Genomic DNA, 115,343 nt, shown 5'->3' with positions numbered 1-115,343 from the left:
CTTTGATCACGCACGTGTACTTCTCCAGCGTAAATCGCGTATCGGCTGTCGCAAGAGGGGAGTTCCGCACATTTCCGTATCCGACCTGACCCCGAGGACACAGTCCTAATGCCATACGGAGAGTGGACCTGACGGCACAATCGGTGGCCCGGCGAACGGTTGTCAACCGATACCCCGCCCTGACCTGCGGTTCCGGTGTCACCGGCAGCCTCGCGCGATCCCATCCGTCCCGCAACCCGCGTACTGTCACACGGAGTGACAGGAACGGGCTGCCGAGCCGCCCCGCCGCACCCGCCGCCGCGCCGCTCAGCCGCCCGGGCGCAGGCCCGCGCGAGCGAGGATGTACGCGGTCAGCGGCGCGTAGTGGTGCGGCGCCACGCCGTCGTCGAGCGGGACGGCGACGTCGATCTTGCCTTCGGCGGCCCCCGCGAACAGCGCCGGGTCGTTACAGTCAGCGAACCCCACGGTGTCGATGCCCGCCTGACCGGCCGCTCCGGCCCAGCCGTGATCGGCGATGGCCAGATCCGGCCAAATATCAGGTTTAGCTTCCGGAGATCCCGTCGAGGCGCTATCGGTCAGCGCGCGGAGCATGGCCTCCATCGGCTGCGAGTCGTGCGTGTGGTGCGTCCGGCCGTGCGTGTCCTCCAGCATGGCGACGCCCGGCTCGGCGTAGACGATGCGGCGCAGGTCGGCGCCGCCGTAGCCGGTCTCGATCTCGTAGGTCCAGCCGGCGGCCGGGGTCAGCAGGCGGCACCCGGCGGCGGCGAGGGCCCGCGCGACGTCCTGGTACAGCGGCCCCATCGTCGACGGGTGGCCGGTCGCGAGGACCACGCTCTCCCGGCGGCGGGCGGCGAGGCCGATGCGGTCGCCCATCGCCTCCAGCGTGTCGATCGTGATGTCGGGGTCGATGGTGTCGTCGCCGTAGAGGTGCGCGGGGTCGGGGTCGACGCCGCAGCGCTCGACCATCATCTCCAGGACGGTCCGCTCCGTCCACGACGGCTTCAGTTCGAGCCCGAACTGGTAGTACGGGTGGCCGTCGGCCATCCGCCGGTAGTGCAGCAGGTTGTTCTGGCGCGGCGTCGCCACGTCGCCGGCGATCATGGTGCGGACGAGGTGGGCGCGCAGCTCGTCCCGGGTGGGGGCATCGGTCACAGGGGGCTCATTCGTCCGTCAGGGGGTCGAGGCCGTGCTCGGGGAACACGGCGCGGCGGGTCGCGAGGATCGCCTGGTCGACGGGGCTCGCCGGGTCGTAGCCGTCGCCCCATCCGGTGAAGGCGACCGCCTCGCTGCCGTCCGTCATGCGGCGCGGGGCGACCTCCCCGGTGCGCCGCTGGACGAACTCGCGCCAGCCGTCCGGGGTCTGCGTCGCGGGCGGAACGGGCCCGCCCGCCGCCTCGGCGAGCAGGTGCGTCCACGCCCTGGGGACGACCTGGACCAGCTCGTATCCGCCGCCGCCCGTGACGACCCAGCGGCCGTTCGCGGTCTCGTGCGCGAGCGCGTGCAGGAGGCCGTAGGCGGTGCGCTGGCCGTCGACGCTGAGGGTGAGGTGGGCGAGCGGGTCGAGGGCGTGCCCGTCCGCGCCGTGCTGGCTGAGCAGGACGTCCGGCCGGAAGCGGCGCAGCAGCGGCGGGACGATCGCGTCGAACGCCCGCAGCCACGGCCGGTCGCCGGTGCCGGGCGGGAGCGAGATGTTGACCGACGTGCCTTCCGCGCCCGTCTCGTTCGGGAAGCCGGTGCCGGGGAACAGGGTCCGGGGCGACTCGTGGAGGCTGATCGTCAGGACGCGCGGGTCGTCGTAGAACGCGGCCTGCACGCCGTCACCGTGGTGGACGTCGATGTCCACATAGGCGACCCGTTCGGCGCCGTTCTCCAGCAGCCAGGCGATCGCGATGGCCGGGTCGTTGTAGACGCAGAACCCGCTGGCGCCGCCGCTGAGCGCGTGGTGCAGGCCGCCGGAGACGTTGGCGGCGTGCTCGGCGCGGCCCGTCCAGACCGCCTCGGCGGCGGCCGCCGACGCGCCCGCGACCAGGGCGGACGCCTCGTGCATGCCGGGGAACACGGGATTGTCGGGGGTGCCGAGCCCGTGCCTCGGGTCGGGCTGCCCGGTCGCGCCCGCGTGCTTGACGGCCGCGATGTAGGGCTCCTCGTGGACGAGCCGCAGCAGCTTGTCGTCCGCCGCCTCGAACCCCGAGACCCGCACGTTCGGACGGTCGAGCACGCCCAGCTCCCGGGCCAGCGCCATCGTCAGCTCGACGCGCACCGGGTTCATCGGATGCCCGGCGCCGAAGTCGTAGGCGATGAGCCGGTCGTCCCAGAAGACCTCCAGCCCGCAGCTCTCCGGACGGGACTCCGGGTCGGACGCGTGACTCATGCCCTCACGGTATCGCGGACGTCCTGTGACCCGGCCCACCTGGATCTTGGCGACGGCGCGCGAGCGCTGCGGTCCCGTGATGTGGAACACGTTCTGAATTTGGGCATAACTCTGGGACGACGTTAACGACATATGAGGTTGCCGATGGAGCCGTCCGCATCGAGCGAGCCGTCCGCGTTGAGCGAGCCCGGCCTGGTGATCGAACCGAGTCGGGTGGTCGAGCCGAGCGTTCGCAGCCGCGCGATTGGAGGTGTGCTCCGGCTGGGCATCCGGCCGTTCGTCCACCGGCTGCCGGGCGGCGCGGGCGGCGTGCGCGCCGCGCGTTCGACGGTTGCCGCCGCGTCGCTGCTGGTCAGGCATTCAGCGCGGGTGCGCGTGCTGCCGTTGAACGACCCGCAGCTGGAAAGCGGCGGGCGTCCGGTGACCGGGGAATGGGTCGTCGCCCGCGACGCCGCCCCGGCCCAGGGGGCGGTCCTGTACCTGCACGGCGGCGGTTACGTGGCCTTCTCGCCGCGCACGCACCGCCCGATCACGGCGCGGCTCGCGCTGGACACGGGGCTGCCGGTGCTCGTCCCGCGCTACCGGCTGGCGCCCGAGCACCCGTTCCCCGCGCCGCTGGACGACGCCGTCGCCGCCTACCGGTGGCTGCTCGCGCGGGGCGTCCCGGCGTCCGGGATCGTGCTCGCGGGCGACTCGGCGGGCGGGCACCTCGCCGCCGCGCTGACCGGCGAGATCGTCCGGCTCGGGCTCGCCGCCCCGGCCGGGCTCGTGCTGTTCTCGCCGTGGGTCGACCTGACCTGCGAGCTGTCCCTGCGGGCGCAGCGGCTCGCCCGCGACCCCTACATCAGCGCCGCCACGGCGCACCGCGTCGCCCGACTGGTGGTCGGCCCGGCCGGGTTCGAGGACCCGCGCATCGCCCTGCTGACCTGCGCCTGGACGGACGTGCCGCCCGTCCTCATCCAGGTCGGCGGCGACGAGGTCCTGCGCCCGGAGGCGGAGGCGTTCGCGGGCGCCCTCCGCCGCGCCGGAACCGACTGCGACCTCCAGGTCTGGAACGGGCAGATGCACGTCTTCCAGATCCTGAACCGCGTCCTGCCGGAGGCGTCCGCGGCGATGCGGGCGGCGGCGGGGTTCGTCCGGACGGTCACCGCGGCCTCCGTCCGGACGGAGGCCGCCTGACGGTCAGAACCGGCCCGCGGGCTCGCGTTCGGCGACGTCCGCGCGCTCCCGCCTCGACCGTCCGGCCAGGGCGAACCCGCCGAGCGCGGCCAGCGCCGCGACGCCCTCGCCGACGAGGCTGATCGTCTTCTCGGTGTACCAGACGGGCTCGTGCATGTCGGGCAGCGGACCGAGCGCGCCGACGTCCACGAAGTAGTAGAGCAGCAGCGCGCCGACCGCGCTGCCCGCCACGAGGAAGGCCAGCGCGTACGACCAGCGCGTCGCGTAGGTGAGGATCACGACCGCGACGACGCCCGCGACCGCGGCCTGGATCCGGAACAGCAGGGCGCCGTCGATGGACCCGCCCTGGACGAAGGCCATCTCGTGGGCGAACCTCCAGTGCACGATCGCGTCCGCCGCCAGACCGGCGGCGACGAGCAGGCGGAGAATGAGTCCCATACCCCCTACACGCACGGAACGCCGGCCCGGCTCAAAAGTTGAAAGATGAACTTCGCCGGACGCGCGGACGGACGGGCAGGCGGGCAGGCGGGCGGGTCAGCCGCCCGCGAGTTCCCGGCCCCGGTTGCGGGCCGCCTCGATCGCCTCCAGCACGGCGGCGCGCACCCCGTGCCGCTCCAGCTCGCGGATCGCGGAGATCGTCGTCCCGCCGGGGGACGTGACGGCCTCGCGCAGCAGCACCGGGTGCTCGCCGGAGTCGCGGAGCATGACGGCCGCGCCGACCGCCGACTGGACCACCATCTCCAGCGCGGCGGCGCGCGGCATGCCGAGCAGGATGCCCGCGTCCACCATGGCCTCGACCAGGTAGTAGAAGTAGGCGGGGCCGCTGCCGGACAGGGCGGTCGCGCCGTCCTGCAGCGACTCGGGGATGCGCAGCACCTTCCCCACCGGGGACAGCAGCTCCTCGGCCAGCTTCAGGTGCTCCTCCCCCGCGTGCGAGCCGGGCGAGATCACGCTCATCGCCTCGTCCACGTGGACGGGCGTGTTCGACATGACGCGGACGACGGGCACGCCGTCCGGCAGCCGCGCCTCGATGAACCCGGTCGTGATGCCCGCCGCCATCGAGATCACCAGCCGGCCGGGCGGGACGTGCGGGCCGACCTCGTCCAGCAGGGCGCCCATGTCCTGCGGCTTCACCGCGAGGACCAGCGTGTCGGCGGTCGCCGCGGCCTCCGCGTTCGGCAGGATCTCGACGCCGTAGCGCTCGCGCAGCAGGGCGCCCCGCTCCTCGCGGCGCGCCGTCGCCACCAGCTCGGACGGACGCAGCCCGGCCCGGAGCACCCCGGACAGCAGCGCCTCGCCCATCTTCCCGGCACCCAGAATCGCGATCATCGACATACCTTGACGTGGGAGTTCCTCGGTCGGTCCAGCCTATAGCGGGGCCCGCGCGCCCGGCGGGGCAGGACCCGTCAGGACCGTCCGACCAGCGAGCGCATGAAGAACCGCAGGTTCGCGGGGCGCTCGGCCATCCGCCGCATGAAGAACTCGTACCACTCGCGCCCGTACGCCACGTACACCCTGACCTGCGCGCCCTGCGCGGCGAGCCTGCGCTGCTCCTGCGGGCGGATCCCGTAGAGCATCTGGTACTCGAACGAGTCGGCGTCGCGGTCGTTGAGGGTGGCGAGCGCGCCCGCGATGTCGATGAGCCGCGGATCGTGCGTGGCGATCATCGGATAGCCCTTGCCCGCCATCAGGACCTTCATGCACCGCACGTACGACCGGTCGATCTCCTCCTTGTCATTGAAGGCGACGGCCGTGGGCGCGCGATAGGCGCCCTTGCACAACCTCACGCGCGAACCCTCGTAGGCGAGTTCCGCGCAATGCTCCTCGGCCCGACGCAGGTACGACTGGATGACGGCCCCCACGTCGGGGAAATCCCGCCGCAGTTCATGGACGATCCGCAGGGTCGAGTCGACCGTGGTGTGCTCCTCCATGTCGAGCGTGACCGTGGTCCCGGCGGAACGGGCCGCCTCGCAGATCAGCCGCGCGTTCTCCAGGGCGTAGTCGTCGTCGAGCGTGCGCCCGATGGCGGAGAGCTTGACCGACACCTCGGCGCGCGTCCCGAGCGCCGCCGCACCGAGCCGTTCGAGCAGCTCCACGTAATGCCGGACGTTCGCCTCCGCGCGCCCCTTGTCGTGGGTGTCCTCGCCGAGGACGTCCAGGGTCACGAGCAGGCCCTCGGCGGTCAGCTCGCCGGTGACGCGGGCGGCGTCGTCGAGCGTCTCCCCGGCGACGAACCGGCGGACGACGTCGCCGGTGAAGGGCGCGGTCCGCACGACCCTGCGCGCGCCGCCGCTGCGCGACGCGACGAGCAACGCCTGACGAAGCACTCTGCCAACCCCCTGTTGGTGTGGGACGAGTCGGTGCGGGATGTGTCGGTGCGGGGGGGCTTTCCAGGTTATGCCCGGACGACCCTCGCCATCACGACCCTGCCCTCACGACCCCCGCCCTCACGACACTGTGCCCAGGGTGTTGCCCGGGCCGTTCTGCCGCACCCACTCCGCCATGCGGGCGGTCTTCACGGCCTCGAACAGGCCCTTCGCCTTCGTCCCGTCCAGGAACACGACGCTCTGCTTGCCGCGCATCCCGGTGCCCTTGTGCGGGGCCGTCATGAACATCACGTCCGACGGCCGCACGCCGCGCATGCTCAGCGCCAGCGAACGCAGGTTCCCGCCGGACACGCCGTCGTCCACGCTGATCGACTTCGTCAGCGCGGACAGGAAGCGGTCGAGCTTCAGCGGGTTCGTGAGCGTCCCGCGGTCGGCGGCCTGCTTCGCGAGCGCGCCGAGGAACGCCTGCTGCCGCTTGATCCGGTCGAAGTCGCCGTTCGGCAGGTTGTACCGCTGCCGGACGAAGAGGAGCGCGTCCTCACCGTTGAGCTTCTGCTTGCCCGCCGTCCACTGCTTCTTGCGCGCCGGGTCGTACACGGACTGCTTGACGTTGACGGTGACGCCGCCAAGCGCGTCCGTCATCGACTTGAACCCCTCGAAGTCGATCGCGCCGTAGTGGTCGACGCGGATGCCGGTGAGGTTCTCCATCGTCTCGATCAGCAGCTTCGGCCCGCCGAACGAGAACGCCGCGTTGATCTTCTGGTTGCCGTAGCCGGGGATCTCCACCCACGAGTCGCGCGGGAACGAGATCACGTACGCCTTCTTCCGGTCGGCGGGCAGGTGCAGCAGCATGATCGTGTCGGTGCGCTGCTGGCCCGGCTTCCAGACCTGGTTGCCCTCGCCGGTCGTCTGCTCGTCGGCGCGCGAGTCCGACCCGACGAGCAGCCAGTTCTCGGTGCCCTCCACGTTCGGGCCGGGACGCCGCGCGTCGTCGTCGGGCATGACGCCCTTGATGCGGTCGATGTTCCCGTTGTAGGACGACTGCCGCTGCCACACGAGCCCGCCCAGCCCGGCCACGACCAGCGCCACGAACACCCCGACCGCGATCAGTACCCGCGGCCAGCGCCGCTTGCGCCGCCGCTCGCCGTCGTCGGCGCCGCCCCAGAACGCGGCGTCGCCCGCGTCCTCGGTCTTCCCTGCCTCCGCCGACGCGGGCGGAGGCGGAGGCGGCGCAGGCGGGCCGGGCGCCTCGCCTGCCTGCTGCGATGCCGACGTCCCGGGAAGATCTGGCCCACTCATGGCGCCGAAGCTACCAGCCTGATCAAACCTCTACGGCCGCAATAACCCCGCTTGTCCATTTCAGGGCGATCACGTAGCCGCAGGTAAACCCAACCCCACCCCGGAGGGTCGGTCAGGGGGTCTTTCTGCGGAGGGTGGCGGCGCCCAGGAGGAGGGCGGCCACGGTGAACGCTGCCATTACGGTGACGTCCAGCGTGAGGGTGCCGGTGAACTCGGTGCTGTCGCTGATCTCCCGCATGGCCTCGACGGCGTAGGTGAGCGGCAGGACGTCCGAGATCGCCTGGAGCCAGGACGCCATCGAGTCGCGCGGGACGATCAGCCCGCAGAGCAGGAGCTGCGGCAGGACGAACGCGGGCAGGAACTGCACGGCCTGGAACTCGCTGCGCGCGAACGCGCTGGAGAACAGCCCGAGGGCCATCCCGAGCACCGCGTCCAGCAGGGACACGAGGACGAGCGACCCGAGCGAGCCGTTCAGGTCGAGCCCCAGCCACGTCAGCGAGATGGCGAGGACGACGCCCACCTGGACGAGCGCGAACGCCCCGAACGCGAGCGCGTAGCCGACGAGGAGGTCGAGCTTGGCGAGCGGCATCGTCATCAGCCGTTCGAGGGTTCCCGTGGTGCGTTCGCGCAGGGTGGCGACGCTGGCCACGACGAACATGACGATGAACGGGAACAGGCCGAGCAGCATGGGCCCGATCCGGTCGAACAGCGGCCCCTGGTCGAAGACGTAGCGCAGCAGGATCATCAGGAGCGTCGGCACCGCGATGAGCAGCGCGAGCGTCCGGTGGTCGTGCCTGAGCTGCGCCAGGATGCGGCGCGTCGTGGCGAACGTGACGGCGAAGCTCATGTGAGGCTCCCGGCCTTCTCGGTGATGAGCTGGAGGAACGCGGCTTCGAGGTCGGAGGTCCCGGTGCGCTCGCGCAGGCCCTGGGGGGTGCCGTCGGCGAGGATCCCGCCCTCGCGCATGAGGAGCAGGCGGTCGGTGCGCCCGGCCTCGTCCATGACGTGGCTGGACACGACGAGCGTGGCGCCGCGGTCGGCCAGCTCCCGGAACAGCTCCCACAACTCCTGGCGGAGGACGGGGTCGAGCCCGACGGTCGGCTCGTCCAGGACGAGCAGCTCCGGCGCGCCGAGCAGGGCGACGGCGAGGTTGACGCGGCTGAGCTGGCCGCCGGAGAGCGTCCCGGCGGTCTGGTCGCGGTGCCTGCCGAGGCCGACCTCGTCGATGACGCGCGCGGGGTCGGAGCGCGGCGCCCGCAGCACGGACGCGAAGTAGCGCAGGTTCTCGGCGACCGTCAGGTCGGCGTACACGGCGGGCGTCTGCGTCGCGTACCCGACGCGCCGCCGCAGGCCGGGCGACCCGGCGGGCTCGCCGAGGACGTCGACCGCGCCGCCCGCGACGTGCTGGACGCCGACGATCGCCCGCAGCAGCGTCGTCTTCCCGCAGCCGCTCGGGCCGAGCAGCCCGAGGATCGACCCGCGCGGCACGTCGAATGTGACGCCGTGCAGCACCTCGCGGCCGCCGCGCACGACGTGGAGGTCCTGGACGCGGACCGCCGGACTAGAACTCATCATGTGTTGAATTTATGTCGCGCACGAGGGCACGGTCAAGGTGTTCCGGGTGGCTGTGACGAAGGAGACTCGGCCCTCCGAGCGTCCTGGAAGGAGGCTCAGGAGGACGCGAAGTACCGCTGGAGGGTCGGCGCGACCAGTTCGACCAGCTCGTCCTCGGACGCGGAGGCGATCGGCTCGACCCGCACCACGTAGCGCAGGATCATCAGCCCGATCATCTGCCCGGCGGCGGCCTGGAGCGAGAGCTGCGGCGCGCCCGTCGCCTTCCCCGCGCGGCTGAACAGCGCGGACGTGACGAACTCGCGCAGCAGCGCCGCCGCCTGCTCGTTCGTCATCGCCGACCGCAGCATGCCGAGCAGCGGGCGGCGGCGCTCGTCGTCGCCCCACACTTCGAGGAACGTGCGGACCATCAGCTCGCCGAACCGGTCCTTCGGGAAGGACGCGGCGCGGGCCAGCAGCGCGGCCGGGTCGACGGGGAAGCGGATCGCCTCGATGAAGACGCCGTCCTTCGTCCCGTAGAAGTGGTGGACGAGGGCCGGGTCGACGCCCGCCGTCCGCGCGATGGCGCGCAGGGACGTCCCGTCGTAGCCCTTCTCGGCGAACAGGTCGCGGGCCGCGGCGAGGATCTTCTCCCGGGTCTCGGTCGGGCCGGGCCGCCGCCCGGGGCCGCGGGACGCTCCGGCCCCGTTCGAGTCGGGGCGCGCGTCGGTCACCGTCCGCCCCGGCGGCTGACCTCGCCGCCGGCGGTGACCTCCCAGGTGCGGTCGGCGGCGGCGAGGTGCAGGCGGGCGAAGGCCAGCGCCTCGGCGAGGTCCTCCATCCGCTCGACGCGGCTGGACGCCCGCCGCGTGTTGACCTCCAGGACGACGTGCCCCCGGAAGCCGCCCTCGGCGAGGTTCTCCAGCATCGCCCCGCACGGCTGGTTGCCCCGGCCGGGGACGAGGTGCTCGTCCTTGTTCGTGATGCCGACGCCGTCCGCGAGGTGGATGTGGCGGAGCCGGTCGCCCAGGGTGCCCGCCATGTCGAGGGCGTCCGACCCGGACACGGCGGTGTGGGACAGGTCGAGGGTCACGTGCGGGTAGTCCTGGTCGACGGGGTTCCAGTCGGGCAGGTACATGCCCGCCTCGGCGCCGCGCGCCTTGAGCGGGAACATGTTCTCCACGGCGAAGAGGACGTCGGTCTCGTCCTGCATGCGGGCGATGCCGTCGACGAACTCCTTGGCGTAGTCGCGCTGCCACCGGAACGGCGGATGGACGACGATGACCTCGGCGCCCAGTTCCTCGGCGACCTCCTTGGAGCGCACCAGCTTGCCCCAGGGCTCGCGTCCCCACACCCGCTGGGTGAGCAGCAGGCAGGGCGCGTGGATCGACTTGATCGGCACCTGGTGGTAGTCGGACAGGCGGCGCAGGACGTTGAGGTCCTGCGAGGAGGCGTCCGTGGACACCATGACCTCGATGCCGTCGTAGCCCAGCAGCGCTGCGATCTCGAAGGCGCTCGGTACCTTCTCCGGGTAGACCGACGCCGTGGAAAGCGTGATCGGCGCGTCCGGGACACGCAGAGCCGGTGCAGAACTGACGCCGTTGTGCTGCGGGGTCAAGGCTTCCTCGCCAGGAATGGTCGCTCGACGGTTTCGTAGGGGCTGCGGTGTTCGCGGCGGTACGCAAAGCAAAGCCTATGCGGCCACGGCGGTGATGAAACCCTCGCCCCGCGTGATCCCGATTATCCCCCGGCCGCGCATGACTACCCTCTGTCCCCGTGGCCGAGATAGCGCCGGGCGCCGTGCCGAGCCCCAACATCTGGAACTCCCCGCAGGTCTACGAGCTGGAGAACCGCGCCGTCGACCCGGACGGCGTGCTGCCGGACGCGATGCGCGCGATCCGCCCGTGGGACGGCGCGGACGTCCTCGACCTCGGCTGCGGCACCGGCTTCCACCTGCCGTTCTTCGCCGCGGACGCGCGCCGCGTGATCGGCGTCGAGCCGCACGCGGGCCTCGCGTCCGCCGCCGCGCGCCGCACCCGCGACCTGGCGAACGTCACCGTCCGGGTCGGCGCGGCGCAGGCGCTCCCGCTTCCGGACGCGTCGGTCGACGTCGTCCACGTCCGGTGGGCGTACTTCTTCGGGCCGGGCTGCGAACCGGGGCTCGCCGAACTGGACCGGGTCGTCCGGCGCGGCGGCGCGGTGTTCATCATCGACAACGACGCGACCCGGTCGACGTTCGGCGGCTGGTTCCGCCGCAGCCTGCCGAAATACGACCCGGAGGCCGTCGAGCGGTTCTGGACGCGCCGCGGCTTCAACCGCGAGCCGCTGCTGATCCGCTGGGCGTTCCAGAGCCGGGACGATCTCGCCGCCGTCCTGCGCATCGAGTTCCCGCCCGGCCTCGCCGACGCGTGCCTGCGCGAGCACGCGGGACTGGAGGTGGACTATGCCGTGAATTTGTGGTGGCGTTGCCCTTGAGTTACTGACGAGTCGGTCACCCGACGGCGTGTCGCGACCTTGACGAACGGAGGAACCGGCCATGGGCCGTGCCGCCACGACGAGCGCCACCGCGAGCTCCGGGTTCCGCTGGGGGCTGATGCTCGGCGGCGCCGTCGCCGCGACCGCGCTCGGCGCGGCCGGGGCGGGCGCCGGGCTGGCCGTCCAGCGGCGCGCCCTGCGGCGGCTGCAACTGCGTCCCGACCCGTTCGCGGGCGAGCCGTTCGGGTCGCTGCGGGGACGTCCCGTCCCGGTCCGCGCGGGCGACGGCACGCGGCTCTACGCCGAGGTCGACGGCGACGACCGCACCGACCTCGCCGTCGTGTTCTGCCACGGCTGGACTCTCACCCAGGACTCCTGGCACTTCCAGCGCAAGGCCCTGCGCGGCCTCGCCCGGCTCGTCTTCTGGGACCACCGCGGCCACGGCCGCTCCGACGGCGGCGCCCGCGACGGCTACGCGCTGTCCCGGCTCGCGGACGACCTCGCCGCCGTGATCGACGCGACCGTCCCGGCGGAGACGCCGGTCGTGCTCGTCGGGCACTCGATGGGCGGCATGACGATCCTGCGGTACGTCGACGCGCATCCCGACCTGGTCGGACGCAAGATCGTCGGGACGGGCCTGCTGTGCACGTCGTCCGGCGGGCTCGGCGACATCACGCTCGGCGCGCCCGCCCTGATCGCGCGCGCCACGCACCGCGTGCTGCCCCGCGCGCTCGGCGCGCTCGGCGCCGGGTCCGGCGCGGTCGAGCGGGTCCGGCACCTCGGCCGCGGCGCCGCCGTCCTCATCGAGGACCTGATCGCCTTCGGCCCGGAGGGCGGCCCCGCCGCCGTCGCGTTCGCCGAGCGGATGATGACCGAGACGCGGATGGACGCCTTCGCCGGGTTCCTCGGCTCGATGGTCTCCACCTCGCTGATCAGCGACTGCGCGGCGCTCGCCGGGGCGGAGAACCTCGTCATCGGGGCCGAGCACGACCTGCTCACGCCGGTCGAGCACAGCCTCAAGATCGCCTCCTGCGTGCCGGACGCGCGGCTGGAGGTCGTCCCGTCCGCCGGGCACATGGCGATGATGGAACGCCCGAGCGTCGTCTCCGACCACCTCGGCGACCTGATCGAACGGGCCCGCAAGACCCTCCCCGCCTGACCCTCCCCTGGTTGTCGGACGGACGCTCTACGCTTCGGCGCATGGCGAAGGCGAAGACGGCGAAGGCGGCCTACCGGTGCTCGGAGTGCGGCTGGCAGACGTCCAAGTGGGTCGGCCGCTGCTCCGAGTGCCACACGTGGGGGACGGTCGCCGAGGCCGCGTCCGCCACGCCCGCCCGCGTCGTGTCCGCCGGGCCGGTCAGCTCCCCGGCCCGCCCGATCGGGCAGGTGGACGTACGGTCCGCGCAGACCCGCCCCACCGGCCTGGACGAGCTCGACCGCGTCCTCGGCGGCGGGATCGTGCCGGGCGCCGTCCTGCTGCTCGCGGGCGAGCCGGGCATCGGCAAGTCGACGCTGCTGCTGGAGGTCGCCGCCCTCGCGTCCAAGCAGGGCGAGGCGGGCTCGAACGGCGCCTCGCCGGGGCGGAACGTCCTGTACGTGACGGGTGAGGAGTCGGCCGAGCAGGTGCGGCTGCGCGCCGACCGCGTCGGCGCCATCACCGACGACCTGTACCTGGCGGCCGAGACGGAGCTGTCCGCGATCCTCGGGCACGTCGACACGGTCGAGCCGTCGCTGCTGGTCGTCGACTCCATCCAGACGATCGGGACGTCCGAGGTCGACGGCGCGCCCGGCGGCGTCACCCAGGTGCGCGAGGTCGCCGCCAACCTCATCCGCGTCGCGAAGGAACGCGGCGTCACCGTCGTGCTCGTCGGCCACGTCACCAAGGAGGGCGCGATCGCCGGGCCGCGCCTGCTGGAGCACCTCGTCGACGTCGTCCTGTACTTCGAGGGCGACCGGCACTCCCGGCTCCGCATGATCCGCGCCGTGAAGAACCGCTACGGGCCGACCGACGAGCTGGGCTGCTTCGACCTGTCCGACGTCGGCATCGTCGGCCTGCCCGACCCGAGCGGCCTGTTCCTCACCCGGCGGGACGAGCCCGTCCCCGGCACCTGCGTCACCGTCACCCTGGAGGGACGCCGCCCGCTCGTCGCCGAGGTCCAGTCGCTCGTCGCGAAGTCGCACCTGCCGTCGCCGCGCCGCGCGACGTCCGGGCTCGACACGTCGCGAGTCGCGATGGTGCTGGCCGTCCTCGCGCAGCGCTGCAAGATCTCCATGCACGAGCAGGACGTCTACGTGTCCACGGTCGGCGGGGTGCGGCTCGCCGAGACGTCCGTCGACCTCGCGCTCGCCCTCGCCGTCGCGGGCTCCACCGTCGAGCAGTCGCTGTCGAGCAGCCTGATCGCGCTCGGCGAGGTCGGGCTCGCCGGGGAGGTCCGCGTCGTGCCCGGCGTGCAGCGGCGGCTCGCCGAGGCGGCGCGGCTCGGGTTCAAGCACGCCGTCGTCCCGCGCGGCTCCCTCGAACTCGCCGACGGGCCGCTCCGCCGCGCCGACCCGCAGCTCAGCAGCTTCGAGGGCATGAAGGTGATGGAGGTGGACAGCCTGCAACAAGCGCTCCAAGTGGCCTTTACGGCCCCGTGACGCGGCGCTCGGCAGAGTATTACCCCGCGCCGCCCGCGCTTGCGACCAGGGGAGGAACCGGCCGGCGGCCCGTCTCGGTAAACTGACGCCGTCCAGCGACCTCCGGGGGTCAGGTGCCATCACACGACAAGGGTCATGACGAACGCCGCCGCGCCACGTTGGCAGCGGTGGCCCCGGGCACCCAGATCCGCGACGGACTCGAGCGGATCCTGCGGGGCCACACCGGCGGCTTGATCGTCCTCGGCTGGGACACACCCGTCGAGGACCTCTGCACGGGCGGCTTCGAACTCGACGTCGAGTTCTCCGCCACCCGGCTGCGCGAGCTCGCCAAGATGGACGGCGCGATCGTCCTCGACGACGCCCGCAACCGGATCGTCCGCGCCGCCGTCCACCTCGTGCCCGACTCCACCATCCCCACCGAGGAGTCCGGAACGCGCCACCGCACCGCCGAGCGCGTCGCCCGCCAGACCGGGTTCCCGGTCATCTCGGTGAGCCAGTCGATGCACATCATCGCGCTGTACCTCGACGGCATCCGCTACGTCCTCGAAGACTCGGCGGCGATCCTCTCCAAGGCCAACCAGGCCCTCGCCACGCTCGAACGCTACAAACTGCGGCTGGACGAGGTGTCCGGCACGCTGTCGGCGCTGGAGATCGAGGACCTCGTCACCGTCCGGGACGTCAGCGCCGTCGTCCAGCGCCTGGAGATGGTCCGCCGCATCGCCGACGAGATCGAGGGCTACGTCGTCGAGCTCGGCACGGACGGCCGCCTGCTGTCGTTGCAGCTCGACGAGCTGGTCTCCGGCGTGGACGTCGACCGCGAGCTGATCGTGCGCGACTACCCGTCCGACGACACCCGCGCCCGCGGCGTCGCCGCCATCCTCACGGCGCTCGACACGCTCTCCGCGACGGAGCTGCTCGACCTGTCCACGGTCGCCGAGGTGATGGGCTTCTCCGGCCCGGACGCCCTCGACCTGCCCGTCAGCCCGAAGGGCTTCCGGCTCCTCGCCAAGGTCCCGCGGCTGCCGAGCATGGTCGTCGAACGCCTCGTCGAGCACTTCGGGGGGCTGCAGAAACTCCTCGCCGCCAGCATCGACGACCTCCAAGCCGTCGGCGGCGTCGGCGAATCCCGCGCCCGCAGCGTCCGCGAGGGCCTCTCCCGCCTCGCCGAATCCTCAATCCTCGAACGCTACGTCTAACCGCCTCACCACGGACGCGCGACGCCAACACTCCGGCGCACCGCGAAGGCTCGACGAGAAAGCTCGGGGCGCGGCGCGAACACCCGGCGCGGCGCGAACACCCGGCGCGGCGCGAATGCCGGGCATGGGCGAGGGCTATGCGTGGTGGGCCCTGGAGAACTTTCGCAGGCCGGGGATCGGCCAGCGTCTGGGGCGGCGGTCGGCCGTCCACGACCAGGGGCGCCGCAGGTCGAAGAACTCCGCGTCCCCCTCGTAGTGGGACATCTCCTCGTCCCGCCACGCCTTCAACTCCGCCGGCATCTCCTTGCGCTCCCCCGCGCGCGCCTCCTCCTCGGACGTGAAGTAGACCGCGACCGTGCACCCGCCGTCAGGGTGGACGCAGAACAGCCCGCCGAGCGTGTCGGGACGGAACTCGCCCATGGCCCGCGTCTCCTCCTCGCTCCAGAACGGCCGCAGCGCCTCCCGGTCGCGGACCCTCGTCTGGATGATCTGCACGAACCCCGCCGTGTCGGAGGGACCCTGCCCGAAGACCTCCACGTCCGCGCAGTCGTGGACGACGACCCCGTCCGCGAACAGCCGGGACGCCCCGTCCCACCACTGCTCCTGCTCCGGCCGGGCCCCGTTCGCGCGAGCCGCCTCGCCCGACTCGAACCGGACGAGTCCGACGAACGTCCCGTCGTCGGTGACACCCGCCGTGCTTCCCAGCCACCCGCGCGCCCCGGGCGCCACCTTCCGCACCCAGTCCTCGCACGCGTCCCGCACGGCAGCCGGATCAGTCGTCCGTCCCTGGACGATCTGGACGAACATCACGCCTCCCCCCGAACTCCGGCCTCGTCCGCAACCACGCTACCGACGCCCGCGCAAACAAAAAGCAATGCCTGTCAGGATCAGCGCAGGTAAAAGACCTTTTTCTGGGCCTTTCCGTCTTTAAGCGCGGCCACGTAGGTGCCGGGACGGGCAATGGCGCCGCCGCCCGCACAGCCGCGTTTCCGGTTCCAGACGACGGTGTCGACGTAGGGGACGCCCCGCTTGACGGTCTTCTTGGACGTGCCGCCGCGGCGGCATTCGGCGGACGACCAGATGCGATCGTCGCCGGACGTGACGCGGACGTCCAGCGAACCCGTGTCCAGGGTGCAGGAGCCACCGCCCATGTTCACGACCGTGATCCGGAACTCGGGAGCGGCCGCCCCGGCGTACGCCGTCCGGGACGTCGCCATGCTGAACACCAGGTCACGGTCCCGGCACGCACCTCCGGCCGCCGCCGTGGCCCGCGGCGTGGTCGTCGCGGTGACGGTGACCGTGGGCATCGCGGTCGGCGCGGCGGGCGGGCTCGACGCCCCGGCGGCGCCCGCGTCCCGCGCCGGGGAGTCGTCCCCCGAGGCGCCGGTGCAGGCCCAGGCGAGCAACCCGGTGGCGCCGAGGACGGACGCCAGCGCGACCGCGCGGCGCCGCCAGTACTGATCACTCCCGGAACCGTTCTCGTTACGCCCCGTATGCGCCCCCATACGGGCAGTATGCATTCAGCGAACCGGAAAGAGGGGACGACCCGCCGCGTGCCACAATGGCGGCTCGCCATGAACTCCACCGTCCTGAACTCCGCCTACACCGCGCCGATCCTCGACTGGTACGACGCCAATGCCCGGGAGCTCCCCTGGCGGGCGCCGGACGCGACGCCCTGGGGCATCCTCGTCAGCGAGATCATGCTCCAGCAGACCCCGGTCGCCCGCGTCCTGCCCGTCTGGGACGCCTGGATGACGCGCTGGCCCGAGCCCGCCGCGCTGGCCGCCGAACCGTCCGGCGAGGCCGTCCGCGCCTGGGGACGCCTCGGCTACCCGCGCCGCGCGCTCCGCCTGCACGAGAGCGCCCGCGCGATCACGGAACGGCACGGCGGCGAGGTCCCCTCCTCGCACGAGGACCTCCTCGCCCTGCCCGGGATCGGCGCTTACACGGCCGCCGCCGTCGCGAGTTTCGCGTTCAAGCAGCGGCACGCCGTCCTGGACACCAACGTCCGCCGCGTCCTGGCCCGGCTCCTCTCCGGCGACGAATACCCGCCGAAGTCGCAGACGAAGGCCGAGGTCGCGCTGGCCGAGAGCCTGCTCCCCGTCGATCCCCCGACCGCCGCGCGCTGGGCGGTCGCCGCGATGGAACTGGGCGCCCTGGTCTGCACGGCCCGGACGCCGCGCTGCGCCGACTGCCCGGTCTTCGACCGATGCGCCTGGCAGCGCAACGGACGTCCCGCCTACGCGGGCCCGCCGCGCCGCGGCCAGACCTACGCGGGCACGGACCGCCAATGCCGAGGCCGGATCCTCGCCGTCCTCCGCGCCGCCGAGGGGCCCGTGCCCAAACCCGCAATAGACGTGGTCTGGTCGGACGCGACCCAACGCGAACGCGCCCTGGACACCCTGGTAGCCGACGGTCTGGTCGCCCCCTTGGACGACGACCACTACACCCTCCCCACCTGACCGACCCTCCGTTGGCTGGGGTGCGGGTCAGGGTTGGCGGCGGTTTCTGGCGCCGACGGCCAGGGAGACGCCGATGCCCAGGCCGAGCACGCCCAGCAGGATCTCCGCTGCGGAGTTGCTCTCGGCACAGGCCGCGAGGGGCGGAGCGGTCGGCCCGGCCGCCTCGGCGGCGTTCGCCCTGGCCGCGAAGAGACTGCAGCCTCCCTGCACTTGCTGCACTCCCTCCGCGGCCCCGAGGACGAGCATGGCCAGGCTCGGGACGAGGACCACGATCGCGAGCAGGGAAAGGACGCGGAACCGCCATTCCTTCCCCTGACCGGATTGCGGACGCTGAGCCACGGGCGGCCCTGCCGTTCCCCGAGCCCTCTGCGGATTCTTAGGAGCGGGTTTCCGCGGGCGGGCAGAAGGAGATTTCCGCGACTCCGCCCGGGCAGGAGGAGATTTCCGCGGCTCCGCATGGCCAGGATTCGGCGAGCCCGCCTCGACGACTCTCTCCGGGACCACAGGCGCAGGACTCGCGAGGGCCGGACTCCCAGCAACGGCATCGGCGGAATTCCGCGGCATCTCGGACGGCATTTTCGGCGCTTGTTGGTCGATCATGGTCTGGACCGGAGCCGGAAGCCAGGAACCGCCCAATATCGACGGAGCGAGCTCCTGCAAAAGCTGCGCGGGCGTCGGCCGCGCCGTCGGACTTTTCGCCAAGCACCGCCCGATGATTTCACCGAGACCGTGCTCCAACCCGGCGAGGCTGGGCTCTTGGTGGACGATCCGATAGCTCAATGCGGGCTGCGGCCCCTCACCGAAAGGCCGCACTCCAGCTGCGTGGGCCAGGACCAGACCGAAGGCGAAGATGTCGGCCGCCGGGGTGAGCGATTCCCCGGTGAGTATCTCGGGAGACATGAAGCCCGGGGTGCCCGCCATCGCGGTCGCCTGGGATGCGTCCGTGGCACGGGCGATACCGAAGTCGATCACCCGCGGCCCATCAGCACCGAGCAGGATATTGGACGGTTTGAGATCCCGATGAATGAGCCCGGCTTCGTGGATGGCCTCCAGTGCCTCGGCGATCCCGGCACCGAGAACGCGCAAAGTGGCGTCCGGAAACGGACCATGTTCAGCGAGAGCCCGCTCCAGTGACGGCCCCGCGATAAATGCAGTGACCATCCACGGCGGATCGGCGGCGGGGTCGGCATCGACGACACCGGCCGTATGCAACCCGTTGACCTTTCGGGCCGCCTCGATCTCCGACCGGAATCGGCGCCGGAACTCAGGATTCGTGGCGTGGACCTGGTGAATGAGTTTCACCGCGACCGGCCGTCCGCCAGGCGTCAGGCCGAAGAACACTTCGCCCATCCCACCCGCGCCGAGCCTGCCCGACAAACGGTATCTTCCCACTTGGCGTGGATCGCTCGGCCGTAGGGACTCCACCCGGCACCCGCCTTCATTCCCATCCGCTGAAGCCAGAAGATCTTATCGGAGAAAGCACCTCGCCCCACAGATCCACTTCTTGATCAATTCGCGCGGACGCGACGACCGGAAAAGGCCGGACTCCCCCGCCCGCCGGAGCTTGCGCGGCGCACGGCAGGCCGTCTCCGCCCCCGACGAAAACCTGAGGCGCCAGGCCCGAACCGGTCGGTACGGTGCCGTGGTGCGTAATCTGCTGAACCTGCCCAAGACCCATCTTCACGTCCATCTGGAGAGCACCGTCCGGCGGGCCACGCTCCGCGAAATCGGCGCGGCGAACGGGGTGCGGGTCCCCGCGGCCATCGGCGCGTTCGGCAGTTTCGCCGCCTTCTTCGCGCAGAACGACCTCGTCCGGGCGTGCCTGCAACGGCCCGACGACTTCCGGCGGATCGCCTACGAGTTCTGCGAAGACGAATCGACCCAAGGCACCCGCTACGCAGAAGTCTCCTTCACGGCCGCCGCACACGGCGAGAGGCTCGGCGACCTCGCCATGCCCCTGACCGCCGTCCTGGAAGGACTCGATGCCGGACGCGAGGCGTTCGGGATCGAATGCCGTCTCATCCTCGACCACTCCCGGCGCCGCTCCGTGGAGCGCGCCTGGCGGACACTCGACCTGGCGCGCCGGCACGACGCCGTGGTCGCCATCGGGCTGGCGGGCGACGAGTCGCACCCCGGCGACCCGTTCGACGACGTCTTCGCCGCCGCCCGCGACGAGGGCCTCCACGTCGTCCACCACGCGGGCGAGGGCGAAGGCCCGGCCAGCATCCGCCAAGCACTCGGCCCCGGCCGCACAGAGCGCCTGGGCCACGGCATCCGCATCCTGGACGACCCGGACCTCGTCGCCGAGGTCCGCGAACGCCGAATCCCCCTTGAGGTGTGCCCCTCGTCCAACGTCGCCCTGGGCTTCGCGTCAACCCTCGAAGACCACCCTCTCCCCCGGCTCCTGGACGCGGGCCTCATCGTGACCCTGAACACCGACATCCCCGCCTTGATCGACACCCCGCTCGCCACCGAATACGCCCGCGTCCGCGACACCTTCGCCTACGACGACCACACCCTCGCCGCCCTAGCCCGCGCCGGCGTAGACGCCTCTTTCGCCCCCGCCTCCACCAAGGTCCAACTTCACCAAGCCCTAGACACCTGGCTAACCACCCCAGCCCCATAGACGAAGCCCTTTACGCACCCCTCGAAGCCCTCTCCCACCCCTCGCACGGGCCCCGACCACCCCGTCCCCCGCCACGAACGACGAAGCAGCCACCAATCCGACAGCCATGCTGCCCGCAGGGTCCGCAGACCCAGCGCCTGCACGACCGGCACCCAGCAGCGGGCACGCCGTCATTCCATAGCCGAGAGGGCCGGTTAGGGCTCATGGAGGGTGGACTCGTACCAGCGGTCCGGTGCGGATTTCGCGGAGGAACGGATCGGTGTCGTCCTTCCACTGGGACGCGGTGCGGACGACCGGGTGCACGGGGAGCGCGAGACGGGCGGCGGCCTCCTGAGCGGTGTCGAACGCGACGTCCGGAGCAAGGTCACCGATGACCAGGACCTCCACGTCGGTCGGCTGGTCACCGGGGACGTGCTCATACCGTTCCGCCCAGGCGCCGAAGAGATGGACCTCGCGGACGGACGGCAGCCGTCCGAACTCCTCCGCCACCACCGCCGCGGGGCCGAACGTCAGCATCAGGAGATGGGCGAGCGGCTCGTACAGCGGGCTCTCGGCGTTCCGCTGAACCAGCCGTCCGGCCAAGGTGCGGCGCAGGACGAGAATGCCCGCCCGGGCCTGACGATCCACCTCGCGCATGACGCTGCCCAGGTCGGTGCGGAGCATCACGGCGAGATCGAGCATCGCCAGCTCGCGCGCCGGGCCGAGCAGCAAGCGCGCTAACAACTCGCCCTGCAGCCGTGACCGGAAGATCGGCAACTGGGCGGGCGCCCGCGCCCGGACATCACGCAGAAACGCCTCCGCGACGTACCCCTCCGCGACCTGAGCCACCCCACCCTGCCCTTCTTCGCCACGCCCACCCCGCGCCGCCACACCACTCCCCCTCCTCATCACCGCCGTCGAGCCCGACACTCTCGATCATTTGTTCGAACCCTATGCCCCGCGTCCGACAATCCGAGAGCGTCCCCAGCCCCCGCACCCCGCCACGAAGATCAGCGGCCGACGTCAGCACGCGTCCGCGCACAGGGCGCACACCAGCACACCGGACGCCGCCGAGCCGCCAGCCAGAGCACACGGTTTCCGCAGGTCAACAGATCAAGGTCAGCCCTGTGGATGCCGCGCCAACCCTTTACGCATCCGGACTGTAGTCAAAGAACTACTGACAGTGATAAGTGTTTAGGCGTCCAGCCATCTATGAAAGGCGACTTCATGATCAAGCGTGTCTCCGTGGTCGGTATCGGACTTGCCGCCGCCTTGCTGGCCACGGCCGCCCCAGCCGTCGCCGCCGCCGGGATCTTCGAATACTCCACTCCCGGCGGCGTCGCGGAGACCCTCCTCAACCCCACCGACCACGCCTGCTACAACATCGACGCCAGCGGGCCCGCCACCAACAGGACCAACCGCGACGCCGTCGCCTACACCGGTCAGAACTGCGAAGGAGGATCGGTCACGGTCCACCCCAACGAGCAGAATCCCAATCTCACCGCCCGCAGCGTGAGGTTCACGCGCTGACGCCTGGGCCCGACACCGCTGCACGTGATCACGCATCCTCGCGCGGAGACCGGTCACTGATCGACGGACCGCGCGAGGATGCGCTCCAGCGCGTCCGCGCCTCGGATGCCGCCCCGCCAGAAGGGCCGTCATCCTCCCGTGGACGACCGCCTACGGCTCCAGCGGGGCCTCGGGCTCCCGGAGGAACAGGCAGAACGGGTGACCAACCGGGTCCAAGTACACGCGGACGTCGTCGTCGGGCTGCCAGTCGGCGAGGACCGCGCCCATGGCCTCCGCGTGCGCGCCCGCCGTGTCCAGGTCCTCCACCTCGAAGTCCAGGTGGGCCTGGATCTGCTGCTCGCCCGCGACCGCCGGCCAGGTCGGGGTCACATGGATCGGCTCCGTCTGGAACGACAGGCCCGTGCCCCCGTTCGGCGGACGCAGCTTCACCCAGTCAGATTCGTCCTGGACGACCTTCCAGCCCAGGAGGCGCTGGTAGAAGTCAGCCAGCTTGCGGGGGTCTGGAGCGTCCAGCACAGGGGCGGACAGGGTCATACGTGGCGCTTCGTCGCTCATGCGGTGGCTCCTGCGAATTCGTCCGGCCCCTCATGGTGCCCCGAGGGGCGCCGGGCATGCGGAAGGGCCCGCATCGGACGAATCCGATGCGGGCCCCTCTGGACGAAGCTCAGTCCTTGTTGAAGTTGACCGCGCCCTCGATGGGCGGCGGGCTGTCCGGAACCGTGTCCGGCTTGGGCACGCCCTTGAACGTGAACTTGGCGTTCTCGGCCGAGTCCGGGTTCTCGGGGTCGAAGCCCTCCGTGCCGACGATCACGATCTGGCCCGGCTTGAGCTCGCTGTACAGGATCTTCTCGGACAGGTTGTCCTCGATCTCCCGCTGGATCGTGCGGCGCAGCGGCCGGGCGCCGAGCACCGGGTCGTAGCCGCGCAGCGCCAGCAGGTCCTTGGCCTCCTGCCGCAGCTCGATGCCCATGTCGCGGTCGCGGAGCCGCTCGTCCACCTTGGCGATCATCAGATCCACGATCTGGATGATCTCCTTCGGGGTGAGCTGGTGGAACACGACCGTGTCGTCGACGCGGTTCAGGAACTCGGGACGGAAGTGCTGCTTGAGCTCCTCCGACACCTTCGCCTTCATCCGCTCGTACGAGCCCTGCTCGTCGTTCTGCCGGGCGAACCCCATGGAGACGCCCTTGGAGATGTCCTTGGACCCCAGGTTCGTCGTCATGATGATGACGGTGTTCTTGAAGTCCACGACGCGGCCCTGGGCGTCGGTGAGGCGGCCGTCCTCCAGGATCTGCAACAGGCTGTTGAAGATGTCCTGGTGCGCCTTCTCGATCTCGTCGAACAGCACCACCGAGAACGGCTTGCGCCGCACCTTCTCGGTGAGCTGGCCGCCCTCCTCGTACCCGACGTAGCCGGGCGGGGAGCCGAACAGCCGCGAGACGGTGTGCTTCTCCATGAACTCGGACATGTCGAGCTGGATCAGCGCGTCCTCGTCGCCGAACAGGAACTCCGCCAGCGTCTTGGACAGCTCGGTCTTACCGACACCGGACGGGCCGGCGAAGATGAACGAGCCGCCGGGGCGCTTCGGGTCCTTCAGACCGGCGCGGGTGCGCCGGATCGACTGGGACAGCGCCTTGATGGCGTCCTCCTGGCCGATGACCCGCTTGTGGAGCTCGTCCTCCATGCGGAGCAGCCGCGTGGACTCCTCCTCGGTCAGCTTGAAGACCGGGATGCCGGTGGCGGTCGCGAGGACCTCGGCGATCAGCTCGTCGGTGACCTCGGCGACGACGTCCATGTCGCCGGCCTTCCACTCCTTCTCCCGCTGCGCCTTCTGGCCGAGGAGCTGCTTCTCGGAGTCGCGCAGCGCGGCGGCCTTCTCGAAGTCCTGCGCGTCGATCGCGGACTCCTTGTCGCGCCGGACGTCGGCGATCTTCTCGTCGTACTCGCGCAGGTCCGGCGGCGCGGTCATGCGGCGGATCCGCATCCGCGAGCCCGCCTCGTCGATCAGGTCGATCGCCTTGTCGGGCAGGAACCGGTCGGAGATGTAGCGGTCGGCGAGCTGCGCGGCCGCGACCAGTGCGCTGTCGGTGATCGACACGCGGTGGTGCGCCTCGTAGCGGTCCCGCAGGCCCTTGAGGATCTCGATCGTGTGCGACAGCGACGGCTCGGCGACCTGGATCGGCTGGAAGCGGCGCTCCAGCGCGGCGTCCTTCTCCAGGTACTTGCGGTACTCGTCGAGGGTCGTCGCGCCGATCGTCTGGAGCTCGCCCCTCGCCAGCATGGGCTTGAGGATGGACGCGGCGTCGATCGCGCCCTCGGCGGCGCCCGCGCCGACCAGCGTGTGCAGCTCGTCGATGAACAGGATGATGTCGCCGCGGGTGCGGATCTCCTTGAGGACCTTCTTCAGGCGCTCCTCGAAGTCACCGCGGTACCGGGAGCCGGCGACCAGCGCGCCGAGGTCGAGGGTGTAAAGCTGCTTGTCCTTGAGCGTCTCGGGCACCTCGCCCTTGACGATCTTCTGTGCCAGGCCCTCCACGACGGCGGTCTTGCCGACGCCGGGCTCGCCGATCAGCACAGGGTTGTTCTTGGTGCGGCGGGACAGCACCTGCATGACCCGCTCGATCTCTTTACCGCGGCCGATGACCGGGTCGAGCTTGCCCTCCCGGGCGGCCTGGGTCAGGTTGCGGCCGAACTGGTCGAGCACCAGGGAGGTGGAGGGAGCGGACTCGGAAGGACCGCCGGAGGCGGCCGGCTCCTTGCCCTGGTAACCGTGCAGCAACTGGATGACCTGCTGGCGCACCCTGTTCAAATCGGCGCCGAGCTTCACCAGCACCTGTGCCGCGACACCCTCACCCTCACGGATCAACCCAAGGAGGATGTGCTCGGTGCCGATGTAGTTGTGGCCGAGCTGCAACGCCTCACGCAGCGACAGCTCAAGAACCTTCTTGGCACGCGGAGTGAACGGGATGTGGCCCGACGGCGCCTGCTGGCCCTGGCCAATGATCTCTTCGACCTGCTGGCGCACCGCCTCAAGGCTGATCCCCAGGCTCTCAAGAGCCTTGGCAGCCACACCTTCGCCCTCGTGGATCAGACCCAGGAGGATGTGCTCGGTGCCGATGTAGTTGTGGTTGAGCATCCTGGCCTCTTCCTGAGCCAGGACGACAACCCGCCGCGCGCGGTCGGTGAACCTCTCGAACATCTCGTCGCTCCTCACAGAGCGGTTGGGCAGAGTCCGGAACGTCCGGCACTGTCCTTCCGCATGCTAGCCCGCCCCGAGGAGGCCGCCCGGTGCACTCCCACCAGGAGACGTTCCCCAGCTAAGCGCTGTTCAGTCTCATCCAACTACCGCATCGGTGCGTCATGTTCCCGCTACGCCCCAAGCGAACGGGCGCTTTCCGCAGGTGGGCGAGGGCGAGAGCCGGAAGTGCCGATTGGGGGTGGAGTTGCGCCCGCGCCGCCTCACTACCGCGCCGCGTACGCGCGTAAACCGATCTTTCTCTACGCCACAAGCGAACGCCCGTCCGCGATCCGCGGCGAACGGTCCGGACGAAGCCCGGGCGGTCCATACCGGCGGTGGGACGGAGCCCGCGAACCATGAACGCCCGGCGAACGGTCGCCGCGACGCGGCGAATGACCCGGCGGGCCGCTGAATGACGCGCGCGGACGCCAAAGGAACGCGGCCCGAACGGCACGTCTGCGTCCCGCGAACGGCGAGCCGGTCGCCATCCGACCGGCGATCGCAAACGGCCGCGCGGCCGCCATCCGTAAACGGCGAGCGGCCCGCCCCGCGAACGGGACGGGCCACCGGTGGCTCAGCCGTCAGTTGGCCGCCTCGTACTGTTCGATCACATGGGCCGGGATGCGACCGCGCTCATTGACCTTGATGCCATTGTTCTTGGCCCAGGCGCGGATCTCGGCGCTGCGCTCGCGGGAGGACGCGCCGCGCTGCCGGCGGCGGCGCGTGGCCGTCCCCGCCTTCCGCGACTTCTCCACGAACGGCTTAAGAGAATCCCGCAGCTTCGTCGCGTTGGCGCCACTCAGGTCGATCTCGTAGGAGGCGCCGTCGATCGAGAACGCTACGGTCTCGTCCGCCTCGCCACCGTCGAGGTCGTCGACGAGAAGCACCTGAACCTTCTGTGCCATGGGGACAGACCCTTTCGGCTTGAGCAAACTGCATTCGGTTGCCAAAGATATACCGCAGAGTCGGTCGATGACAATTCCATCGTCCGGTCTAGTACCAACACTCTGGACGAAGTTCCTTCCACGGTGACCGCCAGTAATCGCGTTCATCGTTTCCGGCATCTCCGGCGGGCGTGCGGAGGACACGACGCACGGCGCCTGAATTTCTCCGCTGCGGCGCGGACCGCGGCACGGATATCGGCGTGACCGGCGTCACGGCGTCACCGTGCTGACCTGGGCGGGCGCGCACGCATTGACCCGCGTTTGCGGACGGCCTGGGCTTTCTCCGGGACGGGCCGCCGGGGAGTTAACGTATGACCGTCCGACGAAAAGGTCCGCGAGTGACCTTAACAGGGCGGACGCCCCGGCGCCGCCGACCGGGATTAACTCCGGGGCGACGGCACAAACCGCAGGCCGGGGACGGAATGCGCCCGGCCGCCCGTAACAAGCGGGGGCGCGCCGGCCGATCAACGCCGCCACCGGCGGATGTGGACGGATAACCGCCGGTCGGGCGATGCCGAAATCTCTTGCCGCCGCGTCGGCGGCGGGAAGTCGGCGGGAGCTCGGTCCCACCGGGAAGCCGCCGGTAGTCGACGATCCCGAAATCGGGAGATTGCGCCACAATCCCACCGCGCATCCCACTTCTTCGACCCGGGCGGAGCGCAACGTGTGAACGGTACACGGTTCATCCGAGCCCGGCGACATGTGGCGCGAAAGGTAGCGGTCCAAGCGAGACCGCGTCCGGTCCGAACTGAGTCGCCCGCGCTATGCGGCGGGGCCGACGGACGCAACTGCAACGTCTATGAAGCGCGTCCCAAACCGGAGGGCCCGTCCGGGACGTGACAGATCCCGTGGCGATTCGGGGCCGTAACCGGAACGAGCTGGCATTCGGCCCGGCAACGCGCGGCGTCCGAAACAGAGCGGCGATCTACGGCGAAAGCGGGGGCCCGCTCGGCACGCCCTCTCGGGCCGCGCGAACCGACCCCGGCGCGCCGCCGGGATCGTTCTCCGCTGAGCGCGGCCGAGAGCGCCGGAGAGGATCTCAGAAGGCCGTTGAATCGCTCGGCGCGCTTTTTACCACGAGCGTCCCGGTGAGCCTGTCGTGGACGGCCTGACGCCGCGTCCCCTCGTACAGCGCGCCCGCGTTCGCGACCCAGAAGACCCCGGCGAGTAGGCCGAGAACGGGAATCGGGCGGGCCGCGATCGGCAGCGAATAGATCGCCGCGCGGAGAACGGCGCGGAGAACGTCCGGACGAGCTCCGTCGCCGATCGGCACGCTTTCCGGCTTCCGCCCCTCCGACTCGCTATCGGTAGCGGACTCGGCAACGGGCTCCGCGGCCGCTTCTGTGACCGTCTCACCCGACGCCGCCCCATCGCCCCCTGCGCGGGCCGCTCCGTCCGCGCCTGCGAGCGTCTCCGTGGGCACAGGACGGTCTCCCGGCACGGCCTCGCCTGCCTCGCCCCTGAGCGTCCTTGCGGATAGGGAAGGGCCCGTGGGGTCGATGACGACTTCTATACCGGCGAGGCGCTTCCCGATCGTCCGCCCCCAGAGGGCCAACTGGATCGCCTCGTAGAGGAGCGTGCATCCCGCCACCACGGGTGGGGCGACGATGTCCACGGTGTGCCCGGACACCAGTTCGCGGACGACGATGATGACGGGCAGGCCGACGACGAGCGTGTCGATGATGCGCGCCAGGAGGCGCTGCCCCGGTTCGGCGAGGGGTGCCTCCATGGGGCCCTATTCCGTGTACTCGTCGTATTCGTCGTATCCGGCCCGCTCGTCGATGACGAGGGTGCCGGCGAAGCGGTCATGGAGGGCCTGGTGCAGGGGCTGGTCCCAGATCGCCCACAGGTAGGCCATCAGCGCACCCGCCCAGACCAGCAGCATCCCGTAGGCGGCGTAGTCCCACACCATCACCGCTACGACGAGGAAGAAGAAGACACCGAGCTGGTAGCCCACATGCACGATCCCAGCGCGCCAGACGGCCTGGGTGGTGGTGAGTGGCTGTCCCCCAGGGGACTGGACGATCCCGAGCCCCATCACACGCTTCCCCAGCGTCCGCCCTGACATGGACAACTGGACGGCCTCATAGAGGAACGGCAGCACCGACAGGACACAGAAGAGGGTGAAGATGATGGGCCAGTTCCATATCCCCCCGTCGTCCTCCGTCTTGCTGCCTGGCTTGTCCAGCCCGAGCACACCGATCGTGATGGGGAGGACGAGGGCGAACCCGAAGACCGCCACGAGAGCGTTGTCGATGATCCGGGCGCCCGCGCGCCGCAGGATCGGAGCGAGCGCCAGGTCGTCCCCGTAGGAGCCGCCCCCGTACTGGTCGTGGGACGCACCGTACGACTCGTCGTACGGAGGCTGCTGTCCCCAACCCTGTTGCTGGGGCTGTTGCCATTGCTGCTGGGTCTGAGGAGGTTGTTGCCATTGCTGCTGGGGTTGCCGCTGTTGCTGAGGCTGTTGCCCTTGAGGACCTTGGTACGGAGGCGGGGGGCCATAGGACCCCTGCCCCTGCGGCGGCTGGTACGGCCCGCCACGGTCGCGGGAATCGCTCATCGGGTCAATCCTCCAGGCGAAGCAACATCCGGGTGTTGCCCAACGTATTGGGCTTGACCCGATCAAGGTCCAAGAACTCCGCAACGCCTTCGTCGTAGGAACGGAGAAGCTCCTCGTACACCTCTGGCGACACCGGGGTCCCCAGGAGTTTCTCGAAACCGTGCCGGGCGAAGAAGTCCACCTCGAAGGTAAGACAGAACAGCCTCCGCACGCCCAGTTCCCGTGCCGTCTCCAGAAGACGGGTGACGATTCGGTGGCCGATGCCGCGTCCGCCATAGGCCCCGTCGACGGCGACCGAGCGGACCTCGGCGAGGTCCTCCCACATGACGTGCAGGGCCCCGCAGCCGACCACCCGTCCCGGCGCGCCGCCCTGGACGTCCTCCGCCACCCAGAACTCCTGGACGTCCTCGTACAGCTTCACGGTGGACTTCTTCAGCATGCGTCGTCCCGAGCCGGCATACAGATCGACCAGCCTGCGTATCTCCTGGACATCGGCGGTACGGGCACGCCGGATCACGACCTCCACAATCAGGCGAGATTATCGAATGCGGGCACTTCACCGGCCTCCTGACCTGCGCTCCGCAGGCTCCCGGTGCGCGCCCACCCGGCTCGCACACGCCGGACTCCGTCGCGAAACGGCGGCGCGACCTGCGATTTCACGGGTTCTGGTTGGCATCCGAAGCGTGTTCCGTTAGTGTCCATCGCTGATGTCGGCCGTTCGCTGGACGAAGGCCGAACCGCCGAGTCCCCGGGCCGCAACCAGCGCCCCGAGGAGCCGGGGACCCACTTCCGGAGTGTTCGGGGGAGCACCCTCGGCCCGTGAGGGGTGAATCCGCAGCCGCGTGGTCCGATCCGCGCGTGCCCGCGGACGGGCTGCTCCGGCCCTAACCCGTCAGCTAACTCGGTAGGCGGACGAGGAGAGGAGATCTCAGTGGAGCCGTCGCGCCCTGCTTCCTTTCAACGATCTGCGCGTTCCCGCTCCGTGACGCCTTCCGGCGCCGCGCCGCCGTCCCGCCGCGCGGGCCGGTTCCGCGGCCGGGCGGCCGTGCTGGCCGGCGCGCTGGTGGCCCTCTCGGCGGCGCCGCACGCGATCAGCCCGCACACGATCGCCGTCGCCCACGCCGACCCCGAGCCGTCCACGAAGGAGCTCCGGGCCAAGGCGCTCAAGCTCGCCGACGACCTGGAGCGGCTCACCGAGCAGTACAACGGGCTCAAGGTGAAGCTGGCCCAGTCGCAGCGCGCCGCCAAGGTCGCCACGGAGAACGCGGAGCGGCAGGAGAAGTCGCTCCAGGGCATCCGGGAGAAGGTCGGCGCGCTGGCCGCGACCAGCTACATGCAGGGCGGTTCCGACCCCGCCGTTTCGTTCGTCGCCTCCCAGGACCCGCAGGCCGTCCTCGACCAGGCCGCCACCCTGAACTACTTCGCCAAGCAGGACAGCACGAAAGTGCTGGGTCTGATGCAGGCGATGCAGGCCGCCCAGCGCGCGCGCAAGGCCGCCGAGGCGCGCGCCCAGCAGGTGAAGCAACTGCGCACGGAACTCGACTCGCAGCGCAAGAAGGTCACCGACACCTACGAGAAGGTGCGCGGGAAGCTCGTCGACCGGGATCCGTCCCAGCTCGCCAGCCTCCCCGTCATCGGCACGGGGAAGGCCGCTCAGGCGCTGCGCTACGCGATGGGCAAGATAGGCCGCCCGTACGTGTGGGGCGCCGCGGGTCCGACGTCCTTCGACTGCTCCGGTTTGACGATGTGGGCCTACAAGCAGGTCGGCATCAACCTGCCGCACTACACGGGCAGCCAGTGGAACGCGGGCACCCATGTGTCACGCAGTGAACTGCAACCGGGCGACCTCGTCTTCTTCTACTCCGACCTCCACCACATGGGGATCTACGTCGGGGGAGGCAAGATGCTGCACGCGCCGCACACCGGCGACGTCGTGAAAATAGCCTCGATGTCCGGACGCCCCTTCGCCGGCGGCGTCCGAGTGGCCTGATTCGTCTCGGGCTCTGAGGACCACACGTCACGAGTGCGTTTCCGCATGGGCCAATGGATGTGCGTCCAAAGCATGCTTGAAGGGTTCGGCTTGCCTGTGGGGGAAGGCATGCCCGTATGAGCGCGATGGGCACGCCTGTGAACTCCGCGGGCGGGCTTTTGAACACCGTCCGCGGCGACGCCTCCTGCAGGGACCTACCTGTCAGGACGTCGACGCCGCCGCTGCGGGGTCGGACGGAATTCGTCTGGGCTCGCCGCCTTGCTTCCTGCCGACGCCCGCCGTCCCCAGGCGGGCGTCCTGGGCCGCCGCTAGATGAGCTGCCTCCGGGCCGCCCACACAACGGCCTCGATAGGGGTGTTGACCTCCAGGCGGTCGCAGATCGTCCGCAACCGGCGCCGCAAGGTCCGTGCGCTCAATTCCAGCTTGCGTGCCGCCACATCGGCGGTGACACCGCTGGCGATCTGGGCGAGCAGCCGGATCTCCTCCTCGCTCAGCCCGAAATCGTCGGTGCCACGACGTGCGAGTGTGGCCTGTTCCACTCCGTCCTCCCTCGTCCGTGGTGATGACCGCGGGGATGCAGCCGTCCGCTGCACAGGCACGGGTTGGTTCTCGATCTCTGTACGCGCGTTGGGTTGCCGGGTCCGGAGCCCTCCGGACTCAGATCATCGGGTTCCTTTGCTGTCTGGCGCGCTTGGCCGGAGGTGGCCGCATGGCCGATTGCGGGCTCGTTCGGGGGAACTCCGGGTGACGATTCACTCGTTGGTCGTCTGAGGGAGACGGGATGAGATCGCCAGCCATCCGCACCCGTCCTTTCTCGTCGGACTCGCCTGATCTCGCCGCGGACGAAGATCATGAATCGTTTCAAGCTACGCTTCGGCTCGGAACGCTAGGCGGCCGGATCCGGCCCGTCAAGCGCTGGTTCAGTGCACTGTGTGCGCGAATCGTCACTATGCGTGGTCGAGTATTCGTCCGCACGCTGTGCAAAACTCCACTACCTGGGAAAACACGCCCTGGACGGGACGAGGAGCGAGTTGCCGCAGACCAGTATTCGTGAAGTCGCGAGGCGAGCTGGGGTCTCAGTTGGGACCGTTTCGAATGTCCTAAACCGGCCAGACCTCGTGGCCGAAGCTACCCGTGACCGTGTTCGGGCCGCGATCGAGGAGCTCGGATTCGTGCGGAACGAGTCCGCCCGCCGGCTCCGGCGGCGCCCCGAAAACACCGCGGGCGAGTTCGGCGACCAGCCGCGCCGCGCGTTCGGCGTCGTCGTCGAGGACCTCACCAACCCGTACGCGAGCGACGTCGCCCGGGGGGCCGAGGCCGCGCTGAACGCGGCGGGCCACGACGCCCTGTGGCTGTCGAGCGACCACTCCGCCGCCAAGGAACGGCGCTCGGTGACGCTGCTGGAGGAGCAGAACGCGGCGGGGGTGCTGATCATCCCCGTCGGGCTCAGCGCCCGCGACATCTCCCGGCTGCGCGCGGCCGGGATGACCGTGGTGCTGATCGACCGCGACGCCGCCGAGGTCTGCTCGGCCCAGGTCGACCACGTCGCGGGCGGTGAGATCGCGGCCGCGCACCTGCTCGGCATCGGCCGCGAGCGGATCGCGTTCGTGACCGGCGTGCCGGAGCCGCAGCCCTGCGTCGAACGCCGCGACGGCGCCGCCCGGACGATCGTCGAGGCCGGCTTCGGCAAGCCCGCGACCCTGGTGCAGGACGCGCTCAGCCCCACCGAGGGCCAGGCCGCCGCGCACGAGGTCCTGGCGATGTCGCCGCGTCCGGACGGCGTGTTCTGCGCCAACGACCTGCTCGCCATCGGGCTGATCAACGAGCTGATCAGGGTCGGCGCGCGGGTGCCGGAGGACATCGCGGTCATCGGCTACGACGACATCGAGCTGGCGGCGAGCGCCGCCGTCCCGCTCACCACGATCCGCCAGCCCCGGCGCGAGCTCGGCTGGGAGGCCGCCGAACTCGCCCTGGCCGAACTGGGAGAAGGGAAGTCTCACCAACACCGGCAGGTGGTTCTCAGACCCGATCTCGTCATCCGCGAAAGCGCCTGACCCTCCGGCACGGCCCCCGCCCCGCACCCGCGCGGCTCAGCTCCCCTTTCACGCTCCCCACGGCGCTCTGGACGCCGTTTCAACCCGCCGACGCACTTTCCCACCCCGGCCGTCGCCGTAGCGGCTCCTGCGCCCGTTGTGGGCGGCGCAGGAGCCTCCGCGTCGTGGCCGGGGCAGCTCGGATCGGCCGTGTTGCGGACATGCCAGAGCCCGCGGGCCGCGGTCTCCTACCGCGCGCTTCGTGGGCCGTTTACCGCGCGCTTCGTGGGCCGTCCGGCGCTATTCGGGCTTGACCAGCGGGAACAGGATCGTGTCGCGAATCCCCTTGCCGGTGAAGGCCATGATCATCCGGTCGATTCCGGCGCCCATCCCGCCCGTAGGCGGCATCGCGTACTCCAGGGCACGCAGGAAGTCCTCGTCCAGTTGCATGGCCTCGGGGTCGCCGCCCGCGGCGAGCAGTGACTGCTCGGTGAGCCGGCGGCGCTGCTCGATCGGGTCGACGAGTTCCGAGTAGGCGGTGCCGAGTTCCGTCCCGAAGCCGATGAGGTCCCATTTCTCGGTGAGAAGGGGCTCTTCACGGTGCTGACGGGTCAGCGGCGACGTCTCGACCGGGTAATCCATGACGAAAGTGGGCTGGACGAGGGTGTGCTCCACCAGTTCCTCGAAGAGTTCCTGGACGAGCTTGCCCTGGCCCCACTTCGGGTCCCAGGAGATGTCGCGGGCGTCGGCGAGCTTACGAACGTCCTCGATCGGCGTGTGCGGGGTCACCTCTTCGCCGAGGGCCTCCGACACGGCCCCGTACAGAGTGATCCGGGGCCACTGCGCAAGGCCGAGGTCGATCTCGACACCGTCATGGACGACCACGGTCGTACCGAGAGCGGCCACGACCGCGTTCTGGTACATCCGCTGGGTGAGGTCGGCCATGTCGTTGTAGTCGAGATACGTCCCGTAGGCCTCCAGCATGGTGAACTCGGGGTTGTGCGTGGAGTCCGCGCCCTCGTTCCTGAAGTTGCGGTTGATTTCGAAGACCTTCTCGATGCCGCCGACGACGAGCCGCTTCAAATACAGCTCGATCGCGATGCGAAGGTAGAGGTCCATGTCGTACGCGTTGATGTGCGTCTGAAAAGGACGCGCCGCCGCGCCGCCGTGGATCGGCTGCAGCATCGGCGTCTCGACCTCTAGGTAACCCTCGTCGTGCCAGAAGTCCCGCACGGCGCGCACGGTCGCGCTACGCAACCGCGCCATTTTCCGGGCTTCGTCGTTCACGATGAGGTCGACGTAGCGCTGCCGGACCCTCGCCTCGGGGTCGGTCAGCCCGGCGTGCTTCTCCGGCAGCGGACGCAGGCACTTGGACGTGATCGCGAACCGGTCGGCCATGATGGACAGCTCGCCGCGGCGGGACGTGATGACCTCGCCTTCGACGCCGACGTGGTCGCCGAGGTCGACCTCCCGCTTCCAGAATTCGAGCTGCTCCTGCCCCACCTTGGCCAGGGAGAGCATGATCTGGATGTCGCCGGTGCCGTCCCGGACCGTGGCGAAGCACAGCTTGCCCGTGTTGCGGATCAGCATGACGCGGCCGGTGACGCCGACCTTCTCGCCCGTCTCGGAGCCCGGCTCCAGGTCCGGGTGTTTCGCGCGGACGTCGGCGATCGTCGCCGTCCGCGGGAAGGTCACCGGGTAGGGGTCGATCCCGCTCGCACGGAGCCGGTCGAGCTTCTCCCGGCGCACGCGCATCTGCTCCGGGAGCTCGTCGAAGGTCTCGTCACTCACGCCCCAAAGGCTATCCAGCCCGCCGAGCGCGCCGCGAACCCGTTGACTGCGGCGTAGCGGGCCTTAGAGCGAGGCGTGGGATCAGGGCGTGTTGCGCTCGTAGATCAGACGGAGGCCGATGAGGGTCAGCCAGGGCTCGAACTCGTCGATGCTGCGCGACTCTTCCAGGACGAGCGGGGCGAGGCCGCCGGTGGCGATCACCGTGACCTCGGCGGGGTCCGACGCCAGTTCCTCGGACATGCGCTCGACGATGCCGTCGACCTGCCCCGCGAACCCGAAAATTATCCCGGACTGCAACGCCTCGACCGTGTTCTTCGCGATCACACTCCGCGGCCGTACGAGCTCGATCTTGTGAAGCTGGGCGCCGCGCGACGACAGCGCGTCGATCGATATCTCGATTCCGGGCGCGATCGCACCGCCCACGTACTCGCCCCTGGCGGAAACGGCATCGAACGTGGTCGCCGTACCGAAGTCGACCACGATCGCTGGGCCGCCGTGGGTGTGGACGGCGGCGAGCGCGTTGACGATGCGGTCGGCACCGACTTCTTTGGGGTTGTCCATGCGGACGGGCACCCCGGTCTTCACCCCTGGTTCCACGATGACCGCGGAGACGTCGCCGTAGTAGCGGCGGCACATCTCGCGCATCTCATGCAGGACGGACGGGACGGTCGAGCACAGCGCGATGCCGCTGATGTCGGTGTCGGCCAGCAGCGGACTCTGCTGGACGAGCCCCTGCAGGACCACGGCGATCTCGTCGGCGGTGCGCCGCGGATCGGTGTTGATCCTCCAGTGCTCGATCACCTCGTCCCCCTCGAACAGGCCGAGGACGGTGTTGGTGTTGCCGACGTCGATGGTGAGCAGCATCAGGTCCCCGCTGATCAGGTGAAGTCAAGGCCGATGTCGAACACGCGCGCCGAGTGCGTCAGCGCGCCGACTGCAAGGTAGTCCACCCCGGTCACGGCGACGTCTCGGGCCCGCTCCAGATTAAGCCCACCGCTGGCCTCCAGTTCCGCCCGCCCTGCGACCAATCGGACTGCCTCGACCATCTCGTCGTCGGTCATGTTGTCGAGCAGGATGCTCTTCGCACCCACCGCGACGGCCTCCTCCACCTGCGCCAGGGTGTCGCACTCCACCTGGATGTGCAGGGACGGGTACACGGCGCGAATGGCCTCGTACGCCTTGGTGATGCTTCCGGCCGCCGCGACATGGTTGTCCTTGATGAGGGCGGCGTCGTAGAGGCCCATCCTGTGGTTGACCCCACCGCCGCACTGGACGGCGTACTTCTGCAGGACCCGGAGACCGGGCAGCGTCTTGCGTGTGTCGCGCACCTTGGCTTTCGTCCCGGACATCGCGTCCATCCACTGCCGCGTCGCCGTCGCGATTCCGGACAGGTGGGTGAGCAGGTTCAGAGCCGTTCTCTCCGCCCGCAGGACGGCGCGGGTGGGGCCGCTGACCGAAATGAGCACCTGCCCTGGGACGACCCTGTCTCCGTCTCGCACTTTCGTCTCGTAGGCGATGTCGAGCACGTCGAACACCACTGAAGCGACCGGGATACCGGCGACGACACCGTGCTCGCGGGCCCTGAGATCGCCCCTGGCAGTGTCGTCGGGCGCGAAGATCGGCATGCTGGTGACGTCGACCTCACCGTCCTCGGCGAGCGCGGCGCGGACGAGGTTATCCACATGTTGTGGATCGAGCCCGGCTTCGGCGAGCGTTTGCGAGAGTTCAGGTGTCATGGACGCTTTCCTTTCACAGGTTCGTAGGCGGTGGTCAGGGCGTTCCCTACCAGCCGCGTCACCAGATGCCCACGCCACGCGCCGTCCGCGCGCTCGGGGAAGTCCTCGCGCCAGTGGCTGCCCCGGGTCTCCTCCCGCCGCCGCGCCGCCGCCACGATCGCGGACGCGACGGTGAACAGGTTGGTGACCTCCCACGCCTCGACCCCGGGCTCCGCCTGGCCGCGCTTCACCTCGTCCAGTTCCCGGGCCGCGATCTCCAGCCCGTCCGCCCCGCGCAACACCCCGACATAGGAGGTCATGATCCGCTGAATCTCCCCCCGCACCCCGGCATCGACCAATCCCCCGACGGCCAGGCCCCCAGCCGTCTCCCGAGACGCACCCCCAACACGCACGTCCCGAGCAGGCACCTCATGGGTGGACACCTCTTGAGCAGACACCCCTTGGGCAGGCGCCTCCTCGGAGGACGAAGGCAGAGGCGGGGTCGGAGTGGGGGACGGGGGGAGTTCATCTTGGAGAACGGCGGTGATGCGATGAGCGAAGACCAGGCCCTCCAGGAGGGAATTGGACGCCAGACGGTTCGCGCCGTGCACACCTGTGCAGGCGACCTCGCCACAGGCGTAGAGACCGGGAACCGACGTGCGGCCGTGTAGATCCGTGCGGACGCCACCGCTTGCATAGTGCGCGGCAGGAACGATGGGGATCGGCTCGTTGATGGGGTCGATGCCGTGATGGCGGCAGGCGGCCAGGATGGTCGGGAATCGGTTCTCCCACATCGCCGCACCCAGGTGGCGGCCGTCCAGGAGCATGTGGGACGCGCCGGTCTCGCGCATCCGGTTCATGATCCCCTTGGCGACGACGTCCCGCGGGGCGAGTTCGGCGAGGTCGTGACGTCCGAGCATGAACCGCTCACCCGCGTGGTCGATCAGGTGGGCGCCCTCTCCCCGGACGGCCTCGGAGATCAGCGGCTGCTGCCCGGTCGCGCCCTCACCGAGCCAAAGCACGGTCGGATGGAACTGGACGAACTCAAGATCGGCGACCTCGGCCCCGGCCCGCAGCGCGAGCGCGACACCGTCACCCGTGGAGACCTCGGGGTTGGTGGTCGCGGAGAACACCTGTCCGAGCCCGCCGGTCGCGAGCACGACGGCACGGGCTCGGACGGCGCCGACGCCACCCGGCTGCCCTTCGCCCATGACGTGCAGGGTGATCCCGGCCGCCCGTCCGGTGGCGTCCTTCAGCAGGTCAAGGACGAGCGCGTGCTCGATGACCTCGACGTCGGAGTCCTTGAGGGCGGCGAGCAGGGCACGACTGACCTCCGCCCCAGTGGCGTCCCCGCCCGCGTGGGCGATACGCCGCCGGTGGTGTCCACCCTCGCGGGTCAACGCGATCTCACCGTCACTGGAACGGTCGAATGTCGTGCCGAGCTCGATGAGCTCACGCACGGCGTCCGGCCCTTCGGTGACGAGTACTCGGACGGCGTCCTCGTCACAGAGCCCGACCCCGGCGGTGAGGGTATCGGCCAGGTGCTCTTCTGGCGTGTCGTCGGGCGCAAGCGCCGCGGCGATCCCGCCCTGCGCCCAGCGCGTCGACCCCGCGTCAAGGAGGGCCTTGGTGACCAGCAGCACCCGCCCATGCGCCCGGCAACGCAACGCGGCCACCAGCCCGGCGATGCCGGAACCGATGACGACCACATCGGTGTCGGTGGTCCAACCGGGGTCGGGGGCTTTGAGAACGGAAGGGATCATGAACCCTCCTCGGGATCGGTTCTCGTCATTATGACCCTAACCCCGCCCAACTCCACCCCCCGCCCCCCAATTCCCGCAACACCACCCTCCCGACCAGCAACCCCCCACCCGCACGCCCACGCCTCACCCGACAACGCCCCAGCCACCGCACAACGCCGCACACCCCCAACGCCGTCGAACATGACGGCACCAGACGGCATACGGCCGCGCTGGATCACTGGTTGCAACGCGGCCCTCGCCCACCCACCGCCACAAACAGCGGCACCAGAGGGCAAACGGCCGCACCAGATCACCGGCTGCAGTGCGACACAGACCACCCACCGCTGAAACGGCAGCGCCAGACCACCGGCCGCAAGGCGACCCCAGACCACGCAGCAGCGCACGACGGCGACAGTCACGCACAACGACACAAGGCGGCGCCAGATCACCTCCAGGGCACGGCAGGGCAGCGCACAGCCCTAACAACATCGAGCAACAGATAAGGCGCGCGCTTGCGGTGGCCGTTCCAAGCGTCCGGCATGGCCCTTCCGAGCCCTCAACATGGAGGATCCCCATATCTGGCGCCACTTCGTTTAAGCGGGCCGGTACTGTCCCCCCGCTGCCCTAACACCAAACTTCAAGAACGTCTTCCAGTGACCGGACGAAGGCTTCCTATCGGCCGCAGCGCCAACAGGTTCGCGGAGCAGCGAGCATCGAAGGCCGCAGGACTCCTTACTGCTCACCAGCGAACGACCAAAGATACTTGATATAGCAACCTAATCGCCCACTGGAGATATCAGCGAGCCCGTCCAACTCCTTCTCAAACTTCCCGGGAAATAGTCGGCCGCGGAACCGCCATCCGACGATACGAGCCGCGCTCCACATCAGATAGTAAGCGCGAAGTTCAGGCGAGCCTTCCGGCCAGTTGAAAGGAGCGTCGACCAGGTTCTCGATGGAAGCGCCGGTCAGAAGGCAGTCGAAAACCCACTTGTTTCCCGAATGGGAGATGACCAGGACGCGCTGGCCGTCCCACGCAGCGGAGAGGTCACGTAGGAAGTCGCTGGTGGCTTGGATCACCTGGCGGTGCCCACCCGGATAGGGAGTGTCGATGCGACGCGCAGGTTCGGTGGCCACCACGCTGACCGGGGAGCCGTTCAGGTCCCCCTAGCCGCATTCACGCAGCCACCCGGTCGCAATCCCGTTTTCGTTGTCCTCAGTCAGTGAATGCCTCTCATCGATGATCTCAACTGCCACCCAGAGGACTCACAATCGCTAGTCGTGGACCAGATCACCTCGGGTGGTTCGCGTACCAGGAACGGGTTCGGCCGGGTCGGAACCCAAGGAGATAATCCGGTTAGACCGATCGACGTGAACGACGGCAGGAACGAATTCACGGGCCTCGGCGTCCGTCATCTGAGCATAGCTAATGATGATCACCAGGTCCCCAGGCTGGACGAGGCGGGCGGCGGCCCCGTTGATGCCGATCACACCACTGCCGCGTTCACCGGCGATCAGATAGGTCTCCAGGCGAGCGCCATTGTCGATGTCGACCACCGACACTTGCTCGCCTGGCAGCAGGTCGGCGGCGTCCATGAGGTCCTGGTCAATGGTGAGGGACCCGACGTAGTGGAGGTCCGCCTGGGTCACAGTGGCGCGGTGGATCTTCGACTTGAACATCGTCCGGAACATCAGTGCTCCTTGCCGAACTGGAGGGGAACGTTGTCGATGAGGTGGGTGGCGCCGACGCGGCCCGCGACGGCCAAGACGGCCGGGCCCTCACCCGTGGACGCGGTGAACGTCGAGGGATCGACGAGCACGAGATAGTCCAGGTCGAGCGGAGGGTCGGCGACCTTGGCCAGGTCGAGGACGGCGGTCGCCGCAGCGATCGCCGCGTCCGGGCCCTCGGCGGCGGCGTCCGCACCCGCGTGCAGGGCGCGAGAGAGGGCAAGAGCCGTGCGCCTCTCCTCAGCGGACAGATAGCGGTTGCGGCTCGACAGGGCCAGCCCGTCCGGCTCCCGGACGGTCGGTCCGGCGGCGATCGTGACGGGCACGTTCAGATCGGCGACCATCCGGCGGATCATCGCGAGCTGCTGCGCGTCCTTCTCGCCGAAGATCGCCACGTCCGGCCGGACGAGGTTCAGCAACTTCAGGACGACCGTGAGCATCCCGTCGAAGTGTCCTGGACGGGCGGCGCCCTCCACGACCTCACCCATCGGCCCCGACTTGATCGTGACCTGCGGCTCGTCCGGATACATGACGTCGCGGGACGGCGCGAAGATGAGATCGGCGCCCTCGGCGGCGCACATCTCGACGTCGGCGGGAAAGGTGCGCGGATACCGGTCGAAGTCCTCGCCGGGAGCGAACTGGAGCGGATTGACGAAAATGCTCACCGCCACGGCGTCCGCACTTTTCCGCGCCTGCCGGATCAGCGAACGATGCCCCTCGTGCAGGGCACCCATGGTCGGGACGAGCGCCAACATCCCCGTGACCTGCGAACGAACGTCCGCGAGTTCCTCCCGCGTCCGCGCGATAACCGGCGTCACGTCATCTCCTCCCACTCACGAATTGCATCCATGCCACCCACACAACAACCAATCCGCCCGCCCCCAGCCCACGCAGCCCACTCACGACTAGCGAGCCACTCACCGCAGACGAACCAATCACCACAGGAAGCCCCTTTACCGCCAGCCCCCGCCTACCGCCACCGCGCCACCTCTCGCCAGCACACCACCCATCGCCAGCACGCCACTCAGCTCAAATGAGCCAGTTACCGCCAGCGCGCCGCCAGCCATCGCCACACCACTCGCCGCTTTTCGCCAGAGCGCCACTCACCGCACGCGAGCCACCTACCACCAGCACACCCCCTGCCATCTCCGCACCACACGCCACCACCGCGCCGCTTCTCACCAACACGCCATCCACCGCACGCCAACCACCTACCACCAGCACACCGCCAACCATCCCCGCACCACACACCACCACTGCGCCACTTCTCACCAACACGCCAATCACCGCACGCCAACCACCTACCGCCAGCGCACCCCCTGCCATCCCCGCACCACACGCCACCACCGCGCCGCTTCTCGCCAGCACGCCATCCACCGCACGCGAGCCACCTGCCACCAGCGCATGGACTGCCACCAGCGCACTACTTGCCAGCGGCGCACCGCCTGCCGTCGCGACGCCTAGTGCATGTGAGCCCGTCGGCTCGAGCGGCACGGAGGCGCCTGCCAACTGTCCGCGGCAGGATGGCTTGCCATCTGTCCGCCTGCGGGTGGATGTGTCCACCGCCCAGCGGTTCCAGTCGAGCCCAACGTCACCGCGCGGTCCGACCTTGCCCGGGCCGCCGCGTCCGGTGGCAGTCGCGTTGTGATTGACGGATGGAGGGAGCGGGCCCCCGCAGCCAGGTCGTCTACCACCGCGCGGCTTTGTCCACAGCCGCCCACTGGACGACCTGACGCTCGGCCGTCCTGATGGGCGAGGCCGCGAAGGAACAATCTCGCGAGCCCACCGGGCGGGCACCGGAAAGGTAGGAGGGGACACGGTCACGCCCGGTCAGTCGGCCAGGGCTTCGAGGAGGCGTTCGGCGTCCTCGGGTTTGAGCATTCCGGCGGCGAGTGCGCGGTCGGCGGTGAGGCGGGCCAGGGCGATGTAGGCGCGGCGGCTCTCCGGGGACACGCGGGACAGTTCGGCGACGTGGTCGGAGACCGTTCCGGCGTCGCCGCGGGCGACCGGGCCGGTGAGGCCGTTGATGCCCAGGCGCAGCCCGTTGTCGAGGGCGGCGCCGAGCAGCGGGCCGAGCATCCGGCCGGGCTCGGCGACGCCTGCGGCGTGCAGCAGGTCCATCGCCTCGACGACCAGGGTGACCAGGTGGTTCGCGCCTCCGGCGAGCGCCGCGTGGTAGAGCGGGCGCCGTTCCTCGGTGATCCACACCGGTTCGCCGCCCATCTCGACGACGAGCGCCTCCGCGACCGGGCGCAGCGGCTCCGGGGACGTGACGCCGAACGAGATGCCGGTGAGGCGGTTCACGTCGTCGGGACGTCCGGTGAACGTCATGACCGGGTGGAGGGCGAGCGGTAGGGCCCCGGCGCGGGTGAGCGGGTCCAGGACGGCGGCCCCGTACCGTCCGCTGGTGTGCATGACCAGCTTGCCGGTGACCGGGACGCCCGCCGAGACGAGCCCGGACGCCAGTTCGGGCAGTTCGTCGTCCGGGACGGTCAGCAGCACCAGGTCGGCGGCCGTGACGACCTCGGGCGGCGGTGCGATCTCCGCGCCGGGGAGGCGTTCCTCGACGCGGGAGCGGGACCGCTCGGACACGGCGGTCGCGGCGACGACGCGGTGCCCCGCGCGGGACAGCGCCGCGCCGAGCGCGGTGCCGACCCGGCCCGCGCCGACGACGCCGACCGAGAGGCGCGCGGGCCTGTCCTCGGGGGTCTCCGGCCCGGGTCCCGGTGCGTCCCAGGGGGCGCCCGACCCGTTTCCGGGCGTGGCGGAGGACGGCGTGACAGGGTCCATCGGTTCGTTCCAGTCCTCAGGTAGGTACCGGACGTGCGCGAACCAGAGTACCCGCGGGCCCGGTCCACGCCGTCCGGTGGGTGGCGGCGGCCACCCCGCACCCCCCATTCAGTCATGGGCGAGGGACTCGACGATGGACGTCTTCGCGGCGCGCCGCGCGGGCATCACGGCGGCACCCGTCCCGGCGAGGCCGGCGAGGACGACGAACCCGATGACCTGCAGATAGGGCAGGGAGAAGATCGAGTCGGTGGCCATCGCGTTCGTCGCGGCCCAGCCGAACCCGATCCCGAGGACGACCCCGGTGAAGGCTCCGATCACGGCCATGACCAGGGCCTCCACGGACAGCATCCGGCGGAGTTGCCGCTTGGTGAGGCCGAGGGCGCGCAGCAGCGCCGACTCCCGCGTCCGCTCCACGACGGAGAGGGTCAGCGTGTTGGCGATGCCGAACAGCGCGATGACGATCGCCAGGCCGAGCAGCCCCCCGAAGATCATCAGGATCATGTCCACGGCCTTCGTCATCGTCTCCTTGAATTCGGCGCTGGAGGTGACCTTCGCGGCGGGGAAGGGGTGCGCCGCGTCGTCCACGGCCTTGCGGGCCTGGGACGCGGGCACGCCGTCACGGGTCTTGACGTAGATCGCGGACGGGTCGACCACCCCGAAATACCGGGCGAAGTCGGACTCGGGCACGACGATCCCGTCCAGCCCGGCACCCGGCGCGTACACGGCGGTGATCTTGACGGGGACGACACCCCGCGCGGTCCTCACCTGAACGGTGTCGCCCATTCCGCGCCCGGGCTTCTTGGCGGTCTCGGAGTCGGCCATCCCCGTGCCCGGCTTGAGCGCGGCGGCAAGCGTCCCCTTTTTCATCTCGGGTTTCACGATCGTGCCGAGCGCGGACGTGGTCATCGTGGAGACGTTCGCTTTCCTGGCCCCGACCCGGACGGCCTTCTCGCGCGCCTCGATGACCTGGGCGACTTCGGAACGCTTCCGCAGCGTCCCGGCGAGGGCCTGCGGGAGGGTCCCGTCCCCGTCCTGTGTCTCGATCTGGAACTCGACGGGGAACTGCTCCTCCAGCTTGTGCGTCGCCGTCGCCTTCCCGCTCGCCGCGATCACCGCGAACAGGCTCATCAGCCCGACCCCGACGGTCAGCGCGATCGTCGTGGTCGCGGTGCGGCGCGGGGCGCGCTGCGCGTTCGCGACGGCGAGCCGTCCGGGCACCCCGCCGAGCCGCGCCGGGACGGCCCCGGCGAGTCGGCCGAGCGGCCGGACCAGCGCCGGCATCGCCGCGATCACCGCGAGGAAGAACACGCCGCCGGCGAGCGCCACCATGTACATCGCGGCCTCGCCCTTCTCCATGCCGAGCGAGCCGAGGCCGCCGAGGGCGAGGCCGATGCCGCCGAGCAGCACGGCGATCACGGTGCGCGGCACGCCGAGGCGGAACCGTCCGCTGCCCGGTTCCAGGTCGGTGCGCAGCGCCGCGACGGGCGCGACGCGGGTCGCGGCGCGGGCGGGCAGGAACGCCGAGAGCACGGTCACGGTGACGCCGACCACGAGGCCGACGATGACCGTCCGCACGGCGAGGGACGGCGCGGCCATGGCCACGTTCGCGTTCAGCCTGTTCACGGCGAGGAGCGCGCCCTCGCCGAGGCCGACGCCGGCGGCGATGCCGAGCAGTGAGCCGACCAGGCCGACCACCGCGGACTCCACCACCACGCTGCCGAAGACCTGCCGGCGGGTGGCTCCGACGCAGCGCAGCAGCGCCATCTCGCGCATCCGCTGCGCGATCAGGATCGAGAACGTGTTGTAGATGACGAGCGCGGACACCAGCATCGCCACGAGCCCGAAGATCAGCAGGCCGGTGCGGATGATCTTCGTGTCCGCGCCCGCCGCCTTGGCCAGCTTCGCGCCGAGCTCCGCCCCGGTGTAGACGTCGTAGGACGAGCCCACGGCGCCCTTCACGACGGTCTTGCCGCCGCCCGCGATGTCGAGTTCCTGGTACGTCTTCTCACCGGTCATCAGCATGGTCGTGGCGGCGTCGAAGCCCACGGCACCGCGGAAGCTCGCATCCTGGTCGATGCCGAAGTCGACCAGGCCGACCACCTTGAAGCTGTGCGGTCGGTGCTGCTTGTCCAGGATCGTGACCGTGTCGCCGACCGTGTAGCCCTCGCGCTTGGCCACCGCCGTGTCGAGGACGGTCTCCCCGCCCCCGGAGGGAGACCGTCCCTTGTCCATCTCGTAGCGCAACAGCCGTCCGGACGGCACGGACATGCCGACCGTGGGGAAATCACCCACCGCCTTACCGTCCTTGCCGACCAGCGCGGCATCGCCCTTGACCAGCCCCTGCACGTCGGTGACGCCGGGCAGCGCACGCACTTTCTGGAACACCGCTGCGGGAATGCCATCGTCGGCGTTGTCAGCGCGGGGCTGTACCGCGACGTCGACCTTGTCGGCCGAGCGGGCGAAGGTCTTGGCGACGCCCTTGTTCATCGTGTCGGTCAGGACGAACGTCCCGGAGATGAAGCCGACGCCGAGGGTGATGGCCACGGCGGTCAGCAGCAGCCGCAGCTTGTGGGCGCGCAGGCCCGCGAGGGTCGTGCGCAGCATCACGCCTCCAGGCTCTTGAGCCGGTCGAGCACCGCACCCGGAGTCGGTCCGACGATCTCCGACACGATCTCGCCGTCGCGCAGGAACACCACCCGGTCGGCGTACGACGCGGCCACCGGGTCATGGGTGACCATCACGATCGTCTGGCCCATCTCGCGCACGGACGCGCGCAGGAACCCGAGGACCTCCGCCCCCGCCCGGGAGTCGAGGTTGCCGGTCGGCTCGTCCGCGAAGATCACCTCGGGGCGGGCGACGATCGCGCGGGCGCACGCGACCCGCTGCTGCTGGCCGCCGGACAGCTCGCTCGGCCGGTGCCGCAGCCGGTCGCGCAGCCCGAGCACGTCCACGACCTGCCCGAACCACGCGCGGTCCGGCTTGCGTCCGGCCAGATCCAGAGGAAGCAGGATGTTCTGCTCGGCGGTGAGCGTCGGCAGCAGGTTGAACGCCTGGAACACGAACCCGACCCGGTCGCGGCGCAGCATCGTGAGCTGCCGGTCGCCCATCCCGGTGATCTCGGCGTCGCCGAGGACGATCCGCCCCGACGTCACCGTGTCGAGCCCCGCCAGGCAGTGCATCAGCGTCGACTTCCCCGACCCGGACGGCCCCATGATCGCGGTGAACGCGCCCCGCGCGAACGCGACGCCGACCCCGCGCAGCGCGTGCACCGCCGCGTCCCCCGACCCGTAGACCTTCGACACGCCCTCGGCGGTGACGGCCGGTGCGGCCGCGACGGCTCCCCCGGCGCGTCCTGGCGGATCGGTGAACGTGCTGGTCACGGCTGCTCCCTCGGGTCTCGGACGAACGATGACCACGCTAGGAATCCGCGCCGTGCCCCGGCATCGGTCTGGCGGCTACATCCCGCGTCAGCCTCGCGGCTACCGGGTGTAATCCTCCGGGCTACACGGCGTCCGCCGATACGACCTGAGGATTACGCCTTCGGGCTACAGCCGCCGTCCGACCTGCGGGGACGCCTTTCGTCCGGCCAACGGGAACACCGAAGCGCCGGAGACCTGAACGATCTCCGGCGCCCGGCGCCGGGCATCCGCGCCCGCCGGTGACGCGCGTCAGCCGTTCTGGACCGACGCACCGCCCTTGCACTGGGCCGACGCGATGCCGATCACCGCGATGGCGTTGCCGCACACGTTGATCGGGATGGAGATCGGCGCGTTCACCTGGTTCCCGCCCAGGATCGAGAAGTTCCCGCTGGTGTGGTTGCCGTTGAACTGGCCGTGGTGATGGCCCTTCGGATGGCACTTGTGGTGGCAGTGGCCGTGGTCGCCGCCGTAGGCCGACGCGTAGGCGGGCGTCGCGACCAGGGCGGAGCCGGCGAGGGCAAAGCCGAGGATGCCGGTGGCGGCAAGCTTCTTGAGCACGAAGAGGTCCTCCCGTACGTGGGCTTAGCAGGCCCGTTCTGACAAGTGCCGACGTCGCCCCCAAAGGCGGCGTCGCGTACGGTAGTTACCCCGCTACTCTCTGGCAGGTCATTTGCGTGGTCCATGGCAAAGGCAAATGACCACCAGCAGACGACAAGCCGTTACACGGAGTTGTCGCCTTGGCCGCTTTTGACCAGCCCTGTCTCGTAGGCGAACACGACGGCCTGCACCCGATCGCGAAGCCCCAGCTTCATCAGGATCCGCCCCATGTGCGTCTTCACGGTGGCCTCCGAGACGTACAGCCGCGCCGCGATCTCCGCGTTCGACATCCCGCGCGCGACGAGCCGCAACACCTCGCCCTCACGGTCGGTGAGGCTCTCCAGCGCACCGTTCGCCTTGGCCTCCGCGTCCGGCAGATGGACGGCGAACCGGTCCAGCAGCCGCTTCGTCGTGCTGGGCGCGACCACGGCGTCCCCGGAGTGCACGGACTTGATCGCCTCGATCAACTGCGCCGGGCCCGCGTCCTTCAGCAGGAACCCGCCCGCACCCGCCTTGATGGCCGCGAAGGCGTACTCGTCCAGGTCGAACGTGGTCAGGATGACCACTTTCGGACCGGAGCCGGCGACGACATTGCGGGTCGCCTCGATGCCGTCCATCCGCGGCATCCGGACGTCCATGAGAACGACGTCGGCCCTAGTGCCGCGTAGCAATTCCAGGGCCTGCACCCCGTCCCCGGCCTCACCGACGACCTCGATGTCGGGTTGCGCGTCCAGCACCATGCGGAACCCGGCCCGCACGAGCTCCTGGTCGTCGACCAGCGCGACCCGGATCGGCGGAGCCGTCTCGTCCGCATCCGTCATGTGGCACCCACTTCCTCCCGTACCGGTATCCACGCGACCACCTCGAAGCCTCCTCCGGAACGGGGTGCGGCACGGACACGGCCCCCGTACACGGCGACGCGCTCGCGCATCCCGGCGAGACCGTGCCCACGTCCGTCGTCGGGCGCGGCGGCGCCCCGCCCGTCGTCGTCCACCTGGATCTCCAGGGCTTCGCCCGAATACCGGAGCCGCACGGACACCGCTACGCGGGGACCTCCGTGCTTGAGCGTATTGGTCAACGCCTCTTGGACGATCCGGTAAACGGTCAATTGGCGTCCCTCCGACATGGGCACCGGCACCCCTTCCACCTCGTAAATGACGGGTAGCCCGGATGCGCGCACTTGCTCGATCAAATCGTCCAGTTGCGCGACCCCCGGCTGAGGGGCGAAGGCACTCACATCGTCGCTCTCCCGTAGGACGCCCAGGAGACGACGCATTTCCGCCAGGGCCAGCCGTCCCGTGTTCGAGATGGTCTCCAGCGCTTGCCTGGCCCGTCTTACGTCGGTGTCGATCGCGTAGGACGCACCGTCCGCCTGCACCACGATGACACTGACGTTGTGGGCCACGACATCATGCAGCTCACGGGCGATGCGCGCGCGCTCTGCGGCCATCGCCATCTTCACCTCGTTGTCGCGCTCCTGCTCTAGGCGCGCCGCCCGTTCCTCTACCGAACGCAGGTACGCGCGACGTGTGCGCATGTGCAGACCCAGGACCCACACCCCCGCGACCACCACCGCGAGGATGGTGAACGTGGATTTCCTGGCGTTCGCACCGGTCGGGTAACGGAAAGTCGCCATGGCCGCACCCACTTCGCCGACCAATGCCGCCGCTACACCCCAGCGGAATGCGTAACTGGCAGTCACCGTGTACAACCCCATCAGGACGGCAACGTTCGCGGGCACGGGATTGACGCCCGCCAGGCATTGGACGCCCGAAATCAGCGCGACCACCATGAACACGGCGCGCGGATACGTCCGGCGCAGCACGAGCGGTGTGGTCAACGCGACCATCAACAGCGCGTACGTCCCCTTGGAGACCCCGAAGGGCTCCCTCAGCAGATCGGGCAGGGAGAGGAGCACCAGCGGGGCCGCGAAGAACGCATCGACCAGCGGCTTCTTACCCCGCAGCCAGTCCCATGCGCGCACCACCATGCCGACAGGGTACGTAGCCGCAGCTCAGCCCTGGATCAGCCACAAGTAGTACGCCCGTCGGCCACAGGATGGACCGACCGGGCGGCCCACCCACGGTAACGTCACCCTCGTGGACGCGTTGGTTACCGAGTGGCTGCCATGGCGCACCGCGATGGAGCGCGCGTTGTACGGGGACGGGGGCTTCTACCGGCGCGGCGAACGTCCCGCCGAGCATTTCCGTACGTCGGTGCACGCCTCCCCTCGGTTCGCCGCCGCCATCGCCCGCCTCCTGGTCGAGGTCGACGCTCTCCTCGGACGTCCCGACCGGCTGGACATCGTCGACATCGGCGCCGGGTCCGGGCGGTTGCTGAGCAACATCCTGGACTGCGTCCCGTCCGACCTTGCGCCGCGGCTGGCCCCGACCGCCGTCGAGATCGCGCCCCGCCCCGCCGACACCCCGCCGCGGATCACCTGGCGCGCCGACCTGCCCGAACGCATCACCGGCCTCGCCGTCGCGAACGAATGGCTCGACAACGTGCCGCTGGACGTCGTCGAACACACTCCGGACGGCATGCGGACGGTGCTCGTCCAGCCGTCGACGGGGGCCGAGCGCCCCGGCCCGGCCCCGACCGACGAGGACCGCGCCTGGCTGGACCGCTGGTGGCCCCTGCACGAGCCCGGCGACCGCGCCGAGATCGGCCACCCGCGCTGCGCCGCCTGGGCGTCGGTGATCGGACGCCTCTCCGGCGGCCTCGCCCTGGCCGTCGACTACTCCCACTCCCGCGGCTCCCGCCCCGTGTACGGGACGCTGACCGGCTACCGGGACGGGCTCACCGTCCCCGCCGTCCCGGACGGCTCCTGCGACGTCACCGCCCATGTGGCCCTGGACGCCTGTAGCACGGCCGGAGAACGCGCCGGGGCCACGTCCACCCTCCTGACCACCCAGCGGAAGGCCCTGCGCGCCCTCGGCCTCACCGGCGTCCGCCCGGCCCTGTCCCTGGCCCACCAGGACCCCCGCGCCTACGTCTCCGCCCTCTGCCACGCAGGCGAAGACGCCGAACTGACCGACCCCTCAGGCCTGGGCGGCTTCGGCTGGCTGGCCCAGACAGTGAACATCCCGATCCCCACCGCCCTAACCCGGGGTCAGCGTTCTACGTAGAGGGCTTCTAGGCCGCGTAGGACGAAGCCGGGCTTCCATTTCGGCTCGGTGGAGAGGCGTAGGTCGGGTGCTGCGCGGAGGACGGCCGCGAACGACTCCGCGAGTTCGATGCGGGCTAGCGGTGCGCCCAGGCAGTAGTGGATGCCGAGGCCGAACGTGATGTGCGGGTTCGGCTCGCGCGACAGGTCGAGACGGTCGGGCTCGGCGAACACCTCCGGGTCACGGTTGGCTGACGCGAACTGCAAGGCCACCTCAGCTCCACGGGGAATGTCGACTCCGCCGACAGTGATGTCCTCCAGCACCCAGCGCTCGAACATCGGCGCTGGGGTGTCATAGCGGAGCAGTTCCTCAACGGCCGTGGGGACGAGTGAAGCATCGGCCCGGAGCCGTGCGAGTTCCTCGGGATTGCGGAACAGCGCCCACCAGCTATTGCCGGTCGCGTTGACGGTGGCCTCGTGGCCCGCGTTCAGGAGCAGGACGCAGGTACCGATCAGCTCGTCCTCGGTGAGCCGGTCGCCGTCGTCCATCACCTGGGCCAGAGCGCTGATGAGGTCGTCGCGCGGCTCGTTCCGCCGCGTGCGGGCGAGGTCGCGCAGGTAGTCGGAGAACTCCAGGGCGGCGCGGACGGCGGTGTGCTGCACCTCCTCTGGCGGGTTGAGCTCGTACATGCCGCAGATGTCGGCGGACCACGGGCGCAGCAGACGCCGCTCCTCCACCGGCACGCCGAGCATCTCGGCGATCACGTTCACCGGCAGCGGCTCGGCGACCTCGGCGAGCAGGTCGCCGCCGCCCTTGTCCGCGAGCGCCCCGGCCAGCTCTCCGGCGAGCCGCTGGATCGTCGGCCGCAGCTCCTCCACCATGCGGACCGTGAACGCCTTGGACACCAGGCGTCGCAAGCGCGTGTGGTCGGGCGGCTCGACGTCCAGCATCCCGGCGCGGATCAGGTCCCAGAAAGGCTTGAGGAAGTCCGCCTCCGGCTCCTGGCCGAACTCCTCATGGCTCGCGATGTGGAGATACGTCCGTCCGAGGCGCCGGTCCCGCAGCAGGGCGTTCACGTCCTCGTACCGGCTGATCACCCACTGCCCGGTGGCCTCGTGGAAGAACACGGGCCGCTCGGTGCGGAGCCGCTCGAACACCGGATACGGATCTGCGACGAAGTCAGGAGACCAGGGGTCATAGACCAACTCGCTCATGTCTCGACGATATTCGCATCCGGCGAATCAGCCCACCGTCCAACACCTCCCTACCATTTCCAGTGGACAGCCCACGAATATGACGTGCACAGATGGGCTGTGGACGCAGTCGGGGTTGTCTGGGCGGTCGGCCCGCCTCCCCCCAGCGGCGGGCCGACCTGAATCCATGGTGATCGGGCGTGAGGCCGTCCGGAAGTAGAACGTGATTCTGTGGATAACCCGTCAGCGGGCCCAGCGGGTCGGGTCTCCGCCTCCGGCCCGGCGGGCGGCCTGGGCGCGGCGGGCCGTCGACTCGACGATGGCGCGCGCCTCGCCCAGCTCGCGGTCGGTGGCCGTGACCTGTACGGGCCCGGGAGGCGCGTCGACATGGACGGTGGCCAGCCCGAGAAGGCGCTGGAGAGGGTTCGCGGTGAGGCGGACGCTCTGCGCGCGCGCGTGGGCGATCACGTCGGTGCGTCGGCACGGCCAGCCGTGGCGGGTCACGAACACGACATCGTCGGTGCCGGCACCGTCCGCACGGTCGATCGCCACGGCCCTGGACGAGGCAGGCACCAGAGGGACCGCGTCGACCTGCGTTCCAGGAAACACCTGCGAGACAAGGTGCATCGCGACGTGACGAGGTGCGACCGGCAACAAGGTCGAGGACAGGGCCTGCCGCTCACCCGCGTAGCCGGCGACCGTGACCTCGACCCGGGCCCAGCCCAGGCTCCGCCAGACCGAGGGCTCGATGATGCTGACGGCCTGGACGCGCCCCGGCGGCAGCGTCTGCATCCGGGTCTCAAGAAGGCCGTACCGCAGGCGTATCCCGTCCGGTGACATGGCGACCGTGAAGTTGGCGTACATCACCAGGGGGGCGATCACAGCGCGGATGAGCCCGAGCAGGACAGGAATGGTGACGGCCAGGATGCCGCCCTCTGCGTACATCACCAGGAACAGCACGGAGGCGAAGAAGAGCAGAACCGTGCCGAGGACGGGCAGACGCAGGATGAGGGATGCGAGCAGACTTCCGAACGGGACACGCCAGATATGCCGCTCTGGCGCCTCGGGGGTGTGACCGGGAAGCCCGGCGGCACGGGCCAGGAGTTCGGCGCGCAGTTGTTGGGCGGAGTGTCGTCCCAGATAGCGGAGCGCGATCTCGCTGCGTTCACCGCCCGCCAACTCCACTCGCACCTCTGCCAGGGCGAAGACGCGCGTCACGAGCGGACGGACGAGATCGATGGCCTGTATGCGCGACAGCGGGATCCGGCGCTTGTTCTTGCGGAGCAGACCGGTCTCGACAACGAGATCGTCACCGTCGATACGGAACCGCAGAGCGAGCCACGTCCAAAGACCCGTCCCCACTGCAACGAACCCCACCGGGACGGTCACGATGACAAATCGGCCAATCACCTCTGGAGTGAGCGCCAGGGTGATGCCGTCCTCTGTCTGGGTCAGCAGCAAAGGAAAGCCGAGCAGGACGAAGTAGATGATGAGGAAGATGAACGCGCGCAGTGGGGCCGTCGCCCAGTGCAGCCTGTGCGTGCCCTCAGAGAACCGGACCGGCGGACGGTAACCCGCATACGGACGCTGAGGCGGCCCGTAGGGCGGGCCCAACTGCTGGCCAGGCTGAGGTCCATGCTGAGGTCCATAAGGAGGGCGCGGGCCATAGGGCGGCCCAGGACGACCATACGGTCCAGGCGGGCCGGGCGGTCCTGGCCGCCCGTACGGACCAGGCGGCCCATATGGGCCAGGTGGGCCGTAGGGGCCGTTAGGGCCGTTCATAGTCCCATGCTCCGCTCCTCGCCCTTCTGGGCGAGGCGGTCGCGCAACTGGGCGGCTTCCAAGGCCCGCAGTCCGGGAATGGTGGCGTCCGTCGCCGCGGCCGCCGTGTGCATCCGGACGGTGGCGACGCCCATCCAACGCTCCAGCAGTCCCGCTGTGACGTCCACGAACTGCATCCGCCCGTAGGGGACGACGATGAGCCGCTTCACCAGGACCCCATGAGTCACCATGAGGTCGTCCGCACGTTCGGCGTATCCGTAGGCACGGCGGTCAAGCTCGGCCACCACCCATGTGAGGACGGCGCCCAGCACAACGGCAGCGACCCACATGGCGGCTGGAACCACGCCGCCGTTCCGCCACACGATGAACCCGCCCACACCCCCGATCGGCACCGCCCACAGCACAGCGGTGAGCAGCCTGTGCCAGGCATGCCGGCTGGAGATGCGCGACCACTGCAGACCACCGCCTGCCGCGAACGCCTGGTCCGCCTGATAGCCAGGGGTCCCGGAAGGATTCGGGTGAGACGGGTAATGCGCCGGCACCTGACCCTGCCCGGCCGCCTGACCGGACGCGCCCTGACCGGACGGACCTGGCGGTCGACCGCCCTGGCCCGGCTGCCCGGACGGCAGGGGCGGATGCGCCGCGTCCTGGGCTGCAGGGTCGGCGGCGGGCTCGTAGGGCGGTTCGCCGTGGCTCGGATTCATCGGGCCATAGTCAACCGGAAAACGAGTACCGCTCGCCATGCGACGATGAGGCGGTGACCCGAGTGGCAAAGACGCGACCATGACGACCGAACGCATCGTCGGTATCGGTGCGGGCGCCAAGGAGCTCGCCACCGAGGACATGACCCTGAACATCGGCCCCCAGCATCCGTCCACGCACGGTGTCCTCCGGCTGAGGCTGACCCTGGACGGCGAACGCATCTCGGCGGCCGAACCCATCATCGGCTACATGCATAGGGGCGCGGAGAAGCTTTTCGAAGTCCGTGACTTCCGCCAGATCATCGTGCTGGCCAACCGGCACGACTGGCTGTCGGCGTTCTCCAGTGAGCTCGGCGTGGTCCTCGCCGTCGAACGGATGCTCGGCATGGAAGTCCCCGTGCGCGCCGTATGGACGAGGACGCTTCTGGCAGAGCTGAACCGCGTCCTCAACCACCTGATGTTCCTCGGCTCGTACCCACTGGAGGTCGGGGCCATCACACCCATCTTCTACGCCTTCCGTGAGCGGGAGGCGTTGCAGCGGGTGATGGAGGAGGTATCCGGTGGACGGATGCATTACATGTTCAACCGGGTCGGCGGGCTGAAAGAGGAGCTCCCCGCCGGTTGGACGGCGCGCGCGCGGAGCACTGTCTCCGAGGTGCGTGCCCGCATGAGCGACATCGACGACCTCATCATGGGCAACGAAATCTTCCGCGCCCGGACGAGAGGCGTCGGCGTCCTGACACGAGAGCAAATTCTTCAGTACGGCGTGTCCGGCCCCATAGCGCGCGCGTCCGGCGTTGACTTCGACCTCCGCCGGGACGAGCCGTACCTCGCCTACGGCGACCTCGACGTCCGCGTGGTCACCCGGACGGAAGGCGACTGCCTGGCCCGGTTCGAGTGCCTCCTCGACCAGGTGCACGCGTCACTGGACCTCGCCGACGCCTGCCTCGACCGGTTGGCCGAGCTCCCTCCGGGCCCCATCAACCAACGGCTTCCGAAGGTTTTGAAGGTCCCGGAGGGCCACACCTATGCCTGGACGGAGAACCCCCTCGGCATCAACGGCTACTACCTCGTGTCGCACGGTGAGAAGACGCCGTGGCGCATGAAACTGCGGTCCGCGTCGTTCAACAACATCCAGGTCCTGACGGAACTGCTGCCGGGCAACCTGGTCGCCGACATGATCGCGATCCTCGGTTCGATGTTCTTCGTCGTGGGCGACATCGACAAGTAACCGTCCGAGCGGAGATGACTCAGGCGCGCGAGACGCCGTGGTCGCGCCGTTCCTCGTCCGGGTCCTTGGGCACGCGGCAGGCGTACTCCAGGAAGAACGCGGCGGCGACCAGGACGGCGGCGGCGAGGAACGTGCCGCCGCTGACGAAGAAGTCGTGGCGGGGGGTCGGCTTGTCGAGCGATGCGACGAGGCTGGCGGCGAACCCCGCGAACACACCGGCGATGACCGCGGCGGCATGGGCGCTGGCCTTGCCGAGGGCGGCGAGCCTGGCGACCGCCATCGGGTCCAGGGGCTTGGGCGCCGGCTTGCGGGTCGGGTCCTGTCCGCGCCCCCTGTCGGGCTTGCGGCGGATACGGCGCAGGACGTTCCACCCGGTGAAACCCTCACCGAGGGCCAGCAGCAGCAGCGTCGGGACGGCCGTCCACGGGAGCGGCGGCAGCGACACGTAAGCGGAACGCATCACCGCCCAGGTGATCACCGTGATGACGACCACGAGGGCGATGAGGAAGAGCGGGCGGGACGGTTTCATGCAGGCTGCTGGAGGGCCAGGTCCTCCCGGCGGCGGCAGGCCGAAGGCCCGCCCTCGGCCTGCTTGGCCTGGGCGAGGTCGCCGACGCGGCCATGTCCGGGGAGGAGCACGTCCGGCTCGATGTCGGCCCACGGCACGAGAACGAACGCACGCTCGTGCGCGCGCGGGTGCGGGAGCGTCAGATCGGGGTCGTCGGACGAGATGTCACCGAAAACGACGATGTCGATGTCGAGCGTGCGCGGCCCCCAGCGGACCTGGCGTTCCCGCCGCATCGACGTCTCGATGTTCAGTACTCGCTCCAGCAGGTTCTCCGGTGGGAGCCGGGTGTCCGCCACGAGCACGATGTTGAGGAAGTCTCCCTGCTCGGGGATCGTCTCGCCGGGCGGCGCGTAGGGGGCGGTCTCGTAGACCGGGGAGAACGCCACGTAGTTCAGTCCGGGTGCGTCGAACAGCGCGTCCACCGCCTCCTGGATGTTGTCCAGGCGGTCTCCTAGATTGCTGCCGATCGAGAACACGACCCGGTGCTCGACCAGCATGTGGCCGCCGGTGGCGGTGCGGTCGGGCATGCGGTCGGACGCTGTCATGGGCGACTCCTCCTGATCTTCACGGCCACGTCCGTGAAGGGGTGCGGGACCGGGGCGCTCGGCTTGTGGACGGTGATCTCGACCTCCGTCACCGCCCTGTCTTCCAGACATATCTTCGCCAGCCGGTCGGCCAGCGTTTCGAGGAGATCGACGGGCTCCCCCTCCACGACGGCGACCAGCCGACTGGCGAGCGTTCCGTAGTCGACGGTACGGGACAGGTCGTCCGCGGCGGCGGCGGGGCGGGTGTCGAGTCCGAGGACGGCGTCGACGACGAACTCCTGCCCCAGCTCACGTTCGGCGGGCAGGACGCCGTGCCGTCCGCGCGCGCGCAGACCGCGCAGCTCGATGTGATCGAGAGTCATTCTTCCTCTGCATCCACGACGTTGAGGACGGGGGATCCGTGGTGGAGCAGCAGCCGCCATTCCCCGTCCGCCCGTACGAACACGTTCGTGGCCACGATGCTTCCTCCCGCGAGGAATCCGGCCTCGGTGTCCTCGTCGGCGGTGAGGATGTTCTCCTTGCAGGTGACCACGGCGTGATCGCCGTAGACGTCTGTCTCGATGTCGGTCAGCACGAACTGGATGTACGTCGTGTTGGCCATGATGAGGGCCCAGGAACGGAGCACCTCTTCGCGTCCGCGCAGCATCGTCCAGCCTGGGTGCACGCAGGAGACGCCTCGCGCGTACTCGCCGTCGGCCCACACGTCGGACATGCGGTCGAAGTCACCGGCCTCGAACGCGGCATAGAACTCGGCGTGGACCTCGTCCACGTCTGCACGGTTCACGGCACGGCTCATGGACGGCGGCTCCCGTCGTCGGCGCGGCCGCCGGCCGCGGTCTGTCCTGGGCTCTGTTCGTCGGCGGGAGGAGCGTCCGCGGAGGGACGCGCCGCACGGAACGCGGCCGCCACCCGAACGGCGTCCGCGTTGGGTCGGACGCGGTGGACCCGCACGCACCACGCCCCCGCCGCCGCGATCAGGGCCGTGACCGCCACGGTGGCGTCGTCGCATTCGAGGAAGGGACGCCGCGTACCGTCCGGCTCGGCGAGCAGCCTCGTGAGGAAGTTCTTGCGGGAGGCTCCCACCAGGACGGGATACCCGGCGCCGGTGAACGCGTCCAGATGGGCCAGCAGCGACCAGTTGTGCCCCGCCGTGGGGCTCTTGGCGAAGCCCAGCCCTGGGTCGAGCACGATCATCGAGGGGTCGACACCCTCGTTCACAACCGCGTCGACCCTGCGGAGCAGTTCGTCGCGTACCTCGCCCACCACGTCCGCGTAGATGGTGCGGGTCTGCATGTCGTGGCTGTGACCGCGCCAGTGCATCACGACGTACGGGACGCCCGCTGTGCCGACTACCCGCGGCATCTCGGGGTCGGCCAGCCCGCCGCTGACGTCGTTCACCAGCCTGGCCCCCGCGCTGAGGGCGGCTTCGGCGACGTCGGCGCGCATGGTGTCGACGCTGACCGGAACGTTCTCAGCGGTGAGCGCTTCTATCACCGGGATGACCCGGCGCAGTTCCTCGTCCTGCGACACACGCTGTGCCCCAGGCCGCGTGGACTCGCCGCCCACGTCGACGATGTCGGCGCCCTCCGCGACGAGGTCGAGCCCATGGCGGACGGCCTTCTCCGGGTCGAACCAGGCCCCGCCGTCCGAGAACGAATCGGGGGTCACGTTGACCACGCCCATGACGAGGCAACGCCCTGGCGCGGGCAGCCCCGGAACGACGGCACCGGTCATGACTCAACCCTAAGCCTTGAACCGATCCCGGCGCGGCGGCGGCCTCCGCGGCCGGCCCCACCCGCCACCCGGCTCCCGGAGGCCCCTGCCGACCCGGCTCCACAACGGCGGAACGGGCCTCAGCTCGACGCTGAGGCCCGTTCGCACGGCCGACGACCCCGAGTCGGGGTCAACGCTCAGTAACGGCCCAGAATCAAGCTCATCGCCTCGGACCGCGTCTCGGCATGATCGCGGAAGTCGCCGCGCACCGCGGACGTCACGGTCTTCGCGCCGGGCTTCCGCACGCCGCGCATGGTCATGCACAGATGCTCGGCCTCGATCACCACGATCGCGCCGCGCGGTTCCAGCACGCTCATCATCGCGTCGGCCACCTGGCTCGTCAGCCGCTCCTGGACCTGCGGGCGACGCGCGTACACGTCCACCAGCCTGGCCAGCTTGGAAAGGCCGGTGATCTGCCCCTTCTTGTTCGGGGTGTAGCCGACGTGGGCCACCCCATGGAAGGGCACCAAATGGTGCTCGCAGACGGAGTACACCTCGATGTCCTTCACCAGGACCATTTCCTCATGGTCGGCGTCGAACACCGTCGTGAGCGCGTCCTCCGGCCTCTGCCGCAGTCCCGCGAACTGTTCGGCGTACGCACGCGCGACCCTGGCGGGGGTGTCACGGAGACCGTCACGGTCGGGGTCCTCCCCGATGCCGATCAGGATCTCGCGGACCGCCTTCTCGATGCGGGCGTGGTCGAACCCCGGAGGCTCCTCCAGGATCCGCGCCTCGCCCTCGACGAACGCACGGCCCGCGTCCTGCGCGGCCTGCTCCGCCGTCCACCTGTCCTGCGCGGCGCCGGACGAGCCGCCCGAGGACGAACCCTCGTCCTCGGACCGCTCGTGCGCCGACGCCTCGTCCTGCTGTTCTGCCAACGCGGTCAGCTTTCGCCCTGGGCCGGATCGGCCGCCTCTGAGGTGACCCCGCCCTGGCCGTTGTTCTTGGTCAGGTCGGTGACGTCCTGCGGGCCGAGCAGGGCCAGCTCCTTGGGCGTCAGCACCGGCGGACGGTCGGACGGCAGGCGCTTGCCGTAACCCGTGTAGGAGTTCTGGTGCGGCCGCTTCTGGATCGGTGCAAAGATCCGGAGGACCTGCTCCTTGGAGAGGGTCTCCTTCTCCATCAGGTTGACGACCAGCTCGTCCAGGACGTCCCGGTACTCCACCAGGATCTCCCAGGCCGTGTCGTGCGCGGCCTCGATGTACCGGCGGACCTCGTCGTCGATCGCGGACGCGATGTCCTCCGAGTAGTCACGCTCGTGGCCCATGTCACGACCGAGGAAGACCTCGCCCTGACCGGTGCCGAACTTACGAGCGCCGAGACGTTCGCTCATGCCGTACTCGGTCACCATGTTGCGGGCGATCGAGCTGGCCTTCTCGATGTCGTTGGCGGCACCCGTGGTCGGCTCGTGGAACACGAGCTCCTCGGCGGTGCGCCCACCGAGCAGCATGGCCAGCTGGTCGGTCATCTCCGAACGGGTGGTGAGGAACTTGTCCTCCATGGGGAGGGTCATGGTGTAACCCAGGGCCCGTCCACGCGGCAGGATCGTCACCTTGTGCACGGGGTCGGAGTTCGGAAGAGCGTGCGCCACCAGGGCGTGCCCGCCCTCGTGGTAGGCGATGATCTTCTTTTCCTTCTCCGACATCACCCGGGTCTTGCGCTCCGGCCCCGCCATGACGCGGTCGATGGACTCCTCAAGGGTGTCCATGTCGATCAGCTTGCGGTCGAAGCGCGCGGTGAGCAGCGCGGCCTCGTTGATGACGTTCGCAAGGTCCGCACCGGTGAAGCCCGGGGTGCGGCGGGCGATGACGTCGAGGTCGACGTCCGGCGCGAAGGGCTTGCCACGTCCGTGCACGCGCAGGATGCCCTTGCGGCCCTCCAGGTCGGGACGGTCCACGGTGACCTGACGGTCGAACCGTCCCGGACGGAGCAGCGCCGGGTCGAGGATGTCGGGACGGTTGGTCGCCGCGATCAGGATCACGCCGCCCTTGACGTCGAAACCGTCCATCTCGACCAGCAGCTGGTTCAGCGTCTGCTCGCGCTCGTCGTGCCCACCGCCGAGACCCGCTCCGCGGTGCCGTCCCACGGCGTCGATCTCGTCGATGAAGATGATCGAAGGGGCGTTGGTCTTCGCCTGCTCGAAAAGGTCGCGGACACGGGACGCACCCACACCGACGAACATCTCGACGAAGTCCGAACCGGAGATCGAGTAGAACGGGACGCCCGCCTCACCCGCGACGGCACGGGCCAGCAGGGTCTTACCGGTGCCGGGCGGGCCGTACAGCAGCACGCCCTTGGGGATCTTGGCGCCGATCGACTGGAACTTCGCCGGGTTCTGCAGGAAGTCCTTGATCTCCTCGAGTTCCTCCAGGGCCTCGTCGGCCCCGGCCACGTCGGCGAAGGTGGTCTTCGGGGTGTCCTTGGTGATGAGCTTGGCCTTGGACTTGCCGAAGTTCATCACGCGCGAGCCGCCGCCCTGCATCTGGTTCATGATGAACAGGAAGATGAGCACGATGACGACGATGGGCAGCAGGCTGAACAGCAGGTTCAGGAAGAAGCTCTGCTTCGGCACGTCGACGTTGTAGCCGCCGGACAGCTTGCCCGCGTCGGCCTGCCGCTGCAGTTGCTGCTGCAACTGGAGGCCCTGTCCGTCGACCCAGGACGCCTGCTGCTGCTTGCCGTTGGTGAGCGTCAGCTCGATCCGCTGGTCCTTGTCAATGATCTTGGCGGACTTGACCTGCCCAGCGTTGATCTCCTGGACGACCTTGGAGGTGTCGACCTTCTCGAACGAACGACCGGGATTGACGCCCCACATCACCAGGGCGACCAAGAGGCCGAACAGCAGGATCCACAGCAGCGGCCCGCGAAAGTAGCGCTTCACGTCCATTTATCCGGTAACCCCTCCGGGGCCCGTCCCTCCTGACCAACGTCTGTGTACGATCCTCGTCCGTCCCGGGGGACGGACGCCGGGGCGACCAACAATGCGTCCCGCGAAAGGCCGACGCCCAGGGGCTCCGGTCCCGCCGCGGCGGCTTCCCTCGTATGGCTCCCCGACCCTAGGGCCCGGGACATCGACGGTACACCGCAGGATGCAGAAGACGCAGCCGACGCTGTTCTCCTGCATCCCTTCCATATACCCGTCAACGACCTTTGCAACGATTCGTCACGGTCTCTTGTTCCCTGAGGAGCCCCTCAGGGCCCCTGACCGGGGCCTTAGCGCCCGGTCTCGGTTCGGGTGCCCTCCGCGGCCGTCCGAGGCGTTCACGCACCGTCAGCGCGCTCTGAGCGTCCTTGAGGGCCGCTCTGGGACGGAACCACGTCTCCGGGAACCAGGCTAAGCCCCGCCGCCGCCGTAAACGTGCGGGGCCAGCGTGCCGACGAACGGCAGATTCCGGTACCGCTCCGCATAGTCGAGCCCATAGCCGATGACGAACTCGTTGGGGATGTCGAACCCGACGTACCTGACGTCCACGTCGGCCTTCACGGCCTCCGGCTTGCGCAAGAGCGCACAGATCTCCAGTGAGGCGGGGTTACGCGAGCGCAGATTGCTCACCAGCCACGACAGGGTCAGACCGGAGTCGACGATGTCCTCCACGATCAGGACGTGCCGGTCCAGGATGTCGGTGTCGAGGTCCTTCAGGATGCGGACGACCCCGGACGACTTCGTTCCCGACCCGTAGGACGAGACCGCCATCCAGTCCATCGACGCGGGCGAGTGCAGCGCGCGCGCCAGATCCGCCATGATCATGACGGCGCCCTTGAGGACCCCGACCAGCAGCAGGTCCTTGCCCGCGTAGTCGGCGTCGATCTCCCCGGCGAGCTCCCGCACCTTGGCCTGCAGATCCGCCTCCGGGATCAGCACCTTCGCCAGGTCCGTGCCCAGGTCCTTCTCGTCCACAATCCCACCCTCATCGCTAAGACCTCGCCCGTCCGGTGGGACGGACACCCGCCGCGCGACGTTTTCGCCGTTCGCGCGGCGGCGCCGTGCAGCGGTACGTGTGACGGTTCGCACACGGCGCGAGGTCAAACCGGGCCGAACAGCAGCTTCGCATACCGCCGGACGGCTCGAAGGCCCCCCGGCAGGTCCACGTGCCGCTGGCCGTGCCAGGCCGTGACCAGCCGATCCACTGCATCGACATGGACGGCCGCGAGCGTACCGGGTGGGCTGCCCGCGTCGATCGCCGCCGTCCGCAGTACGCGGGTCCGGACGGCTCTCGGCAGATCAGCGAGCCCCTCCAGGCGGAGGGCGACGGTGTAGCCGTCCTGAGCGGCCTGGAGGTCGGTGTAAGCCCGGACGGCGAGTTCGTCCAGGGCGTCGGCATCGTCCCGCAGCATCCTCGCCGTACGTGCCAGGGCTTGGGCCACTCCTGGGCCCAGAGCCTTTTCGAGTGCGGGCAGAGCTTCATGCCGTACGCGCACGCGCGCGTAGGTCGGATCGATGTTGTGGGGGTCGTCCCAAGGGTCCAACCCCATCGCCTTGCATGCCCGGCGCGTGGTCCCCCGATCGAGTTCCAACAGGGGCCTCAGATAGAGCACACCTTGCTCGCGTCGCCCATCTCGCCCTTCCCCCAAGTCGGTTCTACGGCGGAACGCGGTTGGCATGCCTGAAAGCGACCGTGCTCCAGAACCTCGCGCCAACCCCAACAGGACGGTTTCGGCTTGGTCGTCCAGGGTGTGTCCTAGAAGGACGGCCGCGGCCTCCAGCCGGTCTGCGGTCTGGTCGAGCGCGGTGTAGCGGGCATCGCGGGCGGCGTTCTCCGGCCCGCCCGTGCCGTCGACGGTGACGGCGACCGACCCGGACGGGTCGAGCCCAAGGTCCGCCATCGTCCGGACAACGGCGTCGGCACGTTCGGCAGAGCCTTCCTGGAGACCGTGGTCGATGGTGATCCCACCGGCAACGCGCCCCTGCCTGGGCGCCTCAAAGGCCAGGGCACCCGCGAGTGCCAGGGAATCGGCGCCTCCGCTGCAAGCGACGAGCACCATCGCCTCCGGCGGAAGGTCGGCCAGAGCACGCCGTACCTCGAGACGTACCGTCGCCACTGCCGGATCAGGCCCCATGGGAAACCTCTACCACCGCGCGGCGCTAGACGCCCACGGTGAATACCACGCGCCCTACGCCTGGCTCTTACGCCTGATGGTTCTCAAGCCTGGTTGGCCTCAGGCGGCGCGTCGATGGCCCGCGGACCGATGACCCTGTCGATCCACAGGATCGGTTCCTTGATCTCGTCATGCGTGGGCAGGGCCTCGGGCGACTGCCACACCTGGTTGAAGCCGCTCATGCCGACCTCGGCGACGACCCGGCGGACGAACCGCGACCCCTCCGCGTACTGCTTCATCTTCAGGTCGATGCCGAGCAGACGGCGGATCGACCGGTCGAGCCTGGAGCCGCCGTCACGACGCCCCTGGAAGCGTGACCGGATCTGCTGCACCGATGGCACGACCTCCGGCCCGACGGCGTCCATCACATAGTCGCCGTGCCCTTCGACCAGAGTCATGACCGCGGTGAGACGGTCGAGGATCTCGCGCTGCTCGGGGGTCTGGATCGCATCGATGAGGTTGGCGTCGCCACCACGCACGGCGTCCGCGACAGCTTCCGCCGCGTCCTTGATGCGGTCGAGCATCACTCCTGGGTCGAGGTCGGAAGCGAGCAGGAATTGCGTCATCTGGTCTTGCACGTACTCCCGCAACCATGGAACGCCGGTGAACTGAGCGCGATGCGTCTCCTCGTGCAGGCAAACCCACAGGCGGAAGTCATGCGGATCCACACCGAGTTCTTGCTCGACGTGGACGATGTTGGGGGCGACCAGGGTCAGCCGTCCTGTAGGCGCTCGTCCGGACGGGTCCGGTGGGAGGAAGAGCTCGTACTGCCCCAGGACGCGACTGGCCATGTAGGCGAGGATCGCGCCGACCTGCATGCCGGTGACCCGCGACCCGACGGCCTGGACGACGACGTTGCCGGCACCGCCGAGAGGGCCCGGGCTGCGCCCTTCGGTCATCTGCTCCATGAGCGGTTCGAGCACCACCCGGAAACCGTCCACGTTGGCGCGGATCCAGCCGGGCCGGTCCACGATGGTCGCCGGGTCGGGATCGAGCTCCGAGGCCATGCCGGTGAAGTCGCGCACGTGCCCGTGGGCGAGCTTCGACAGTTCCCGCAGCTCCGCCACGACCGCACGGGCCTCGGCGTGGCTGACCTGCGGCCCCGGCCGGACGAGCCGGGTACCGGCCTGGACCGCCACGTTCCAGTCGATCATTGAGGCGCTCATGTACTCCACCGTACGTTTCGGACGTGGCGCCGGAGCGCCCTGCACAGTCGTTCAACGAACAACTGTTCTGGTTATCTCCCGTACGGCTCGCCCCACACTCCACCCCAAACCCCCATTACCTGGAACCCCAGCCGAACACCGCTACCGACCCCAACGCCCCACCCACCCGGGGGCGGACCATACCCCTCCACCCTCGCCGCCCTCGCCACCCCGCGGAAGCCCAACGCGAACTTGTGGATAACCCGACGTCAGCCGCACCCGCACGCGGCCACCGCGGCCGCCAACTGGTCGAGCTTGCCGGGATCGACCGGCCCCTTCCCGTCCCCCGCCATGAACCCGAACGCGAGCAGCCGCCCATCCGCGTCATAAGCGAGTCCCGCCAACGTGCTGACCCCCGCCAGCGTCCCCGTCTTGGCGCGCACCATCCCCGCACCCGCCCGGCTGGACGGCACCGTGTAGCGAGGAGGACTCAACGTCCCGGAGAACCCCGCGATGGGCAGGCCGGTGATGACCGACCGAAGCTCCGGATGGTCCTCACCCGCAGCAAGCGAAACGATTCGAGCAAGAGCAACCGGCGAGATGCGGTTGCGCGTGGACAACCCGCTGCCGTCATTGACCAGGACCCCCGCTTCCACACCCAGCTTGGCGAGAACCTGTTCGACGGCCTGCGCCGCGTCCGCGAACGAAGCCGGACGGCCCAGCTTCAGCGCCACCTGCCTCGCCACCGCCTCGGCCACATCGTTGTCACTGTGGGTCAGCAAATGCTCCACCAGAGCGGACATCGGCGGTGATTGGACGGCGCCGAGCCTCACCGCGCCCTTCTGCGCGAACGTCTTCCGCCCCGCCTTGGCGCCCACCCCGTTCCTGGAGAGCAGCCGTGCGAACTCCGCCGCGGCAACAGCAGGTGGGTCGGAAACCCGCGTCTTCTTGGACGGATCCGCCGGAGCCGCACGTCCCTCATCGACCGTCAGGGCCGTTACAGGCGCGACCTCACCATCGGGCATGTAATTCGGCTTCCACCCAGCAGCGGTGCGAGGACCCTGGTAGGCGGACGCGTCATAGTCCACGCGCACGCGCCGAACACCGGCCGCCTTCAACGCCGAGGCCGTCTGCCGGGCCAAGTCCAGGAGCGAGGCGTACGGCGGATGGTCGGTGTCAGGGCGTGTGGGGAGGGCCGTCAGGGTAGGATCTCCGCCTCCGACGAGTACGATCCCGCCCCCGGTTCCGCGTACGACCTGCGTGGTGATCCGGTGCTCGGGACCCACCGAGGCAAGCGCCGCCACCGATGTCACCAATTTCGTTGTCGAGGCGGGGGTCGCGGGTGTGTCGGCATGGCGCTCGAACAGAGGCCGCCGGGTCGCCGCGTCGATGACCACCGCATTGATCTTCGTTTCAGGCCCCCCGATCAGCGTCGAGAGCCGTCCGCCCAGGACGGACGCGTTGGGCAGACGGCCGGACGCCAGATCAGCTGCGGCGATCGACGTCGAGGCAGGGGCCCGCACGACGTCACGCACCGCCACGCCAGGCGGCTGCGGGGACAAGTGCCGTTCAGGTGTGAGTTTCACCACTGCAAGCCCAGCGGCGACGGCGAAAACGTTAAGGAGGGACAGCGACAGCACCACAAGGGCGGGGGCCCGTCCACGCACGTGACCGTCCCTCTCCCACTCAGCACTCACCAACGTGCGACATCCTTATATAAGGGAAACACTCGCCTGTGGGGTCGGCCTCGCCCACGGGCTCCCGAAAGACTATGTACTGCACGCGCGCAGGGAGCGGAGGACATCTTGGATTTCGACGTCACCATTGAGATCCCGAAGGGCCAGCGGAACAAGTACGAGGTGGACCACGAGACCGGTCGCATCAGGCTCGACCGCATGCTGTTCACCTCGACGCAGTACCCGGCCGACTACGGGTTCATCGAGAACACCCTCGGTGAGGACGGCGACCCCCTGGACGCACTGGTCCTGCTGCAGGAGCCGACGTTCCCGGGCTGCCTCATCCGCTGCCGCGCGGTCGGCATGTTCCGGATGACCGACGAGGCCGGTGGTGACGACAAGGTCCTGTGCGTCCCCGCGACCGACCCCCGGATGGAGCACCTCCGCGACATCCACCACGTCGCCGAGTTCGACAGGCTGGAGATCCAGCACTTCTTCGAGGTCTACAAGGACCTCGAGCCCGGCAAGTCGGTCGAAGGAGCCAGCTGGGTGGGACGGGTCGAGGCCGAGGTGGAGATCGAACGTTCCCACAAGCGCGCGGCGGACCAGGGCGGCCACTGAGCATCGACCGGGCAGGCCGAACGGTTCCACGTCCTGACCCATCGCGAGGCCACGTCAAGACGAGAGCCGGGAGTCGCGGACGGCGCTGATCCGCTCCCCCGTCCAGCGAAACAGCTCGTGAAGAACCCTTCCGCGGGAAACGCCTGCGGAAGGGTTCTCGTCTTCAGCAGCAGCCACGGGCCGCCTGGAGCGCGCCAGAGCGGGGAGCCAGGCGGACACTAGCGCCGGCTTGCTCTCACCCAGAAGGACGGGTCGCCCCGATCAAGTCGCTTCGGTGGATGCTGGAAACACGCACCCGCGCGCCCGTGTAGGGCGCTTCGACCATACGGCCGTCACCGACGTAAATGCCCACATGGTGGATGGTGCTGAGATCGGACGGCTCCCTGGCGAAAAACACGAGATCTCCTGGACGCAACGCATCGATAAGGATGTGCGGTCCCGATGTCCATTGGGTACCGGTCCAGTGGTCCAGGTACACCCCGGCCTTGCCCCATGCATACATCGCCAGACCGGAACAATCGAAGCCTTGCGTTTCGGCTCCCAGTGCCACCCCGTAACTTGGACCAGCCACGGTGCCTCCACCCCATGAATACGGGGTTCCCAGCCACTTCAACGCGGCCCGCGCAGCAATGGCCCCACGCCCGGCGGACATGGCCAGCCCAGGTCGTACTGAATTGGTGAGAGCGGCACGGGCCTTGCGTGCCTCCGCCTTCTCCAGTGCCCGTTCCCGCGCACGCTTGACTCGCGCCGCATGCGCCTGAGCCTTACCAAGACGACGCTCCAGCCGCCGCTTCTCCGCTTCGATTCGGTGTACGGAAGCCTGTTGCCTGGCCACCGCTTCCTGCGCGACACGTTTGGCCTCATCCGCACGGTTCGTCGCAGCCGCCTGCTCTTGGAAAGCCGTCTGTGCCTGGTGCCGGAACAGATCAGCGACGGTCTTCGCCGCCTCGACGCGTTCGACCATGGCAGTGCGTCTCTTGGCAAGCATCTCGACCATTCCCGCGCGGTCCATGAAGCCTTGGGGGCCGCCATGGCCGACGAGCGCGGACGACATCTGGTCGTATCCGGTGTTGTCGCGGTAGATCTGCGCGGCGAAAGATGCCAGTTCGGCCTGGGTCTCCCCTAGTCTCCTGTTCGCCTCGGCCGATCGCGCCAGCGTCTCCCCGTAGACCTGTTGGGAATGCTGCAGTTTGAGTTGTTCACCGTGGTATCGCTCTATGGCGACCTCAGCGGCGACGGCGAGCCGGTCGAGTTCGCCGTCCGCCCGCGCAAGCTCGACCTTGGTCCGGCCGACTTCGGCGGCTTTTTCTCTGACCTCGCGTTCGCTTCGTTCAACGTCGCGCGCGCTTGGGCCGGGCTTGGCGGTAGTACGCGCGGTTGCGGCCGGGACCAAGAGGCTCATTCCCATCGTCAGGCCGGTGGTAAAGGCGACCAGCCGCAGCGCCGCACCGCTGGATGGGGATCGGGACGCATGGCGGGTCTCGACTGTGCCTGATGCCATGATCACGTCCTGCCCTCACCCTGGGCTGCTTAGCGCAAACGATCACCTACGAAGAGTAGTTCTCTCTGGCAAGGGCAGATACTGCCGCCACTCCGTCAGGGGCTTGGCATCGGGCCCGTCGTGGGAGAAATGGTCGCGGGCGATGACCCGGTAGACGGTGACGGGCCTGATTTGTCGCTGGACGGTTGCGGTTCAGGCGACGGTCCTCCAGAAGACGACGGTGGCCTGGACGGTGCAGGCGTTTTGCTCGGGCGCCTGGTAACCGGCGGTGTGGTCGGGTTTCCTGGCCCAGTTCCGGTTGGCTTCGGTGAGGGCGTGGGTTTCGAGCCTGGGGAATCGGGTCGCCAGGTGACGTTCACCCTGCTACCGCCTGGCCGGAACGTGATGGTGCCACTCCCACGGGACTTCGACCGTCGGTCGACGTACACGCGCACCGTCGCCCTCTGGCCCGCCCCAAGGTTTCCTGACGATGGATATACGCGAACGGGTCCGCGGCTCGTCGCACGCCACGCCAGCGGTCTGCGGTATGCCTGGAGTTCTATTGAGCCTGACGTACTCCCCGCCAAGTCCAGGAAGAACGGCGACACCACGAGCTGGCCCTCGGCGGGAGAACCGGACGGCGCGTTCACCAGGACCGGTTCTTTCGAAGGTGGCTGCAATACGGTCGGTGGTACGGCCGGTGCCTGCGCCCCTAACGGGAGTGTCGCGGACACGGAAGCGCCATCGATGCCGACCGGAAGCTCTCCAGACTCCCCCTGTCCCGAACTGGAGTGCTGGGAGGGACCAGAGGCTCCACTAAGACGTGGCTCGACGACGGTGTCCGAACTCTGTCGTTCCGGATCGAGGAACCCGTGCATGGACGCGAACCCCCCACCGAGCAGCAGCGCCACCACCGCCAACACCAGAAAGACACGTGTTGCCTGGGCTCGAAGCCCTGCCGCCTGGGGAACGTCCTCTGCGGCCTGGGCCTGTGCCTGCACTGCCGGGAGGGAATTCGCCCTACGCAAACGGGGAAACCTGACCCGTCGCTCGGGATGTGGTGTCCGCGGTGGTTCAGGCGCCTCTGTGGATTGGACGGGGAACCCGTCCGAGGTGAACTCGGTGACCCTCTTGGAGACGAGGAGCCTGTAGTCGATGAATTCAGGGTCCAGGAAGCAGCCCGTCACCCGTAGCCGCAATTCTGGCGGGAGCTCGGGATCAGGCAGCAATCCGTACACCTTGGTGGCTGAGACGGAGCGGGGACGCAACGCTCCGCAAACGGCACAATCTTGGGTGTGCTCCAGCAGCCGCCCGTTCGCTTCATGGATGAATTCGCCACGCCGCTCCCGGAGCATCCCAACCCGCTCGGCGCAATCGTAGGGGCCGTGATGCGCGAGTATCTCGGCGGTCAGGGCGCTTTCCAGTTCGCCGTGCGCGAGGTCGAGCGCTGATTGCGCGTCCGCGAGCGGCACACCGAAAACCGTGGCCAGATCTGGGACGGACAACTGGTGCCTTACGCGCAACTCCAGAATCTCCCGGGAGAGCGGACTCAGGGCCAGCACCGCCTGCCAAGCCATGATGCGTTGGTCGACGTCGTCCTGGTCGTGGCTGGCCACCGACACGTCCGGCGCCTGGTCCGTGGACGACGGTCTGCGTGCGCATTCCAGTCTTGCGATCGCGTAGAGCCAAGGCCCGAAGCGATCAGGGTCTCGCAACTCGCCGATATACGCCTCGGCGACGATGAACGCATCGCGCAACGCATCCTGGGCCGCGTCCCTGGAACGCAACTGGAACCAGCAGTATGCGTAGAGCCGATCGGCATGCGCGTCGTACACGGCGGCAGGGGCGCCGGGCTCACGCTCAAGCAGCGCCTCTACCAGGTCATGGTCGTTCATGCCACCGAACGTAAAGGTTACGAGCGTTGTCTAGTGGCCAATCCGACACATCAATCTCAGGTGTCGGGGGCCATTCTCATACTTCGCCGATACTTATCCAAGTAATCACAGAAGAGGAGTTCATGAGGATTTGACGCATATCTACTAGATGGATCGCTTGAAAATACTCCTGTGTGCAGTAGACCCGCTCGCGTCATCCGCGTCGCATGGACGACCGCGATCGGATACTCCGCGCGTCGACGGGACTTGATCTTGAGTCGAAGTTGACACTGTCATCGTGACAGTGTCATCATTGCGGCATGGACGTCGTCTGGACGATCAGCGAGCTGGCGGAGAGCGCCGCCGCGGCCCTCGCCGCGGACGGGTCCGCGCAGGTCAGTGGTCGGGTGCGCGACCTGCCCAACGAACGGCTGATCCGCTGGTACACCACGATCGGTCTGGTCGACCCGCCGCTCGGCCGCCGCGGGCGCACCGCCCTGTACGGCCCACGCCACCTCCTGCAGCTCGTCGCGGTGAAGCGCCGCCAGGCCGCCGGCCGCTCGATCGCCGAGATCCAGCTCGAACTCGCCGCCGCCACCGACGCGACCCTCGAACGCATCGCGGGGCTCACCTCCGCCGAAGGTCGACCCGACGCACTCCCACCCAGCCCGGCACTACCGGACGGACAACGAGCGCACGCGACTCACGCGGATACCCCGGCGCCCCCTCTCTCCGACAACAGCGAACCGCCACCCGACGACCCCGCGAACACTCCGCCGACCGATTCGCACACTCCAGGGACTCCCGCCCCGGCGCAGCCCCCAGCCGGGGCGGCGAGCGGAGCGACCCGGAGCGGCTTCTGGAAGAACCGTCCCGACCTGGCGTATGAGCGGGCCATCGCGGCCACCGACGACCTTGACAGGCCACGACCCCCGGTCGTCCAGGGTGTTCGGCTTGCGTCCGGCCTCACCCTTCTCCTGGACGTCCCCTCACTGAGCAACGACGACCTGGCCGCCATCGAGCACGCCGCTCGCCCGCTGCTCGACGAACTACACCGACGAGGCCTCCTCACCGACGGGGAGAGCCTCGCCCCGAGCCCCGCGTTCATGCCCGTCGATCCCTCCCGGAGGTCCACGTGACCGTGCGCATACTGCCGCTGCCCGACACCGCGTCGCCGGAGCCCGATCGCGGCCTGGGCGCGCTCACCACCGACAGGGGCAACCTGCCGCTCGACTCTGTCGACGTACACGCCTCCATCACCGGACTGGCCGCCGGAATCGAAGTCGTCCAGGGATTCCGCAACCCGTTCGACATGCCGCTGGAGGCCACCTACGTCTTCCCGCTGCCCGACCGCGCCGCCGTGACCGGGCTGCGCATGGAGGCCGCCGACCGTGTCATCGAGGGGACGCTGAAGGAGCGCGGCCAGGCCCGGCAGGACTACGACGCCGCCGTCGCCGCAGGGCAGCGCGCCGCGATCGCGGAAGAGGACCGTCCGGACGTCTTCACCATGCGGGTGGGCAACATCCTGCCGGGTGAACGCGTGACGATCAGGCTGGCGCTCGACCAGCCGCTGCCGCACGAGTCGGCCTCCAGCGCGACGTTCCGTTTCCCGTTGGTCGTCGCGCCTCGCTACATTCCCGGCGCACCACTGGACGGTGAGCGCGCGGGTTCCGGCACCGCCGACGACACGGACGCCGTCCCGGACGCCTCCCGTATCAGCCCGCCCGTCCTGCTGCCCGGCTTCCCCAACCCGGTACGGCTGGCCGTCACCGTCGACATCGACCCGGCGGGGCTGCCCCTGACGCAGCTCCGCTCCGCGTTGCACGTCGTGGCCGAGGAACGCGACGGCGAGCGGACCACCGTACGGCTGCGGCCGGGCGAACGCCTCGACCGCGACTTCATCCTCCGCCTCGACTTCGCCCCGCAGGAGAGCGCGGCGCTCTCCCTGGTCCCGGACGGGTCAGGCGAAGAAGGGACGTTCAGCCTGACAGTTCTGCCCTCCGGGGACGTGCGGCCGAATCCCCGTGACGTGGTTCTCGTGCTCGACCGGTCCGGCAGCATGCACGGCTGGAAGATGATCGCCGCCCGGCGCGCCGCCGCCCGCATCGTCGACACCCTCCGTGCCGAAGACCGGTTCGCCGTCCTGTCCTTCGACAACAGCATCGAAAGGCCGCGCGACCTCGGAACCGGGCTGGCCGAGGGCACCGACCGCAACCGGTTCCGCGCGGTCGAGCACCTGGCGGCGGTGAGTGCGCGGGGCGGCACCGAGATGCTCGCCCCGCTCGACGAGGCATGCCGCTTGCTCGCCGACCCCGCGCGCGACCGCGTGCTCGTCCTCATCACCGATGGGCAGGTCGGCAACGAAGACCAACTCCTCGCTCGGCTGGAACCGCATCTGCACGGCGTGCGCGTCCACACAGTCGGGATCGACCGGGCGGTCAACGCGGGCTTTCTGAACCGCCTCGCCACCATCGGCCACGGGCATTGCGAACTGGTCGAGTCCGAAGACCGCCTCGACGAGGCGATGGAGCACATCCACCATCGCATCGCCGCGCCGCTGGCGACCGGCCTGTCTCTGCACCCCGACGGGCTGGAGATCGTCCCCGGCTCCGTGGCGCCCGCCCGCCTCGGCGCGCTCTTCCCCGGCGTGCCGCTGGTGATCACGGGACGTTTCCGGGGCGCCGCGTCCGGCTCGCTGTCGGTCCGTGGCACCGCGTCCGACGGGACGGCCTGGGAGCAGCACGCGGCCGGAGCCGTCGCCGATCGCTCGGCCGCCACGTCCATCTGGGCGCGCGCGCATCTGCGCGACCTGGAGGACCGCTACACCATCGGCGGTCCCGATGACCTGGAGCAGCGCATCATCGAGACGTCCCTCAGATTCGGCGTGCTGTGCCGCTTCACTGCCTTCGTAGCGGTGGACAGCCGCGTGGTCGCCGAGGGCGGAACCCCGCACCAGGTCGTCCAACCGGTCGAGACACCGAGCGGTTGGGCGGCGCCGGCGCCCGCCGCGCCGAGGATGACGTACGCCGCGTTCTCCGCCGCCCCGGAGGCGGTCATGCCGCCGAGCGCAGCACCACCGCCCGCCATGCCCCCGGCACCCGCCGGCCCGCCCCCGACCGGATACGGCTTCGCGCCGGACACTGCCCGGCCCCGGCGAGGCTCCGCCCGTCCGCTCGCCGAACAAGCCACCGGGTCGGCTCCGTTGCGCCGCACCCGTCCCGTGCCTTCCGAAAAGGGCTTCCAGCAGGAGCTGGCGACCGTGCTCGACCGCCTCCGCCGGGTCCCGGACGCACACGACCGACGCATCCACCACTTGATGGGCGAGCTCCTCCCCATCCTGGAGTCGATCGTCCAACGAATGGAGGCGGAACAGCTCGACACCAGAGCCCTCACCGACCTACGGGACGAGTTGCGCCGTCTGACGCCGGCGTCCGACCAACCCACCGTCGAAGCCCAGTGGGCCCGGGCCCTCCAAATCCTTAGCGACTTCCCCCAAGAGTCGAAACCCCGCCGCCCCTTCTGGAAACGAGGTTCCTAACCGGTCGAAGCCGCGGCAGCTCCGCAACCCATCCAGTTGGAGGTCGTCGGTGGGAACAGGGCGAAAAGAAGTGCGGGGACGCACTGCGAGCAGTGCGTCCCCGCCAGGTCGGTCAGGCGTGCTTCGGACGGTAGTGGCGCAGCAGCGGCACCAGGTTCAGGACGAGGCCGACAACGGCGACGGCGCTGACCAGGTTGACGCCCGGGTGGAACTCGCCGAAGCCGTCACCACCCGCGGCCGTCCCGCCCGCGACCAGGGCCGTGACCAGGGCCAGCACCAGCGCGGCGCCGACCTGGCCCGACGTCTGGACGAGCCCGGACGCGAGCCCCTGCTCGGAGTCGTCGATCCCGTCGGTCGCCTGTCCCATGATCGAGCTGAAGCCGAACGCGAACCCGCCGCCCAGCAGCAGCATCGTCGGCAGGATCGTGAACATGTAGTGCGGCGAGTTCCCGGCCGTGGCCAGGAACCAGCCGTAGCCGAGGGTCAACGACGTCATGGAACTGATGATCAGCGGTGCGGTGCCGTACCGGTCGATCAGACGGCCGACGAACGGGGAGCCGAAGGCCACGAGAAGCCCCGCCGGGAGCAGGCCCATGGCCATCTTCAGCGGCGACCAGTGGAGGACGTCCTGCAGGTAGAGCGTCATCATGAACTGGAAGCTCAGGTACGACCCGAACAGCGCGACGATGCTCAGGTTCGCGCGGACGATCGAGCCCGCCCGCAGGATGCCGAGCCGGATCAGCGGGTGCCGCACCTTGTTCTCGGTGACGAGGAACGCGGCCAGCAGCACGACCGCGAGCAAGGCCGAGCCGACCGTGACCGGGTCGAGCCAGCCCCGGTCGGGGGCCGAGACGACGGTGTAGACCGCGAGCAGCATGCCGCCGGTGAGCGTGACCGCGCCGACGAGGTCATGGCCGCCGTCCGCGGCGGGCTTGTCCCGCGGGATCAAGGCGATGCCCGCGACCAGGGCCATGACGGCAAGAGGCACGGGCGTCAGGAACGTCCAACGCCAGCCGAAGCTCGTCAGCAGCCCGCCGAGGATCAGTCCGGACGAGTAGCCGCTCGCGCCGAAGACCGAGAAGACGGACAGCGCGCGGTTGCGCGCGGGTCCCTCATGGAAGGTGGTGGTCAGGATGGAGAGCGCGGTCGGCGCGGTGAACGCGGCGGCGAGCCCCTTGACGAAACGGGTGGCGATCAGCAACGTGCCGTCGTTCACCAGTCCGCCGACGAGTGACGCGACGGCGAACACGGCCAACGCGGTGAGGAAGACCCTGCGGCGGCCGAGCAGGTCGGCGGTACGGCCACCGAGTAGCAGCAGGCCCCCGTAACCGAGGACGTAGCCGTTAACGATCCACTGCAGCGACGTCGTGGAGAGACCGAGCTCGGTACCGATCGACGGAAGCGCGACGCCCACCATCGAGACGTCGAGTCCGTCGAGGAACAGCACGGCGCAAAGGACGGCGAGGACCCCCCACAGCCGGGGAGTCCAGGTCTGTTCGGCCGACGCGCCGTCGGCGGCCGGCGCACGGACGGCGGAGGCAGGTGAGGTGTCAGTCATAGTCACGTCGAAGGACAGTACATGCACATGCATCCAATGTCCACGCACTAAATGTTCTGGAATCTAATTCAGGTGCATCTAATGTGCATGCATGGTAGGATGCGCCGCATGAAGGCGGAGGCTGCACTGGTCGGCCGGTGGCGCGAGCTGGCGACCTGCTACAACACGGTCGCGTGCGCCCTCGACCGCGCCCTCCAGGAGGCCCACGGGCTCAGCATGAGCGAGTACGAGACGCTCGACCGCCTCGTCGACGGCGACTGTGAGAAGCGCCGCATGCAGGAGATCGCCGCGGCCATGTACCTGAGCCAGAGCGCCCTCTCCCGCACGGTCGCCCGCCTGGAGAAGCACGGCTACGTCCAGCGCGGCCTCTGCGAGAACGACCGCCGCGGAGTCATCGTCGAGATCACCGAGGCCGGCCGCCGCTGCCACGCCGAGGCCCGCGACACCCATCTGAAGATCCTCGCCGAACACCTCGCACCCAGCCCGTCAACGCTGGCGCCCGCATAACCCTGCGGGAACCTCAGCCGGACCGTCCCCCGGCCACGGGCCGGCACCGACGCACCACTCCCCCCGACACGCTCACACGACCGAGCAGACGCCGCGCGCATCGTGATCGACGCGCGGATGCCGCACATGAGCGCCGACGAGCAGTTCCGCTACGGCCTGGAGCGGGTCTTGGACTGCATCGCCGCCGTCCTGCCCACCGGCCCGGCGGCGCTCCGGACGGCAGACCGGTGCGAGAGTCGACAGACCGAACCTCTGCCCCCTGCCGCTGGCCCTTTGACCGTCCACAGCCCCCGTAGGCGCAACGTCCCTGGCCCCAGGCCCTCCCGGATCCTGAACTCCGGGGCGGTGCACGAGTCCAAATGAGCGTCTCGGTGACTCGAGCAATGGGGTCGCAAGGACCGCGTCCGTGAGCCGGCGCGCCAGGTTCCGGCGCCTCCGGCCAGTGCGGGGGCCACGATCACGACACGGCGGCCAGCAAGATCCTTGGATGTATGCGCTCTGCGTCACACATCGGTCTGGCACCTGATGTAGGCGTGTTCCGGACGTACCGCACCATGGACGCGTTCCGAGTCAGAAGTCGTGGGTCGTCGTGTGGCTGCGACGCGACGTTTCGGGCACGCAGCAGCGCGTGATCTGATTTCGTGAGTTGCGTCATCGGGTCTTTGCGTGGTTCATGGACGGATGCCGTTGCGGCGAAGGCAGACGCTCCGGACCACCCGCCAGGCGCGACCCTGCGGCGCGTCCGTCGCGCAAGGAACATGGTTCGACCTGCCCCGAAGCCGTGTCGCCAACGGCCGGTCCAAGACAAGACCCCGGCCAAGGGAGCCAGAGCGGAGGCGTTTGTGGGTTCTCGCGTGTTGCTCCGCCGTTTGCGGGCGGCGGACGAGGAGGAGTTCGTCCATCTCGCCAAGCAGAGCGCGGACCTACACGGGAGATGGGTCAGGACACCCACCGATTCGGAGGGCTTCCGCGACTATCTGGGACGGTTCGCGGACCCCACGGTCGGCGAAGCACTGTTGATCAAGCGGCGCGACACCGGAGCGATTGCTGGCCACGCCACGCTTACCGGCATCGTCCGGGGACCGTACGAACGAGCGGTTCTCGGTTTCGCGGCATTCGCACCGAGTGCGGGACAGGGCTTCATGACAGAGGGAGTCGGGCTGACCGTCTTCTACGCCTTCGACCAGTTGGGCCTGCACCGCGTCGAGGCGGACGTTCAGCCCGGCAACGAGCCGTCCCGGCGACTCGTCCAACGACTCGGATTCCGGCGCGAGGGCTTCTCCCCCGACTTCATCAACATCGGTGGAATCTGGCGCGACCACGAACGCTGGGCGATAACCGCAGACATGACCGCGGACCTCCCCCGCTGCACCTCAAGAATCCTCCCCTGACCTGCCGCCCGATACCCGGCATCCGCGCCACAGAGTCTCGCGGCTAGCCGGTCACAGGACGACAGAGCCCACCGAGATCCGCGCCGACTCCAGGCCGGGCGCCCGGGCTCCTGGCTGGCGTTCCCGTCCACGTCGTGGCCGCCGCTCGGGCACGCTGCCCGGCCATCACGCTCCGCGTTGACGCGGTTCGCGTACTCGCGGCGGGCCTTGGGCTGTGCCGGAATCGCTGCGGTGTTGTCGAGCGGCGGGCAGTGGTCGAGGAGTTGGCGGTGGACCCCTCTGCGTGGTGCTGACCCGCAGGGTACAGCCCTGGCCGCGTCGCACGGTCACGCCCTGGTGGAGCGCGCCGCGCTCGGCGGGCTCCAGTTCGGCCGCGCGTAGGAAGTCCGCGACCTTGCCCGGCGTGTCGAGGACGACCGGCAGTTCCGGAGCTGGGGTGTCCCGGTCGGCGGCTGTGTATTCGGGCATGAGGTCGGCGACGGCGGTACGGATGGCACCGCGGCTGACGTGGTGGTCGCGGGCCAGGGCGGCGCTGGCTACCCGGTCCTGGCCGAGGACGTCGCCCGGCTCTCCCCCTTCGTCCGAGAGCACCTCAACGTGATCGGCAAGTACAACTTCACCCTCCCCGACCTGGGCAAAGGAGGCATCCGCCCCCTGCGCGATCCCGACGCCGACGCCGAGGAACCGGCCGACTGAGCCACCAGTAGCCGGCGCCGCGCCAGGGCAGGCGGTCACGGCGGCATGCCCACGTTCACTGGCGCGCGCAGGACGCCCCCATCCCCGAGAGCGAGAAGATCGGCAGTCACCACAACCGGGCCTGCATGAGGAGGCGGCTGCGGACCGCCGCGATGTGCGGGGCGTGCTCGGTGCCTGCGCGGGCCGCGACGTAGAGGGTGTTGATCGGCGGGATCTCAGGGTCCAGCAGCGCGACGAGTGCGCCGGAGGCGAGTTCCTCGGTGCACAGGTAGCGCGGCAGCACGCTGATCCCCGATCCGGCCACGACGGCGGCCAGCACACCGCGCAGATCGGGCACCACCACGGTGGCGCTGCCCGTCGGGCGGGTGCCGAAGAGGGTGCGCCAGTAGCGCCGGATTACCGGGAGGTCCTCTGCGTAGGAGACCAGGGGGACGCCGCGCAGGCAGCCGGCGCCTTCGCCGGCCAGTCGCTCGCGGTCGATCCGGGCCGCCCAGGAGCGCCCGGCCACCAGGACGAACTCCTCGTCGGTCAGGGGCGCGGCGACAACGGCGCGGCCACGCGGCCGCACCGTGGAGATCACCAGGTCGAACCGCCCGGCGGCAAGCCCCGCCAGCAGTTCGTCGCTCAGGCCCAGGGAGATCCTGAGTCTGAGGCCCTGGTCCACCAGCGGGGCGAGTGCGGGCAGCACGCGCATGGTGGTCAGTTCCGCGGGGCCGGCCAGGTGCAGCGGCTTGGTGAACGGATCGCGTGCCACCAGCCCGCGCTCGGCGACGGCCGCGAGCGCGTCGATGTGCGACGCCACCTCCGCCGCGAGTTCGTCTGCCACGGTGGTGGGCGCCACCCCGCGCGGCAGCCGCTGGAAGAGCTGCGAGCCGAGCTCGGCCTCCAGCGCCCGCAGCTGAGCGGTGACGGTGGGCTGCGACAGGCCTACCAGCCCGGCCGCCGCGGTCAGGGAGCCGGCCCGGTAGACGGCCAGGAACGTCCTGAGCAGCGACAGATCCACAGCGCCCCACCCTTCTCGTACCAGATCGATCAATCAGAATTCCGATAGCACACTGCCCACTCTCTCATTGGTGGCCGATGGATCAGCGACCTAACGTCGATGACGAAAGCAGGCCGGGACGAACCGGGCCTGCCCCACCCGGACCAAGGAGGCGGCCATGTCCCGCACCAACACGATTCTCATCGCGCTGACCAGCCACGATCGTCTCGGTGACACCGGCCGCAGCACCGGCTACTACCTGCCCGAGGCGGCCCACCCCTGGAAGGTGTTCACCGAGGCGGGCTACCACGTCGACCTGGTCTCGATCCGCGGCGGCCAGCCGCCCATGGACGGTGCCGATACCTCCGACCCGGTCCAGCGCGCCTTCCTGGACGACGCGCGCATCGCCGCGCAGCTCGCGGCCACACCGCGTCCGAGCGACGTCGACGCGGCCGGCTACGACGCGATCCTCTACGTCGGCGGACACGGCGCCATGTGGGACTTCCCCGACGACCAGGCCCTGGCCGCTCTCGCCCGTGACATCTACGAGGCCGGCGGAGCCGTCGCGGCTGTGTGCCACGGCCCGGCCGGCCTGGTGAACCTCACCCTCTCGAACGGCGCCTACCTGATCGACGGCAAGAACGTCGCCGCGTTCACCAACGCCGAGGAAGCCGCCGTCGGCCTCATCGACGTGGTGCCCTTCCATCTGCAGACCGCGCTGGAGGAGCGCGGCGCCAAGCACACCGGCGCCGACGACTTCCAGGCCCACGTCGTGGTCGACGGCCGCCTGGTCACCGGCCAGAACCCCGCCTCGGCCACGGGCGTCGGCGAAGCCGTCGTCAAGGTCCTCGCAGCCTAAAGTCAAGCGGAATGTCGTGCTGCTGTGCGAGGTGCCGCAGGGGAAAGAAGGACGCCCCTCCAAGTCGCTGACGATCGACCAGGCCGCCGCAGTCATCAAGGCGGCGGAGAGAACGGCCATGCACGCCTACCTCGTCCTCTCGCTTCTGGTCGGCGCCCGCACCGAGGAACTGCGAGCGCTGACGTGGGCTCACGTAGACCTTGAGGGCCGTCCGGACGACGAGCCGCCGGTGCCGCCGTCCATCCGGGTCTGGCGGTCGGTGCGACAGGGCGGGAAGACGAAGACAAAGAAGTCCCGGCGGACCTTGGCCCTGCCCAAGAGGTGCGTGGAGGCGCTGCGGTTTCACCGCGATCTCCAGGCCGGGCAGCGTGAGAAGGCGGGCACGGCCTGGAAGGAGCACGACCTGGTGTTCGCCTCCGCTGTGGGCACCGAACGCAACGCCAACAACGTGCTGCGGTCCTTCTGGGCGATCTTGAAGAAGACCGCTCTGGAACCCGACGACTGGACGCCGCGGGAGATGCGCCACAGCTTCGTCTCGGTGCTGTCGGACGCGGGCGTGCCCATCGAGGAGATCTCGCGGCTGGCCGGACACAAGAGCACCGAGGTGACCGAGACCGTGTACTGGCACCAGATCCGGCCTGCCCTGCTGGGCGGAGCGGAGGCGATGGACGAGGTGTTTCCGGAACAAGACCGCGACCCTTAGTCACTCAGTTAGCCGCTCACTCGTTAGCAAAAGGCCCCTTCCGTGATCGGAAGGGGCCTTTGAGGTGGAGCCGCCTATCGGAATCGAACCGATGACCTATTCATTACGAGTCTCACGAGCAAGATCCACAAGTGTCCGGAGTCGTCCGCTGACCTGCTGGGCAACGCTCTCGGGGGACGTTTGGGTTCCACTGTCGTCCAGGCCCGTCCGGACCTGCTGTTAGCACTCGCGTTAGCAAGCCTGTGGATTCCGCGCTGACCGTTCCGGGGTGCTCGTTCGCGCGGACGGTGCGTAACCCCGTGACAGACCGTTTCGCGCGAACGTGTGCCCCGGCTCGCGGGGGTCCAGGGGGCGGCGCAGCCCCCTGGTTCGCGCTCGTTCAACCCTTGTCCGCCGCTTTCCTGGGACGGTCGCATCTCCCAATTGCTGGTCGGCGGTAACTGCGGCTGTGCCGGTGTGGTGTGTGTTGGTCGACCGAATTGGGTCAGGGCGGGGTGGTTGCTGCGTTTGGTGTTGCTGATCTTGGTGGCGGGGTGATGCTGGGCGTATGGCGGGTGGGGGTCGGCGGCGGGTGCTCTGGTTCGGGTCGCTGCTTGTGGCGACGGGAGTGGTGGCGGGTGTGGTGCCGTTGCTGCCCGCTTCGTGGCCGCTGGTGGTGCGGGCGTTGTTGGGTGCGGTGGGGGCGATCGCGGGGGCGATCGGGGGGTTTTACGGCGGTGAGTTGATCGCCGCTCGCCGCGGGGGCGTGGAGGATGCCCGGGCGGTGGTGGCGGAGCTTGAGAGGCGCCGCAGGGAGTTGGTCGGTACGCGCGAGTTGGCGTCGTCTGATCAGCGGAGTGTGGCGGGGTTGCTGCGGCCCGAGCGCGCGGTGGTCGATTTTGTGGGGCGTGTGGCCGAGTTGGAGCGGTTGCGGGCGTGGTGTGGTGATGCGGCGGCGTGTCCGGTGTGGTTGGTGACTGGGCGGGGCGGGGTGGGCAAGACGCGCTTGGGCATGCAGTTGGCCGAGTCGCTGCCGTTTGGGGAGTGGGAGTGTCAGCCGGTCAAGCCGGGTGATGAGGTCGCGGCGGTGAAGGCGGCCGGTCGGGTGGGGCAGCGGGTGTTGTTGCTGGTGGATTATGCCGAGACCCGTCCCGGTTTGGCGGCGATGTTGACCGAGGTGGCGGCGTGTGAGGCGGCGGGGGATGCGGGTGGGTTGCGGGTGTTGCTGCTGGCCCGGCAGGCGGGTGAGTGGTGGACGTCGCTGGACACCGAGTCGGACGCGACACGTGATTTGGCGGCGCGGACGCCGGTGCTGGAGTTGGCGGCGGCGCTGGATGACCGGTGTGATGACGTTCAGGTGATCGAGGAGGCGTTGCCGTTCTATGCGGCGGCGCGGGGACGCCCGGTCCCGCGGGTGAGGTTCACCGTGGACTCGTCGGGGTCGTCGGGGTCGTCTGGGTCGTCGGAGCGGTTGCCGGTGTTGGTGTTGCATGCGGCGGCGTTGGTGGCGGTGCTGGATGACGAGTTGGGGATGTCGGGGGGGCGGGCGGCGGCCGATCTTGGGGTGTTGGATCGGCTGTTGGGTCATGAGCGCCGGTTGTGGGACAAGGCCGCGCAGCGGGCCGGGTTGTCGGTGCGGTTGTCGGTGTTGGAGCAGGTTGTTGCGGTGGGGGTGCTGGTGCTGGATCCGCAGGAGGCGGGTGAGTCGTCGCTGCGGGCGGTAGTCCGGCGGGTCCCTGATCTGGCGGCTGTCGATGAGGAGCGGGTGGGGGCGTTGGTGGGGTGGTTGCGGCAGTTGTACCCCGAGCAGGGTGGGCGGGTGGAGTTGCTGCGGCCGGATCTGCTGGCGGAGCGGCATGCCGTCGATCAGTTGGTCGCGCATGAGCTGTTGCGCCGCGCCTGCTTCTCCGGTTTGGCGGGGGCTGAGGCGGTGCGGGCGTTGACGGTGTTGACGCGGGCGTGTGCGCATCATGAACGCGCTGCTGGGCTGGTCGAGGAGGTGTTGCGGCAGGATCTTGCGGGGTTGGCGGATGCGGCGATCGTGGTCGCGGTGCAGACCGGTACCCGGCTGGGTGACCTGTTGGCGGGTGTGCTGGAGGACGTTCCCGCCAGCATCGATGATCTCCGACGCATAGCGAAGGAGATTCCTTATCCCACGGTGGCGTTGGCAGCCGCGGACGCGGTCGCCACCCGGCGGGTGCGGGAACTGCTACCCGCTGATGCCGATCCGGCGGACGTTGCCACCTGGAGCACACGGTTGGCGGTGGTTCTCGCCCAACTGGGGCGGCGGGAGGAGGCACTGGAGGCCATCACCGAAGCCGTCCAGATCCGCCGACAACTGGCCCAGGCACGACCCGACGCCTTCCTGCCCGACCTCGCCGCGTCGCTGAACAACCAATCCGGCCGCCTGTCGGGCCTGGGGCGGCGCGAGGAGGCATTGGAGGCCGTCACCGAAGCCGTCCAGATCCGCCGACAACTGGCCCAGGCACGACCCGACGCCTTCCTGCCCGACCTCGCCGCGGCGCTGAACAACCAATCCAACCACCTGTCGGACCTGGGGCGGCGCGAGGAGGCACTGGAGGCCATCACCAAAGCCGTCACCGCCTACCGCACCCTGGCCCAAGCACGACCCGACGCCTTCCTGCCCAACCTCGCCGCGGCGCTGAACAACCAATCCAATTGCCTGTCGGACCTGGGGCAGCGCGAGGAGGCACTGGAGGCCATCACCAAAGCCGTCCAGATCCGCCGACAACTGGCCCAGGCACGACCCGACGCCTTCCTGCCCAACCTCGCCGCGGCGCTGAACAACCAATCCGGTTGCCTGTCGGACCTGGGGCAGCGCGAGGAGGCACTGGAGGCCATCACCAAAGCCGTCACCGCCTACCGCACCCTGGCCCAAGCACGACCCGACGCCTTCCTGCCCAACCTCGCCGCGGCGCTGAACAACCAATCCAACCGCCTGTCGGACCTGGGGCGGCGCGAGGAGGCACTGGAGGCCATCACCAAAGCCGTCACCGCCTACCGCACCCTGGCCCAAGCACGACCCGACGCCTTCCTGCCCGACCTCGCCGCGGCGCTGAACAACCAATCCGGCCGCCTGTCGGACCTGGGGCAGCGCGAGGAGGCACTGGAGGCCATCACCGAAGCCGTCCAGATCCGCCGACAACTGGCCCAAGCACGACCCGACGTCTTCCTGCCCAACCTCGCCGCGTCGCTGAACAACCAATCCAGTTGCCTGTCGGACCTGGGGCAGCGCGAGGAGGCACTGGAGGCCATCACCAAAGCCGTCACCGCCTACCGCACCCTGGCCCAAGCACGACCCGACGCCTTCCTGCCCGACCTCGCCATGTCGCTGAACAACCAATCCAACCGCCTGTCGGACCTGGGGCAGCGCGAGGAGGCACTGGAGGCCATCACCGAAGCCGTCCAGATCCGCCGACAACTGGCCCAAGCACGACCCGACGCCTTCCTGCCCGACCTCGCCGCGTCGCTGAACAACCAATCCAATTGCCTGTCGGACCTGGGGCGGCGCGAGGAGGCACTGGAGGCCATCACCGAAGCCGTCCAGATCCGCCGACAACTGGCCCAAGCACGACCCGACGCCTTCCTGCCCGACCTCGCCTCGTCGCTGAACAACCAATCCGTCTGCCTTGGGCAACTGAGACGGCAGATAGAAGCATTGGGCACCATCGCTGAGGCGTTGCAAATCCGTCAACGTCTGGCCAGAGCACGCCCGAGCGTGCACCAAGCCGAGCTCGACCAGTCCCAACGGATCAAGGCATGGCTAGAGAACATGTCGAATTGATGAACGGGTTGCCCTCGCAACCGCGGCCGGGCGACGCGGCGCGGCGGGACCGGACCGAAGAGGCCGCACGCCCGCCGCGCCGGGGCGGGCGGCCGCTGGCGGCCGCGGAGCGGGCGCCCTTGAAGACGTAAAGAAAGTTCTCATCCGGGGATGGGGCGCTTCGGAGGGGCTGGCGCTTCGGTTGTCCGGCCGCCCGGCTTCCTCCTGTCTTTCTGGCTGTTCAGACGTCTAGGCGTTCGGCGGCGTCGAGCAGGTATCGGGGCAGTTTGGAGCGGGCGTCCAGGATCTCGATGCCGATGACGCGCCCCTCGGCGTCGAAGTCGAGATTGATCACCCCGTCGACGTCGACGGGGTCGCAGGCGTACATGTGCGCCGACTTCGTCCCGGCCTGGGTGGGGTCGAGGAGGTAGATGTAAGCGGCGTTGGCCTGCTGGTCGTAGGTGACTTTGACTTCTGCCATGGGCTCCTTTACTGAGCGGCCCTCACGTTGAGGAGGGCTCGCATGGTCTCGGCTGGGGTCGCGCAGCGGAAACCGGTGTCGTCGTCGAGCATGTCCGCTGATGCGTCGTTGAACGTGGACGGTGCGCAGCGTAGGAAGGGGCTCGTGAACGCGCTCCCTTTCAGCTCGTAGCGGCCGGGCTCGGACTCGGTCGAACACCAGTCCCAAGTGTTGCCGCACATGTCGTAGACGCCGTACGGGCTGACGCCGCTTGCGTAGCAGTCAACGGGGGTGGTGCTGCGTTTTCCGCCCTCTCGGCAGTTGACCTTCGCGGGGGTCCGCTGGCTTCCCCAAGGATAGATTTCGCCTCGTGTTCCTCTGGCTGCTTTTTCCCATTGCTGGGCAGTGGGCAGGGCTTTGGCGGACCATTGGGCGTATGCGTGGGCGTCGTGCCTTGTGACGAACACGACGGGGTGGTTGTCGAGTCCCTCGGGGATTTGGCCGTTCTCCCAGTGCTGCGGCGGCTTGTGGTCGGTCGCGGCGATGAACCGGGCGTAGTCGGCGTTTGTGGTGGGGAACACGTCGATGTAGAACGCCGGGAGGTAGACGGGTTCGCTGTTCTCGCCTGCGAAGTAAACGCCTGCGGGAACCAGCGTCATCAACTTTCCGTCGATGGGGTGTCTGGCCTGGTCTTCGTCGCCGACGGGCACGTCGGGCTCTTGCTCGGGGCTTGGTGACTGCTCTGAGGACACGCCCGGATCTTGGGCAGACGTGGCCGGGCTCGTCAAGCCGATCATCTCGCTGAAGCGTGCTTGCACGTCTGGGCTACACGCGGCCAGGACGGTATCAAGTCCTTGCTGGTTGATGGGGCGGGGGGTGACGTTCCCCTTTTCCCACCTGACGATTATTCGTTCGCTTACGCCGAGTTCAGCGGCGAATTCGACTTGGCTTACGCGCTTGGCTTCCCGTAGGGCGCGTGCTTCCTTACCGGTCCACCGTGAGACTGTCGGGGCCATGTGATGCTCTCCGTAGCGGGGTGGTTCTCAGATGGCTTCGGCGGGAATCTCTTCGTATTCCTTGCGAAGAGTCTCCAGAATCGGATGCACGTCCGGGAATTCCACATCGTTGATGGCCGTGATTGCCCGCACACCAATAGCTGTGTTGGTCGCGAACGCGGCCTCCATTCGGGGGAGGTCGGAGAGGTTGACGGGCCCCAGGGACGTCGCTTCGTGCACCTGGTGGAGTAGGCGCATGGTCACACCCTGGAGCACTTCGGCGTTAGGCCAGATGACTTGCTGGCCGTCGAAGAACCCGATGTTCCACGTTGCGCCCTCGGAGATGAACAGGTCCGGGTCCGTGAAAACGCAATCGTCGAATCCGTCGAGCTGGGCGTTACGGCGGTGCCATAGGGCACCGAACAGGCCGACGTGCTTCTGTTCGGGTAGCTCGCGCACGTAGGGGACCGATTGGACCCGGATCGGGGCCATCGGCCATGCCCCGGACGGACGGGTCGTGACGAGGATCTTCGGCTCGGCTTGGGCTCCGGGGTGGCCGAGTTCGAGGTCGGGGTCGTAGATCGTCACGCGCACGACGAACGCGCCGTCTTGTCCGGCGGTGGCCTGTCTGACGTACTCGCGGACCTGTTGGCGGTCCAGCTCGTGATCGAAGAGGACTCGGCAGTCTCGGACAAGACGCTCTATGTGGTGCGAAAAGCCTCTGATGTGCTGGTCTTCCATGCGCATTGACGTGAAATGACCGTAGTTCACCAGAGCTAGTGCTTTGAGCTCATCCGGGGTGACAGGTACGCCGTTGAGTTCAGCCATAGGGCCCAGTGTGTCAGTAGGTATGGACTGCTCACAGGGTGCGGTGCAGGACAAGTTCAGTGCTGCGTCGGTGGCAGGACATGGGAACGGCGTGATCAACACGACACCGTAGTTGGCATGAGCGGTCGTGTGCGTTCGGGAGACAAGGTGGTGCGGCTCGCTATGTCGCGTCCCCGCAGCAATGACACAGAGCGGGCCGGTGGGTTGAGCGAAGAAGAGTGTCGGATCCTTCTCGCGAAACTCGCGGAGATCACTGCTGAACTCGACGAACTCCACGCACGGGCGCGACAGATCACGACTCGGGTTCACGGGGCCAGTGCCGCCACCCCCGCTCACGAGTCCGGCGCTGCCTGAGACGAACGACTCCACATGAGGACATGCGATGGAAACGCGTGCGCAGACTGAAGACCCGGCGCTCCGCCAGCTCCGGGAAGAGTTCACCGGTCACCGGATCTGGCGGGCTCGGCGATCGGACGGGAGTCCCAGCGATTGGGTGGCGACGCTGCGCGACCCGGCTGCCGGGGTCGACGCGACGGTGATCTGCCGGGACTCGGAGGAGTTGCGTGTGGCGCTGGTGCACGAGCGGCAGCGGGCGGCGGGGCGTTCGGTCGTGAAGAGGGCTTGGTGATGGTGGTGTGGACTCCCCCACTGTCACCGCATGGGGCCGCCTCAGAAGATGGGGCGGTCCCGGGGGAGGCTGAGGCGGCGTGGTGGGTGCTTGTCCCCCCGGCTGCACCCGCTGCGCTGCCTCGGCCCCTCACCGCGCGCCGCCGCCTCAACCGCCTCGGCCGAGCGTTGCGGCGACAGGGCTGGGTCGCCGAACGCCGCTATGCCGAAGCGGTTCCGCTGCTGCGGGTCCACTCCCCGGACATGCCCTTCGTCGGTGAGAGCGTCTGCGTCGTCGCTGGGGACGACGGGTGGTGGTTCCGGTTCAGTACCGGGACGCTGCTCGCGCCCTGCTCGCGAATGGACCTGGCGGTGTGGCAGGTGACGGCGCTGCTGGCCGCCGCGGGGCTTGGCGGCGGGGCCGTCCCACTGGACGAATGACCTGCGATGGACGCCCGGACCGCTGCCGCTGTGGAGGAGGTCGGCCAGCGGTTCGGGGTCTTGTGTTGGGTGGGGCGTCACACCGGTAGCTATTGGGCGTTGGTGCTCGGTAGTGACGGGTGGCGGTTGGTGGAGGCGTTGACGGTTCGGGAGCTGGCCACGGCCATCACGCACCCCGACGGGTGGCCGTGGCCTTGAAGACCGCGCGGCAGGGCGTACGGGAGAGCCAGGGGTCAACTGCCGCGCGGTCTTCGCCATCTTGATCAGGTCCGCGGCGGTGGGTGGAAGGTCCGAGCGCGCTCGACGCTGATCGGCTGTCGGCCATGCGCTCGGGCTAGAGATCCTTGGTTCGTTCGTCCAGGTCGTCGAGCCTGGTGGCCAAGCGCCGGAGCTGTCCGCGGATGTCCTGGAGCTGTGTGAACAGGAGTCGGAACTCCTCGCTTCGCTCTGGTGTGGTCTCGTTGGCGTCTTGGGTGTCTGGGGTGGCGATGACGGTTGCGCCCCTGGCTCCCTGGCGGGTGGTGACCAAGCCCTCTTCGCGGAGGACGGCGATGGCGTTGCTGATGGTCATCCCTGAGACGCCGTGCTGGTGGGCGAGTCTGGCGCCTGGTGGCAGGGTGTCCCCTACGGGGTAGACGCCGGACGCAATGTCGCGGCGCAGTTCGTCGGCGATGCGCACGTACGGTTTGCGTCGGTCTACCGGGCCTTTTGCCATGTCAGTCAGTGTACGCCTGCGCCTAGGTCTCTAGGTACCTGCGAAAAATCTGGGTCTAGCGCTTGACTTCCACACTTACCTAGGTACCTTTGTATCTAGACAACACACTTCAAGCTCTGGAGGGCTTGTGCGCAACATTCCAGTGGACCTGTCGGCGCTGTCGTTCGTGTGCGTGTCCGCGCCGCGTCCCAAGGTCGTCAACCAGGACACGGGGGAGGTGAAGACCGACCGCAACGGCCAGACCGTGTTCACGGTCGGCCTGTCGGCGGCCGATGCGTCGGGGCGGGTGGAGCTGCTCAACGTGGCGGTGGTCGGCGACCAGTCGGTGACGATCGGGGAAGTCGTGACGCCGGTGGGTCTGGTCGCCTTTCCGTGGGAGGCGGTGCTCGGCGGCCAGAAGCGGTTCGGCGTTGCCTTCCGCGCCGACCGCATCGCCCCCGTCTCGGCCGTCTCGTCGTCGGACTCGTCTGCTTCGGCGGACGTGGCCTGAACGGCGGACCGCTGATGACTGATCTGCTCCTGGTGCTCGGGGTCCTGGCCGCTGCGGCGGCCGGACTCTGGGCCTGGCGCCGGTTCCACCCGGTGTCGTTCTGGTACGGCGTCGCCTTCCCGGCGCGTGCGGTGCTGGTGTACCTGACCTGGCATCACGTCGCCTCCGGGTGCAAGCTCACCCGCAACCGGCGGCGGTTCCGCCTCACCCTGGACGCCGTCCCTGTCGTCGGGTCGGCGTCCCGGTCCACCGCGACCGTGGTCCAGCAGCGGCGGCGGGTACGGCGGGTCGACGTCGAACGCGCTCCTCGTCTGGGTGTGCTGCGGCCGACTCGGCTCGGGTGGCGGATGCGGCTTCGGCTGCATGACGGGCAGGTCCCGGCCGACTATGAGAAGGCGGCGGAGGGGATCGCGCACGCCTGGCGGGTGCACTCGGTGCGGGTGGTCGATGTGCGGCCGGGCTATGTGACGTTGTGGGCGACGATGCGTGACCCCCTGGTGGACGTGGTCGCCGAACCCGAAACCGGTGAACTGCTGACCGTGCGTCCCGGCAAGCTGGAGAACGGCCGAGACTGGGTGATCGACTTTCGCACCGTGCCGCACTGGCTCAACGCCGGGGCGACACAGTCGGGCAAGTCCAACCTGGCCAACGCCATCATCAAGGGCCTGGCCCCGCAACCGGTCGCGCTGGTCGGGTTCGACCTCAAGGGCGGGGTCGAGTTCACCCCGTACGCGCCCCGGCTGTCGGCCTTGGCGACCACCCGCAAGGAGTCGGTCGGCCTGCTGGCCGACCTGGTGGACGAGGTCGAAACCCGGATGGCGGTGTGTCGGGCGCACGGGGCTCGGAACGTGTGGACGCTGCCGGAGGCGCTGCGGCCGGTGCCGGTGGTGGTCCTGGTGGACGAGGTCGCCGAACTGTTCCTCATGGCCGACAAGTCCGAGAAAGAGGAGGTGTCCAAGACCGCTACCGCGCTGCTGCGGGTGGCGCAGCTCGGCCGGGCGTTCGCGGTCCACCTGATCGTGTGCGGGCAGCGCATCGGCTCCGACCTCGGCCCCGGCGTCACCGCACTACGCGCGCAACTCTCGGGGCGGGTGTGCCACCGGGTCAACGACCCCGAAACCGCCAACATGACCCTGGGCGACCTGGATCCGGCCGCTTTGGACGCCGCCCGCGCCATCCCCGCCGAGACACCGGGGGTGTGCATCGTCGCCGGACAAGACGGCTCCTGGCACCGCGCCCGCTCGGTCTACGTCCCCGAGCACGACGCCGAACAAGCCGCGCACGACTACGCGCACCTGACCCCGGACTGGGATCGCCTCGTCGGCTCGGTCCCGACCGTCTCCCCGGCCGCATAACCGGGCCGGTCGCTCTCTCGCTTCCTTCTTTCTCCGGCTCGGCGTGAGCCCTGATCGCGCCACGTCCCTATCCGACCCATGCCCGAAACCGTCCCTGGAGGCTGCCCAATGGTCGCCCGCGTCCGTGTCCTTCGTCCTCGTCCCCGTCCTCGGTTCGTCGCCGTCCCGTCCCCGTCCTCGCCGTCCGGCTCGTCGTCTTCGGGCTCGTCCCGGCCGTCCTGTGTGTCGTCGTGGGACGTGTGGCCGGTCGGTGTCGAGTGGGACGAGTTCCGCTCCCTGCACATCGCCCGGTGCCAGCGGTGCGCCGACTCGTTCACCTCGGCCCGTCCCGGCGAGGTCGATTGCTGGGCCGACACCCACCGCTGTGACCCCGAACTGGCCGCACTGCTCGCCCTCGTCACCTCCCGGCGGGCGGCATGACCCGCGGCCTCCTCGGCGCGGTGGCCGACTCCGGGCCGGTCGTGGTGCTGGCAGGGATCGCGGCGGCGGGGTCGTTCACCCACATCCGCGACACCGCCACCGAACACGGTCAACGCGGGTGGATGGCCTGGGCCATCGCGGTCTGCATCGACCTCACCTGCGTGATGGCGGCCGGGGAACGCCAGCGTGACAAGCGCACCGGGCGGGCAACGGGTCGGTTGTCGTGGCCGACGCTCGTCCTGGTCGGCGGCGTCCTGCTCTCGCTGGCCGCCAACCTCGCCCAAGCCGACCCGACCGTGTGGGGCTGGATCACCGCAGGCACTCCGGCGGGCGCGTTCCTGGTCGCCGTCTCCATGCTCGAACGCCGAAAGGCCGACACCGCATCGGCGGTCAACCGGTCGCCGGTCCCGGCTTCCTTCGGCCGTCCGTCCTCGGCGGTGTCGGCGGCTGGCTCGTCCTCGTCGCCGTGGGTGGTGTGGGAGGACGACCGTCCCGCCGCCCCGGTTGTCCGGGACGAACCGGACGACGAGGGGCGGCGGCCCACGGAGGAGCCGGACGGCCAAACCTCCATCCCTGTCCCGGCCGACCTGGCACCCGCCGCTGCGTCCCCGTCCTCGTCCCGGTCCGCCGTGCCCTCCTCGGCGTCCGGACCGGCCGGGCCGCTGGTGGAGTTCGCGCGCCGGGTCGCAGCCGAACACCAGACCGAGCACGGGCGGCCGATCACCCGTGACGCACTCCGCGCCCGCCTCGGGGTGTCCAACCAACTCGCCTCAGACCTGCTCCGCCAGATCCGCACCGACCGAACCCCTAGCGAGACAGCGGCCTGAATCAGGCCAGATCAGGAGATCCGCATGTCTGAACACAACCTCGTCCCCAACGCCTCCGACCGCTCACACCGTGACAACGCGGCTGGGTGGCGGCTGCGCTGCCGTACCTGCGACGTCACCACCGGCGGCCTCACCTGGGTGTCACTGCTCGCACACCGGGGCGGTCCCGCGTGCGCGGCCTGCGGCTCGGACCAGGTGACCGCGCAGGAAGCGGCGACCGGATCGGCCATCGCGTTCCCACGTCCGCCCGCGCCGATCGGCGAGTGGTGGCAGTGCTGCAACTGCGGCGGGACCGGCCTGGACTCCCACGGCGACACCTGCCCGCACTGCACCGGCCTGGGCAACTGCCAATGACCCGCCAGTGATCGAGCGCCCCCGGCGTGGCCGCACAAGCCGCCAAGCACGTACGCGCCACGTCGGGGGCCATCCCCTCAGCCACTCGCAACGGTCAAGGAGACCCCGTCATCGTGCCTCACCCTGTCCTCACACCGCAGGACGCCCGGCAGATGGCCAAGATCATCGACCGGGCGGACTTCGACCGCTGGGCCGCCCGCGCACGCGCCACCGGTGGCTGCTCCCAACCCGTCTACCTCACCGGCACCGTGGAACACGTCCACACCGGTACCGGAGAACTGCTGCACCGCTACACCACCGACCGCGAACCCGACGGCGCGCTCCCGGTGGCGTGCAAGACCCGGCGGGCCTCCCGCTGCCCCGCCTGCGCCGAGACCTACCGCGCCGACACCTACCAACTCATCCGCGCGGGCCTGGCCGGTGGGAAAGGCATCCCCGACAGCGTCTCCGGTCACCCGGCCGCCTTCGTCACCCTCACCGCGCCCTCGTTCGGTCCCGTCCACGCCCGACGAGTCCGCAACGGCGGGCGAGTCGAGCGCTGCCACCCTCGGCGGGACGCCCAGCCGTGCCCGCATGGCGTGGTGCCCTCCTGCGCCGTCCGGCACGGCCAGGACGACCCCCGGCTCGGGGAACCGCTGTGCCCCGACTGCTACGACTACGCCGGGTCGGTGCTGTTCAACGCGCTGGCTCCGGAACTGTGGCGGCGCTTCACGCTGGCCCTGCGGCGCTACCTCGCCAAGTCGGCCGGACTGACGCACAAACAGTTCCGCGAAACCCTGGCCGTCTCGTTCGCCAAAGTGGCCGAATACCAGCGGCGCGGCGTCGTCCACTTCCACGCGGTCATCCGATTCGACGGACCAGACGGACCAGCCACGTCCCCGCCCAACTGGGCCACCGTCCACCTCCTGGACGCCGCAGCCCGGCACGCTGCGGGCGCGGTCTCAGTCAGCACCCCGGCCGCTCCCGGCATGCCCACGCGGTCGCTGTCGTGGGGCGCTCAAGTGGACGTACGAGCCATCACGGCCTCCGGCGCGCTCACCCAACAGGCCGTCGCGGGCTACATCGCCAAATACGCCACCAAGGCCGCCGAATGCGTCGGCACCCTCGACCGGCGGCTTCGCCCCACCGACGACCTGGCCACGCTCCCGCTCACACCGCACGCTCGGCGGCTCATCGGCGAATGCCTGCGCCTGGGTGGCCTGGACGAGTTCGCGGACCTGCGGCTCGTCCAGTGGGCTCACATGCTCGGGTTCCGCGGCCACTTCTCGACCAAGTCCCGCCGCTACTCCACCACCCTCGGCGCACTACGCGCCGCCCGCATCGCCTACGTCCGCGAGCAGTTCCCCGGCTGGCAGCCACCCGACGACCAAGACCCGGAACTGGTCCTCGCTATCGGCGAATGGCGCTTCCACAGCCAGGGCCTCACACGCGGCGAAGCACTCGTCACCGCCGCAATCACCGGAAGACCCATGCCACCCGCTGATCCGTCCGCCGAACCCGCAAGGAGTGCCGCGTGACCAAGCTCCTGCTCACTGTCCCGGAGGCAGCCAAAGCACTAGCCATCTCCCGAAGCAAGCTCTACGAACTCCTCGCCTCCGGCGCCATCCGCTCTATCCGCATCGACGGTTCACGCCGCGTCCCTGTCGACGCCCTCACCGACTACATCAACACCCTCATGGAAGAGGCCGCAGCCTGATGACCAAGACCGCCCTGGCCAACCCTGACGAGCCGCGCAAGCCCAGCAAGAAGAACCCGCCAAAGCTGCGCGACGGCGTCATGAAGCGCGGCAACACCTGGTCCTACGTCATCCGCGTCACCGACCCGGAAACCGGCACCTCAAAGCCCAAGTGGGTCGGCGGATTCCCTGACGAAGACGCAGCCAAAGAAGCCCGCGACGAAGCGCGCGTCAAGGCCCGGCGCGGCGAGTACATCGACCGCAACACCATCACCGTGGGCGAGTACCTCGACCAGTGGATCGAATCGCACGCCGTTGAGATCCGGCCGCGCACGCTCGCCAGCTACCGCACCATGATCCGGCTCTACATCAAGCCGCACATCGGCGGCCTGCGACTCCAAGGAGTACGCCCGGCCCGAATCACGAAGCTCTACCGCGACCTTCTGACCGGCGGCGGCGAGGACGGTAAGGCGCTGGGCATCTCGACCGTCACCCGGACGCACGCGATTCTTCGCAAGGCGTTCGGTGACGCCGTCCTGGTCGACGAACTCATACCGTCCAACCCGGTCGAGCGGGCCAAGCGGCCAAAGGCGGCACTCAACGAACCCGGCTCGGTGTGGACGACTGCGCAGCTCAGCACGTTCCTGGCGGCCGTGCGTCGACACCGTCTGTTCGCCTTCTACCACCTGGCCGCCTACACGGGCGCACGCCGCGGGGAACTGCTCAACCTGCGATGGTCGAGCATCAACCTGGAGGCGAACCAGATCACGATCAGCGGCTCCACGGGCGTCGTCGACGGTGAGCGCATCGAGGGGGCAACCAAGAGCGGACGGTCCCGAGTCGTGAGCATCGATGACGAGACCGTGACCGTTCTCCAGGAACACAGCAAGGCGCAAGCCGCGGACAAGCTTCTCGTCGGCGAGAAATGGCGCGGCGCGAAAGACGGCTACGTGTTCGCGACGGCCTGGGGCGATCCGATCCATCCCGACTCGGTCGGCTGGCTCATGACCAAGACCATTCGCGCCTACAACACACCCAAGGAAGGCCCCCGTCCCGCCGAACCGCTCCCCCACGCCAGGGTTCACGACCTCCGCCACATCCACGCGACCACGCTGCTCCTGGCGGGCGTCCCCGTCCATGTCGTTGCCGCTCGGCTCGGGCACGCTGACCCGGCCATCACTCTCCGCGTCTACGCGCACGTGATCCGGTCGGCCGAGGTGCTCGCGGCGGACGTGTTCGCGCGGGTCATGAACCAAGCGGCGTAGACGTCGCTGTTAGCAAGCCTGTTAGCAAAAAGGCCCATTCCGTGATCGGAAGGGGCCTTTGACGTGGAGCCGCCTATCGGAATCGAACCGATGACCTATTCATTACGAGTGAATCGCTCTGCCGACTGAGCTAAGGCGGCGCGCCGTGCGGACACGGCTGAGGGAAGTCTACCGGGTCCGCGGGGGTGAGTGCGCACCGGTTGTTCAGCGGCAGGTGGTGCCGTCCTTGGGAGGGTCCGCGTCCAGGAGGTACTTGTTGGTGGCTTCGGTGATGCACCGGTTTCCCTGCAGGTAGGCGGTGTGGCCGTCGCCGTCGAAGGTGAGGAGGACGCCGCTGGAGAGTTGGCCGGCGAGGTTCTGAGCCCACTTGTAGGGGGTGGCGGGGTCGCGGATGGTTCCGATGACGACGATGGGAGCGGCGCCCTTAGCGGTGATGGGCTTCGGCTCCTGTTTGGGCTGGACGGGCCAGTAGACGCACGGTAGACCGCCCCAGACGACGAAGGAGCCGAAGCGGGGGGCGACCTTCTGGGCTTCGGTGGCCGACTTGCCGTAGGTGGTGATGTCCGGTGGGTTGGGCTTGTCGACGCAGTTGATGGCCATGTTGGCGTCGGTCTGGTTGCTGTAGCTGCCATCGGACTTGCGTTCGACCATCTCGTCCGCGAGGGCCAGAAGCATGGTGCCGTCGGATTCCTGGGTGGCCTTGGTGAGGGCCTGGCGTAGGACGGGCCAGTACTCCTTGACGTAGAGGGCCCTCGCTATGCCCATGACGGCGAGGGATTCGGTGACCTTTCGTGAGTCTCGGGTGTTCTTGAGGGGTGTCTTGTCCGTCTTGGCGAGGAGGGACGAGACCGTGGCCAGGACGGCGTCGACGGTGTCACCGAATCGGCAGAAGCCTGCCTTGACGCAGTCTTGGGCGAAGGCGCGGAGGGCGGTCTCAAAGCCCTTGGCTTGTTCGACCAGCATCTCGGTTGAGGACAGTGTGGGGTCGACCGCTCCGTCCAGGACGAGGGCGCGGACGTTCCTAGGGAACTGCTCGGCGTAGTACGCCCCGAGGTAGGTGCCGTAGGAGGCGCCGTAGTAGGTGAGTTTCGTGTCGCCCAGGGCGGCGCGTAGGACGTCCATGTCGCGGGCGGCGTTGACCGTGCCCACGTGAGGGAGTTCGGCAGCGGCCCTTGCCTTGCAGTTGTCGGCGAACTCCTTGCCTTCGCCTGCGAGCGCTTGCGTCTCGGTGCGGTTGTCCGGGGACACGTCGGTGGCGAAGAACCTGTCGAGCTGCGGGCCGGTGTTGCAGCGGACGGGGTCGCTTGCGGCGACACCACGCGGGTCGAAGCCGACGATGTCGAAGCGGTGGCGGAGGTCGTTCCCGAAGGCTCGCGCGGCCTGACGGACGAAGCCGACGCCTGTACCACCGGGGCCGCCGGGGTTGGTGAGCAGCGAGCCGATCCGGTTGGACTTGTCCTCGGCCGGGAGTCTGATGACGGAGAGGCCGATCTTCTCGCCGGTCGGTTTGGCGTAGTCCAAGGGGACTTGGACGGTGGCGCACTCGAAACCGCTACCGCAGCTCTTCCAGGACGGTTTCTGTGCGTAGAACGACCCGAGCCCCGTGGGGACACTCGCCGGGGTCGCGGTCTCGTCCGCTTCGCCGTCGTTGCATCCGGTGACGGTCACCAGAGCGAGCATGGTCGTCGCACCAATCAACTTGGCTGCCCGCACCTGGACCCCGTCTCGTCGTAGCGGAACGTGTGCTGCCGCCTACGCTAAGTCGGCATGGCGGCAGAGACTACTTCCTTCCGTACTTGTGTTCAATGCCGTCGAGCAGCCAGTTGAGGCCCTGCTCGAAGTCGTCCTGGATGACGATGCCCCTGTCGAAGAGCGGCTTGAGGTGGGGGAACTCGCCGGTTTCCATGAGGATGCGGACGTACTCCTGCTCTACCAGGCTGGTCTGCGCGCGCTGCATACCGTCCATCCCGGCTTCGCGGACGTGCTGTTCCCGAAGGGTGTACCCCAGCATGTAGTAGTCGACCGTTGTGATGATGGCGAGCATGCTCTCCGGATCGTCGGCGAGCCGGGAGGCGGCCGCGAGGGACTGCTCCGCGTGGCGCAGGCCGTTCGGCCCTACGCGGGGCGCGAGACGGCTCAACTCGAACATCCATGGATGCCTGAGACCGACCTCGCGTTCCCTGCGCGTTATCCGGAGCATCGCCTCGCGCCAGTCGTCCGGCAGTTCGCCTTCGAGGAGAACCTCTTCGGCGACCTGGTCGTACATGAGGTCGAGAATGTCCTGCTTGGCCGCGATGTGGGTGTAAAGGCTCATCGCGCGGACGCCCAACTCGCTCGCGATGCGCCGGATCGACACGGCCTCCAGACCCTCGGCGTCGGCGATGTTGATCGCTGTTTCGATGATCGCCTCGCGCGTCAGCTTCGGGCGACGACCCCCGCGCGGACGCGTCCACACATCGCCTGACCTCGAAACATCTGCCATATCAGAGATCGTAACCGATACGGCGTATGGATACGGTGTACGGATCCCGCGATACGGTGTACGGTGAGACCGATACGCTGTACGGACGAGAGGCTGCCGGATGACCGCCACCGAAGACAAAGCCCCGGCGACCAAGGAGAACATCGACCCCCACCTGCGCAATCTCGCGATCGTCGTGCTGCTCGGCGCGATCATGACCGTCCTCGACAGCACGATCGTGAACGTCGCGGTGACGGCGCTGGGCAAGGATTTCGACACTTCGCTGTCGACCATCCAGTGGGTGGTGACCGGCTACACGCTCGCGCTGTCGATGGCGATCCCGATGACCGGCTGGTCGGTTCAGCGGTTCGGCACCCGGACGATGTGGATGTTCTCGCTCCTGCTGTTCATCACCGGGTCCCTGCTGTGCGGGCTCGCATGGTCACTGCCCTCGCTGGTCGCGTTCCGCGTGTTGCAGGGCCTCGGCGGCGGGATGCTGATGCCCGTCGGGCAGATGATGCTCGTCCGGGAGGCCGGGCCGGGCCGCATGGGACGGGTGATGAGCATCGTCTCGGTGCCCGCGATGCTCGGGCCGGTGCTGGGGCCGCTGCTCGGCGGCGTGATCGTCGACAACCTGAGCTGGCGGTGGATGTTCTTCGTCAACATCCCGTTCTGTGCCGTCGCGCTGCTCGCCGCCCTGCGGATGCTGCCGCGCGACACCGAACGCAGCAAGGACGCCCGGCTGGACGTCCTCGGGATGCTCCTGCTGTCCCCCGGCCTGGCGGCCCTGGTGTACGGGCTGTCCGAGGCGGGGAACGGGGCGAGCCTGTCCGGCGCGCGATTCCTCTGCAGCGTCGTCGGCGGGGGGCTTCTGGTGGTCGCGTTCTTCGTGCACGCGGTACGCAGCGGCGACCGCGCGCTCATCGATCTGCGCCGCGTCAGCACCCGCGCCTTTGCCGGCGCCACGGGCGGATTCTTCCTCTACAGCGGGGCGATCTTCGGCGTGATGATCCTGATCCCGCTGTTCGCCGGAATCGTCCGCGGGGAGTCGGCCCTGGACGCGGGCTGGCTGCTGGCCCCGCTCGGGCTCGGCGCGATGATCACGATGGTGGTGTCGGGACGGCTGGCCGACAAGTTCGGCGGACGCTGGTTCGCGATCGGCGGCGTCCTGCTCGTCCTCGTCGGCACCATGGGGCTCACCACGCTCGACCCCGACACCGGAAGCAAGATGATCATGGCGTCCGTGCTCCTCATCGGACTCGGCCACGGCTTGATCGCTCCCTGCCTGATGGCCCTGTGCTATCAGGGGCTGCCGCGGGAGGCCGTGCCCGCCGCGACGACGGGGGCGAACATCCTGGTGCGGGTGGGCAGCTCGCTGGGCACCGCGGTGGCGGCGATCATCCTGCAGATCGCGATCCGCGGCGAGATCCCGGGCGCGTCCGGGAACCTGGCCGAGGCCGCCGCACAGCACACCACCGAGACGCCGACGCTGCTGACCAACGCCTTCACCGAGACGTTCTGGTGGGTGGCGGGCCTCATCGTCCTCTCCCTCCTCCCGATCTTCGCCATCCCCCGCAGGCCGAAGGAGGTTCCGGTTACGTCCTCCTGATCTGACAGCGGGCACGCGACTACGAATGGAGCGGAGATGGCGCAGAACCCGGCACACCAGCGACTTGCCGAGGCGCGTGCACCCTGATGGCGGCGAATTGGTCGGTGAGGTTTGACGGACTGGATCTCGCTGATTGCCGACGGTTCACGCTGTACGAGGGCGCGGAGTCGAAATAGGGCGAGCGCCGGAACGGTTGCGGTGGCATGAGCACATCGCGGAAGACCAGTGTTCGGATCGAGGAGAGCGGTAAGCGTGTCCGCGCTTATCTCGGCGGTCACCTGGTGGCCGACACCGTTAGGCCGGTGCTCGTCTGGGAGATTCCCTACTACCCGGCGTACTACGTTCCGGCCGAGGATGTGCGGGCCGAACTCGTCGAGGACGGACCGGGCAAGCATTCGCCGAGCCGCGGTGACGCCACTGCCTACACCGTGAAGGTGGACGGCACGGAGAGGCCGGGCGCCGCGCTTCGGTACACCGACTCGCCCATCGAGGAGCTCCGCGGGCTGGTCCGCCTGGAGTGGGACGCGATGGACGCCTGGTTCGAGGAGGACGAGGAGGTCTTCGTCCACCCACGTGACCCCTACACGCGAGTGGACGTGTTGGCTGCTTCGCGGAACGTCCGGGTTGAGGTGGACGGGGTGACGGTCGCGGAGTCGTCCAGCCCGCGGCTGCTGTTCGAGACGGGGCTCCCCGTCCGCTATTACCTGCCGAAGACGCACGTTCGGATGGATCTGCTCGAACACACCGACACGGTGACGCGCTGCCCGTACAAGGGCACCGCTGAGTATTGGTCGGTGCGCGCTGGCGGCAAGCTCCACGAGGATCTGGCGTGGTCGTACCCGACTCCGCTGGACGAGAGCCGCAAGGTGGCCGGGCTGGTCTGCTTCTACAGCGAGAAGGTCGACATTTTCGTCGACGGAGTCCTGCAATCGCGTCCGACCAGTCCGTTCGCCTAAGCCCCGCTCGCCGCGAACCCGCCAACTCCATCGCGGATTGCCTTACTCACTGACTTGGACGGGTCCGAACGCGAAAAGGGCGAACGTGGAAAGGGGACGGCGTCGCGTAAGGGCGGGCCCACGTAAGGACAGGCCCCGTAAGGGCGGGGTCGCGCAAGAACGAGGACGCGCAAGAACGAGGACGCGCAAGAACGAGGACACGCAAGAACGGGCTCGCGCAAGGACAGGGTCGCGGAAGGACGGGCCCGCGCAAGGACAGGCCCGCGCAAGAACGGGCACGTGGAAGGACGAGGGCGCGCAAGGACGGGCTCACGTAAGGGCGGGGTCGCGCAGAGGACGAGGGCGCGCAGAGGACGAGGGCGCGCAAGGAATGGCGCCGCCGACCCGGCGGCGGACGGCAGGCGGGCGAGGGGGCGACGGCGTCCCGGTGCGTAGCCGTCTGGGCGTTGCGGGACGGTGATCGGTCGATTGTGTTTCGTGCTGCCTCCTGGCTCCCCTGGTCTCTTTCCCCGCCTTCTGAATTGATCGTCATCAATTGACCGGCATCCGGCAGCCAGGTGCTCTGCTCACCGATGGGTGGGGAGTGCCCGCAGGCCGGGGGAGGGTCTGGGGCTCTCCAGACGCGCGTCGCTGGCGTGGTCGTTCGGCCGACTGTTCTGCTCATTGCTGGTCGGTAAGCATCTGGGATCGGGGCGGGCATGGCCGGTGGTCCTCCGGAACGTGCGCCGTTGGCGATAAGGGTCCGGCCGAGGCTCGGCCTACCCAATTCGAGGAGCGCCCGTGGACGGAGCGCCCGTGGACGGAGCGCCCGTGGACGGAGCGCCCGTGGACGGAGCGCCCGTGGACGGAGCGTCCGGGACGGGGGCCCGGGACGGGGGCCCGGGGACGGGGGCCCGGGGACGGGGGAAGGGGGCTGACTGATCTGTGGAACGTGCGTCGGTGGGGGTGGTCGTTCGGCTGGGTGTTCGGCTCGTCGGCGGGCGGTGGGTGGGTTTGGTTGGTGGCGTTGCGGGGGTTGGTTGTCGAGGGTCTAGACGCGGTCGGTTGGAGGGCTGCTCGGGGGTGGGTGGGAGGGTGATCGTTTTGTGGAGGAGGTCGTTCGGGCGGGAGGTGAGGTGTTGGTGGCGGGGGCGTTGGGGAAAAGGGGTCTTTGCGGTGTTGTGATGCCGGTCGCTTTTGGCGTTCGGGGGTTGAGCGGGTTCCTACGCTTCCGTAAGTTACGCAAACGTAGGTTGGGCTCCATCCGGGAGGCATCGTGGGTGCGGCATCGCGGCGTGCGGGGCGGTTCGGCGGCGGGTCGCGGCGGGTCGCGGCGGTCGCGCGGCGGCTCACCACGCCGCTCCTGCCGGAGGACTATCTCGGGCTGGTCAACCCGCTGTGGTCGGCGGACGAGTTGCGCGGACGGGTCGAAGCCGTCCGGCACGAGGCGCCCGGCGCGGCCACGCTGGTGATCAAGCCGGGGCGGGCCTGGCGAGGGCATCGGCCGGGGCAGTGGGTCAAGGTCGGCGTGGACGTCGGCGGCGTGCGGCACTGGCGGACGTTCTCGCTGTCGTCCCCGCCGCGCCGGGACGGGCGCATCACGATCACGGTCAAGGCGGCGCCGGACGGGAGGGTCTCCGCGCATCTCGTCCGGAATGTCCAGCCGGGGACGATCCTGCGGCTCGCGGCGGCGGAGGGCGACTTCGTGCTGCCCGAGTCCGTCCCGCGAAAGCTGCTGTTCGTGACGGCGGGCAGCGGGATCACGCCGGTCATGGCCATCCTGCGGCACCTTCGCGGGACGAAGGACGCGGTGCTCGTCCACTCCGACCGGAGGGCGGGCGATGTCATTTTCGGGTCCGAGCTGCGGGGGATGGACGGGCTGCGCCTGCATGAGCGGCACACGGAGGCGGACGGGCGGATCAAGCCGTCCGACCTGGCGCTGATCTGCCCTGACTGGGCGGAACGGGAGGCGTGGGCCTGCGGTCCCGGCGACATGCTGGACGATCTCACCGCGCACTGGCGGGCCGCGGGAGTCGAGGACAAGCTGCGCGTCGAGCGGTTCCAGACGGTCCTGGACGGCGGGGCGGGCGGCGAGGGCGGGCGCGTCCGGTTCGCCCGGAGCGGTGTCGAGGTCGACGCCGACGGCGCGACTCCGCTCCTGGTCGCCGGGGAGGAGGCCGGGGCGCTGCTGCCGAGCGGCTGCCGGATGGGCATCTGCTACTCCTGCGTCGGGCGGCTGTGCTCGGGCAAGGTCCGCGACCTGCGCACCGGCGAGGTGCACGGCGAGGAGGGCGAGATCGTGCAGACGTGCATCTCGGCCGCCGCCGGTCCTGTGGAAATCGAACTCTGAAGGAGGACGGACGGACATGACGACCACCACGGCCCATCTCACGGCCGCCGACTACGACGCCATCGCCCGCGAGCTGGACGCCCTCCGCGACGAGATCACCGCCGACCTCGGCGAGCGCGACTCCGCCTACATCCACCGGGTGATCCGCTGGCAGCGCGGGCTGGAGGCGGGCGGCCGGGCGCTGCTGATGGCGTCGTCGGTGCCGCCCGCCTGGGTCGCCGGGACGACCGCGCTGACCCTCGCGAAGGTCCTGGAGAACATGGAGATCGGGCACAACGTCATGCACGGCCAGTGGGACTGGATGCGTGACCCGAAAATCCATTCCACGACCTGGGAGTGGGACAACGTGTCCCCCGCCGCGCAGTGGAAGCACACGCACAATTTCGTCCACCACACGTTCACCAACATCCTCGGCAAGGACCGGGACATCGGCTACGGGCTGCTGCGCATCGCGCCCGAGCAGGAATGGCGCCGCATCCACCTCGCCCAGCCGATCCTGAACGTGCTGCTGGCGATGTTCTTCGAGTACGGCGTGGCGATGCACGACATGGAGGTCGAGGAGGTCCAGGACGGCACGCACGACCCTGCGGTGACGAAGGAGAAGGTCCGCGCGATCGGACGCAAGATTCGCCGCCAATGGGGCAAGGACTATCTCGCGTTCCCGCTGCTGAGCGGTCCGCAGTTCTTCTCGACGCTAGCGGCGAACTTCACCGCGAACGTCGCCAGGAACGTGTGGGCGCACACGGTCATCTTCTGCGGGCATTTCCCCGGCGACATCGAGTTGTTCGAGGAGGAGCGGCTGGAGGGCGAGACGAAGGGCGAATGGTACGTCCGGCAGCTTCTCGGCTCGGGGAACATCACGGGCGGGAGCCTGTTTCATCTGATGACCGGCAATCTCAGCCACCAGATCGAGCACCATCTGTTCCCCGACATCCCGAGCAACCGCTACGCCGAGATCGCGCCGCGCGTCCGGGCGCTGTGCGCGAAGTACGACCTTCCTTACCACACGGGGTCGCTGTCGAAGCAGGTCGCGAGCACGTGGAAGAAGATCTTCCAGTACTCGGTGCCTCCCCGGGCCGCGCGGGCACGCGGGCGTAAAGGGAAGGCGCGGCCTCAGCCGAGGGCCTGGGCGACCGGCAGGTAAAGGCGGGACGGGTCCCCGGAGACGGGCTCCCCGTATTCCATCACCGTGGTCGTGAAAGCGGGACGCAGGCCGCGCGCTTCGGCCCAGTCGACCAGTTCCGGATGGCGGTGGTCGATGTCGAGCCGGGTCAGGCCGTCCGGCGGGACGACCTCCTCGATGAGCGCGATCGCGGTTTCGGCGTCGTGGGCGATGACCGGGCCGATGACGGCCTGGTCGCCGTTCCGCCATACGCCTCCGAAACCCTTGATCCCGGGGCCGTCCCGGACGACGCGGAACGATTCGCAGAACGCCGGAAGGCCATTCAGCATCAGCGAGCGGTCGGCGCCGAAGACCTCCGCGTCCAGGGCATGGATGGCGGGCATGTCGGCGTCCTCAACCGGGACGGACACGCCGCTTCCGGCGAGGCTCCCGGCCTCTCCCGTATAGGTCGTGCAAAGGCCGACAGAGCGGAATCCGAGGCGTTCGTAGAGAGGTCGTCCATAGTCGGTGGCGGTCAGGCAGAGGCTCGCCGTCCCGGCGTTGTCCATGGCGTGGCGCATCATCCGGCCGCCGAGCCCCTGCCGTTCATGGCGTTCGGCGACGAGCACCATGCTTATGGCGGCGACGTCCTTGCCGTACGGCGTGGACACGACCGTCCCCGCGAGCTCCCCACCCACGTCGTCTACGCCGTAGACGTCGCCCACGGAGAACAGGAACCGCCATTTGCGGTCCTCGGGCCCCCAGTTACGGCCGATGGCGAGCCGCTGGCAGGCGGCCAGATCGTCGAGTCCGAGCAGCCGCACGGGCCGGTTCGACACCGGTGAGATCATGCCCGGGACGCTAGGTCACCCGCGTCCCGGCGCACAACCGAATTCAGTAGACCTCGACTCCGAAGGCGTTCAGCACATCGGTGACCGGCTTGTAGAAGGACGATCCGCCCGAAGCGCAGCCGCCCTGGCCGCCGATTCCGATGCCGAGGGCCATGTCGCCGTTGAAGTAGGGCGCACCCGGATTGTCGCCGGGTTCGGTGCAGATGGACGTCGAAGCCAATCCCGTGATCGTCCCTTCGGGCGTGTTCACGGTGATGTTGAGCGCTTTCACGGTGCCGCAGCGCCTGCCGGTGGTGGAGCCGCTGGTGCAGACCGTCTGCCCGACGGTGGCGCGGCCCGACCGGGCGATGTCCTGCGACCCTGGGAAAAGGTGGACGCTGCCCGGCCTTTCCACGTGCGGCTCGGTGTAGCGGGCGAGTCCGACGAGGCCGTTCACGGCGACGACCGTGCCGAGCTCGATGGTCAGGCCCGGGTCGGCGTAGAGGTTCAGCCCCTGCTTCGCGCAGCCGCCCGCGGTCAGGAAGGAGTAGGCGCCGCTCTTGCGCACGTTGAAGGCCAGCGTGCAGCGGACGCCGCCGGGCGCGAAGATCGCGTCACCGCCCTCGGGACCGGCCGGAGCGGGAGCGGTCCCGGACGCTGCGGACGCGGACGCTGCGGACGCGGACGCTGCGGACGCGGACGCTGCGGACGCGGCGGGGGCGAGAGTGACGAGAACGCCGGCGGCGAGCGCGGCGATAGGGAATTTCACAGGGCCTCCTGCGGGGATCAGACGCCCAGGACACGGGTTTATCCGGAAGAGTGCGGAATTCCAGCGACCCCGGCAAGGGGACGAAAGTGCCAAGATCAACCGCGCCCGTATATCAAGTTCACGACGAGGGACGCGAAAAGCCCGGTCAGCCCTCGTCCGGGTTGTACGTCGCGTCGTGCTGCCTGCGCGGCGAGCAGACCGACGCGGACGGGCAGGAGCAGCGTCCGCCGCCGTTCAGCCGGACGGTCACCGTGTCCGCCGGGACGTTCCGTCCGATCACCTGGCCCGAGCCGTTCGGCGTCTCCACGCGGGAGCCGAGCGACGGCATCCTTTCGTGCGCCTTCACGTAAAGCGGGTGCTCGTATTTCAGGCAGCACATCAGCCGCCCGCACGCCCCGGCGATCCGCAGCGGATTGACGGGCAGATCCTGGTCTTTCGCCATTCGGACGGAGACGGGCTCGAAATCCTTGAGGAAGGTGGCGCAGCAGAGGTCGCGCCCGCACGGGCCGATGCCGCCCTGGAGGCGGGCCTCGTCGCGCGGGCCGACCTGGCGCAGCTCGACCCGCGCCTTGATGCCCCGGGCGAGGTCGCGGACGAGGGCGCGGAAGTCCACCCGGTGCGGCGCCGTGAAGTAGATCTTGAAGACGTTGTCGGCGTCCAGGAAGTCGACGCCGATGACCTTCATGGGCAGGTCGTGCCTGCGGATCAGGCGCTTGGCGACGGAGCGCCCCTCGGCGCGGCGGCGGCGGTTGGCCTCGTCGCGGGCGAGGTGCTCGTCGGTGGCGGGTCCGGCGCATTCCGGCAGGTCGCCGATGTCGTCCGACACCCACTGCGGCGCCCACACGCATTCGGCGACCTCCGGCCCGGAGTCGGTGGGGACGAGCACCTTGTCGCCGACGCTCGGGCTGTGCGGACCGGGGTCGAGGTAGTAGAGCCGGCCGTAACGGGTGAAGCTCACTGCCATCACCATGCCCACGGTTTCGCTCCGTTCGCCCGGTTCCGTGCGTCCCACTTTAGGACGTCCGCGCCCGTCCCTAACCGGGGCATCCGGTCCGAAAAAAGACGATCATCAGGCGAGCATCCGCCAGCCGACCCGTCACCAGGCGAGCATCCGCCAGCGACCCGTCACCAGGCGGCGTCGGCGAGGTCCTTGCCGGGGACGGGCCGCGCGTCCTGGACGTAGAGGTCGCCCGCCGAGGCCAGCACGCCCTTCCCGGTGTGGGCGGGATGCAGGCCGGTCAGGGCGCCGTCCACCTTCTGCCGCCACAGCACCTTGCCGGGCCTGCCGGTCAGGCTGTACGTCTGCAGGGAGAGCTGCGAATCCTGGACGAAGCCCGCGATGAATCCTCGTCCGTCCCGGCTGAGGACCGCCGTGGAGGGGCCCTTCGGGAGGGTCAGGACGACCTTGCTGACCTTGAGGTCGCCCCCGGCGCCGCGCAGGTCGAGCGCCCGCACCTGATGGCCGGTTCCGCTCGAACCACCGGCGGGGGTCCACACGAACGAGAGCGTCGTCCCGGCCCAGGAGAGGGCGCTGAGCCGTCCCGGCGCGCGGGTCGTCCACGCCTTGCGGGCGCCGGACCCGGCGGACACGACGGTCACGCTGCCGCGCGCCTTCCGGTAGGTGACGTAGGCGACGCGGTCGCCGTCCGGGCTGACGGCGAGGTCCGACCAGGCGGTGGACGCGCCCGCGACGGCGGCCTTCGGAAGGTCCTTGAGGTCTTTCGGGCGTCCGTCCGCGTCGAGGTGGAGGCGGTGGAACGCGACCTTGCCCGCGGCGTAGGACGCGACGACGTACGAGCCGTCCTTCGCGGCGGCGACGCGGTGGAAGCGGCGACCTTGCGGCGCGGCGACGGGGAGCCCGACGTCGGCGCCGGTGCGGACGTCCCGGACGATCAGCGCCGTCCCGGTCGCGGCGACCCCGACCACGAACCGCGGCTCGGTCTTGCGCGCCTGCGCGGCGGGCTTCGCCTCGTGCTCCTCCTCGGCGGAGCGCTGGTGGCGGTGCACCACGTCGAGCCCGCCCGCGACGAAGAGCGCCAGCGCCGCGGCCGCGCCGAGCGGGACGGCGCCCCGCAGCGAGCCGACACCGAGACGCGTCCCGGGGGATGGGTCATCGTGCTTGCCTTCCATGGGATCGCCCCGCACCTGCCTCTCTCGAGAGTTCGCCCGTCGTTTCTATCTCATCTACCTAGCGACATACAGCCATCAATGCGGAGTTATCGCGTCGCAACGAAGCCGCGCCGCCGACGCGCCGCCCGCGCACGCAGCCGCGCGCCGCCCGTCAGCCGAGCGCCGCGCGGGCGGCCTCGGCCAGAGTGGCACCATACGTCGTGCCGAACAGCACCACATGCACAAGCAGCGGATGCAGCTGGTGCAGCGGGACGCGCGCGCGCCACCCGTCGGCGAGCGGCGCCGCCTCGTCGTAGGCGGCGAGAATTCGGTCGAGCTGCGGCGTGCCGAACAGCGCCATCATCGCGAGGTCGGTCTCGCGGTGGCCGCCGTGCGCCGCCGGGTCGATGAGGAGCGCGCGGTCGCCCGTCCACTGGACGTTCCCCGACCACAGGTCGCCGTGGATGCGGCTCGGCGGCTCCGGCGGCCCGGCGAGCGTCCCGATGTCCTCGATGACCCGCTCGACCAGCCGGATCTCGCCGGACGACAGGTGCCGGGCGCCGTCCCGCAGGTACGGTTCGAGCCGCCGCTCCGCGTACCAGGCGGGCCAGTCACGACCTTCGGAGAGGGTGTTGTCGAGGGGCAGGTCGGCGATGAAGCCGTCCCACGGCGCGCCGTACTCGGCGGGACGGCGGCCGGTGTGCAGGGCGGCCAGCTCGCGTCCAAACCGCTCCGCGGCGGACGGCGTCGGCGACGCGGGCTCAAGCCACGGCAGCACGAGCATGTGCTCGTCGGCGGCGACCACGTCCGGGACGGGCGCGTCCGGCCCCGCCTCCCCCAGCCAGCGCAGCCCGGCGACCTCCGCCGCGAACACCCCGGCCTGGTCGGACGCGGCCTTCACGAACACCTCGCGCCCGTCGGCGAGGGACGCGCGGTGCAGCGTCCACGCGTGGCTGGAGCCGAGGCCGCGCAGGTCCTCGACGTCGGCGCCGAGGAGCCGCGCGAGCCGGGCGGGCACTCAGTCCTCCTTGAGCGCCGCGCGGATCTCCTCAAGGAGGCCCGGCATCGCCGCCTCCACCTGCTCCAGGACGAGGTCGAAGCCCGCGTCGTCGCCGTAATACGGGTCGGGGACGTCGAGGTCGGGGCCCGCGTCCGGGTCGAACTCGCGCAGCAGGCGGATCTTGCCGCGCGCCTCCTCGCCCGGGGCCATGGCGCGGAGGGCGTTGAGGTGCCCCTCGTCCAGGGCGACGATCAGGTCGTAGCGGTCGAACCAGCCCGGTTCGAACTGCCGGGCGATGTGCGCCGACCGGTAGCCCGCCCGGCGCAGGGTCTCGACCGTCCGCTCGTCGGCGCCGTCGCCGACGTGCCAGGAGCCGGTGCCCGAGCTGTCGACCTCGGCGTCCAGGCCCTCCTCCGCCACGTGGTGGCGCAGGACCCACTCGGCCATCGGGGAGCGGCAGATGTTGCCCGTGCAGACGAACGTGACTCGGTACGGCATTCCTCCATCATGCCCGAGTCCCCCGGCATGAAGGTCGGGCGTTCACGCCGGGCGGTCCAGGACGACGGCCTCCACGCCGGGGACACCGGTCATCGCCGCCTTCACGGCCTTCGCGGCCCCGCCGTCCTCGACCCGGGCCTGGAAGGAGTCCGGGATGTCCTGCGGGCGGACGCTGCCGATCAGGTCCTTGTCGTCGGCGAACTTCCGCTTGAAGTCAGCCCACGCCTGGTCCTGCGACAGGTATACGACCGAACGCACCTTGGGCATGCTCTGCAGTCGCTTCCTGATCGCGTCCTTCTGGAGGTCGGTCGCGGCTCCCTGCCCGCATTTCGCGGGATCGGACGATTTCACGCACAGGAACACGTTCACCTGGCGTCCGGCGCCGCCCTTCGCGTCGTCCTTTCCCATCGTCCGGTCGAACACCAGGTAGGTGCCCGCCGTCATTCCGACGACGGAAAGAACGAAGGCCGTGAACAGCGCCACCAGCACCAGGGGCCGCGGCGACCGCCGTCCTGGCGCGTCGGGTCCGTCCTCGCGGGGCTCGGTCACCGGGGCTCCCTCCGATCCGCGATGTTCCGGGGCGTCGCCATGGTCGCACGGAACGTGGTGACCCCTCCCGAAAAGAACGACCCCCGGCCGGGAAGCCGGGGGCCGTTGCGAAAGACGGTCAGTGGCGAATGGCGTTCAGCGCGTCCACGATGCCGTTGCCGAAGAACCCGTTCTGGCCCTTCGAGCCTTCACAGGTCTGGGTCGACGTGTGCTTGACCCACTTGCCGTCCTGCTGCGTGTACCAGACGTACTCGAACGTCCGCGGGTCCGGGCAGTCCTTGGCGGTCGCGGTGCCGCGCAGGATGCCCTCGACGGCGCGCGGGTCGAGGGTGAGGCCGCCGTTGCGGCGGTCCCGGTGCCCGTACCGGCTGACGATGAGGGCCGCGACGCCGACCGCGTGCGGCGACGCCATCGACGTCCCCTGGATCGACTGGTAGTAGGCGCACTCGTCGCCCTTGCAGCTGCGGATGATGTTCGGCGTCTTCGGCGTCCCGTCGGCGTTCAGCTCGCCGCGGGCCTTCGCCAGCCGCTCGGGGTAGGCGGCCCAGATCCCGGCGCGGTCGTCCGGACGCTGGTCGGTCGTGTCGACCTTGTCGCCGCCGGGCGCGGCCACCGCCACGTACCCGTTGCCGTAGCTGCTGTAGTACGACTTGCGGGTGCTCGGGCCGGTAGCCGAGATCGGGATGACGTGCTCGCCCTCGGTCGGCATCGACACGCAGCTCGCCGGGACGGTCCGCTCGTACGGCTTCTCGCCCGGCTCGGACGCGAAGTCGGGGCTCGTGGTGTCCACGTTGGTCTTCGTGTAGTCGACCTGCTCGTTGCCCGCGGCGGAGATCAGCGTGACGTTCCGCTCGTGCGCGAAGTCCAGCGCCCGCTGGACGGCCGTGATGATGGTGCGCTGTTCGAGCTGGTCCTCGGGCTTGTCCGCCGGGTTGTCGGCGCAGTTGTAGAGCCAGGGGTCCACGTAGTACGACATGTTGACGACGTCGATGCCGTTCTTCGCCGCGTACGTGAGGCCGTCGACGGTCGGCTGGAGGAAGAAGTAGCCGGAGTCCTGCCCGACGCGGATGTTGACGATCGAGACGTTCGGCGCGACGCCCGCCATACCGAGCCCGTTGCGCGGCGAGGCGATCGTGGACGCGACGTGCGTGCCGTGGTCGTTGTCGTCCCAGTCGTTGGGGTCGACGCACGACTTGAACTCGCACGGCCCGTCGACCTCGGCGCCGTTCGCGTCGGTCGGGATGTCGGTCGTGAAATTGCGGCTGAGTTCGCGGTTGAAATTCGGCGCGATGTCGGGGTGGTCACCGTCCACGCCGGTGTCGAGGACGCCGACGAGCACGCGCTTGTCGCCGGGCTCCTTCTTGTACGAGCCGTCCGCCGTCGCGTGGATCTGCTTCATGTCCCACTGCAGATCGGCGAGCGGCTCCTTGTTCTTTGACGGCTTTCCGGCCAGGGCCGCCCTGGTCTTGGTGCCGACGGTCCGCTCGACGTCCGCGGCCTTCTTCTTCGGCGTCTTCGGGGCCTCGCCGATGACGCGGTTGCGCGCGGCGCCGTCCAGCGCCCGCTCGCGCATCGCGGCGCGGACGAACCCGGGGTTGCCGGAACGGACGGTGGCGACGCCCACGTCGGTGTTCTCGCGGACGATCGAACCCCCGGCCGACCGCACCGCGCGGTGCGCCGCGTCCGGGGAGACGCCCTCCTTGTAGAGGACGACGTACTCCGAAACCTCACCCTTCGCCTGCGTTGGGTTCGGAGCCGCTGACGCTGGGAACGCGAGCGCCGTCACCGTCGTGACGGCGCACGCCGCGGAAATCAAGGCTCGCCGCAAAGCAGACCTCCTGGCCGTTGGGGAGCAGACCCGAGAAATGGGGACCAAGCCAGGCGAAGGTACGCGAGTTCCCGTTGAGAGATGCGAACGGTTATGTAACGAAAAGGGAGATCTCGTGTAAGCCGGGGTTCCGGACGTCCGTCCGGCATGCGAAGGCCCGCCCGGCAGCGGTCCAACCGCGCGCGGCGCGGGGCGCGGCTCAGCCGGTGCGGAGGGCGAGGGTGAGCGCCTCGACCGCCAGCAGCGGGTTGACGTTCGCCTCCAGCCGCTCCCGGCACGCCATGATCGCGTCGAGGCGGCGGAGCGTGTCCTCCGGACGCCCGTTCCGCGCCGCCGTCCGCAGCTCGGGGCCGAGGTCGACGTTCACCAGCTCGCTGCCCGCGCCGAGCTGCAACGTCAGGACGTCCCGGTAATAGGACGCGAGGTCGAGCAGCGTCCGGTCGAGCGAGTCGCGCTTCAACCGGGTCGCCCGGGACTTCTGCCGGTCGGCGAGCTCCTTCAGGGCGCCCGCCGTCCCGCGCGGCATGCGGCCCTTCTCGCTCTCGCCGAGCGCCTTGCGCAGCGCCGTCGTCTCGGCGTCGTCCAGCTCGGTGGTCTGCGCCGCCGCCTCCGCCTCGGCGGCCTTCACGATCGCCTCCGCCGCCGCGACCGCCGGGCCCACCGACGTCAGCCGGCGCGGCACCGCCATGACGGCCTCGTACCTGCCGCGCGCCTCCGGGTCCGTCGCGAGGCGGCGCGCCTGGCCGACGTCGCCCTGCGCCATCCGCGCCGCCGACTCCGCCGCGTCAGGGGCGACGCCCACCCGCTGGACGAGCATGTCCGCGACGGCCCGGACGGGCGGCGTCCGCAGCGTCACCACCCGGCAGCGCGACTTGATCGTCACGAGCAGGTCGTCGGGGGACGGGGTGCAGAGCAGCCAGAGCGTCCGCGGCGGGGGCTCCTCGATCGCCTTCAGCAGGACGTTCGCGGCCGGTTCCGTCGCGCGGTGCGCGTCCTCGAACAGGGCGATCTGCCAGCGTCCGCCGCTCGGCGCCGAGGACGCGCGCAGCACCAGCTTCCGCGCCTCCGCCGCGCCGTACGACAGCCCCGCCGGGCGGATCAGCTCGACGTCGGCGTGCGTGCCCTGGAGCACCTGGTGGCAGGACGGGCAGTGCCCGCAGCCCCGCGGCGTCTCCTCGCACTGGAGCGCCGCCGCGAACGCGCGGGCGGCGGTGGAGCGGCCCACGCCGGGCGGGCCGGTGAACAGCCAGGCGTGCGCGAGACCGCCCTCGCCCGCCGCGGCCGCCGACAACTGCGCGATGACCGGCTCCTGGCCCACGAGGTCGTCCCACACGCTCATGGTTCAAAGGCTAGCCGGGCCGGGGCCCGGACCGTTCAGTACTCGGTGATGACCGGGAAGGTGCCGGTGACGTCCTCGGCGCCCGCGGGCACCGGGTCGGGGAGGATCTCCCGGATGCGGTACTGGATCTCGCGGCTCAGCTCGTTCTGCGGACGGCTCGCGTCCAGGATCAGGTAGCGGTCGGGGTCGGCCTCGGCGAGCGCGCGGAACCCGGCGCGGACGCGCTCGTGGAAGTCCTGCGACTCGGACTCGATCCGGTCGGCGGGCGCGGACAGCCGCCCGAGCCCGGCCTGCGGCGGGATCTCCAGCAGGACGGTCAGGTCCGGGACGAGCCCGCCCGTCGCCCAGGCGTTCACGCGGGCGATGTCCTCGACGCGCTGCTGCCGGCCGAAGCCCTGGTAGGCGAGGGACGAGTCGACGTACCGGTCGCTCACCACGATGGCGCCGCGGTCCATCGCGGGCCGGATCACGTTCGCGACGTGGTCGGCGCGGTCGGCCGCGTACAGCAGGCTCTCGGCCCGGTCGGACAGCCCGGTCGTGTCGCGGTCGAGCAGCATCGCGCGCAGCCGCATCCCGATCTTGGTGGCGCCGGGCTCGTGCGTCGTGACGACGTCGTAGCCGTGGTCGCGCAGCCAGATCGCCGCCAGCCGCGCCTGCGTGGTCTTGCCCGCGCCCTCGCCGCCCTCGAACGCGATGAACACGCCGCGCTCGCGCCGGACGGGCCGCTCCGCCGCCGGGGCCTGCTCCGGCGGCGTGTAGATCTCGCCGCGCAGCGCGGCGCGCAGGTCGGGGACGAGCGGGATGCCGCGCCGGTCGTCCAGCCGCCGGAACCCGACCAGCCCGGCGAGCAGCGCGAGCACGGCCGCGATCAGCATCGCGGCGCCCGTCCCGTCGAAGTCGTACACCGAGTCGCCGACGTCGAGCCGGTGCGACCCGACCGCGCCCGCGACCAGCGAGACGGCCGCGAACGCGACCGCCGCGGTCACGACGGCGACCGACCGCAGGTAGCCGGCCGGACGGGTGTCCTCGGGCGCGTCGGGATCGGTGAGCGCGATGCTCCCGGTCGCCCACGCGGCCCCCGCGAACACGCCGAGGAACCCGGTCGTGAACACGGCGACGACGAGGTTCTGCACGAGCGCGATCACGACCAGCGCGACCGCGGCCGCGATCACCGCGAGGCCGAGCAGCCTCCGGCGGCTGAACGGGACGAGCACGCGCGGCCCGAGGAACACCCCGGACCCGAGCCCGATCGCCAGCCCGGCGAGGACGCTGCCGTACCCGGCGTCGCCTCCGCCCAGCTCGCCGGTGTGCACGCGGGCGACCCCGACGACCGCGCCCGCCGTGAGCGACGCGGCGGTCACCGCGAGCCCGACGCCGCGCGCGGCGGCCGTCCCCGGCCCCTGGAAGATCGCCTTCACCGGCGCGACGGCGCGGACCTGCTCGGACGCCGGGATCTCGCGGACCAGCGCCACGGCGGCGGCCGAGGCGACGAACACGGCGGCCGTCACGTAGAGGGCGAGGTCGGCGCGCGAGCCGCGGCCGAGCGTCCCGTTGGCGATCAGCGCGAGGACGGCGAACAGCAGCGCCGCGACCGGGGCCGGGGCGACGAGGACGCGGTTCGCCGTGCGGTGCGCGCCGGGGCGCAGCTCGTCGTCCGGGACCAGGGCGGGCAGGGACGCGCGGGCGGCGGGCGCCCACAGCAGGCCCGCGCAGGAGACCAGGAACGCGGCGGCGAACGTCCACGGCAGCGTCCCCACCAGCGGGACGGTCAGCACGACCACGAACCGCACCACGTCCGCGACGATCAGCATCAGCCGCCGGTCGACGCGGGCGGCGAGCGCGCCGCCGACCGGGGCGAGCAGCACCGCGGGCAGCACCAGCAGCACCAGCACGCCGCCGACCGCCCGGACCTGGACGGCGGCCGTGTCGTCGCGGGTCAGCAGCGCGGCCATCGCGGTCAGCGCCGGAACGGCGAGCCACAGCCCGAGCCCGGACAGCGCCAGCGCCGACCGCAGCCGCCGGAACGGCCCGATCGAGGAAAGCGGCGAGACTCCCGGCGGCGGTGACGCCGCGGGGTGCGGCCGGGATGCGCCCGTTCTGGTCATGTCGGTCAGGGTATCGGCGTGGATGTCCCTAGGAGCCGGACTTTGCGGAGGTTCGACGGCGCGTTGTCGTCTTCTTCTTCGTGCCGCCCGCGGCCACCTTCTCGCGCCGTTCCGCGAGCAGTTCCGCGGCGCGCTGGATGGTGATCGACTCGACCTCGTCGCCCTTGCGCAGGGAGGCGTTGGTCTCCCCGTCCGTCACGTAGGGGCCGAACCGTCCCTCCTTCACCACGACCGGCTTCTCACTGGACGGGTCGTTGCCGAGCTCGCGCAGCGGCGCCGCGGCGGCGGCCCGGCGGCCGCGCTGCTTCGGCTGCGCCAGCAGCTCCTTCGCCTGCTCCAGCGTGACCGTGAACAGCTCGTCCTCGGACGAGAGCGAACGGCTGTCGGTGCCCCGCTTGATGTACGGGCCGAAGCGCCCGTTCTGGGCGGTGACCGGCTCGCCGTCGATCTCGCCGAGCGTGCGCGGCAGCGACAGCAGCTTCAGCGCGTCGTCCAGCGTGATCGTGTCGAGCGACATCGACTTGAACAGCGAACCGGTGCGCGGCTTCGGCGCGTCGGCCTTCTTCGTGCGCCGCTTCTTCTCGCCCTCGGCCGGAGGCGCCTGCTCGGGCAGGATCTCGGTGACGTACGGGCCGAACCGCCCCGACTTCGCGACGATCGTGTGCCCGGTCTCCGGGTCGGTGCCGAGCTCCCGGTCGCCGGACGGCTGCGCCATCAGCTCCTCGGCCTTCTCGGCCGTCAGCTCGTCGGGCGCGATGTCGTCCGGGATGTTGACGCGCTCGCCGTCGCGGTCGAGGTAGGACCCGTACCGGCCGACCCGGACGACGATGTCGGAGCCCTTGATCGGGAACGAGCTGACGCCCTTGGCGTCGATGTCGCCGATGTCGCCGACCAGCTCCTTCAAGCCCTCTTCGCCGTTGTCGCCGAAGTAGAACCGGGTCAGCCAGCGGACGCGCTCGGCCTCGCCGCGGGCGATCTCGTCGAGACCGTCCTCCATGTGGGCGGTGAAGTCGTAGTCGACCAGGTTGCCGAAGTGCTGCTCCAGCAGGTTCACCACGGCGAACGCCAGGAACGACGGGACGAGCGCCGTGCCCTTCTTGAACACGTACTCGCGGGCGATGATCGTCCCGATGATCGAGGCGTAGGTGGACGGCCGCCCGATCTCCCGCTCCTCCAGCTCCTTGACCAGGCTGGCCTCGGTGTAGCGGGCGGGCGGACGGGTCGAGTGGCCCTCGGCGTCCACGGTGTTCGCGGTCAGCGGGTCGCCCTCGGCCAGGTTCGGGAGGCGGCGCTCCTGGTCGTCCCGGTCGGTGGACGGGTCGTCCGCGCTCTCGACGTACGCCTTCAGGAACCCGTAGAAGGTGATCGTCTTTCCGGTCGCGCCGAACTCGGCCCGCTCGTTCTGCGTGGAGTTCCCGGCGACGCGGATCGACACCGACTGGCCCAGCGCGTCCTTCATCTGGGACGCGATCGTCCGCTTCCAGATCAGCTCGTACAGCCGGAACTGGTCGCCGGACAGGCCCGTCTCCCCCGGCGTGCGGAACGTGTCGCCCGCCGGGCGGATCGCCTCGTGCGCCTCCTGCGCGTTCTTCACCTTCGACGCGTACACGCGCGGCTTGTCCGGGACGTACTCGCCGCCGAACAGCGCCGCCGCCTGCCGCCGCGCCGCCGTGATCGCCGTCTCCGACAGCGTGATCGAGTCGGTTCGCATGTAGGTGATGAAGCCGTTCTCGTACAGCTTCTGCGCCACCGACATCGTGTACTTCGCGGAGAAGTTCAGCTTGCGGGACGCCTCCTGCTGGAGGGTCGTCGTCCGGAACGGGGGGTACGGGCGGCGCGTGTACGGCTTCCGCTCGACCGTCGTGACCTCGTAGGGACGGTCGCGCAGCCGCTCGGCCAGGGCGCGCGCGGCGGGCTCGTCCAGGTGGAGGGCGTCACGGGTCTTGAGCGTCCCGTCGGACGCGAAGTCGCGGCCCTGCGCGACGCGCTTGCCGTCGACCGAGACCAGCCCGGCCTTGAAGACCTTGGGCTCGTCGTCCTTGCCCGTGTCGAACTGGGCCGCGATATCCCAGTAGTGGGCCGGGACGAACGCGATCCGCTCCCGCTCCCGCTCGACCACCAGCCGCGTCGCCACCGACTGCACCCGGCCCGCCGACAGCTTCGGCATGACCTTCTTCCACAGGACGGGGCTGACCTCGTACCCGTAGAGGCGGTCCAGGACGCGGCGCGTCTCCTGCGCGTCGACGAGCGGCATGTTCAGCTCGCGCGGGTTCGCGGCGGCGCGCTGGATCGCGTCCTTGGTGATCTCGTTGAAGACCATCCGGTGGACGGGGACCTTCGGCTTCAGCACCTCCTGGAGGTGCCAGGCGATCGCCTCGCCCTCCCGGTCCTCGTCCGTCGCGAGGTAGAGTTCGTCGGCCTCGGCGAGCAGCTTCTTGAGCTTCTGGACCTGCTGACGCTTG

104 protein-coding genes, 1 tRNA gene and 1 riboswitch (1 of these 106 cut by a window edge) are annotated in these 115,343 nt (G+C 69.6%); of the genes, 36 read left to right on the top strand and 69 right to left on the bottom strand.

What is annotated here, in order from left to right; all coding sequences use genetic code 11:
• Positions 1 to 306: 306 nt before the first annotated feature.
• Both FXF68_RS12190 and FXF68_RS12185 read right to left on the bottom strand, forming a co-directional pair.
• Positions 307 to 1,152 carry a phosphatase gene (locus tag FXF68_RS12190; protein WP_281292204.1) on the bottom strand — a complete coding sequence of 282 codons (846 nt, stop codon included), beginning with the start codon at positions 1,150 to 1,152 and terminating at the stop codon, positions 307 to 309.
• Between the two features lie 7 nt (positions 1,153 to 1,159).
• Positions 1,160 to 2,371 (bottom strand): acetoin utilization protein AcuC, encoded by a 1,212-nt coding sequence (locus FXF68_RS12185; protein WP_148759005.1) that lies wholly within the window; start codon positions 2,369 to 2,371, stop codon positions 1,160 to 1,162.
• Positions 2,372 to 2,515: 144 nt separating this feature from the next.
• On the opposite strand from FXF68_RS12185, the gene FXF68_RS12180 reads away from it, so the two are divergent.
• Complete coding sequence (locus FXF68_RS12180; RefSeq protein ID WP_246178645.1) at positions 2,516 to 3,550, top strand: alpha/beta hydrolase; 1,035 nt, start codon at positions 2,516 to 2,518, stop codon at positions 3,548 to 3,550.
• A gap of 3 nt (positions 3,551 to 3,553) precedes the next feature.
• Here the strand turns inward: FXF68_RS12180 and FXF68_RS12175 are convergent, their stop codons facing one another.
• From FXF68_RS12175 to FXF68_RS12140, 8 genes are all read right to left on the bottom strand, one after another.
• A complete protein-coding gene (locus FXF68_RS12175; RefSeq protein WP_148759003.1) occupies positions 3,554 to 3,988 on the bottom strand; it encodes a hypothetical protein in 435 nt (144 codons plus the stop codon).
• A gap of 96 nt (positions 3,989 to 4,084) precedes the next feature.
• Positions 4,085 to 4,879, bottom strand: a complete 795-nt coding sequence (gene proC / locus FXF68_RS12170) for a pyrroline-5-carboxylate reductase (protein WP_148759002.1) — start codon at positions 4,877 to 4,879, stop codon at positions 4,085 to 4,087.
• Positions 4,880 to 4,956: 77 nt separating this feature from the next.
• Positions 4,957 to 5,877 (bottom strand): proline dehydrogenase family protein, encoded by a 921-nt coding sequence (locus FXF68_RS12165; protein WP_148759001.1) that lies wholly within the window; start codon positions 5,875 to 5,877, stop codon positions 4,957 to 4,959.
• Positions 5,878 to 5,997: 120 nt separating this feature from the next.
• Positions 5,998 to 7,176, bottom strand: coding sequence for an LCP family protein (locus FXF68_RS12160; RefSeq protein WP_148759000.1), 1,179 nt, complete (start codon positions 7,174 to 7,176; stop codon positions 5,998 to 6,000).
• 112 nt (positions 7,177 to 7,288) lie between these two features.
• Positions 7,289 to 8,023 carry an ABC transporter permease gene (locus FXF68_RS12155; RefSeq protein ID WP_148758999.1) on the bottom strand — a complete coding sequence of 245 codons (735 nt, stop codon included), beginning with the start codon at positions 8,021 to 8,023 and terminating at the stop codon, positions 7,289 to 7,291.
• Positions 8,020 to 8,751, bottom strand: a complete 732-nt coding sequence (locus FXF68_RS12150) for an ABC transporter ATP-binding protein (RefSeq protein ID WP_148758998.1) — start codon at positions 8,749 to 8,751, stop codon at positions 8,020 to 8,022. The genes FXF68_RS12155 and FXF68_RS12150 overlap by 4 nt, the downstream gene beginning before the upstream one ends.
• A gap of 95 nt (positions 8,752 to 8,846) precedes the next feature.
• Positions 8,847 to 9,461 (bottom strand): TetR/AcrR family transcriptional regulator, encoded by a 615-nt coding sequence (locus tag FXF68_RS12145; RefSeq protein WP_148758997.1) that lies wholly within the window; start codon positions 9,459 to 9,461, stop codon positions 8,847 to 8,849.
• Positions 9,458 to 10,345, bottom strand: a complete 888-nt coding sequence (locus FXF68_RS12140) for a sugar phosphate isomerase/epimerase family protein (protein WP_148758996.1) — start codon at positions 10,343 to 10,345, stop codon at positions 9,458 to 9,460. The genes FXF68_RS12145 and FXF68_RS12140 overlap by 4 nt, the downstream gene beginning before the upstream one ends.
• A gap of 158 nt (positions 10,346 to 10,503) precedes the next feature.
• Here FXF68_RS12140 and FXF68_RS12135 point away from each other — a divergent pair, with 158 nt between their 5' ends.
• The 4 genes from FXF68_RS12135 (at position 10,504) to disA (ending at position 15,035) form a co-directional block, all read left to right on the top strand.
• A complete protein-coding gene (locus FXF68_RS12135; protein ID WP_148758995.1) occupies positions 10,504 to 11,202 on the top strand; it encodes a class I SAM-dependent methyltransferase in 699 nt (232 codons plus the stop codon).
• A gap of 61 nt (positions 11,203 to 11,263) precedes the next feature.
• The gene (locus FXF68_RS12130; RefSeq protein ID WP_246178644.1) at positions 11,264 to 12,361 is read left to right on the top strand and encodes an alpha/beta fold hydrolase; all 1,098 of its coding nucleotides are present in this window, start codon (positions 11,264 to 11,266) and stop codon (positions 12,359 to 12,361) included.
• A gap of 41 nt (positions 12,362 to 12,402) precedes the next feature.
• Positions 12,403 to 13,839, top strand: coding sequence for a DNA repair protein RadA (radA, locus tag FXF68_RS12125; protein ID WP_148758994.1), 1,437 nt, complete (start codon positions 12,403 to 12,405; stop codon positions 13,837 to 13,839).
• Between the two features lie 113 nt (positions 13,840 to 13,952).
• Positions 13,953 to 15,035 carry a DNA integrity scanning diadenylate cyclase DisA gene (gene disA, locus FXF68_RS12120; RefSeq protein WP_148758993.1) on the top strand — a complete coding sequence of 361 codons (1,083 nt, stop codon included), beginning with the start codon at positions 13,953 to 13,955 and terminating at the stop codon, positions 15,033 to 15,035.
• 135 nt (positions 15,036 to 15,170) lie between these two features.
• Here the strand turns inward: disA and FXF68_RS12115 are convergent, their stop codons facing one another.
• Together FXF68_RS12115 and FXF68_RS12110 are read right to left on the bottom strand one after the other, a co-directional pair.
• The gene (locus FXF68_RS12115; protein ID WP_148758992.1) at positions 15,171 to 15,842 is read right to left on the bottom strand and encodes a hypothetical protein; all 672 of its coding nucleotides are present in this window, start codon (positions 15,840 to 15,842) and stop codon (positions 15,171 to 15,173) included.
• Positions 15,843 to 15,922: 80 nt separating this feature from the next.
• Positions 15,923 to 16,540, bottom strand: coding sequence for a hypothetical protein (locus FXF68_RS12110; protein ID WP_148758991.1), 618 nt, complete (start codon positions 16,538 to 16,540; stop codon positions 15,923 to 15,925).
• Between the two features lie 69 nt (positions 16,541 to 16,609).
• On the opposite strand from FXF68_RS12110, the gene FXF68_RS12105 reads away from it, so the two are divergent.
• A complete protein-coding gene (locus FXF68_RS12105) occupies positions 16,610 to 17,497 on the top strand; it encodes an HhH-GPD family protein (protein ID WP_148758990.1) in 888 nt (295 codons plus the stop codon).
• Positions 17,498 to 17,524: 27 nt separating this feature from the next.
• Here the strand turns inward: FXF68_RS12105 and FXF68_RS12100 are convergent, their stop codons facing one another.
• Positions 17,525 to 18,889, bottom strand: a complete 1,365-nt coding sequence (locus FXF68_RS12100; protein ID WP_281292202.1) for a serine/threonine-protein kinase — start codon at positions 18,887 to 18,889, stop codon at positions 17,525 to 17,527.
• 253 nt (positions 18,890 to 19,142) lie between these two features.
• Between FXF68_RS12100 and add the strand changes: the two genes are divergently transcribed.
• Positions 19,143 to 20,123, top strand: coding sequence for an adenosine deaminase (add, locus tag FXF68_RS12095; protein ID WP_148758988.1), 981 nt, complete (start codon positions 19,143 to 19,145; stop codon positions 20,121 to 20,123).
• 201 nt (positions 20,124 to 20,324) lie between these two features.
• Here add and FXF68_RS12090 read toward each other — a convergent pair whose 3' ends face one another.
• Positions 20,325 to 20,951, bottom strand: coding sequence for an ArsR family transcriptional regulator (locus FXF68_RS12090; protein WP_148758987.1), 627 nt, complete (start codon positions 20,949 to 20,951; stop codon positions 20,325 to 20,327).
• 378 nt (positions 20,952 to 21,329) lie between these two features.
• Between FXF68_RS12090 and FXF68_RS12085 the strand changes: the two genes are divergently transcribed.
• A complete protein-coding gene (locus FXF68_RS12085) occupies positions 21,330 to 21,632 on the top strand; it encodes a hypothetical protein (RefSeq protein WP_148758986.1) in 303 nt (100 codons plus the stop codon).
• Positions 21,633 to 21,782: 150 nt separating this feature from the next.
• Here the strand turns inward: FXF68_RS12085 and FXF68_RS12080 are convergent, their stop codons facing one another.
• The 6 genes from FXF68_RS12080 to FXF68_RS12055 all read right to left on the bottom strand — a co-directional run bounded on the left by FXF68_RS12080 (position 21,783) and on the right by FXF68_RS12055 (position 28,900).
• Complete coding sequence (locus FXF68_RS12080) at positions 21,783 to 22,187, bottom strand: VOC family protein (protein ID WP_148758985.1); 405 nt, start codon at positions 22,185 to 22,187, stop codon at positions 21,783 to 21,785.
• 109 nt (positions 22,188 to 22,296) lie between these two features.
• Positions 22,297 to 24,831: an ATP-dependent Clp protease ATP-binding subunit gene (locus tag FXF68_RS12075; RefSeq protein WP_148758984.1), complete on the bottom strand. Its 2,535-nt coding sequence runs from the start codon at positions 24,829 to 24,831 to the stop codon at positions 22,297 to 22,299.
• A 620-nt stretch (positions 24,832 to 25,451) separates the two neighbouring features.
• Complete coding sequence (locus tag FXF68_RS12070) at positions 25,452 to 25,775, bottom strand: histone-like nucleoid-structuring protein Lsr2 (protein WP_067902453.1); 324 nt, start codon at positions 25,773 to 25,775, stop codon at positions 25,452 to 25,454.
• 1,078 nt (positions 25,776 to 26,853) lie between these two features.
• Positions 26,854 to 27,543 (bottom strand): RDD family protein, encoded by a 690-nt coding sequence (locus FXF68_RS43810; RefSeq protein WP_246178642.1) that lies wholly within the window; start codon positions 27,541 to 27,543, stop codon positions 26,854 to 26,856.
• A 6-nt stretch (positions 27,544 to 27,549) separates the two neighbouring features.
• Positions 27,550 to 28,374, bottom strand: coding sequence for an RDD family protein (locus FXF68_RS44435; protein ID WP_148758983.1), 825 nt, complete (start codon positions 28,372 to 28,374; stop codon positions 27,550 to 27,552).
• Positions 28,375 to 28,378: 4 nt separating this feature from the next.
• On the bottom strand, positions 28,379 to 28,900 hold the full coding sequence (locus tag FXF68_RS12055) for an amino-acid N-acetyltransferase (protein WP_425458594.1): 522 nt from the start codon (positions 28,898 to 28,900) through the stop codon (positions 28,379 to 28,381).
• A 202-nt stretch (positions 28,901 to 29,102) separates the two neighbouring features.
• Positions 29,103 to 29,301: riboswitch (cyclic di-AMP (ydaO/yuaA leader) on the top strand.
• A gap of 55 nt (positions 29,302 to 29,356) precedes the next feature.
• Between FXF68_RS12055 and FXF68_RS12050 the strand changes: the two genes are divergently transcribed.
• Positions 29,357 to 30,364, top strand: a complete 1,008-nt coding sequence (locus FXF68_RS12050; protein ID WP_246178640.1) for a C40 family peptidase — start codon at positions 29,357 to 29,359, stop codon at positions 30,362 to 30,364.
• Between the two features lie 308 nt (positions 30,365 to 30,672).
• On the opposite strand, the gene FXF68_RS12045 is transcribed toward FXF68_RS12050, so the two are convergent.
• Positions 30,673 to 30,903, bottom strand: coding sequence for a transcriptional regulator (locus FXF68_RS12045; RefSeq protein ID WP_067902439.1), 231 nt, complete (start codon positions 30,901 to 30,903; stop codon positions 30,673 to 30,675).
• Between the two features lie 492 nt (positions 30,904 to 31,395).
• Here FXF68_RS12045 and FXF68_RS12040 point away from each other — a divergent pair, with 492 nt between their 5' ends.
• Positions 31,396 to 32,418 (top strand): LacI family DNA-binding transcriptional regulator, encoded by a 1,023-nt coding sequence (locus FXF68_RS12040; protein WP_148758981.1) that lies wholly within the window; start codon positions 31,396 to 31,398, stop codon positions 32,416 to 32,418.
• Between the two features lie 279 nt (positions 32,419 to 32,697).
• On the opposite strand, the gene lysX is transcribed toward FXF68_RS12040, so the two are convergent.
• The 13 genes from lysX to FXF68_RS11975 form a co-directional block, all read right to left on the bottom strand.
• The gene (gene lysX / locus FXF68_RS12035) at positions 32,698 to 34,188 is read right to left on the bottom strand and encodes a bifunctional lysylphosphatidylglycerol synthetase/lysine--tRNA ligase LysX (RefSeq protein ID WP_148758980.1); all 1,491 of its coding nucleotides are present in this window, start codon (positions 34,186 to 34,188) and stop codon (positions 32,698 to 32,700) included.
• Positions 34,189 to 34,269: 81 nt separating this feature from the next.
• Positions 34,270 to 35,052, bottom strand: a complete 783-nt coding sequence (locus tag FXF68_RS12030; protein ID WP_067902430.1) for a type III pantothenate kinase — start codon at positions 35,050 to 35,052, stop codon at positions 34,270 to 34,272.
• A 14-nt stretch (positions 35,053 to 35,066) separates the two neighbouring features.
• Complete coding sequence (nadC, locus tag FXF68_RS12025; RefSeq protein ID WP_148758979.1) at positions 35,067 to 35,924, bottom strand: carboxylating nicotinate-nucleotide diphosphorylase; 858 nt, start codon at positions 35,922 to 35,924, stop codon at positions 35,067 to 35,069.
• Positions 35,921 to 37,666 (bottom strand): L-aspartate oxidase, encoded by a 1,746-nt coding sequence (locus FXF68_RS12020; RefSeq protein ID WP_148758978.1) that lies wholly within the window; start codon positions 37,664 to 37,666, stop codon positions 35,921 to 35,923. Before FXF68_RS12020 ends, nadC begins: the two co-directional genes overlap by 4 nt.
• 711 nt (positions 37,667 to 38,377) lie before the next feature.
• The gene (locus FXF68_RS42295; protein WP_187437868.1) at positions 38,378 to 38,779 is read right to left on the bottom strand and encodes a histidine phosphatase family protein; all 402 of its coding nucleotides are present in this window, start codon (positions 38,777 to 38,779) and stop codon (positions 38,378 to 38,380) included.
• Between the two features lie 138 nt (positions 38,780 to 38,917).
• A complete protein-coding gene (panD, locus tag FXF68_RS12010) occupies positions 38,918 to 39,334 on the bottom strand; it encodes an aspartate 1-decarboxylase (protein ID WP_148758977.1) in 417 nt (138 codons plus the stop codon).
• On the bottom strand, positions 39,334 to 40,188 hold the full coding sequence (panC, locus tag FXF68_RS12005; protein WP_148758976.1) for a pantoate--beta-alanine ligase: 855 nt from the start codon (positions 40,186 to 40,188) through the stop codon (positions 39,334 to 39,336). Before panC ends, panD begins: the two co-directional genes overlap by 1 nt.
• A 1,012-nt stretch (positions 40,189 to 41,200) precedes the next feature.
• Positions 41,201 to 42,160, bottom strand: a complete 960-nt coding sequence (locus FXF68_RS12000; RefSeq protein ID WP_148758975.1) for a Rossmann-like and DUF2520 domain-containing protein — start codon at positions 42,158 to 42,160, stop codon at positions 41,201 to 41,203.
• 108 nt (positions 42,161 to 42,268) lie between these two features.
• Positions 42,269 to 44,764, bottom strand: a complete 2,496-nt coding sequence (locus FXF68_RS11995; RefSeq protein ID WP_148758974.1) for an ABC transporter permease — start codon at positions 44,762 to 44,764, stop codon at positions 42,269 to 42,271.
• Positions 44,764 to 45,540 carry an ABC transporter ATP-binding protein gene (locus FXF68_RS11990; protein ID WP_187437867.1) on the bottom strand — a complete coding sequence of 259 codons (777 nt, stop codon included), beginning with the start codon at positions 45,538 to 45,540 and terminating at the stop codon, positions 44,764 to 44,766. Before FXF68_RS11990 ends, FXF68_RS11995 begins: the two co-directional genes overlap by 1 nt.
• Positions 45,541 to 45,828: 288 nt before the next feature.
• Positions 45,829 to 46,137 carry a chaplin family protein gene (locus tag FXF68_RS11985; RefSeq protein WP_246178638.1) on the bottom strand — a complete coding sequence of 103 codons (309 nt, stop codon included), beginning with the start codon at positions 46,135 to 46,137 and terminating at the stop codon, positions 45,829 to 45,831.
• A gap of 161 nt (positions 46,138 to 46,298) precedes the next feature.
• Positions 46,299 to 46,997: a response regulator transcription factor gene (locus tag FXF68_RS11980; RefSeq protein WP_148758973.1), complete on the bottom strand. Its 699-nt coding sequence runs from the start codon at positions 46,995 to 46,997 to the stop codon at positions 46,299 to 46,301.
• Positions 46,994 to 48,166 carry a sensor histidine kinase gene (locus tag FXF68_RS11975; RefSeq protein WP_148758972.1) on the bottom strand — a complete coding sequence of 391 codons (1,173 nt, stop codon included), beginning with the start codon at positions 48,164 to 48,166 and terminating at the stop codon, positions 46,994 to 46,996. Before FXF68_RS11975 ends, FXF68_RS11980 begins: the two co-directional genes overlap by 4 nt.
• A 109-nt stretch (positions 48,167 to 48,275) precedes the next feature.
• Here FXF68_RS11975 and FXF68_RS11970 point away from each other — a divergent pair, with 109 nt between their 5' ends.
• Positions 48,276 to 49,304, top strand: coding sequence for an SAM-dependent methyltransferase (locus tag FXF68_RS11970; RefSeq protein ID WP_342787120.1), 1,029 nt, complete (start codon positions 48,276 to 48,278; stop codon positions 49,302 to 49,304).
• Here FXF68_RS11970 and FXF68_RS11965 read toward each other — a convergent pair.
• From FXF68_RS11965 to FXF68_RS43800, 3 genes are all read right to left on the bottom strand, one after another.
• Entirely contained in the window at positions 49,289 to 50,497 is a 1,209-nt protein-coding gene (locus FXF68_RS11965) for a cytochrome P450 (RefSeq protein ID WP_148758971.1), read from the bottom strand. The genes FXF68_RS11970 and FXF68_RS11965 overlap by 16 nt on opposite strands.
• Before the next feature lie 222 nt (positions 50,498 to 50,719).
• Positions 50,720 to 52,090 carry a PH domain-containing protein gene (locus tag FXF68_RS11960; protein ID WP_246178637.1) on the bottom strand — a complete coding sequence of 457 codons (1,371 nt, stop codon included), beginning with the start codon at positions 52,088 to 52,090 and terminating at the stop codon, positions 50,720 to 50,722.
• A 164-nt stretch (positions 52,091 to 52,254) separates the two neighbouring features.
• Positions 52,255 to 52,650: a PH domain-containing protein gene (locus FXF68_RS43800; protein ID WP_246178636.1), complete on the bottom strand. Its 396-nt coding sequence runs from the start codon at positions 52,648 to 52,650 to the stop codon at positions 52,255 to 52,257.
• Positions 52,651 to 53,041: 391 nt separating this feature from the next.
• Between FXF68_RS43800 and FXF68_RS11950 the strand changes: the two genes are divergently transcribed.
• A complete protein-coding gene (locus FXF68_RS11950) occupies positions 53,042 to 54,190 on the top strand; it encodes an NADH-quinone oxidoreductase subunit D (RefSeq protein ID WP_148758969.1) in 1,149 nt (382 codons plus the stop codon).
• 19 nt (positions 54,191 to 54,209) lie between these two features.
• Here FXF68_RS11950 and FXF68_RS11945 read toward each other — a convergent pair whose 3' ends face one another.
• The 11 genes from FXF68_RS11945 to dacB all read right to left on the bottom strand — a co-directional run bounded on the left by FXF68_RS11945 (position 54,210) and on the right by dacB (position 64,859).
• Complete coding sequence (locus FXF68_RS11945) at positions 54,210 to 54,719, bottom strand: DUF3180 domain-containing protein (protein ID WP_148758968.1); 510 nt, start codon at positions 54,717 to 54,719, stop codon at positions 54,210 to 54,212.
• Positions 54,716 to 55,303 (bottom strand): 2-amino-4-hydroxy-6-hydroxymethyldihydropteridine diphosphokinase, encoded by a 588-nt coding sequence (gene folK, locus FXF68_RS11940; RefSeq protein ID WP_148758967.1) that lies wholly within the window; start codon positions 55,301 to 55,303, stop codon positions 54,716 to 54,718. The genes FXF68_RS11945 and folK overlap by 4 nt, the downstream gene beginning before the upstream one ends.
• Positions 55,300 to 55,665 (bottom strand): dihydroneopterin aldolase, encoded by a 366-nt coding sequence (gene folB, locus FXF68_RS11935; protein WP_148351035.1) that lies wholly within the window; start codon positions 55,663 to 55,665, stop codon positions 55,300 to 55,302. Before folB ends, folK begins: the two co-directional genes overlap by 4 nt.
• Positions 55,662 to 56,099 carry a nuclear transport factor 2 family protein gene (locus tag FXF68_RS11930; protein ID WP_148351036.1) on the bottom strand — a complete coding sequence of 146 codons (438 nt, stop codon included), beginning with the start codon at positions 56,097 to 56,099 and terminating at the stop codon, positions 55,662 to 55,664. Before FXF68_RS11930 ends, folB begins: the two co-directional genes overlap by 4 nt.
• Complete coding sequence (folP, locus tag FXF68_RS11925) at positions 56,096 to 57,037, bottom strand: dihydropteroate synthase (protein ID WP_246178635.1); 942 nt, start codon at positions 57,035 to 57,037, stop codon at positions 56,096 to 56,098. The genes FXF68_RS11930 and folP overlap by 4 nt, the downstream gene beginning before the upstream one ends.
• Positions 57,038 to 57,213: 176 nt before the next feature.
• Complete coding sequence (folE, locus tag FXF68_RS11920) at positions 57,214 to 57,801, bottom strand: GTP cyclohydrolase I FolE (RefSeq protein WP_067902486.1); 588 nt, start codon at positions 57,799 to 57,801, stop codon at positions 57,214 to 57,216.
• 158 nt (positions 57,802 to 57,959) lie between these two features.
• Complete coding sequence (ftsH, locus tag FXF68_RS11915; protein WP_148758966.1) at positions 57,960 to 59,963, bottom strand: ATP-dependent zinc metalloprotease FtsH; 2,004 nt, start codon at positions 59,961 to 59,963, stop codon at positions 57,960 to 57,962.
• Between the two features lie 447 nt (positions 59,964 to 60,410).
• On the bottom strand, positions 60,411 to 60,974 hold the full coding sequence (gene hpt, locus FXF68_RS11910) for a hypoxanthine phosphoribosyltransferase (RefSeq protein ID WP_148758965.1): 564 nt from the start codon (positions 60,972 to 60,974) through the stop codon (positions 60,411 to 60,413).
• A gap of 125 nt (positions 60,975 to 61,099) precedes the next feature.
• Positions 61,100 to 62,134 (bottom strand): tRNA lysidine(34) synthetase TilS, encoded by a 1,035-nt coding sequence (gene tilS / locus FXF68_RS11905; protein ID WP_148758964.1) that lies wholly within the window; start codon positions 62,132 to 62,134, stop codon positions 61,100 to 61,102.
• Between the two features lie 83 nt (positions 62,135 to 62,217).
• The gene (locus FXF68_RS11900; RefSeq protein WP_148759374.1) at positions 62,218 to 63,327 is read right to left on the bottom strand and encodes a zinc-dependent metalloprotease; all 1,110 of its coding nucleotides are present in this window, start codon (positions 63,325 to 63,327) and stop codon (positions 62,218 to 62,220) included.
• Between the two features lie 260 nt (positions 63,328 to 63,587).
• Positions 63,588 to 64,859: a D-alanyl-D-alanine carboxypeptidase/D-alanyl-D-alanine endopeptidase gene (dacB, locus tag FXF68_RS11895; protein ID WP_246178634.1), complete on the bottom strand. Its 1,272-nt coding sequence runs from the start codon at positions 64,857 to 64,859 to the stop codon at positions 63,588 to 63,590.
• A 264-nt stretch (positions 64,860 to 65,123) separates the two neighbouring features.
• Here dacB and FXF68_RS11890 point away from each other — a divergent pair, with 264 nt between their 5' ends.
• The gene (locus FXF68_RS11890) at positions 65,124 to 65,615 is read left to right on the top strand and encodes an inorganic diphosphatase (RefSeq protein WP_148351039.1); all 492 of its coding nucleotides are present in this window, start codon (positions 65,124 to 65,126) and stop codon (positions 65,613 to 65,615) included.
• A 235-nt stretch (positions 65,616 to 65,850) separates the two neighbouring features.
• Here FXF68_RS11890 and FXF68_RS11885 read toward each other — a convergent pair whose 3' ends face one another.
• Positions 65,851 to 67,116, bottom strand: a complete 1,266-nt coding sequence (locus FXF68_RS11885) for a C40 family peptidase (protein WP_148758963.1) — start codon at positions 67,114 to 67,116, stop codon at positions 65,851 to 65,853.
• Between the two features lie 1,274 nt (positions 67,117 to 68,390).
• Here FXF68_RS11885 and FXF68_RS43030 point away from each other — a divergent pair.
• The 3 genes from FXF68_RS43030 (at position 68,391) to FXF68_RS11870 (ending at position 72,507) form a co-directional block, all read left to right on the top strand.
• Positions 68,391 to 68,546, top strand: coding sequence for a hypothetical protein (locus FXF68_RS43030; RefSeq protein ID WP_222869895.1), 156 nt, complete (start codon positions 68,391 to 68,393; stop codon positions 68,544 to 68,546).
• Positions 68,547 to 69,289: 743 nt separating this feature from the next.
• The gene (locus FXF68_RS43795; RefSeq protein ID WP_148758961.1) at positions 69,290 to 70,108 is read left to right on the top strand and encodes a helix-turn-helix domain-containing protein; all 819 of its coding nucleotides are present in this window, start codon (positions 69,290 to 69,292) and stop codon (positions 70,106 to 70,108) included.
• Positions 70,105 to 72,507, top strand: coding sequence for a VIT domain-containing protein (locus FXF68_RS11870; protein ID WP_148758960.1), 2,403 nt, complete (start codon positions 70,105 to 70,107; stop codon positions 72,505 to 72,507). The genes FXF68_RS43795 and FXF68_RS11870 overlap by 4 nt, the downstream gene beginning before the upstream one ends.
• Positions 72,508 to 72,619: 112 nt before the next feature.
• Here the strand turns inward: FXF68_RS11870 and FXF68_RS11865 are convergent, their stop codons facing one another.
• Positions 72,620 to 74,065 (bottom strand): MFS transporter, encoded by a 1,446-nt coding sequence (locus tag FXF68_RS11865; protein ID WP_222869936.1) that lies wholly within the window; start codon positions 74,063 to 74,065, stop codon positions 72,620 to 72,622.
• A gap of 108 nt (positions 74,066 to 74,173) precedes the next feature.
• On the opposite strand from FXF68_RS11865, the gene FXF68_RS11860 reads away from it, so the two are divergent.
• The 3 genes from FXF68_RS11860 to FXF68_RS11840 all read left to right on the top strand — a co-directional run bounded on the left by FXF68_RS11860 (position 74,174) and on the right by FXF68_RS11840 (position 76,659).
• Positions 74,174 to 74,572 (top strand): MarR family winged helix-turn-helix transcriptional regulator, encoded by a 399-nt coding sequence (locus FXF68_RS11860; RefSeq protein ID WP_148758958.1) that lies wholly within the window; start codon positions 74,174 to 74,176, stop codon positions 74,570 to 74,572.
• A gap of 842 nt (positions 74,573 to 75,414) precedes the next feature.
• Entirely contained in the window at positions 75,415 to 75,963 is a 549-nt protein-coding gene (locus tag FXF68_RS11850; protein ID WP_246178633.1) for a GNAT family N-acetyltransferase, read from the top strand.
• Positions 75,964 to 76,470: 507 nt separating this feature from the next.
• Complete coding sequence (locus FXF68_RS11840; RefSeq protein ID WP_148758956.1) at positions 76,471 to 76,659, top strand: hypothetical protein; 189 nt, start codon at positions 76,471 to 76,473, stop codon at positions 76,657 to 76,659.
• Positions 76,660 to 76,765: 106 nt separating this feature from the next.
• On the opposite strand, the gene FXF68_RS11835 is transcribed toward FXF68_RS11840, so the two are convergent.
• A complete protein-coding gene (locus FXF68_RS11835) occupies positions 76,766 to 77,662 on the bottom strand; it encodes a LysR family transcriptional regulator (protein WP_148758955.1) in 897 nt (298 codons plus the stop codon).
• Between the two features lie 157 nt (positions 77,663 to 77,819).
• Between FXF68_RS11835 and FXF68_RS11830 the strand changes: the two genes are divergently transcribed.
• The 3 genes from FXF68_RS11830 to FXF68_RS42290 all read left to right on the top strand — a co-directional run bounded on the left by FXF68_RS11830 (position 77,820) and on the right by FXF68_RS42290 (position 82,987).
• Positions 77,820 to 78,500 (top strand): type 1 glutamine amidotransferase domain-containing protein, encoded by a 681-nt coding sequence (locus FXF68_RS11830; protein ID WP_148758954.1) that lies wholly within the window; start codon positions 77,820 to 77,822, stop codon positions 78,498 to 78,500.
• 16 nt (positions 78,501 to 78,516) lie between these two features.
• Positions 78,517 to 79,203, top strand: a complete 687-nt coding sequence (locus tag FXF68_RS11825; protein ID WP_148758953.1) for a site-specific integrase — start codon at positions 78,517 to 78,519, stop codon at positions 79,201 to 79,203.
• Positions 79,204 to 79,822: 619 nt separating this feature from the next.
• Positions 79,823 to 82,987: a tetratricopeptide repeat protein gene (locus FXF68_RS42290; RefSeq protein WP_187437866.1), complete on the top strand. Its 3,165-nt coding sequence runs from the start codon at positions 79,823 to 79,825 to the stop codon at positions 82,985 to 82,987.
• Between the two features lie 220 nt (positions 82,988 to 83,207).
• On the opposite strand, the gene FXF68_RS11790 is transcribed toward FXF68_RS42290, so the two are convergent.
• Genes FXF68_RS11790 through FXF68_RS11780 form a run of 3 tightly spaced genes read right to left on the bottom strand, consistent with a single transcriptional unit; the run spans position 83,208 to position 85,249 of the window.
• Positions 83,208 to 83,447, bottom strand: coding sequence for a DUF2283 domain-containing protein (locus tag FXF68_RS11790; RefSeq protein ID WP_148758952.1), 240 nt, complete (start codon positions 83,445 to 83,447; stop codon positions 83,208 to 83,210).
• 8 nt (positions 83,448 to 83,455) lie between these two features.
• Positions 83,456 to 84,442 carry an SUMF1/EgtB/PvdO family nonheme iron enzyme gene (locus tag FXF68_RS11785; protein ID WP_148758951.1) on the bottom strand — a complete coding sequence of 329 codons (987 nt, stop codon included), beginning with the start codon at positions 84,440 to 84,442 and terminating at the stop codon, positions 83,456 to 83,458.
• Positions 84,443 to 84,469: 27 nt separating this feature from the next.
• On the bottom strand, positions 84,470 to 85,249 hold the full coding sequence (locus tag FXF68_RS11780; RefSeq protein WP_148758950.1) for an aminotransferase class IV family protein: 780 nt from the start codon (positions 85,247 to 85,249) through the stop codon (positions 84,470 to 84,472).
• 382 nt (positions 85,250 to 85,631) lie between these two features.
• On the opposite strand from FXF68_RS11780, the gene FXF68_RS11775 reads away from it, so the two are divergent.
• Both FXF68_RS11775 and FXF68_RS42285 read left to right on the top strand, forming a co-directional pair.
• Positions 85,632 to 85,877, top strand: a complete 246-nt coding sequence (locus tag FXF68_RS11775; RefSeq protein WP_148758949.1) for a hypothetical protein — start codon at positions 85,632 to 85,634, stop codon at positions 85,875 to 85,877.
• 242 nt (positions 85,878 to 86,119) lie between these two features.
• On the top strand, positions 86,120 to 86,296 hold the full coding sequence (locus FXF68_RS42285; RefSeq protein WP_187437865.1) for a hypothetical protein: 177 nt from the start codon (positions 86,120 to 86,122) through the stop codon (positions 86,294 to 86,296).
• A gap of 334 nt (positions 86,297 to 86,630) precedes the next feature.
• On the opposite strand, the gene FXF68_RS11770 is transcribed toward FXF68_RS42285, so the two are convergent.
• The gene (locus FXF68_RS11770; RefSeq protein WP_148758948.1) at positions 86,631 to 87,011 is read right to left on the bottom strand and encodes a GntR family transcriptional regulator; all 381 of its coding nucleotides are present in this window, start codon (positions 87,009 to 87,011) and stop codon (positions 86,631 to 86,633) included.
• Between the two features lie 127 nt (positions 87,012 to 87,138).
• Between FXF68_RS11770 and FXF68_RS11765 the strand changes: the two genes are divergently transcribed.
• The 8 genes from FXF68_RS11765 to FXF68_RS11730 all read left to right on the top strand — a co-directional run bounded on the left by FXF68_RS11765 (position 87,139) and on the right by FXF68_RS11730 (position 93,397).
• Positions 87,139 to 87,501 (top strand): SCO3933 family regulatory protein, encoded by a 363-nt coding sequence (locus tag FXF68_RS11765; RefSeq protein ID WP_148758947.1) that lies wholly within the window; start codon positions 87,139 to 87,141, stop codon positions 87,499 to 87,501.
• Positions 87,502 to 87,515: 14 nt separating this feature from the next.
• A complete protein-coding gene (locus tag FXF68_RS11760) occupies positions 87,516 to 88,856 on the top strand; it encodes an FtsK/SpoIIIE domain-containing protein (protein ID WP_148758946.1) in 1,341 nt (446 codons plus the stop codon).
• Between the two features lie 108 nt (positions 88,857 to 88,964).
• Positions 88,965 to 89,276: a hypothetical protein gene (locus FXF68_RS42280; RefSeq protein ID WP_187437864.1), complete on the top strand. Its 312-nt coding sequence runs from the start codon at positions 88,965 to 88,967 to the stop codon at positions 89,274 to 89,276.
• A complete protein-coding gene (locus FXF68_RS11750) occupies positions 89,273 to 90,103 on the top strand; it encodes a DUF2637 domain-containing protein (RefSeq protein WP_148758944.1) in 831 nt (276 codons plus the stop codon). Before FXF68_RS42280 ends, FXF68_RS11750 begins: the two co-directional genes overlap by 4 nt.
• A gap of 24 nt (positions 90,104 to 90,127) precedes the next feature.
• On the top strand, positions 90,128 to 90,457 hold the full coding sequence (locus FXF68_RS11745) for a hypothetical protein (RefSeq protein ID WP_148758943.1): 330 nt from the start codon (positions 90,128 to 90,130) through the stop codon (positions 90,455 to 90,457).
• Positions 90,458 to 90,570: 113 nt separating this feature from the next.
• On the top strand, positions 90,571 to 91,974 hold the full coding sequence (locus tag FXF68_RS11740; protein WP_342787119.1) for a replication initiator: 1,404 nt from the start codon (positions 90,571 to 90,573) through the stop codon (positions 91,972 to 91,974).
• A complete protein-coding gene (locus FXF68_RS11735; protein WP_148758942.1) occupies positions 91,971 to 92,153 on the top strand; it encodes a helix-turn-helix domain-containing protein in 183 nt (60 codons plus the stop codon). The genes FXF68_RS11740 and FXF68_RS11735 overlap by 4 nt, the downstream gene beginning before the upstream one ends.
• Entirely contained in the window at positions 92,153 to 93,397 is a 1,245-nt protein-coding gene (locus FXF68_RS11730) for a tyrosine-type recombinase/integrase (RefSeq protein WP_246178632.1), read from the top strand. The genes FXF68_RS11735 and FXF68_RS11730 overlap by 1 nt, the downstream gene beginning before the upstream one ends.
• A gap of 64 nt (positions 93,398 to 93,461) precedes the next feature.
• Here the strand turns inward: FXF68_RS11730 and FXF68_RS11725 are convergent.
• From FXF68_RS11725 to FXF68_RS11715, 3 genes are all read right to left on the bottom strand, one after another.
• A tRNA-Thr gene (locus tag FXF68_RS11725) sits at positions 93,462 to 93,537 on the bottom strand.
• Between the two features lie 64 nt (positions 93,538 to 93,601).
• Positions 93,602 to 95,065, bottom strand: coding sequence for an alpha/beta hydrolase (locus tag FXF68_RS11720; RefSeq protein WP_246178631.1), 1,464 nt, complete (start codon positions 95,063 to 95,065; stop codon positions 93,602 to 93,604).
• Positions 95,066 to 95,177: 112 nt separating this feature from the next.
• Positions 95,178 to 95,879, bottom strand: a complete 702-nt coding sequence (locus FXF68_RS11715; RefSeq protein ID WP_148758940.1) for a TetR/AcrR family transcriptional regulator — start codon at positions 95,877 to 95,879, stop codon at positions 95,178 to 95,180.
• 100 nt (positions 95,880 to 95,979) lie between these two features.
• On the opposite strand from FXF68_RS11715, the gene FXF68_RS11710 reads away from it, so the two are divergent.
• The 4 genes from FXF68_RS11710 to FXF68_RS11695 all read left to right on the top strand — a co-directional run bounded on the left by FXF68_RS11710 (position 95,980) and on the right by FXF68_RS11695 (position 101,896).
• Positions 95,980 to 97,467, top strand: coding sequence for a DHA2 family efflux MFS transporter permease subunit (locus FXF68_RS11710; RefSeq protein WP_148758939.1), 1,488 nt, complete (start codon positions 95,980 to 95,982; stop codon positions 97,465 to 97,467).
• Positions 97,468 to 97,670: 203 nt separating this feature from the next.
• A complete protein-coding gene (locus FXF68_RS11705; RefSeq protein WP_148758938.1) occupies positions 97,671 to 98,423 on the top strand; it encodes a DUF427 domain-containing protein in 753 nt (250 codons plus the stop codon).
• 1,255 nt (positions 98,424 to 99,678) lie between these two features.
• Positions 99,679 to 100,752, top strand: a complete 1,074-nt coding sequence (locus FXF68_RS11700; RefSeq protein ID WP_246178630.1) for a ferredoxin reductase — start codon at positions 99,679 to 99,681, stop codon at positions 100,750 to 100,752.
• 16 nt (positions 100,753 to 100,768) lie between these two features.
• On the top strand, positions 100,769 to 101,896 hold the full coding sequence (locus tag FXF68_RS11695) for a fatty acid desaturase family protein (RefSeq protein ID WP_148758936.1): 1,128 nt from the start codon (positions 100,769 to 100,771) through the stop codon (positions 101,894 to 101,896).
• Here FXF68_RS11695 and FXF68_RS11690 read toward each other — a convergent pair.
• The 11 genes from FXF68_RS11690 to topA form a co-directional block, all read right to left on the bottom strand.
• A complete protein-coding gene (locus tag FXF68_RS11690) occupies positions 101,866 to 102,705 on the bottom strand; it encodes a GNAT family N-acetyltransferase (RefSeq protein WP_148758935.1) in 840 nt (279 codons plus the stop codon). The genes FXF68_RS11695 and FXF68_RS11690 overlap by 31 nt on opposite strands.
• Positions 102,706 to 102,748: 43 nt before the next feature.
• Positions 102,749 to 103,453, bottom strand: a complete 705-nt coding sequence (locus FXF68_RS11685; protein ID WP_148758934.1) for a S1 family peptidase — start codon at positions 103,451 to 103,453, stop codon at positions 102,749 to 102,751.
• A 145-nt stretch (positions 103,454 to 103,598) separates the two neighbouring features.
• Positions 103,599 to 104,417, bottom strand: a complete 819-nt coding sequence (locus FXF68_RS11680; protein WP_425458596.1) for a PSP1 domain-containing protein — start codon at positions 104,415 to 104,417, stop codon at positions 103,599 to 103,601.
• Positions 104,418 to 104,578: 161 nt separating this feature from the next.
• On the bottom strand, positions 104,579 to 105,583 hold the full coding sequence (locus FXF68_RS42275) for a TolB-like translocation protein (protein ID WP_187437863.1): 1,005 nt from the start codon (positions 105,581 to 105,583) through the stop codon (positions 104,579 to 104,581).
• Positions 105,584 to 105,734: 151 nt separating this feature from the next.
• Entirely contained in the window at positions 105,735 to 106,580 is an 846-nt protein-coding gene (locus FXF68_RS11670; protein WP_148758932.1) for a fructosamine kinase family protein, read from the bottom strand.
• Positions 106,581 to 107,060 carry a low molecular weight protein-tyrosine-phosphatase gene (locus tag FXF68_RS11665; protein ID WP_148758931.1) on the bottom strand — a complete coding sequence of 160 codons (480 nt, stop codon included), beginning with the start codon at positions 107,058 to 107,060 and terminating at the stop codon, positions 106,581 to 106,583.
• Positions 107,061 to 107,102: 42 nt separating this feature from the next.
• A complete protein-coding gene (locus tag FXF68_RS11660; RefSeq protein ID WP_148758930.1) occupies positions 107,103 to 107,609 on the bottom strand; it encodes a permease-like cell division protein FtsX in 507 nt (168 codons plus the stop codon).
• A 118-nt stretch (positions 107,610 to 107,727) separates the two neighbouring features.
• Entirely contained in the window at positions 107,728 to 109,437 is a 1,710-nt protein-coding gene (locus FXF68_RS11655) for a S8 family peptidase (protein ID WP_148758929.1), read from the bottom strand.
• Between the two features lie 199 nt (positions 109,438 to 109,636).
• Positions 109,637 to 110,776: a DNA polymerase III subunit delta' gene (locus FXF68_RS11650; protein ID WP_148758928.1), complete on the bottom strand. Its 1,140-nt coding sequence runs from the start codon at positions 110,774 to 110,776 to the stop codon at positions 109,637 to 109,639.
• Positions 110,777 to 110,811: 35 nt separating this feature from the next.
• The gene (tmk, locus tag FXF68_RS11645) at positions 110,812 to 112,881 is read right to left on the bottom strand and encodes a dTMP kinase (RefSeq protein ID WP_148758927.1); all 2,070 of its coding nucleotides are present in this window, start codon (positions 112,879 to 112,881) and stop codon (positions 110,812 to 110,814) included.
• Between the two features lie 28 nt (positions 112,882 to 112,909).
• Positions 112,910 to 115,343, bottom strand: partial view of a type I DNA topoisomerase gene (gene topA, locus FXF68_RS11640; RefSeq protein WP_148758926.1) — the 3' portion only. It continues 263 nt past the right edge of the window; the window shows 2,434 of its 2,697 coding nt (coding positions 264-2,697); the start codon falls outside the window, past its right edge — the gene reads right to left on this strand; its stop codon occupies positions 112,910 to 112,912.

The organism is Actinomadura decatromicini, from assembly GCF_008121305.1.
GTDB classification, from domain to species: domain Bacteria; phylum Actinomycetota; class Actinomycetes; order Streptosporangiales; family Streptosporangiaceae; genus Spirillospora; species Spirillospora syzygii.
Note: the sequence above shows the minus strand (reverse complement) of the source record. Positions and strands in the feature narration are given on the sequence as shown.

Coding starts and splice junctions, on each gene's coding strand:
- FXF68_RS12000 (WP_148758975.1), bottom strand. CDS start 42,160: ATGGACCCTGTCACGCCGTCCTCCGCCACGCCCGGAAACGGGTCGGGC.
- FXF68_RS43810 (WP_246178642.1), bottom strand. CDS start 27,543: ATGGAGGCACCCCTCGCCGAACCGGGGCAGCGCCTCCTGGCGCGCATC.
- folB (WP_148351035.1), bottom strand. CDS start 55,665: ATGACTCTCGATCACATCGAGCTGCGCGGTCTGCGCGCGCGCGGACGG.
- FXF68_RS11785 (WP_148758951.1), bottom strand. CDS start 84,442: ATGGCCCCGACAGTCTCACGGTGGACCGGTAAGGAAGCACGCGCCCTA.
- FXF68_RS11695 (WP_148758936.1), top strand. CDS start 100,769: ATGACGACCACCACGGCCCATCTCACGGCCGCCGACTACGACGCCATC.
- FXF68_RS12085 (WP_148758986.1), top strand. CDS start 21,330: ATGATCAAGCGTGTCTCCGTGGTCGGTATCGGACTTGCCGCCGCCTTG.
- FXF68_RS12030 (WP_067902430.1), bottom strand. CDS start 35,052: ATGCTGCTCACCATCGACGTCGGCAACACCAACACCGTCCTCGGCCTG.
- folK (WP_148758967.1), bottom strand. CDS start 55,303: ATGACAGCGTCCGACCGCATGCCCGACCGCACCGCCACCGGCGGCCAC.
- FXF68_RS12155 (WP_148758999.1), bottom strand. CDS start 8,023: ATGAGCTTCGCCGTCACGTTCGCCACGACGCGCCGCATCCTGGCGCAG.
- FXF68_RS12075 (WP_148758984.1), bottom strand. CDS start 24,831: ATGTTCGAGAGGTTCACCGACCGCGCGCGGCGGGTTGTCGTCCTGGCT.
- FXF68_RS11780 (WP_148758950.1), bottom strand. CDS start 85,249: ATGGCTGAACTCAACGGCGTACCTGTCACCCCGGATGAGCTCAAAGCA.
- FXF68_RS11860 (WP_148758958.1), top strand. CDS start 74,174: ATGAAGGCGGAGGCTGCACTGGTCGGCCGGTGGCGCGAGCTGGCGACC.
- FXF68_RS11945 (WP_148758968.1), bottom strand. CDS start 54,719: ATGAAACCGTCCCGCCCGCTCTTCCTCATCGCCCTCGTGGTCGTCATC.
- FXF68_RS44435 (WP_148758983.1), bottom strand. CDS start 28,374: ATGAGCGATTCCCGCGACCGTGGCGGGCCGTACCAGCCGCCGCAGGGG.
- FXF68_RS42280 (WP_187437864.1), top strand. CDS start 88,965: ATGGTCGCCCGCGTCCGTGTCCTTCGTCCTCGTCCCCGTCCTCGGTTC.
- FXF68_RS12130 (WP_246178644.1), top strand. CDS start 11,264: ATGGGCCGTGCCGCCACGACGAGCGCCACCGCGAGCTCCGGGTTCCGC.
- FXF68_RS11705 (WP_148758938.1), top strand. CDS start 97,671: ATGAGCACATCGCGGAAGACCAGTGTTCGGATCGAGGAGAGCGGTAAG.
- nadC (WP_148758979.1), bottom strand. CDS start 35,924: ATGACACCTGAACTCTCGCAAACGCTCGCCGAAGCCGGGCTCGATCCA.
- proC (WP_148759002.1), bottom strand. CDS start 4,879: ATGATCGCGATTCTGGGTGCCGGGAAGATGGGCGAGGCGCTGCTGTCC.
- FXF68_RS11750 (WP_148758944.1), top strand. CDS start 89,273: ATGACCCGCGGCCTCCTCGGCGCGGTGGCCGACTCCGGGCCGGTCGTG.
- FXF68_RS11975 (WP_148758972.1), bottom strand. CDS start 48,166: ATGGTGGTGCGCGCATGGGACTGGCTGCGGGGTAAGAAGCCGCTGGTC.
- tilS (WP_148758964.1), bottom strand. CDS start 62,134: ATGGGGCCTGATCCGGCAGTGGCGACGGTACGTCTCGAGGTACGGCGT.
- FXF68_RS11680 (WP_425458596.1), bottom strand. CDS start 104,417: ATGGCAGTGAGCTTCACCCGTTACGGCCGGCTCTACTACCTCGACCCC.
- FXF68_RS12160 (WP_148759000.1), bottom strand. CDS start 7,176: ATGAGTGGGCCAGATCTTCCCGGGACGTCGGCATCGCAGCAGGCAGGC.
- FXF68_RS11710 (WP_148758939.1), top strand. CDS start 95,980: ATGACCGCCACCGAAGACAAAGCCCCGGCGACCAAGGAGAACATCGAC.
- tmk (WP_148758927.1), bottom strand. CDS start 112,881: ATGACCAGAACGGGCGCATCCCGGCCGCACCCCGCGGCGTCACCGCCG.
- FXF68_RS11745 (WP_148758943.1), top strand. CDS start 90,128: ATGTCTGAACACAACCTCGTCCCCAACGCCTCCGACCGCTCACACCGT.
- FXF68_RS11650 (WP_148758928.1), bottom strand. CDS start 110,776: ATGAGCGTGTGGGACGACCTCGTGGGCCAGGAGCCGGTCATCGCGCAG.
- FXF68_RS12115 (WP_148758992.1), bottom strand. CDS start 15,842: ATGTTCGTCCAGATCGTCCAGGGACGGACGACTGATCCGGCTGCCGTG.
- FXF68_RS11995 (WP_148758974.1), bottom strand. CDS start 44,764: ATGCTGCGCACGACCCTCGCGGGCCTGCGCGCCCACAAGCTGCGGCTG.
- FXF68_RS43795 (WP_148758961.1), top strand. CDS start 69,290: ATGGACGTCGTCTGGACGATCAGCGAGCTGGCGGAGAGCGCCGCCGCG.
- FXF68_RS12180 (WP_246178645.1), top strand. CDS start 2,516: ATGGAGCCGTCCGCATCGAGCGAGCCGTCCGCGTTGAGCGAGCCCGGC.
- FXF68_RS42275 (WP_187437863.1), bottom strand. CDS start 105,583: ATGGAAGGCAAGCACGATGACCCATCCCCCGGGACGCGTCTCGGTGTC.
- FXF68_RS11730 (WP_246178632.1), top strand. CDS start 92,153: ATGACCAAGACCGCCCTGGCCAACCCTGACGAGCCGCGCAAGCCCAGC.
- FXF68_RS11965 (WP_148758971.1), bottom strand. CDS start 50,497: ATGAGCGAGTTGGTCTATGACCCCTGGTCTCCTGACTTCGTCGCAGAT.
- FXF68_RS11900 (WP_148759374.1), bottom strand. CDS start 63,327: ATGATCGACTGGAACGTGGCGGTCCAGGCCGGTACCCGGCTCGTCCGG.
- FXF68_RS12175 (WP_148759003.1), bottom strand. CDS start 3,988: ATGGGACTCATTCTCCGCCTGCTCGTCGCCGCCGGTCTGGCGGCGGAC.
- FXF68_RS12070 (WP_067902453.1), bottom strand. CDS start 25,775: ATGGCACAGAAGGTTCAGGTGCTTCTCGTCGACGACCTCGACGGTGGC.
- FXF68_RS12020 (WP_148758978.1), bottom strand. CDS start 37,666: ATGATCCCTTCCGTTCTCAAAGCCCCCGACCCCGGTTGGACCACCGAC.
- radA (WP_148758994.1), top strand. CDS start 12,403: ATGGCGAAGGCGAAGACGGCGAAGGCGGCCTACCGGTGCTCGGAGTGC.
- FXF68_RS11980 (WP_148758973.1), bottom strand. CDS start 46,997: ATGACGGATGCGGACGAGACGGCTCCGCCGATCCGGGTCGCGCTGGTC.
- FXF68_RS11770 (WP_148758948.1), bottom strand. CDS start 87,011: ATGGCAAAAGGCCCGGTAGACCGACGCAAACCGTACGTGCGCATCGCC.
- FXF68_RS42285 (WP_187437865.1), top strand. CDS start 86,120: ATGCCCTTCGTCGGTGAGAGCGTCTGCGTCGTCGCTGGGGACGACGGG.
- FXF68_RS11690 (WP_148758935.1), bottom strand. CDS start 102,705: ATGATCTCACCGGTGTCGAACCGGCCCGTGCGGCTGCTCGGACTCGAC.
- FXF68_RS11830 (WP_148758954.1), top strand. CDS start 77,820: ATGTCCCGCACCAACACGATTCTCATCGCGCTGACCAGCCACGATCGT.
- FXF68_RS11885 (WP_148758963.1), bottom strand. CDS start 67,116: ATGGCATCAGGCACAGTCGAGACCCGCCATGCGTCCCGATCCCCATCC.
- FXF68_RS11775 (WP_148758949.1), top strand. CDS start 85,632: ATGGAAACGCGTGCGCAGACTGAAGACCCGGCGCTCCGCCAGCTCCGG.
- FXF68_RS11865 (WP_222869936.1), bottom strand. CDS start 74,065: ATGACTGACACCTCACCTGCCTCCGCCGTCCGTGCGCCGGCCGCCGAC.
- FXF68_RS11715 (WP_148758940.1), bottom strand. CDS start 95,879: ATGGCAGATGTTTCGAGGTCAGGCGATGTGTGGACGCGTCCGCGCGGG.
- FXF68_RS11665 (WP_148758931.1), bottom strand. CDS start 107,060: ATGCCGTACCGAGTCACGTTCGTCTGCACGGGCAACATCTGCCGCTCC.
- FXF68_RS12080 (WP_148758985.1), bottom strand. CDS start 22,187: ATGAGCGACGAAGCGCCACGTATGACCCTGTCCGCCCCTGTGCTGGAC.
- FXF68_RS11930 (WP_148351036.1), bottom strand. CDS start 56,099: ATGAGCCGTGCCGTGAACCGTGCAGACGTGGACGAGGTCCACGCCGAG.
- FXF68_RS11950 (WP_148758969.1), top strand. CDS start 53,042: ATGACGACCGAACGCATCGTCGGTATCGGTGCGGGCGCCAAGGAGCTC.
- ftsH (WP_148758966.1), bottom strand. CDS start 59,963: ATGGACGTGAAGCGCTACTTTCGCGGGCCGCTGCTGTGGATCCTGCTG.
- panD (WP_148758977.1), bottom strand. CDS start 39,334: ATGTTCCGGACGATGTTCAAGTCGAAGATCCACCGCGCCACTGTGACC.
- FXF68_RS12150 (WP_148758998.1), bottom strand. CDS start 8,751: ATGATGAGTTCTAGTCCGGCGGTCCGCGTCCAGGACCTCCACGTCGTG.
- FXF68_RS12105 (WP_148758990.1), top strand. CDS start 16,610: ATGAACTCCACCGTCCTGAACTCCGCCTACACCGCGCCGATCCTCGAC.
- folP (WP_246178635.1), bottom strand. CDS start 57,037: ATGACCGGTGCCGTCGTTCCGGGGCTGCCCGCGCCAGGGCGTTGCCTC.
- FXF68_RS11790 (WP_148758952.1), bottom strand. CDS start 83,447: ATGGCAGAAGTCAAAGTCACCTACGACCAGCAGGCCAACGCCGCTTAC.
- FXF68_RS12110 (WP_148758991.1), bottom strand. CDS start 16,540: ATGGGGGCGCATACGGGGCGTAACGAGAACGGTTCCGGGAGTGATCAG.
- FXF68_RS12185 (WP_148759005.1), bottom strand. CDS start 2,371: ATGAGTCACGCGTCCGACCCGGAGTCCCGTCCGGAGAGCTGCGGGCTG.
- FXF68_RS11760 (WP_148758946.1), top strand. CDS start 87,516: ATGACTGATCTGCTCCTGGTGCTCGGGGTCCTGGCCGCTGCGGCGGCC.